This is a genomic window from Agromyces sp. NPDC058064, assembly GCF_042885275.1.
Classification (GTDB): domain Bacteria; phylum Actinomycetota; class Actinomycetes; order Actinomycetales; family Microbacteriaceae; genus Agromyces.
This window is the reverse complement of sequence record NZ_JBHVSE010000006.1, coordinates 1-111775: the sequence shown is the minus strand read 5'-3', so window position 1 is coordinate 111775 and position 111775 is coordinate 1. Positions and strand designations below refer to the sequence as shown.

Sequence of the window (111775 nt, the reverse complement as noted above, 5' to 3'; positions counted from 1 at the left end):
TAGTCCTTGACGAACGAGAGGTCGAAGAGGCCGGCGAACCCGCCGACCCCGCCGAGCACGTTCGGCCCGTGGGTGGCGGCGACCGCCTCCTTCATGAGTTCGACGGCGAGATCCCCCGCCCGGGTGTCGACTCCGGCAGCGGCATATGACGAGTTCGCGCTCACCCGTCAAGGGTACCCGTGCTCGGGCGACGGCGTGTCGCCCGGCTCCACCGGGCCGGTGCGCAGCAGGCGAGCGTAGAATTCGACCATGGCACCGGGGGCCGCACCATCGTGGGTGATCCGTGAGAACGCGAGTCGCCCGGTACTGCTCGCCCTCTACCTGCGCGAGGTGCTCGCGATCGCCTCCCCGGTCGAGCTGCCGCGGCTGCGCGACGTCGGCGCGGTCGGCGACCGGCTCGAGATCGACCGGCACGACCTGCTCGAACGCCAGTGGCGCGCCTGGTGGGCGATGACCGTCGAACCCGAGGCGCATCCCTCGCCCGTGCCGCTCGAGCTCGTGCCCGCCTTCGACACCGAGGTCGCGCTGCCCACTTCGGGCGCCGAGGTGCTCGCGGCCGCGGTCGTGCCGCACGCCGAGGCGGCCCGTTCCTGGGCCGAGTGGGCGCACGACAACTACCGCAGCGTCTCGGCCGCGCGCCTCGGCAACTCGTATCGCGCCTACGCCGGGACGATCGCCGAGCACGAGCGCGAGGTCGGCCGCCGGGCGCACTCCTTCGAGCTCAACGTCGAGGTGCTGCCGCTCGCGGGCGTCGGGGTCTGGTGGATCGGCGCGATGACCGTCGCGGTCACCGACACGCTGCGTTCGGATGCCTCGGCGTTCGACGACGCCATCCACCCGATCATCGCCGAACTGGCCTGAGGCCGGGTGCCGGTGCCAGACTCGGTGGAATGAGCATCTGGCACGGCGACCCCCGGGTCGAGTGGGCGAACTCCCGGAGCGAGGGCACGGCGCTGCGCGCCCTCGGCATCGAGATGACCGAGATCACCGAGACCTCCTTGAAGGGCCGCATGCCGGTCGACGGGCGCACGCGCCAGCCGGGCGGAGTGCTGCACGGCGGGGCATCCGTCGCCCTCGCCGAGACCCTCGCGAGCTGGGGCGCCACGTTCACCGTCGACCCCGCGCAGTTCTACTGCGTCGGCATGGAGATCAACGCGAACCACGTGCGCCCGATCGCCGAGGGCTGGGTCTACGGCGAGGCGACGCCGCTGACGCGCGGGCGCACGACCCAGGTGTGGGAGATCAGGATCACGCAGGAGGACGGCAAGCTCGTCTGCATCTCGCGCTGCACGATGGCGGTGCTGCCGAAGCCCTCGGAGTACTGAGGCGGCTCACGCGAGTCCGGTGCGCGCGGCCTCGACCGAGGCGATCACCGCCGCGACGGCCCGGTCGAAGCGGTGCTCGGGCGGGGCGCCGTAGCCGACGACCATCGTCGGCGGCCGCGAGCCCGCCGTGACGGCGTCGGCGGCGTAGCCGGCCAGTCCGCCGTAGCGCAGGCCGATCGCCGCACCCGCTCGCTCGACGTCGGCCTCGCCGACGCCGTCCGGCAACTCGAGCAGGCAGTGCAGGCCCGCCTCGAGCCCGGCGACCCGGGTGCCGGGCAGGCCGTCGGCGATGAGGCGCTCGAACCGCTCGCGCCGGGCCCGGTAGCGCAGGCGCGCCCCGCGCACCGCGCGGTCGTAGTCGCCCGCGGCGACGAGCGCGGCGAGGGCGAGCTGCGAGAGGGCGTCGGTCGCCGAGCCGCTCAGCCGTCGCTGCGCGAGCACCTCGTCGCGCAGCGTCGACGGCACGACCCCCCAGCCGATGCCGAGCGCGGGCGAGAGCGACTTGCTCGCGGTGCCGCCGTAGACGGTCTGCGAGGGAGCGAGCGCCTGGAACGCCCCGATCGCCCGCCCGTCGAAGCGGAACTCGCCGTCGTAGTCGTCCTCGATCACGACCGCCCCCGAGGCGCGCGCCCACTCGCCGAGCGCCGCCCGGCGCCGGGCCGAGAGCGGCACCCCGGTCGGGAACTGGTGGGCGGGGGTGACGAGGACGGCGTCGACGCCGAGGCCCGCGAGCCGCTCGACCACGAGCCCGTCGGCGTCGAGCGCGACCGGCACGGGGTCGAGCCCGGCCGCGGCGAGCACCTCGCGGTGCGAGGCGTGCCCGTACGCCTCGACGGCGATGCGGCGGCTCCCGCGGGCCGCGAGCGCCCGGGCGACGAGCGAGAGCAGCTCCCCGAAGCCGTGCGTGACGACCACGTCCTCCGCACCCGTGACGACGCCGCGGGTGCGCGCGAGGTACTCGGCGAGGGCCCGGCGGAGCTCGAGGGCGCCTTCGGGCGCCCCGTACGCGAAGGCGGCGGCGGGCGCCTCGGCGAGCGCCCGGGCGACCGCGCGGCCCCAGGCCGAGCGGGCGAACCCCGAGGCGTCGGGGAGCCCGCCGCGCAGGTCGAGGTCGAAGCGCGTCGAACGGTCGACCCGCGCCCCGGCGGCCGGCTCGGGCACGCCGCGCACCCAGGTGCCCGAGCCGACCCGCGCCTCGAGCCGCCCCTCGCCGATGAGCCTCGCGTAGACCTCGGCGACGCTGTTGCGGGCGAGGCCGAGATCGGCCGCGAGGCCGCGGCTCGGCGGCAGCCGCGTGCCGGGTTCGAGCCGGTGCTCGACGATCGCCGCGCGCAGCGCCTGCTCGAGCGAGGCGACCTTGCGCCGCGGATCGAGCTCGAGGTGGAGATCCAATCCTGAATCGGCCCAATCCCGTGCCATGGAATTGGACGTTACCAGCGCGACCGCCCCTCCGTAGCGTGATTCCCATGACCATGACGACCGCACAGACCACCACCTCCACCGATCCCGTCGCACCGGTGCGCCGACTCGACCTCGACGGGGTCGCACCGGCGTTCGTCCGCGCGGTGAGCGCGCTCGACGAGGCCGCGGAGGCCGAGGCGGACCGCGCCGGCATCGAGCAGGGACTGCGCGAGCTCGTGCGCCTGCGCGCCTCGCAGCTGAACGGCTGCTCGTACTGCGTCGACCTGCACTCGCGCGACGCGGCGACCGCCGGCGAGCACGTGCAGCGGCTGTACGCCGTCGCCGTCTGGCCCGAGTCGAACTTCTTCACGGCGCGCGAGCGCGCGGCGTTCGCCCTCGCGGACGCGGTCACCCGGCTGTCGGAGACCCACGTCCCCGACGAGGTGTGGCACGAGGCATCCGCGCAGTTCACCGACGACGAGCTGGCGGCGCTGCTCGCCCTCCTGGTCTCGGTGAACGCGTGGAACGAGCTCGCCGTCTCGACGCGCGGATGGCGACCCAAGCTGCGCATCTGAGCAGGCGGCCGCATGCGGCGGGCTCACCCGCGCAGTATGGGAGAATCGACGAGGCCGGTTCCGGCCGTTCACCACACCCCCACGAGGAGCCATCGCTCGCATGTGCGGCATCGTCGGCATCGTCTCCACCGAGCCCGTCAACCAGCAGATCTACGACAGCCTGCTCCTCCTGCAGCACCGCGGGCAGGACTCGACGGGCATCGCCACCGCCGACGGCCCCGTCTTCCACATGGCGAAGGCGCGGGGACAGGTGCGCGAGGCGTTCCGCACCCGCGACATGCGCTCGCTCATCGGCAACATGGGCCTCGGCCACGTGCGCTACACGACGAAGGGCGCCGCCGAGCGCGAGGAGGAGGCGCAGCCGTTCTACGTGAACGCGCCGTACGGCATCATCCTCGTGCACAACGGCAACCTCACGAACACGCGCGAGCTCTCGAGCGAGCTGTTCTCGATCGACCGCCGCCACGTGAACTCGACGAGCGACACCGAGATGCTGCTGAACGTGCTCGCGACCGAGCTCCAGGGCCAGATCAAGGGCCTCGAGCTCGACCCCGACCAGATCTTCGAAGCCGTCGCGAACGTGCACGAGCGCGTCGAGGGCTCCTACGCGGTCATCTCGATGATCGCCGGCTACGGCCTGCTCGCGTTCCGCGACCCCTTCGGCATCCGCCCGCTCATCCTCGGCAAGCGCGTGACCGAGGCCGGCCGCGACGAGTGGATCGTCGCCTCCGAGTCGCTCGTGCTCGAGAACGGCGACTACGAGATCGTGCGCGACGTCGAGCCCGGCGAGGCGATCTTCATCACCCTCGACGGCGAGATGATCTCGCGCCAGTGCGCGAAGAGCCCCACGCTCGTGCCGTGCTCGTTCGAGTACGTCTACCTCGCCCGCCCCGACTCGGTCATGAACGGCATCTCGGTCTACGAGTCGCGGCTGCGCATGGGCGACCGGCTCGCCGGCACCGTCGCGACGCACATGCCCCTCGGCGACATCGACGTCGTCATGCCGATCCCCGACTCGTCGCGCCCGTCGGCGATGCAGGTCGCGCAGAAGCTCGGCATCGAGTACCGCGAGGGCTTCTACAAGAACCGATACGTCGGCCGCACCTTCATCATGCCGGGCCAGGCCGAGCGCAAGCGCTCGGTGCGCCAGAAGCTCAACGCGATGGGCACCGAGTTCCGCGGCAAGAACATCCTCATCGTCGACGACTCGATCGTGCGCGGCACCACCTCGCAGCAGATCGTGCAGATGGCCCGCGACGCCGGCGCGAACAAGGTGACGTTCGCCTCGGCCGCGCCTCCCGTGCGATTCCCGCACGTCTACGGCATCAACATGCCGAGCCGTCAGGAGCTCATCGCGCACGGCCGCAAGATCCCCGAGATCGCGGCCGAGCTCGGCGCCGACCACATGATCTACCAGGAGGTCGCCGACCTCCAGGCGGCGATCACCGAGGGCACCTCGATCGAGCAGCTCGACCTCTCGTGCTTCACCGGCGAGTACGTCACCGGCACGGTCAGCGAGGAGTACCTCGGCTGGGTGGAGCGCACGCAGCTCAGCTGATCGCGCGTGCGCTTCGCGGTACTCGCGGGGACTGCCGGCGCGGCACTCGCGCGCTTCGCGCCGTCCGCGGGCGCTTCGCGGCGTTCGCGCGCGCTTCGTGGCGCTCACGGGGGCGGCACCGTCGCGGCACTACGTCACTGACCCGCCCCTGGCATCACGACATCGCGCTCGGGCCGGGAGCGGAGCGCCGCGGAGGGGTGCGCCCCGAAGGAAGGCTCGGGCCTAGCCGTCGACGCGGTGCGTCTCGTCGTGCTCGGCGACGGCGCGGGTGGTGCGTCGCGACATCGCCCGGTCGACGATGAGCGCGAGGAGCGCGCCGAGGCCGCCGCCGATCGCGACGCCGCAGATGAGCAGGAAGCCGAACACCTGACCCTGGCTGTAGGTGAAGTCGTCGGCCATGCGCTCGGCGAGCTCGGCCTCGCTGGGCGCGAACGAGATCGAGAGGATGAGCGCGACGATCGCGCCGACGACGGCCCCGGCCAGCATGAACGCGCCGTAGCGCGGGCTGCGCCGCACGACGACCTCGTCGCGGCTCGCCTCGGTGCGGTACTGCGGCTCGGGCGTCGACTCGGTCGACGAGGATGCCTCGGCCGGCACCTGCCCGGCGGGCTCGGGGGTCTCGGGCTGATCGTGGGTGTCGCTCACCCCACCATTGTCCCGCATCGTGCTGTGCGATCGCCCCGCACGCCGAAGGGGCGGTCGACGTCTCCGCCGGCCGCCCCTGCGGGTGCGTCGGGTCAGGCCGCGGGGCGGCGCGCCCGGATGAGGAGCACGATGACGAGCGCGACGAGCGCGGCCACGATGAGCCCGAGGCCGGCCCAGAGCAGCCAGGCCGGGACGCCGGCGGCCGTGGCCGAGGCATCCGTCGCCGCCTCGTCGTCGATCGCGACCTCGGCGGAGGCCTCGTCGTCGACCGCGACGACGACGCCGCAATCGGCCGCGAGCGGGATGCGGAAGTCGACGGGGTCGAGCTCCTCCCCTGCGCCGTAGGTGCCGAACGCGGCCGCGCCGTCCGCGGTGAGGGTCGCGGGCACGGCGACGCCGGCGAGCGAGGACTCCTCGGCCGTGAAGCCCGAGGCGAGGTCGAGCTCGGCGAACCGCACCCGCTTCGCCTCGACGGGCGTGCCGTCCTGGGTCGTGCCGCTGACGTCGAGCGTCAGGTACGCCACCGCGGTGCCGTCGAACTCGAGGCCCGGGTTCGAGACGGTCGTGTCGAGCACGCCCTCGTGTCCGGTGAAGCGGATGCTTCCGCCGAAGGCGACGGTGCCGCGCTCGGCCGACGCGTCGAACGCGCCCGTGCCGGCCGTGAAGCCGAACACGCCGTCGGTCTCGGTCGCGCCCTGCACCTCCCAGTTGCCGTTCGCGATGCCGCTCGAGAGGTACGAGCGGAACGACTCCTTCACGCCCCAGTCGAGCGTGGCGCCGGCGACCGTGCACTGACCGCTCGGGGCGGTGAGCGCGAACCGCACGCCCTTGGCCACCGAGCCCTGGAAGGTGAGCGTGTGCTCGCCCGCCTCGAGCCCCGCGGGCAGCGCGCCGGTCCACGTCACGACGCCCGCGGCGTCGGCCCGCAGATCGCGGGCGAGCACGATCGGCTCGGAGTAGACGACGACGTGGACGTCGGCCTCGTTCGGCTCGAAGCCGCCGACCGAGACGGTGACCTGCTCACCGGCCACGAGGGCGGCGAGCGTCGCCCGGTCGAGGTCGATGCCCGTGGTCGCGGGCGGCGTGCCCGGGATCGCCCTGGCCGGCTTCGCCGCGGCGACGGTCGCGACCACGCCGGTCTCGCCCGCCGGTGCCGCAGCGGGTGCGCCGAGCACCGCCGTCAGGGGCGCGAGCGCTTGCCCCGCTCCGTAGAAGCCGTTGAACGCGGCCACGCCGGTCGAGAGCAGGGTGACGGGGGCGCCGACGAAGCGCACCGCGCCGTTAGAGGTGCTGCGGGCGGCCGCGCCGAGGTCGACGCTCGCGAGGTCGACGCGGGTGCCGTCGACGACGACGCTGAGGATGCCGGAGGTGGGCGACATCACGCGCAGCGTCGGGTCGGCGAAGGTCAGCGCGAGCTGCCCGCCGTGGCCGCTGAAGCCGATGGTGCCGCCGTACTCGGCCGTGCCGCGGCCGGCCGTCGCGGTGAAGCTGCCGCCGGTCTGGCCGAACTGGAACACGTCGCCCGACTTCGTCGCGCCGCCGGTGACCGTGATCGAGCCCTTCGCGGTGTCACCGGTCACGTACTCGGTGAAGTCCTTGTAGACGCCCCAGCTGAGCGACCCGCCGGGGATCGTCGGCTTCGCCGGCTTCGGCGGCGTGACCGGCTTCGTCGGCGGGGTGACCGGCGGCGTGGTGCCCGCCTTCACCGTGATCGGCGCGAAGGCGTCGAGCGAGCGGTCGGTGACCGAGAGGGCGTGCGCGGCCGAGGTCGCGACGACGTAGCGCTTCGACGGGTCGAAGCTCCCCTTCGGAACGGTGATCGTCGTCGTGAACGCGCCGTCGACGATCTGCGCGGGGCGCACCCACGCCTGGGCGAGCCAGCCGTCGGCGATCAGCGGCCCGTCACCCGACCAGATCGCGGCATCGCCGATCAGCACGTACGCGCCGGAGGCCACGCCGTCGCCCGTGTAGCCGGAGCCCGTGATCGTGAAGGTGTTGTCCTTCGCAGCGTCGACGTCGGTCGACGGCGTGACGGTGAGCACCGGGCCCGTCGGCTCGGGCGCGGCGAACGTGACCGTGACCTTCGCGTCCTGCGAACGATCCTGCATCGCCGTGTGATCGGCGATCGTGTACACCGCGGTCGACGCGCCCTTCGACGTCACCGTGAACTGCGTCGTGAACGTGCCGTCCGCCTCGAGCTTCACCATCGACGGCGAACGCGGCGACGGCGTCACGAGCTTCGCGCCCGTCGTGCACCCCGCGGAGATGAACGCGAACGACACCTCCTCGAGCGGAACGTCGGTGCACAGCGTCAGGTACATCGCCTGCGACGGGTCGTAGTTCTTCCCCGTCACCGTCACCGTCTCACCCTCGGCAGCGAGCCCCGCCGACTTCGACAACGACAGCACCGGCTTCGGCGCGGCGAACGTGACCGTGACCTTCGCGTCCTGCGAACGATCCTGCATCGCCGTGTGATCGGCGATCGTGTACACCGCGGTCGACGCGCCCTTCGACGTCACCGTGAACTGCGTCGTGAACGTGCCGTCCGCCTCGAGCTTCACCATCGACGGCGAACGCGGCGACGGCGTCACGAGCTTCGCGCCCGTCGTGCACCCCGCGGAGATGAACGCGAACGACACCTCCTCGAGCGGAACGTCGGTGCACAGCGTCAGGTACATCGCCTGCGACGGGTCGTAGTTCTTCCCCGTCACCGTCACCGTCTCACCCTCGGCAGCGAGCCCCGCCGACTTCGACAACGACAGCACCGGCTTCGGCGCGGGGTCCACCGGGTCCACGGGATCGACCGGGTCCACGGGATCGACCGGATCCACCGGGTCCACCGGGTCCACCGGGTCGACCGGGTCGACCGGATCGACGGGCGCGGCCGCGTAGACGACGCCGGTCTTCGTGTCCTGCGAGAGGTCGCCCATCATGCCGCCGCCGTGGGCGCGCGAGGTGAAGACGGCCAGCTCGGCGTCGCCCACCGCGGGAACCTGGAGCTGCAGCTCGAACGAGCCGTCGGCCGACATGGGCGCGCGCGTCGCGGTCGCCGCCAGTCCGGTCGCCACCCAGATCGTGCCGCTCTCGGCGATGCCGGCCGAGTAGAAGCCGGCCGCCGAGGCGGGCCCGACCCCGACGTAGACGCCGGTGCGGTCGGCGGTGAACCCCGTGCCGGTCACCGTGACGGCCCCGCCGTCGCGGGAGGCCTCGGTCACGGTGACCGTGGGGCCGCCGTCGGCGAGCGCGGGCGCGGCGGCGGTCAGCGAGCCGCCGAGTGCGAGCGCGAGCGCGACGAGGCCCGCGAGCCATCGACGTCTCTGGGAGGTGGGTGCAGCCGACGGTGTCTTCACGACGCGGTCCTTTTCGGGCATGGCGATCAGGCGCGCCGGAGCACGCGTGGATCGCGGGGATGGGGGCGCCCGAGCCCTCGCAGAGCAGTCGCGAGTTAGCTTAGGCTTAGCTAACAAGCTAGATGTCCGGTTCTCCCGGTGTCAAGCCGAAGCATAGGTAAGGCTAACCTTAAGTCGATGGCTCCTCGAACGTCTCCGTCGCCCCAGACGCGATCCCGCCCGCCGCTCACCCGGCGGGCGCTTCGCGCGCGCCTCACGGGGGCCGCCGCCCTGCTGGTCGCGGTCCCGCTCGTCCTCAGCGGGTGCGCCGTTCCCTCGTCCGCCGAGACCGGCGGTCCGCTCGAGCAGGAGTGCATCGCCACCGAGGTGCCGTTCGCCGAGCTCGACCTCGCCGACGCGCCCCGCGCGGTCGAGGGCCCGTCGACGGCCTGCCTCGCCGATGCGACGCTGCCGGTGATCGACGCCGACGAACGTCCGGCGCTGCCCGTCACGCTCACCGACGCGAGCGGCGCCGAGGTCACGGTCGAGCGGGCCGACCGCGTGCTCGCCCTCGACATCGCCGGCACGCTCGCCGCGACCGTGCACGGCCTCGGCCTCGGCGAGCTGCTCGTCGGGCGCGACGGCTCCACCGGCTTCGCCGAGGTCGCCGATCTCCCCGTCGTCACCCACGACGGACACTCGATCAGCGCCGAGGCGATCCTCGCCCTCGACCCCGACCTCGTCATCACCGACACGACGCTCGGCCCGCGGTCGGTGCTCGACCAGCTCCGCGACGCCGGCATCCCCGTGGTGACGACCACCCGCGAGCGCAGCGTCGACAACGTCGACGAGATCATCGCCGAGGTCGCCGCCGCACTCGGCGTGCCCGCCCGGGGCGACGCCCTGGCGAAGCTCGTCGGCGACGAGCTCGACCGGGTGAACGCCGAGATCGCCGCAGCGATCCCGGCCGACGCGGCCGATCGACCGCGCACCCTCTTCCTCTACGTGCGCGGCGACGCGAACGTCTACTACCTCTTCGGCGCCGAGTCGGGCGCCGACTCGCTCGTCGACGCCGTCGGCGGCGTCGACGTCGCCGAGGAGATCGGCTGGGTCGGCATGCGTCCCATCACGGCCGAGGCCCTCGTCGAGGCGAAGCCCGAGCTCGTACTGCTGATGTCGGGCGGCCTCGAGTCGGTCGGCGGCGTCGACGGGCTGCTCGAACGCCTGCCGGCGCTCGCCTCGACGCCCGCGGGCCAGCATCGACGATTCGTCGACATGGCCGACACCGAGATCCTCGGGTTCGGCCCGCGCACTCCGGCCGTCGTCGAGGCACTGGCGCGCGCGATCTACGCGCCCACCGAGTCTGGCCCCGCGAGCGACGGCGAGTGACCGCGATGACCGACGTGACCGACCGGGCCGAGGCCCCGACCGAGCAGGGGCCTGCTCGCGCCGACGGCCTCGCGGTCGCCGCCGCGCCCGCCGCACCCGACCCTCGACCGGGTGCCCCGCGCGCGGCACTACGCCGCGGCATCCTCATCGGCGGCCTCTCGGTCGCCCTGCTCGTCGCGATCGTCTGGTCCGCAGGCAGCGGGCAGTTGCAGATCCCGCCGGGCGAGGTCTGGGCGTCCATCCTCCGGTCGCTCGGGCTGAGCGATGCCCCCGAGGCCGTGCCGAACGCCGACTCGGCGCTCTGGACCATCCGGTTCCCGCGCGTCGCGATGGCGATCCTCATCGGCGCGGCGCTCGCGATCGCGGGCACCGTCATGCAGGCCGTGTTCGCGAACCCGCTCGCCGAGCCCGGTGTCGTCGGCGTCTCCTCGGGCGCCGCCCTCGGAGCGGCCGCCTCGATCGTGCTCGGCTGGACCGCCTTCGGCGAGTGGGCGACCGCGGGCGCGGCGTTCGCCGCCGGCCTCGCGACGACCCTGATCGTCTACTTCGCGAGCCGGTCGGGCGGCCGCACCGAGGTCGTGACGCTGGTGCTCACCGGCATCGCGATCAACGCCTTCGCTCAGGGCGCGCTCGCGCTCTTCACCTTCCTCGGCGACACGCAGAGCCGCGAGGAGATCGTGTTCTGGCAGCTCGGCTCGCTGAACGGCGCCCGCTGGAGCGAGGTCGCCGTGATGCTGCCGCTCGTCGCGGTCGGCATCGCGATCTCGTTCGTGCTCGCCCGGCGGCTCGACCTGTTCAGCCTCGGCGAGCGCGGCGCCCGGCACCTCGGCGTGCACGTCGAACGGGTGCGGATCGTCTCCATCGTCGTGGTGGCGGTGCTCACCTGCGCGGCCGTCGCGTTCGCGGGCATCATCGCGTTCGTCGGGCTCATCGTGCCGCACCTCATGCGCATGGTGATCGGCCCGGCCCACCGGCCGCTGCTCGTCGCCGGGGCGCTCGGCGGGGCGCTGCTGCTCGTGCTCGCCGACCTCTTCGCCCGCACCGCGGTGCCGATGGCCGACCTGCCGATCGGCATGCTCACCTCGCTCGTCGGCGGGCCGTTCTTCTTCTGGCTGCTGCGCCGCACCCGCAAGCGCTCGGGAGGATGGGGATGACCCGGCCCACGCCCGGCACGGCCGGGACGGTCGCCACGGCCGGCCCGACCGGTGCGCCCGCATCGGGCGACCTCGAGACCCGCGCACTGACCGTCCGCATCGACGACGCGACGCTGCTCCACGAGGTCGACTTCCGTGCGACGCCCGGTCGCGTGCACGCGCTCATCGGCCCGAACGGCGCCGGCAAGTCGACGCTCCTCGGCGTGCTCGCGGGCGACCGCCGGCCGAGCGCGGGGTCGGTCGCCCTCGGCGGGCGCGAGCTCGGCGCCTGGCCGCTGCGCGAGCTCGCCCGCGCCCGCGCCGTGCTCACGCAGGAGCACCAGGTCACCTTCCCGTTCCCCGTGCGCGAGGTCGTCGAGATGGGCCGGCACCCCTGGGCGCGCACCGCCGAGGCGGACGACGACGATCCGGCGATCGACCGGGCGATGCGGGCGACGGATGTCGCGCACCTCGGCCTGCGCACCGTGCCGTCGCTCTCGGGCGGCGAGCGGGCCCGCGTCGCCCTCGCCCGCGTCATCGCCCAGCAGGCGCCCATCATGCTGCTCGACGAGCCGACCGCGGCGCTCGACCTGCGGCACCAGGAGGACGTGCTGCGCCTCGCCCGCGCGCACGCGGCGGCGGGCGACACCGTGGTGGTCGTGCTGCACGACCTGAACCTCGCGGCGGCCTACGCCGACGACGTCACCCTGCTCGACCGCGGCCGGGTCGTCACGAACGGTTCGCCCGCCGAGGTGCTCACGGCCGAGCGGATCGAGGCGGTCTACGGGCAGCCCGTCGAGGTCGTGCCGCACCCCCGCACCGGCGTGCCGCTCGTGCTGCCCGTGCGCTGACGGGTCAGCCGACCGAACGCATGAACGCGCTGAGCTCGTCGGCGACGAGCTGCGGCTCCTCGAATGCGAGGAAGTGGCCGCCGCGCCCCGGCGCCGAGTACCGCCTGAGGTCGCTCGCGGCCCGCTCGGCGATCGACCGCGGGAAGAGCTCGAACGGCGGTTCGCTGCTCAGCGTGACGGCGACGGGCACCGTGATCGTGGGGCGCGGCGTGTTCTCGGGGTAGTCGAAGTACTGGCGGAACGAGGTGCCGATGGACTCGGTCACCCAGTACAGCGTGAGCAGCTCGCACAGCGCGTCGCGGTCGAAGCGCGACTCGAGGTCGCCGCCGCAGTCGCTCCAGGCGCGCAGCTTGTCGACGATCCACGCGGCGAGCCCGACCGGCGAGTCGACCAGCGCGGCCGCGATCGTGTCGGGGCGGGTGCCCATGATGTCGCTGTAGCCCGAGTCGGTCTCGTCGCGCTCGTCGTCGGCGTCGAGGAAGGCCTGCTCCTCGGGCGTGATCGGCGACGCCTCGAAGTCGGCGGGGAACGGCCCGTGGATCATGTGCACACCGGCGACCGCATCGGGATGCGTCGCGCCGAGCCAGCTCGCGACGACCCCGCCGATGTCGCCGCCGAACACGAAGTACCGCTCGTAGCCGAGGGTCTCGGTCATCAGCGAGTGGTAGCGCTCGGCCATCGCCGCTCGGGTCAGCGGCCCCTCGGGCAGCTCCGACCAGGCGAACCCCGGCAGCGAGGGGATGACGACGTCGACGTCGAGCAGCTCGGCGAGCGGCAGCATCTCGAGGAAGCTGCTCGGCCAGCCGTGCGCGAGCAGCACGGGCGGGCGGGTCGCGTCGCGCCGCAGGTGCACGAAGTGCTGACCGCGATCGATGAACTGCGGGTAGCCGTTCAGCCGCCGCTCCGACGCGCGCCAGTCGAAGACGTGCGCCCAGTGGTCGACGAGCGTGCGAAGGAACTCCGGATCCGCTCCGGCGTCCCAGCCGGGTGCGCTCGGCACGCTGAAGCGCGAACGCTCGAGACGCGCTCGCAGGTCGTCGAGCACCTCGGGTCGGACGGCGATCGTGAAGGGTTGCATCCTCGGATGCTACGGCGCGCGTACGACTCAGACGACCGGCAGCAGCCCGTCGAGCTCGGCCCGCTGCCCCGAGGCGTGTACGCGACCGCTCGCGCGCGCGTCGGCCCACGACAGGCGCCCGGTCGCGAGTGCGAGCCAGGTCGAGGCATCCGTCTCGATCACGTTCGGCGGCGTGCCGCGCGTGTGCTTCGGCCCCTCGACGCACTGCACCGCCGCGAACGGCGGCACGCGCACCTCGAGGGTGCCGCCGGGGGCGCGTTCGGCCAGCAGCTGCAGCGAGTAGCGCACCGCGAGCGCCAGCGTCGAGCGGTCGACGGATGCCGCGGCGTCGCCGCCGTCGGCCGTCACCGCGCGCACCGTGGCGAGCGCCGCCTGTCCGATGTCGTCGCCGATCCTCGCTCGTGCCATGCCCCCATCCTCTCAGGGGGCGCCGACCAGGGCGCCGACGAGGCCGCCCGGCCGGACGGGGTAGCCTGATGCGGTGAGAATCCTCGTCCTCGGCTCGGGCGCGCGCGAGCACGCCATCATCCTCGCGCTCCTCGATGAGGAGGCCGGCCACGAGATCGTCGCCGCTCCCGGCAACGCGGGCATCGCTGCGTCCCCGACCTCGTCGGCCCGCGGCAGCGTGACGACCGTGGCGCTCGACGCGAGCGACCCGGCCCTCGTCACCGACTACGCGCGCGACAACGGCGTCGAGCTCGTCGTCGTCGGCCCCGAGGCGCCGCTCGTGGCGGGCGTCGCCGACGCGGTCCGCGCCGCCGGCATCCCGGTGTTCGGTCCGGGCAAGCGGGCCGCGGCGCTCGAGGGGTCGAAGACCTTCGCGAAGCGCATCATGGAGGCCGCGAACGTGCCGACCGGCCGGGCGAAGCTCATCGCCGAGCTCGACGAGGTCGCGGCGACGCTCGACGAGTTCGGTGCCCCGTACGTCGTGAAGGCCGACGGCCTCGCGGCCGGCAAGGGCGTGCTCGTCACCGAGGACCGCGACGCCGCGCTCGCCCACGCCGCCCACTACCTGCAGCAGGGCCCGGTGCTCGTCGAGGAGTTCCTCGACGGCCAGGAGGTCTCGCTGTTCCTCCTCTCCGACGGCACGAACGTGCTGCCGCTCTCGCCCGCGCAGGACTTCAAGCGCCTCCGCGACGGCGATGCCGGCCCCAACACCGGCGGCATGGGCGCGTACTCGCCGCTGCCATGGCTCGACGACGCGGTCGACGGCCGTGGCGGCCGCTTCGGCAGCGAGCAGGCCTTCGTCGACGAGGTCATCGAGACCATCGCCCTGCCGACCGTGCGGCAGCTCGCCGACGAGCAGACGCCGTTCGTCGGGCTGCTCTACGCGGGGCTCATCCTCACCTCGCGCGGCATCCGCGTGATCGAGTTCAACGCGCGCTTCGGCGACCCCGAGACGCAGGTCGTGCTGCCCCGCCTCGAGACCCCGCTCTCGGGCCTGCTGCTCGCGGCGGCGACGGGCGGGCTCGGCGAGCTCGACCGCCCGGTGTTCAGCGCCGAGGCCGCAGTGACCGTGGTGCTCGCGAGCGAGGGCTACCCCGAGTCGCCCGAGACGGGCCGGGCCATCGAGGGGCTCGAGGCCGCGGCATCCGTGCCGGGGGTGCACCTCGCCCACGCCGCGACCGCCGTCGGCTCCCTGCCCGACGACGCCCAGGCCGGCGACGAGGCACCGCTGCTCTCGACCGGTGGCCGCGTGCTCAACGTCGTCGCGGTGGGCGACGGCTTCGCCGAGGCCCGTCGCCGGGCGTACGAGGCGCTGGGGCGCATCCGCCTCGACGGCGCCCAGTACCGCACCGACATCGCGGCGCGCGTCGCCGAGTGACCCAGTACGAGGAGCGAGCATGAGCGAGACCGGAGAACCGGCCGGCTGGACCCACGTCTATTCGGGCAAGGTGCGCGACCTCTTCGTGCCGACGAAGCTGATGACCGACGACGACAGCTGGACGGGCGACCCGCTCGCCACCTCGCCCGTCGTGCTCGTCGTCGCGAGCGACCGGGTCAGCGCCTACGACCACCTGCTCGAGCCCGCGATCCCCGGCAAGGGGGCGCTGCTCACCTCGCTGACCCACTGGTGGTTCGACCAGCTGCCCGAGGTGCCCAACCACCTGGCGCACCCGCTCGACGACCGGCTCGAGGCGCTCGAGCTGCCCGAGGTGCCGGCCGAGGTCGCCGACCGGGCGACGCTCTGCCGCACGCTCGACATGTTCCCGATCGAGTGCGTGGTGCGCGGCTACCTCACCGGCGGCGGCTACAAGGAGTACGTCGAGACCGGCGCGATCGGCGGCATCCCGCTGCCCGAGGGCCTCGCGAACGGCGACCGCCTGCCCGAGCCGATCTACACCCCCGCGTGGAAGGCGCCGCTCGGCGAGCACGACGAGAACATCACGTACGAGCGCACGGTCGAGCTCGTCGGCGACGTCGTCGCCGAGCAGCTGCGCGCGCTCTCGCTCGAGATCTTCGCCCGCGCCTCCGAGATCGCCGAGACCCGCGGCGTGATCCTCGCCGACACGAAGTTCGAGTTCGGCGCCGACCGAGCCACGGGCATCGTGACGCTCGCCGACGAGGTGCTCACGAGCGATTCGAGCCGCTACTGGGATGCCGCGGCGTTCGCCTCGGCGGCGACGCCCGAGCTGCGCATGGCGAGCTTCGACAAGCAGATCGTGCGCGACTGGCTGAGCGCCAACTGGGACCAGGAGGTCTCGGAGACCCCGCCGACGCTCCCCCACGAGATCGTCGAGCAGACGGCGGCGCGCTACCGCGAGCTGCTCGAGCGTCTCGAGCATCCCACCGCCGGTTGAGCCTGCTTCCGGTGGTCGGGGAGCGAAGCGCATCGAGACCCCGGCCCGGTTCGCCCGCCCCTGTGCCAGAGTGGTGACGTGAACCTCGACGATCTGGTGCGCCTGCGCCGGGCCCGCGACACGATGGACCGCGACTACGAGCAGCCGCTCGACGTCGAGGCGCTCGCGCGCGTGGCGCTCATGTCGTCGGGGCACTTCTCGCGCAGCTTCCGCGAGGCGTACGGCGAGACGCCGTACGGCTACCTGATGACCCGTCGCATCGAGCGGGCGAAGGCGCTGCTGCGCCGGGGCGACCTCAGCGTGACCGAGGTCTGCTTCGCGGTCGGCTGTACCTCGCTCGGCTCGTTCAGCTCGCGCTTCAGCGAGCTCGTCGGCGAGAGCCCGAGCGCCTATCGCGCCCGCTCGCACGAGGTCGCCGCGCCGATCCCGGCGTGCATCGTGAAGGTGCAGACGCGGCCCGTCAGGAATGGAGAAGCGGGTCAGCCCTCGCCTCGGTAGCGTCGGGGTCATGGACATCTCACTCTCCCAGTGCTTCATCGCCGTCGACGACCACGAGACCGCGATCCCGTTCTACCGCGACGTGCTCGGCCTCGAGGTGCGCAACGACATCGCCTACGAGGGCATGCGATGGGTCACCGTCGGATCGCCGTCGCAGCCCGACGTGAACATCGTGCTCGAGCCGCCGATCGCCGACCCCAACGCCACCCAGGCCGACAAGGATGCCGCGGCGCAGCTGCTGGCCAAGGGCCTGCTGCGCGGCGTGAACTTCATGACCCCCGACGTCGACGCGACGTTCGAGACGATCCGCGCCTCCGGCGCCGACGTGCTGCAGGAGCCGATGGACCAGTTCTACGGGGTCCGCGACTGCGCGTTCCGCGACCCCGCGGGCAACATGCTGCGCTTCAGTCAGCCGCGGGCGTAGCCGCACGCGCGTCGCTCAGCGGCTGGTGCCCTCGAGCGAACGAGGCTCCCCACCAGGGCGGGTGTGGTCATGTGGTCGTGTGGTCGGCATCCGCGGATGCGACACCCCCGCCGGGGCGCGCCGCGCCCTCCCCGAGCGAGAGCCGTTCGACGACCTCGGCGACACGCTCCCGCTGCGCATCGTCGAGCCCGAGGATCGGGCGCGGCAGGCAGCGGGCGGGCGCGAGCCCGAGCTGCTCGGCGATCGCGGCGACCACGCGCAGGCTGCCGCCGAACTCGGCGAACAAGGCCCAGAGCGGCTCGAGCCGGGCCGACTCGGCGATCGCCTCGTCGTAGCGCCCCGCCTGCGCCGCACGCGTGATGCTGAGGGCGGGCTCGGGCAGCGTGCCCGCGATCACCGAGTACCAGGCGTCGCACCCGGCGATGAGCCCGGTCGCCGCGTGCGCGTCGCCCGAGATGCCGATGGTGACGTGCGACGGCACGACCGCCCGGATCGCCGCCACGCGTTCGCGCGTCGCCGCGACGTCGAGCGGCTTGCCCGGGATCTTGATCGACGCGACGGCCGGCAGCTCGGCGAGACGGGCGTAGAGCTCGGTCGTGTAGGCGAAATGCGTGGTGCCCGGGTTATCGTAGACGATGATCGGCAGCGCGGTGCTCGAGGCGACCTCGCCGAAGAGCTCGACCACGTCGTCGTGCGTGAGCGGCTGGTACGTCATCGGCGCGAGCAGGAGGCCCCGCGCACCGGCCTGCTCGGCGGCGCGCGCGTTCGCGAGCACGTCGGAGGTGCGGAGCGCTCCGATGCCCACGAAGACGGGCGTCTCCCCCGCGTGCGCGACCGCGAGTCTCGCGACCCGGGCGCGCTCCCCGCCCGACAGGTACGCGTACGACCCCGTCGACCCGAGCGCGGTGATCGAGTCGACGCCGGCTGCGGCGAGGCGTTCGACGAGGCCCGCGAACGCGCGCTCGTCGACCGCGTCGTCGGCCATCGGCGTGAGCGGGAACGCGCTGAGTCCGGTGAAGATCGAACCGTCCTTCGCCGTCATGGTCATACGCGTTCCTCCAGGGGTGCGAGATCGGGGTCGTCGCTCGGTCGCGCCCGGATGCCTCCGCGCTGCGCGCCGGCGCCCGCGAGCACGACGAGCACGATGCCCGCGAGCTGCGCCCACGACGGGATCTGCGCGAGCACGATGACGCCGATCAGCACGCCGAAGGCGGGCTCAAGCGCCATGAGCGTGCCGAAGGCGGTGTGGGTCATGCGTCGGAGCGCGAGCATCTCGAGCCCGAACGGGATCACCGGGGCGAGCAGCGCGATGCCCGCGGCGATGAGGAGCACCTGCCAGTCCAGCTCGCCGATCACCTGCGGCACGCCCACGAAGGCCGTCACGACCGCCGCGATGGGGATGGTGATCGACAGGCCGCTGACGCCCGGGAACCGATCGCCGACGCGCTGCGTGAGCAGGATGTAGACGCCCCAGCCGGCCCCGGCGAGCGCGGCGAAGCCGACGCCGAGCAGGTCAACCTCGCCGTGCCACGGCTCGGTGAGCAGCACGACGCCGGCGAGCGCGAGCACCGGCCAGACGAGCATGCGACGGCTGTGGCTGCGGATCGCGGCGACGGCGAGCGGGCCGAGGAACTCGATCGCGACGGCCGTGCCGAGGGGGATGCGCTCGATCGCCGCGAGGAACGCGACCATCATGACGCCGGTGGCGACGCCGAGGCCGAGCAGCGGCAGCACGTCGACGCGCCGGATCCGGCGGAGCGGCGGTCGGGCGATGAGGATGAAGAAGACGCCGCCGAACGCCAGGCGCAGCCACGCGGTGCCGCCGGCGCCGAGCTGCTCGACGAGCGGCACCGAGAGCGCGGCGCCCGCCTGGATCAGCAGCATCGAGGCCACCGCCATCGTCCACGGCGGGATCCGGTCGGTCGCGCGGCTCACGAGCGCGCCTCCCGGTGCGACGAGCCGACGCCGAACTCGAACACCGCGAGCGAGAAGCGGGCGGTGCCGGCCGAGCGGTTGGCGTAGGCGTGGTCGACGTCGCCCGAGAAGGTGAGGGCGTCGCCCGCGGCGAGCGCGTGCGCGACGCCGGCGACCTCGATGACGACCTCGCCCGCGATCACGTGCAGCAGTTCCCGCGTGCCCGTCGAGTGCGCCTCGCTCGCGTGGCGTTCACCGGGCTCGAGAGCCCAGTCCCAGAGCTCGACCACGTCGGGCGACTCGATGCCGGCGACGAGCACGCCGCGGCCGCCGTGCTCGCCCACCCAGAGGACGGCGCCATCGCCGCGTCGGGTCACCTCGACGAGGTCGGATGCCTCGGCTCGCGCCTGCACGAGCGCGGGCAGGCGCACGCCGAGCGCGTCGGCGAGCCGCAGCAGCGTGCCGATGCTCGGGTTCACTGCGCCCTGCTCGACGTTGACGATCATGCGGCGGCTCACCCCCGCCTCGGCCGCGAGGCGGTCGAGCGTCCACTCGCGCGCCTGCCGTTGCTCGCGCACGCGGCGCCCGATCCCCAGCGCGAGCGTCTCCGTCTCCTCGTCCATGAGTGCATGATAGTGCACTGTGACTCGACCTCGGGAATAGATCGGCGGCCGCCGCGGTAGTATTAGTTGTGCTTACAACCAATGGGGCGCCCGAAGGCGCCGGACTCCTCGCCGCCGACACCGGGATGGGCGCGGTCACGCTGCGCGTCGCCGACCTCGACGGCATGATCCGCTACTACCGAGAAGGCGTCACGCTCGAACTGCTGAGCCACGACGGCCCCGTCGCCGTGCTCGGCCGCGGCACGACGCCGGTCGTGATCCTGCAGCACGCGCCCGAGCTGAAGCACGCCTCGCCGCGCGACGCGGGGCTCTTCCACACGGCGGTCCTGTTCGACACCCGCGAGGCCCTCGCGACCGCGATCGCCTCGGTGGCGACGCGCTACCCGGGCACCTTCACCGGCAGCGCCGACCACCTCGTGAGCGAGGCGTTCTACTTCACCGACCCCGAGGGCAACGGCGTCGAACTGTACTTCGACCGCGACCGCTCGACCTGGAGCTGGGTGCACGGCACCGTCGAGATGGCGACCATCTACCTCGACCCCAACGGCTACCTGCACGAGCACCTCGGCGAGAACGGCACCGCCGCGGTCTCGAGCGGCGAGAAGCTCGGTGATGCGGTCGTCGGTCACGTGCACCTCTCGGTCGGCGACGTCGCGAGCGCCCGCGAGTTCTACGTCGAGCGGCTCGGCTTCGAGACGACCGCCGAGATGGGCGACCAGGCGCTGTTCGTCTCCGCCGGCGGCTACCACCACCACATGGCGATGAACACCTGGAACAGCCGGGGCGCCGGCCGCCGCGGACTCGCGCTCGGGCTCGGCAAGGTCGAGATCGTCGTTCCCACGGCCGACGACCTCGGCGAGCTCGGCGAGCGCATGGCCCACTTCGAGGTCGGAACGCGCGACGACGGCCGCACCCTCGCGTTCGACGACCCGTGGGCGAACCTCGTCGAGGTGCGCGCAGCGGGGTGAACGGGCCGACCGCGGATAGGCTGACCCGATGACCTTTCCGCTGCGCTCGATCCGTCGGTACCCCGTCAAGGCCATGGGCGGCGAGGCGCTGACCGAGGTGCAGCTCGACGCACGAGGCATCCCCGGCGACCGCGGCTTCGCCGTCGCCGACGAGGACGGCAAGTTCGCGTCGGGCAAGAACACGCGGCGCTTCCGCCGGCGCGATGCCGTGTTCGCGTACTCGGCGTCCACCGCTGCCGACGGCTCGGTGCGCGTGCAGCGCGAGGCATCCATGTGGCTCGTCGGTGAACCCGAGCTCGACGCCGACCTGACGGAGACTATGGGCGCGAACGTGCGCGTCATCCCCGAGGGCGACGTCTCGATGCAGGACGGCGGGCAGATCTCGATCGTCGGCACCGCCTCGCTGGCGTGGTGCGCCGAGCAGTTCGGCATCGACGCCGATCCGCGACGACTGCGCGTGAACCTCGTCGTCGAGACCGACGAGCCGTTCATCGAGGAGACGTGGCTCGGGCAGGAGATCACCGTCGGCGACGCCCGGCTGCGGGTCGTCGAGCGCATCGAGCGCTGCCGCACGGTGGACGTCGCGCAGGACGGCGCCTCGGCCGAGGGTCGACTGCTGAAGCCGCTGACCAAGGCGCGCGAGATGTCGCTCGCGGTCTACGCCGACGTCGTCGAGGCCGCGATCATCAGGGTCGGCGACGGGGTCGCCGCCGGCAGCGACGTCACCGGCTGATCGCCTCGGCGAACCATCCCGTGAGCGAGGCCGGGTGCGTGATCGCCGTGCCGACGACGACCGCGAACGCGCCCGCGTCGATGCAGGCCGACGCCTGCACCGGGGTATGCACCCGGCCCTCCGCGATAACCGGGAGCTCGAGCGTGCTCGAGAGGCGTGCGAGCACCTCGAGGTCGGGCCCCGTCGTCTTCGGTCGCTCCCCCGTGTAGCCGCACAGCGTGGTGCCGACGAGGTCGGCACCCGCGTCCGCGGCGGCAAGGCCGTCGTCGACCGAGCCGACGTCGGCCATCACGAGCACACCGGTCTCGTCGCGCAGGCGCCGGATCGTCTCGGCGAGGCCCAGCCCGTCGGGGCGTGCTCGTCGCGTGCCGTCGAGCGCGACGATCTCGGCGCCGGCACGAGCCACGGCGAGCGCGTGGTCGAGCGTCGGCGTGATGAAGACCTCGTCGTCGCCGTCCTTCCAGAGGCCGATCTGGGGCAGCGCGACGCGCTCGTGGATCAACTGGATGTCAGCGATCCCCTGAGCACGGATCGCGACGGCGCCGCCCCGCACGGCCGACTCTGCGAGCTGTGCCATCGTCTCGGGGTGGCGCATCGGCTCGCCCGGATACGCCTGGCACGAGACGACGAGGCCGCCGCGGAGGGCGTCGAGTCGGGGGTCGATTCCGGTCATGGTTGCTCCTGCACGTCGGGCTGATCGAAGAGGACGAGTGAGGCCGCGCCGATGATGGCCGCGTCGCCGCCGAGTCGCGCGGTCACGAGGGGCGTGTCGGCGAGCACGGCCATGCGCTCGGCCGCATCGGCTCTGCGCATCGCCGACCACCACAGCTCGCCGGCTGCGGCGAGGCCGCCGCCGACGATCACGACGTCGGGGTCGAGCGCGTTCACGAGGCCCCCGACGACGCGGCCGAGCGCGGTGCCGGCGAACACGAGGGATGCCTCGGCGTCGGCGTCGCCCGCCTCGGCGCGCCGCACGACCTCCCGACCGTCGACGACCGTCGCGTCGCCGCTCCGCACCCGGTAGTCGGCGCAGATCGCCGGCCCCGAGGCGACGGCCTCGAGATGGCCCGAGCGGCCGCAGCTGCAGGCGCGATCACCCGCCTCGGGCACGGGGAGATGCCCGAAGTGCCCCGAGACGCCGAGCCGCCCGGTGTGCACGCGGCCGTCGACGACGAGCGCGCCGCCGACGCCGGTGCCCGCCGCGATCATGAGCACCGTCCCGTGCCCTGCGCCCGCTCCGGCGTTCGATTCGCCCAGGGCGTGCGCGTGCACGTCGTTCACGACCCCGACCGGCAGCCCGAGCGCGAGGACGAGTTCGTCGCGCACTCGCGTGCCCGCCCAGCCGGGCAGCGCGTCGGTCGCCGAGACGACGGTTCCGATGCCGGGCGCGATGACCCCGGCCGAGCCGACGCCGACGCCGACCGGACGAACGCCGCCCGGCGCCGATTCGACGAGCCCGCGGGCGAGGTCGGCGACGACGCCCAGCACCGCCGCCGGCCCCTGCTGGGCCGGCGTCGGCGCGGAGGCACGAGCGATCACCCCGCCGTCGTCGCCGACGAGTCCGGCGGCGATCTTCGTACCGCCGAGGTCGACGCCGATCGCCGCCCGCATCAGACGAGCGGCTTCGACCGGTCGACGATCTCGGCGATCCGCGCGACGGTGTCGCCGTCGAGGCTCGGGACCGGCTGCGACATCCGGTTGGAGGCGATGACGCCCAGGTGCGCGAGCGCCGACTTGAACGCACCGAGGCCAGCCGCCTCGCCGCTCACGCCGCTCGCCTGGAAGACGATCTCGAAGAGTTCGGCGATCTCGTCCTGCAGCTCCTTCGCACGCGCCCAGTCGCCTTCGACGGCCGCGTCGTACAGCTCGACGTAGCGCGCAGGGTCGACGTTGCCGAGGCCGGGGACGACCCCGTCGGCGCCGGCGAGGAGGGCACCGTCGACGACGACCTCGTGCCCGGTGAAGACGACGAGTGGGCTGCCGGCGGCGCGGTTGGCCATGACGAGGCGGCGGAAGGCGACGTCGTCGCCGCTCGAGTCCTTCACGCCGGCGATGACGCCGTCGAGGCCGAGCCGAACGAGCATCGCGGGGTCGAGCTTCGAATGCACGCGCACCGGCACGTCGTAGGCGAAGACGGGCAGCTCGGTGGCGGCCGCGATGAGGCGGAAGTGCGCCTCGGTCTCGGCCGCGCTCGGACGGGCGTAGAAGGGCGCAGTGGCGACGATCGCGTCGACGCCGGCGGCCTCGGCGAGCTTCACCTGGTCGATGACCCGCGCGGGGGTCGAGTCGTTGACCCCCGCCATCACCGGCACGCGGCCGGCGGCGATGCGTACGGCCGAGGCGAGCACACGAGCGCGCTCGCCGTCGGAGAGGAACGCGACCTCGCCGGAGGAGCCGAGCACGAACAGGCCATGCACTCCCCGGGCGACGAGCCGCTCGATGAGCCGCTCGAACGCGCGCTCGTCGAAGCCGCCCGACTCGTCGAGCGGGGTGAGGACGGGAGGGATGACTCCCCGGAAGGTGATGGTCACGTGCGGTTCTCCAGTGCGTGGTTCGGTCGTGCTGTGGTGGTGGAAGTCGCGAGCCGGGTCAGTCGGCGAGAAGGCTGGGCGCGGCGCCCAGCAGGGTTCGGGTGTACGCGTCGCGCGGATCCGCGAGCACCGATTCCGCGTCGCCCTGCTCCACGATGCGTCCGGCCAGCATGACGATCAGGCGATCGGAGACGTATCGGACGGTCTGGATGTCGTGCGAGATGAACACCATGCCCAGATCGAGGCGTTCCTTCAGGTCGCTCAGCAGGTTGAGGATCTGCGCGCGCACCGACACGTCGAGCGCGCTCGTGGGCTCGTCCGCGACGATGAGGTCGGGCTCGAGGGCGAGCGCCCGGGCGATCGCGACGCGCTGGCGCTGGCCGCCCGAGATCTGACCGGGCAGCACCTCGGCCGCAGAGGCCGGCAGGCCGACGAGCTGCAACAGCTCGACGACGCGGGCCTCGCGTTGCGCCTTGTTGCCGATCCGGTGCACGTTGAGCGGGTCGAGCAGCACGTCCCGCACGGTCATACGAGCGTTCAGCGCCGTCGAGGGGTCCTGGAAGACCACGGAGACGGCCTTGCCGTACGCGGCTCGCTGTGCGGTGTCGCGGGCGCGGAGCGCAGTTCCGCGGAACGCCACGGTCCCCGCCGTCGGCTCCTGCAAGCCGACCATGACGCGCGCGAGCGTCGACTTGCCGCAGCCCGACTCGCCGACGACGCCGATCGTCTCGCCGCGACGCACGGTGAGAGTCACCCCGTTGACCGCGTGCACGCGGTCGCGACGGAACAGCGTGCCGGTCCGTGCCTTGTGCACGACGTGGATGTCGTCGAGCCGCAGGATCTCTTCACCGCTCATCGGGTCACCTCGTTCTCGGAGCGGGCCTCGTCGGCCCGGGCGGCGTAGGCATGGCCGGACGCGCCGGCCAGTGCGGTGAGCTCCGGTCGGCGCGAGCCGACCGGGCGCCCCTCGACCGAGCGCGGGGCGAAGCGGTCGCCGGTGACGAAGTCGCGCGGCGAGGGCACGGTGCCGGGGATCTGGTGAAGCCGGTCCGCGCCGTCCTCGATGGAGAGCACCGAGCCGAGCAAGCCCCGCGTGTACTCGTGCTGGGGCCGGACGAGCAGGCTCCTGGTGGGCGCCGACTCGACGACCTGCCCGGCGTACATCACGGTGATGCGGTGGGCGAGCTCGGCGACGAGTGCGAGGTCGTGGCTCACGAAGACCATCGCGAAGCCCAGCTTCTCGCGGAGCTCGTTGAGCAGGTCGACGACCTGCGCCTGCACCGTGACGTCGAGCGCCGTGGTCGGCTCGTCGGCGACGATGAGCTTCGGGCTGCGGGTGAGGGCCATCGCGATGAGGACGCGCTGGCGCTGACCGCCCGAGAGCTCGTGCGGGTAGCTCTTGAGCGTGCGCTCGGGGTCGAGGCCGACGAGCGTCAGCAGCTCCTCGGCGGTGCGGGTGCCGCCGCGCTTCGTGAGCTGCGCGAGCTGCGAGCGGATGAGCATCGAGGGGTTCAGCGAGCTCAGCGCATCCTGGTAGACCATCGCCATCTCGTGACCGAGCAGCGCGCGACGCTCCTTCGGGGGCATCGTGAGCAGGTCACGGCCCTGGAACAGGATCTCGCCGGTCACCACGGCCGACTCGGGCAGCAGCCCCATGATCGCGAGGCTCGTGATCGACTTGCCGCAGCCCGACTCGCCGACGAGCGCCATCGTCTCGCCCGGCCGCACCGAGAAGCTGACGCCGTCGACGACGGCCACGTCGCCGTGGCGCTCGGGGAATCGGATGCTGAGGTCGCGCACCTCGAGAAGCGGCTCGGCGTCGCCGGTGTGCATGAGGCGGTCGGTGCGAGCGGACTCGGCCTCGCGGAGCTCGGCGAGGTGCCGCTCGAGCGCACCGCTGCGGATCGCCGCCTCGGCGGCATCCCGCCCGATCGCGCTCGTCGCCGTCGTGGTGACCTCGGCCGCGGAGAACGCCGTCGCGCTGCGGGTCTCGAGCACCGGGTCGTAGCCCGCCTCGCTGTCGACCGTGGCGTCGAGCGCGGCGTCCTCGGCCGCGACCTCGGCGATGGCCTTGGCCGCACGCGGGCGGGCTCCGGGCTTCACGAGCGCGTCGGTGACGCCCTCGGCGAGGACGTTGAGCGAGAGCACGGTCAGCAGGATGAGCATGCCGGGGAAGAACGTCGCCCACCAACCGCCCGAGAGCAGCAGGTTGCGACCCGAGGCGATGACATTGCCCCACGAGGGCGCCGGGTCCTGCACGCCGGCGCCGATGAACGACAGGCTCGCCTCGAACACGATCGCATCGGCGACGAGCACCGTGACGAACACGAGGATCGGCGCCGCGCAGTTGCGGGCGACGTGCCAGAAGAGGATGTACGACAGGCGCGCGCCCATCACCCGTTCGGCAGCGACGTAGTCCTCGCCGAACTGGGCGAGAACGTTGGCCCGCACGATGCGCGCGATCTGCGGCACGTAGAGGAAGGCGATGGTGCCGATGAGCACCGGCAGCTCCTTGCCGAAGACGGCGACGAACACGATCGCGAGCGCGATGCCGGGGAACGACATGATGATGTCGAGGATGCGCATCACGACCTCGCGCAGCCAGTTCGGCCCGGTCGCGGCGATCGACCCGATGATCGCGCCGACGACGAGGGCCGCGAGCGTCGCTCCGATGCCGATCGCGAGCGAGTACCGCGAGCCGAAGACGAGGCGCGAGAAGATGTCGCGGCCGTTGCGGTCGGTGCCGAAGAAGTGCTCCCACGAGGGCGGCTGGGCGGGGATACCCGATTTCAACGGGTCGTACGGGGCCACGAAGGGCGCGAAGACCGCGACGAGCACGATGAGCACGAGGAACGCCAGGGCGATCTTCGATCCGATCGGCATCGCCCCGAAGCGCTGGCCCGGCACGCTGAGGCGTTCGGCGAGTGAACGTCGCATCATTACACCGTCCGGATTCTGGGGTTGATGAGCAGGTAGAGCAGGTCGACCACGATGTTGACGACGACGAAGGTGAGCGCGATCGTGAGCGTGACGCCCTGCACGAGGTTGATGTCGTTGTTCGTGACCCCGTTGAGGATGAGCTTGCCCATGCCCGGCAGGTCGAAGATGACCTCGATCACCACCGCACCGCCGAGCAGGTAGCCGATGCGGAGGCCGAGGACGGTCACGGGGGTGATGAGCGCGTTGCGCAGCACGTTGCGCCCGACCACGACCGAACGCGGGATGCCGCTGCCGATCGCCGTCCGGACGTAGTCGCGGTCGAGCTCCTCGACCATCGAGGTGCGCACGACGCGGGTGAGCGAGGCGGCGACCGGGATGCCGAGGGCGATCGCGGGCAGTGTCATCGAGATGAGCCAGCCGCTGAACGAGTCGGCGGGGTTCACGTAGCCGCCGGTGGGGAACCAGCCGAGTCCGAGCGCGAACGCCTGGATGAGGAGGATGGCGAGCCAGAACGACGGGATCGCGATGCCGGCGATCGAGAGCACGCGGGTCAGCTGGTCGGGCCAGCGGTCGCGGTAGAGCGCACCGGTGACGCCCATCGTGAGCGAGAGCACCGCGGCGATGACGAGGCCCAGCAGGGTGAGCTGGAGGGTGAGCGGGAACGCGGTGGCGATTGCCTCGGAGACCGGCTGGGCGGGCGGCACCGTCGTGCCGAGATCACTGTGCAGCAGGTCGCCGAGGAACCTGAGGTACTGCACGAAGACGGGGTCGTTGAGGCCCATCTGCTCGCGGTAGGCCTCGCGGGCCTCCTGCGAGGAGCTTTCGCCGAGCGCGTTGATGGCGGGGTCGCCGGGGGCGAACTGCATCACGAAGAAGACGAGTGCGGTGATGCCGAGCACCATGATCGGCAGGACCGCGAGGCGGCGGAGCATGAGCCGCAGCAAGGTCGTCACGGGGGGACTCCTTCGGGGTGGGAACCGGGAGCCTGCGGTGTGGAGCGCAGACCCCCGGTCGTCGGGGGAGGCCGGGGGCCGACGTCAGGCGTCGTCGGCCCCCGGCAGCGGTCGCGACCGGGCGTCAGCCCCGACGGGCCACGTCGATGAACGACAGGCCGGTGAATGCCAGCGGCTGGAACGCGGAGAGCTCCGCGTCATCCCATGCGGTGGGCAGCTTGCGATGCACGAGCGGGTAGACCGGACCCTCCTCCGCGATGATGTCGAACGCCTGGCCCCAGAGCTTCGCCTGCTCACCGGAGTCGGAGGTCGCGACGGCCGCGTCGAGCAGCTTCGTGATCTCCGCGAAGCCAGCCGAGTCCGCCCAGCGGTAGCGAGATCCCGGCCACACGGTGTCGGCGCCGTACCACCAGCGGAGCAGCAGGTCCGCGTCGTTGCCGAACACCGAGGGGTCGCCGGGGGCGACCATGACGGTGTAGGCGCCTTCGTCGACGATCTTGTACTGCGCGCCCGACTGGTTCACGTTGAGCGAGGTCTTCACGCCGAGCGCGTCGAGATCCTCCTTGATGAGCGGGAGCACGTCCTTCACCCAACTGGTGTCGGTCGCGAGCAGTTCGATCGAGAGGTCCTTCACGCCGGCCTCGGCGAGCAGCGACTTGGCCTTGTCGAGGTCGTAGCTGTAGACCGTCGACGCCTTCTGATAGGAGGGATGCTCCTTCTGGAGGTAGCTCGTGGCGGGGGCGGCCTGGCCGAGCATCCCGACGGCGACGAGCTTGTCGTAGTCGATCGCGTAGCGGAAGGCCTGGCGGACCCGGACGTCGTCGAACGGCTTCGCCGCGGTGTTGAACATCATGAACAGCTGGCCGAACGACTGCACCGACTGCACGGTGACGTCCTTCGAGAGCGCGTCGACGTCGATGTAGGGCACGTCCTCGATGGCCTGCACGCGGCCCGACTGCACCGCGGTGACGCGCGCGGCCGCGTCGGAGAGCAGGTTCCAGGTCATCGCCGCTGCGAGCGCCGGTCGGGTGCCGCTGTAGGCGTCGTTGCGCTCGAAGGTGAGCTTATCGTCCTTCGTGGCGCTCGTGAGCTTGTAGGGTCCGGTGCCGACCGGCAGCGCGTCGTACGCGGCGGGGTCGGCCTCGACGATCGCCTTCGGCACGACCTTCACGACCGAGAGTCGCTCGTTCGCGAGGGAGAACGGCTGGTTCAGGGTGATCTTCACCGTCTGCTCGTCGACCTTCTCGATGCCCGAGACGAACGGGATGAAGGTGCGGTAGAGCGAGTTGTTCGCGGGGTCGAGCACCCGCTGGAAGGAGAAGACGACGTCGTCGGCGGTCACCGGGCTGCCGTCGTGGAAGACGGCGCCCTTGCGCAGGGCGACCGTGATGGTCGTGCCGTCGGCCTGCGGGAGGTCCGCCGCGAGCGCGGCGTAGGGCTCGCGGGTGACGGGGTCGAGCTCGACGAGCCCCTCGAGGATGTGCCAGTTCGCGGCGACCGTGACGGCGCCGGTCGTCGTCATCGGGTCGAACCCGGTCGAGAGCGCGTACGAGATGCCTGCCTCGATGGTGGCGTTCTCGTCGACGGCACCGCCGGATGCCTCGCCACCGGGCTTGTTCGTGGACGCGGGACCGGAGCACGCGGCGAGCGTGGCGATGATGCCCACCGCACCGGCCGCCTGCAGGAAGACCCGGCGGCTGGTCTCAACGTGGAGCGTTTCCTTCAACATTGGATGAATTCTCCTGGATATCGGACATCAGACGTCGTATCTGAGTAAGGTGAATCTAGCCCCGAACTGAATGAAAGGTCAAGCCGACGATGGCGACACAGGATCAGACCGTCACCCCGGTCTTCTCAGCCCCTCCGCGCAAGCGCGATGCCGTGACCGACCGGATCAAGGACCTGATCCTCGCCGAGGGCCTTCGACCCGGCGACCTCATGCCGACCGAGGCCGACATCTGCGCCCGGCTCGAGGTCAGTCGATCGAGCGTCCGCGAGGCGATGCGGATGCTCGCGGCGCTCGACATCGTCGAGGTGCGGCACGGCCACGGCACCTACGTCGGCCAACTCTCACTCGCGCCGCTCGTCGAGGGCCTCGTCTTCCGCGGCGTCGTCGACCAGGACGATAGCGTCGCCGCGCTCCGCGAGGTCGTCGAGGTGCGCGAGGCGCTCGACCTCGCGATGGCCGAACAGGTGGTCGCATCGCTCGAAGGCACGCACGATCCCGACCTGACGGAACTCGTCGCGACGATGACCGAGAAGGCGCGGCGAGGCGAGGCGTTCGCCGCCGAGGACTTCGCGTTCCACACCCGGCTGCTCGGCTACCTCGACAACACCCTCGTAGGCCAGCTCGTCGCCGCCTTCTGGGAGGTCAACACCGTGGTCTACCCGAGACTCGGGCTCCCGCCGGCCGCCGACATCGCCGACACGGCACGTGCGCACGGCGCGATGCTCGACGCCGCGGTCGCGGGCGACGTGGCCGCCTACCGCGCCGCGGTCGTCGAGCACTACCTGCCACTGCGGCGCGCGCTCGAGAAGGCGTCGCCGAGTCGCTGACCCTGCCCCGACTCGGCGTCACCCTCCGCCGAGCATCGCGGCGAACGACTCGAGCGTGAGCAGGTCGTCGTCGTGCCCGCCGCCCTCGTGCGCGTTGTACGGCCAGACGGTGATCTCCTTGGGCCCCGCATAGCGGTTGTAGGCCGCGAACACGGTCGAGGGCGGGCAGACCGGGTCCATGAGGGCTGCCGTGATGTGCACCGGCGCGACGGCACGCGCGGCGAAGTTCACCCCGTCGAAGTAGGCGAGCGTGTCGAGCACCTGCTCGCGGCGGTCGCGGTACCACGACAGGTAGTCGGCGATCTCGCGATAGGGTCGCGCGTCCGTGATGACCGTCGCTCTCGGGAAGTCGCAGAGGAACGGCACCCGCGCAACCACGGCCGAGAGCGACGGCACCAGCCCGGCGACGGCGAGGGCGAGCCCCCCGCCCTGGCTGATGCCGAAGACCGCAACCCGGGCGGCGTCGACCTGCGGCAGCTCGCGGGCGACCTCGGTGAGCCGCACGGCGTCGACGATGAGCCGCCGGTAATAGTAGCTCTCCCTGCCCTCGATGCCCCGAGTCAAGAACCCGGGCACCTGCGGCCCCGAGCCGACATCATCGGGCGTCGTGCCGCGCGAGCCGCTCCACGCCTGCCCGCGGGTGTCGAGCTCGAGGTGAGCGTAGCCGGCCGAGGCCCAGAGCAGGTTCTCGACCGCATCGCCGCGCCCCCGCCCGTAGCCGTGGAACTGCACGACAGCCGGCAACGGCGCCGACGCTCCTGCCGGGATCCGGAGCCACGCGCGCACCCGCTGGCCGCCGGCGCCGGTGAAGGAGATGTCGAAGACCTCGATCGTGGTGAGCGGCGTCTCGAGTCGCTCGCTTCGCACGTCGAGATCGAACCCGCGTGCCTCCGCGAGGGTCTCGGCCCAGAATCGATCGAAGTCCTCGGGCTCGCGGCCACTTCCGCGGTACTCGCGCAGCTCGGAATCAGGCAGGTCGACGTACATGCAGGGCCTCTCGTTCGGTGATCGAAAGCATCCAACCACACTGGACATCTGATGTCATATGTGATGGAGTGAGGGCGACCTCTCGGGCCACGGGACCGCCAGGCCGCATCGCCCGATCCACGCAGACGACAGGGACGTCACATGCTCCACAACCTGACCGGCTGGCACGCCGTCATCATCCTCTTCGTGATCCTGCTGATCTTCGGAGCCCCGAAGCTGCCGCAGCTCGCGCGGAGCCTCGGCCAGTCGATGCACATCCTCAAGAAGGAGGTACGGTCGCCCGACGCAGACGCCCCCGCGGACGACCCCGCGGACGCCGAGGAAGCAACCGAGCCCGTCGGGGCCACCCCGCACCCGGGCAGCTCTCGCCCCTGAGCGCACGGATCGGGAACCCGAAGACCTCATCCGGACATATTCCTTACAGTGGCCGTGCCCGACGGCCGCTGCGAGGGAGCCCGACATGCACCACGACCGGAGCGAGGTCCGAGCGGTGGTCGCGTCACCGCGACGCCTCATGCGCATCGCGCTCTCGAACCTGCTGCGCGCGCAGGGCATCGGCTCCGTCCGCGAGGCCGTCGGCTACACCGAGGCGATCATCGCCGCAGATGCCGACCGCGCCCAGCTCGTCGTCGTCGACCTCGAGCTCTCGACCGAGCACGGCGCCGGGTTCCTGCATGAGCTCCGCGCGACGGGCGGCAACCCCCGCGTGCTGGCGTTGCACCGGGGCGCAGCCCCCGGCGACTCGGGCCGCGATCGCGGCATCCTGCTGCTCGACCCCGACGCCGCGCCGGCGGAGCTCGCGAACGCCGTGCAGACCCTCTGCGCCGGCCGCGGCGCGCATCGTCTGCCGTGCCTCACCCCGCGGCAGCTCGAGGTGCTCACGCTGGTGGCGCGCGGCTATTCGAACGACGAGATCCGCCGCGAGCTCGTGATCAGCCTGCCGACCGTCAAGCAGCACGTGCGCGACATCTTCGCGCGGCTCGGCGCGAAGACCCGCCTCGAGGCGGTGAACCGGGCCCGCGCGAGCGGCGTCGTGGTCTAGGCCTGCAACCGCGTCGATCCCGCGCTCACCCGGGCGCGGGCTTCGGCCCCTTCGCGTGCGACATGTCGTGGAACGCCGCGAAGTCCTGACCCGGCGTCGGCATCGGCGTCGTGCCCGGCCGCGCCCGCAACCCGTCGAGCACGACGGTGAGCTGGCGCCGCCAGAACGGCAGGTACTCGCCGCCGTACTGGCCGAGCGAGCCGAGCATGTCGACGAGGATGCCGAGGTCGACGGCGGTCACGTCGGCGCGCAGCGCGCCCTCGGCCTGGGCGCGGGCGACGAGCCCGTCGACCAGCGGCTCGAACTCGATGCCGGGGCGATGCGTCGGGTCGAGCTCGGCGACCCGGCGCATGACGGCGGGAAGGTACGGCGAGTCGGCGACCCAGCCGCCGAGCCGCTCGACGTACAGCTCGACCGAGCGCCAGCCCGTCTCCGCACCGAGGATCTCGGGAGCGAGATCGTGCAGCTCGGCGACCGCGGTGTCGTAGATCTCGCGGATGAGCGCGTCGCGGTTCGGGAAGTGCCGGTACACCGTGCCCGCGCCGACCCCCGCGCGCGCGGCGAGCTCGTCGAGCGGCGCGTCGATGCCCCGTTCGGCGAAGAGCCGACGCGCTTCGCGGAGCAGGCTTTCGTGATTACGCCGCGCGTCTCGACGCGACGACACCGACGAGGTCATCGCTTCACTGTACGCGCATTCATCGCGTATGATTCGGAGGGTCGTCTCCGTTTACCCGAGACGGATCGACGTTCCTTCGGGGGAAGAAGGATCGCGACGCGGCGGGCACGAGCCGGCTTGACCGGGTGGGGGCGCCCGTCGCGTCGGTCTCTCCTCGAGAGCGAGGCCGCAGGGCGGAGTCCGGGCCGGCGACGCCGCCTCGAGCACCCGTGGTTAGGCTGGAGCCGTGACCACTGCGCAATCAGGAACTGGCGAGGGCGCCGACGCCGGCGTCGCAGCGAACACCCGCACCATCGAGGCATCCGTCGTCACCGACTTCAGCGATCGCATGAGCTACGGCGGCTATCTCGACCTGCCGACCCTGCTCAGCGCGCAGCGGCCGATCTCGCGGCCCGAGCACCACGACGAGCTGCTGTTCATCATCCAGCACCAGACGACCGAGCTGTGGCTGAAGCTCGTGCTGCACGAGCTCGAGACGGCGCGCGACCTGCTCCGTGCCGACGAACTCGGCCAGGCCCTCAAGTGCATCGCGCGGGTCAAGCACATCCAGAAGACGCTCACCGAGCAGTGGTCGGTGCTCGCGACCCTGACGCCCGCCGAGTACGCGCAGTTCCGCGGAGTGCTCGGCAACGCGAGCGGGTTCCAGTCGTACCAGTACCGCGCCGTCGAGTTCGTGCTCGGCAACAAGAACGCGAAGATGCTGCAGATCTTCGAGTCGGATGCCGCGGCCACGGCCCTGCTGCGTCACGCGCTCGAGTCGCCGAGCCTCTACGACGAGTTCCTGCGGCTGCTCGCGCGGGCCGGGTACCCGATCCCGGCGTCCGTGCTCGAGCGCGACGTGACCCTCGCGTGGACCTTCACTCCCGAGCTCGTGCCCGTGTTCGCGCAGATCTACGGCGACACCGCCGAGCACTGGTCGGCGTACGAGACCTGCGAGGAGCTCGTCGACTTGGAGGACAACTTCCAGCTCTGGCGGTTCCGGCACCTGAAGACGGTCGAGCGCATCATCGGCTCCAAGACCGGCACGGGCGGGTCGAGCGGGGCGCCCTTCCTCAAGCGGGCGCTCGAGCTGACCTTCTTCCCCGAGCTCTATGCCGTGCGCACCGAGATCCCCGGCTGACATGACCTCCGACCCCCGCGACATCGACGTCGACCTCGGCCCGCTCGCCCGACGGGCGCGGCGCTCGCTCAACGGCGACCACGCCGGCGACCTCGGCGTCGTGCTGCCGCCGTTCGTCGACCACCACGTGCACGTCGAGATGACGCTGCCCGAGCAGGCGGTCGCGGGCGGCATCGCGGGCGTCGTCGACCTCGGCGCGAACCCCGCGGTCGTCGCCGCGTGGGCCGCCCGCGACGGCCTGCCCCGCGTCCGGTACGCAGGCGCGTTCCTGACCGCGATCGGCGGGTACCCGTCCGACCGGCCGTGGCTCCGCGAGGGCAGCCTCAGAGAGCTGCCGGCGGTCGAGACCGGCGCCGACGACGTCCCGCGGCAGGAGCGGGCCGCCCTGCCCGGCCCCCTCGACACGGCCGTCGACGAGCAGCAGGCGTTCGGCGCCTCGGTGGTGAAGGTCGTGCTCAACGCCGATGCCGGGCCGGTGTTCGACCGCTCGACGCTCGACGCGATCGTCGCCGCCGCGCACGCGCACGGGCTCGCGGTGGCGGTGCACGCCGAGGGCGAGGGCTGCGCGGCGCTCTCGGTCGAGGTCGGCGCCGACGCCCTCGTGCACACGCCCTGGACCGAGCGGCTCGACGACGCGCTCATCGCGCGCGCCGCCGCCGGGCAGGTGTGGATCTCGACCCTCGCCATCCACGCCCGAGACTTCGGCGACGACTCGCCCGAACTCGCCTGCGCGATCGACAACCTCGTCCGTTTCCGCGCCGCCGGGGGCCGGGTGCTCTACGGCACCGACCTCGGCAACGGCGAGCAGCCCATCGGGGTGAACGCCCGCGAGCTCGCGCTGCTCGCACGGGCCGGGCTCGCGGCATCCGAGCTCGTCGCCGCACTGATCGACCCATGGCCGCTCGCCGCGCGCGACGTCTGGGCCCTCGACGGCGTCGCGACCTTCGTGCCCGGCGACCCGCCGTCCTCCCCCGATTCCCTGCCCGACTGGCTCGCGAACGCGCGCGTCGTGCCCGCCGACGACCTGGAGCTGTTGTGACCCTCGACCCGAATCTCGCCTTCGCCCGCCGCATGGACCGCGCCGACGGGCTCGCCCACTACCGCAAGCGCTTCGTCGGCGCCGAGACCGGGCTCGTCTACTTCGACGGCAACTCGCTCGGACGCCCGCCCGTGTCGGCCGTCGAGCGAGTCGAGCGGTTCCTGCGGGAAGACTGGGGCGGTCGCCTCATCCGCGGCTGGGACGAGTCCTGGCTGCAGCTGCCGACCGAGATCGGCGACCGCATCGGCCGAGCCGTCATCGAGGCGAAGGCCGGCCAGACGATCATCGGCGACTCGACGACCGTGCTGCTCTACAAGCTCGCCCGCGCCGCGGTCGACGCGCAGCTCGCGCGCGACCCCGCTCGACGCGAGATCGTGATCGACACCGACAACTTCCCGACCGACCGCTACATCGTCGACGGCATCGCCCGCGAGAAGGGCATGCGGCTGCGCTGGATCGACGTCGACACGTCGTCGGGCGTCACCCCCGAGCAGCTCGCCGAAGCCGTCGGCCCCGAGACCGCGCTCGTCGTGGTGTCGCACGTCGCCTACCGCTCGGCGTACCTCGCCGACGCTCCCGAGCTCACCCGCATCGCGCACGACGCCGGAGCGCTCATCCTCTGGGACCTCTGCCACTCGGCCGGATCGGTCGAGGTGAAGGCCGACGCGTGGGGCTTCGACCTCGCCGTCGGCTGCACCTACAAGTACCTCAACGGCGGCCCCGGATCCCCCGCGTTCGCCTACGTGCGCGACGACCTGCAGGGCGTGCTCGAGCAGCCGATCCAGGGCTGGTGGGGCACCAAGGACATGTTCACGATGGGCCCCGCCTACGAGCCCGTGCCCGACATCCGCCGCTTCATCAGCGGCACGGCGCCCATCGTCGGCATGCTCGCGATGGAGGAGACCCTCGCGATGATCGAAGAGGCCGGGATGCCGCAGCTGCGCGCCAAGTCGGTCGCGCTGACCTCGTTCGCCATCTCGCTCGCCGAGGAGTGGCTCGGCCCGCTCGGCGTGACGCTCGCCTCGCCCGCCGACGCCGAGGAGCGCGGGGGCCACGTCACCCTGCACCACGACGCGATGCGCGAGGTCACCGCGCGGCTCTGGCAACGCGACGTCATCCCCGACTACCGCGACCCGGGCGGCCTCCGCATCGGCCTCTCGCCCCTGTCGACGAGCTTCGAAGAGGTGCATCGCGGCCTGGATGCCACGCGCGAGGTGCTGCGCGAGGTGCTCACCGAACGGGCGGGGCTGGCGTAGCCGGCGGGTCCGGTCGGCGCTTCCCGTAGCAACCGGCGGCGCCCGGATCAACCCCTCCGGCCGAATCGGCCCGCTCGAAGGCGGCGCGCGTAGCATGGCGCATCATCTCTCGAAGGGAGACGCCATGACCGACACCGAACGCAACATCGACGACGCCGTGCTCAAGGCACGTCAGGCGGCCGAACGGGCCGCGGACCGGGCGAGCGACGCGGCCGAGGACTTCGGCGACGAGGCGGGCGAGCGCGTCGAGGACGTCGCCGACGCCGTCGGCGAGGTGATCCGCGACGTGCGCGACGCCGCGAGCGGCGTGGTGGAGAACGTCGCCGCACAGACGAGCGCCGCGGCATCGGGCGCCCGCGAGTCGCTCGACGAGGGCGTGGCCTACGTGAAGGCGCAGTACCGCGAGCGCCCGGGCGTCGTCATCGCGATCGGCGCGGTCGCGCTGCTCGCCCTCGGTCTCGCGATCAAGGCGCTCACTCGGCGCTGATCACGCGGCGCTCACGCCGCGGCCGCAGGCGCCACCGCCGGCCGGCCGCGGCGGTCGCCGATCGCAATCGCGAGGATCACGGCGAGCGCGAGGCCGAACTCGAACACCGCCGAGAGCCACAGCTCGGGCGCGGTGACCACGAGCGAGACGCCGAGCACGACGTGCATCGCGCTGATCGTCAGGATGATCGCCCGGCCCGCGACCTCCTGGGATCGATGCACGAGGACGAGCGCGACGACGACGGCGAGCCCCATGAGCATGTTGTAGACGCCGACGTTGCGCGTCCACAGCGCGACCGCGTCGTACTCGTCGGCCTCGATGAGGAAGATGGGATACAGCTCGGGGCTGCGGAAGAAGAACGACTCGAGCACGCCGACCATGATGAGCGTCAGCGCCTCGAGGGCTGCGAGTACCTGTGCAACGGGATTCATGTGCGGATTCTCGTCGCCCCCGACGGCGGCCGCATCAAGGCCTGCCCCGCCCCGGTGGGGTGCGGACAGCCCGCATCCGGGAGGCGGTCGGCCGCAGGTTAGAATCGAGGCATCCACACCCTCGACACCGGACGGAGAACCGCGGTGCCCACCATCGTCGTCGACGTGATGCCCAAGGCCGAACTGCTCGACCCCCAGGGGAAGGCCGTCGCCGGCGCCCTCGCCCGCACCGGCCACACCGCGTTCAGCGGCGTGCGCATCGGCAAGCGCTTCGAACTCACCGTCGACGGCCCCGTCGACGACGCGCTCCGCGCGAACGTGCAGCAGATCGCGGAGGAGATCCTCTCGAACCAGGTCATCGAGGACGTCGTGGGCATCCACTACGAGGTGACCAACGCCGAGCTCGCCGAGGAGGCCTCCGAGGCCGCCACGGTCTCGGGCGACGGCTTCGGCGCCCCCGCCGGCGAGACCCACTGAGTCCAGGGAGCGATCGCATGCGCATCGGCGTCATCACCTTCCCCGGCTCGCTCGACGACCGCGACGCGCAGCGCGCGGTGCGGCTCGCGGGCGGCGAGCCCGTCGCCCTCTGGCACGGCTCGCACGACCTCGAGGGCGTCGACGGGCTCATCCTGCCCGGCGGGTTCAGCTACGGCGACTACCTGCGCTGCGGCGCGATCGCCTCGCTCTCGCCGATCATGACCGAGGTCGTCGCGGCCGCGAACTCCGGCATGCCGGTGCTCGGCATCTGCAACGGCTTCCAGATGCTGACCGAGGCGGGCCTGCTCGAGGGCGGCCTCATCCGCAACGACCACGGCTCGTTCATCTGCCGCGACCAGGTGCTCACCGTCGAGAACGCGTCGACCGCGTGGACCTCCGACTTCGAGGCCGGCCAGCAGATCACGATCCCGCTGAAGAACGGCGAGGGCGGGTTCATCGCCTCCGACGAGACCCTCGACCGGCTCGAGGGCGAGGGCCGCGTCGTGTTCCGCTACGTCGACGTGAACCCGAACGGCTCGCTGCGCGACATCGCCGGCATCTCGAACGCGCGCGGCAACGTCGTCGGCCTCATGCCGCACCCCGAGCACGCCGTCGAGCCGGGCTTCGGCCCCGACACCCCCGCCGCGATGCGGTCGGGCGTCGACGGACTCGGCTTCTTCACGAGCGTCGTGAAGCGGGCGCTCGTCGAGGCGTGAGCTGACATGACCGACTCGGTCACGACACGTACGGCGGACACCGCTCCGCCGCGTTCGTCGCGACCGGCGCCGCCCGTCAAGTCGGCGAGCCGCGCGTTCGAACTCATCGACTTCATCGCCGAGCGCGGCTCGGCCTCGTTCGTCGAGATCGTCGACGACCTCGGCCTCCCCCGCTCGAGCGCGCACGGCCTGCTGCAGACCCTCGTCGGCTCGGGATGGCTCGCGCAGCGCCACGACAGCAAGCGCTACACGCTCGGGCTGCATGCGTGGCAGGTCGGGCAGCGCTACGACGGGCACCACCTGCTGACCGAGTGCGCGAAGCCGATCATGGACGCGCTCGCGATCGAGACCGGCGAGACGGTGCAGCTGGCGCGCCTCGACGGGGTCGAGAACGTCTACATCGCGATCAGCCCGTCGCCCCACCCCATGCGACTCGCGTCGACCGTCGGCATGCGGCTGCACGCGCACGCGACCGGCATCGGCAAGGTCCTGCTGGCCTCGATCGATCCGGCCGACGCCGAGCAGCGCCTGCACTCGGTCGCCCTCCCCCGCTTGACCGAGCGCACCGTCACCGAGGTGCCCGAGCTCATGAAGCTCATCGAGCACGCGCGCTACACGGGCTTCGCGGTCGACGACGAGGAGTTCATCGCCGACTGCCGCTGCGTCGCGGTGCCGGTCACCTCCGAGCGCGACACCGGCATCGTGTCGGCGCTCAGCATCACGATGCCGAAGAGCCGTACCGACGAGGGCTGGCCGTACTCGCTCTACGCCCCGCTCGACCGTGCTGCGCGGGCGATCCGCGAGGCGATGGGCCTTGCCGCGGACTGATCCGCCCCATCGACTTGGCAGACGGCCCGGTCTGTGCCACAATGCCCTGCGTTCAGCCCCATGAACGCCAGTTCACATATGTGAACCTGCTTTTCCCGGACTGATCAATGGAGATGCACATGTCCCTCGCCAGTACGGCCGAGACCGCCCCCACCCTCGCCGCGGTCGTTCGCAAGGCCACACTCAGGCTCATCCCGATCCTGCTGCTGATGTACATCCTCGCGTTCCTCGACCGCGCGAACCTCGGCTTCGCCAAGGTGGCCTTCCAGGCCGACACCGGGATCTCGGACGCCGCCTACGCGCTCGGCGCGGGGATCTTCTTCCTCGGCTACGCCGCCTTCGAGATCCCCAGCAACCTCATCATGCGACGGGTCGGAGCGAAGATCTGGCTGGCCCGCATCATGATCAGCTGGGGCATCGTCTCGGCGCTCATGATGTTCGCCACCGAGGAGTGGATCTTCTACCTGCTCCGCGTGCTCCTCGGCATCACGGAGGCCGGCTTCTTCCCCGGCGTCATCCTCTTCCTCACCTACTGGATCCCCCTCGAGTTCCGCGGCCGCGTCAACGGGCTCTTCTACTTCGGCGCCCCGCTCGCCTTCATCTTCGGCGGCCCCCTCTCGGGCATGCTGCTCGACCTCGACGGCCTCGGCGGACTCGCCGGCTGGCAGATCATGTTCCTCGTGACGGGCGCGATCACCGTCGTCGTCGGCATCGTCGCGTTCTTCTACCTCGACAACGGCCCGCGCGACGCGAAGTGGCTCAGCGAGCCCGAGCGCGAGCTCCTCGTCGCCGCCATCGACAGCGAGGACGAGGCGAAGGCCGACCACTCCCCCCGCGGCGCCCTGCGTGCACTCGCCGACCCGAAGATCCTGTACTTCGCGGCGATCTACTTCGCGATCCAGATGAGCGTCTACGGCATCACCTTCTACCTCCCGACCCAGATCGCCGAGCTCGTCGGCAGCGACGTCGGCCTTGGCGTCGGGCTCCTGACCGCCGTGCCCTGGGGCTTCGCGCTGCTCGTCACGTTCGTGCTCTCGCGCCTCGCCGACCGCACCGGCCAGCGCCGTCTCATCGCCGCGTCGGCCCTGTTCGCCGCCGCGATCGGCATCGTGCTCTCGGGCGTCATCGAGAACCCGGTGCTCGGCCTCGCGTCGCTCTCGCTCGGCGCGGCCGGCTTCATCGCCGTGCAGCCCGTCTTCTGGACCCTGCCCACCTCCTTCGTGGTCGGCGCGGCCGCGGCGTCGGGCATCGCCCTCATCAACTCGCTCGGCAGCCTCGGCGGCTTCGTCGCCCCGATCGCGAAGACCTGGGCGGAGGGTGCCTTCGGCCCCGCCGCCGGCCTCACCCTCCTCGCCATCATCGCCGCCGTCGGCGCCCTGCTGATCTTCCTCAGCAAGTGGTTCGTGCCGGCGATCAAGGCGACCGACGGCGAGAAGAAGGTCAGCGAGCGCCTGCTCGCCGAGCACAGCGCCTGAGCGACCGCGGCGCACCGACACCTCAGACGACCCCACACGAGAAAGCACCACTCACATGCGAGCACTGGTCCTCCACGACATCGGCGAACTCCGCGTCGAAGACCGGCCGGCCCCCGCGCCCGGCGAAGGCGAGGTCCTCATCCGGATCGTGGCGACGGGCATCTGCGGCTCCGACGTCCACGGCTACACCGGCGAGAACGGCCGGCGCTTCCCCGGCCAGATCATGGGGCACGAGTCCGTCGGGCGGATCGCCGCGCTGGGCGACGGCTCGGCGTCGTTCGGCCTGGCGGTGGGTCAGCCGGTCACCTTCAACCCGGTCGTCGTGCCGGTCGAGGACGCCGAGGCCTACGCCGGGCGCGAGCAGCACAACCCGCGCAAGTACGTGATCGGGGTCGCTCCCGAGCACGACGCCTCGTTCGCCGAGTACGTGATCGTGCCGGCGCGCAACGTCGTCGAACTGGCCGACGACATGCCGATCGAGTTCGGCGCCCTCATCGAGCCGATCGCCGTCGCCCTCCACGCGGTGCGCCGCGTGCGATCGGAGGGCGACCGGCGGGCGCTCGTCGTCGGCGGCGGCCCGATCGGGCAGTCGGTGGTGCTGGCCCTCAAGCTGGAGGGCATCGAGCAGGTGTACGTCAGCGAGGTCGACCCGGCGCGCCGCGCGCTGTGCGAGCGGCTCGGCGCCGAGGTCGTCGACCCCGCGGCCGAGTCGGTGACCGACCGCGTCATGGCCGACGGCGGGCTCGTCGACGTCGCCCTCGACGCGGTCGGCATCACCCCCACCCTCACCGACGCGCTCAACGCGACGGTGTTCGGCGGCCGGGTCTGCCTCGTCGGCATGGGCTCGCCCGAGGTCGCCTTCCCGGCGTTCCGCGTGAGCACCGAGGAGCGCAGCATCGTCGGCAGCTTCACGTACGCCGCGCAGGACTTCGTCGACGCTGCGGCGTACGTCGCCCGCGGCGGCGCCGAGATCGGCGAGCTCATCAGCCGCGAGGTCGCCCCCGAGGAGGCGGACGCCGCGTTCGCCGCACTCGCCGAGGGCGACGGCACCCCGGGAAAGGTGCTCGTGCGCTTCGACCGCTGATGCGGCAGGCGACGAGCGACGACAGGTTTCGAAAGGCAGAGAGATGACCCGAGAGCGAATCATCAGGCAGGTCCGCGCGTACACCCTCCGGGGCGGCGGCGCCGACTACCACGACCAGGCCCGCGGGCACTGGATCGACGACCACATCGCGACCCCGATGTCGGTCTACCCCGAGTACCGCGAGTCGCGCCAGAGCTTCGGCATCAACGTGCTGGGCACGCTCGTGGTCGAGATCGAGGCCGACGACGGCACGGTCGGCTTCTCGGTGACGACGGCCGGCGAGCTCGGCGCGTACATCGTCGAGAAGCACCTCGCGCGGTTCCTCGAGGGCTCGAAGGTCACCGACATCGAGCGCATCTGGGACCAGATGTACAAGTCGACCATCTTCTACGGCCGCCGCGGCGTCGTGCTCAACGCGATCAGCGGCGTCGACCTCGCGCTGTACGACCTCCTCGGCCGCATCCGCCAGGAGCCGGTGTTCGCGCTGCTCGGCGGCCCCGTGCGCGACGAGCTCGTGTTCTACGCCACGGGCGCCCGCCCCGACCGCGCGAAGGAGCTCGGCTTCATCGGCGGCAAGATGCCACTGCACCACGGCCCCGCCGAGGGCGAGGAGGGCCTCCGCAAGAACCTCGAGATGGTGCGGGACATGCGCGAGAAGGTCGGCGACGACTTCTGGCTCATGCTCGACTGCTGGATGTCGCTCGACCTCGACTACGCCACCAGGCTCGCCCACGGGGCATCCGAATACGGCCTGAAGTGGATCGAGGAGGCGCTGCTGCCCGACGACTACTGGGGCTACGCCGAGCTCCGCAAGCGGGTGCCCGCGAACATGCTCGTCACGACCGGCGAGCACGAGGCGACCCGCTGGGGCTTCCGCCAGCTGCTCGAGATGGGTGCGGCCGACATCATCCAGCCCGACGTGGGCTGGTGCGGCGGCATCACCGAGCTCATCAAGATCTCGGCGCTCGCCGACGCCCACGGGGCGATGATGATCCCCCACGGCTCGTCGGTGTACTCGTACCACTTCGTCGTGACCCGTACGAACAGCCCGTTCTCGGAATTCCTCATGATGCACGAGACCGCCGAGGAGGTCGTGCCGATGTTCTCGCCGATGCTGCTCGGCGAGCCCGTGCCGGTGAACGGCCGCCTGCGGGTGCCCGAGACGCCCGGCTTCGGCGTCGAGCTCAACCCCGAGCTCGAGAAGTTCCGCCCGTACACGCACTGAGCGCGCCGCGCATCGACCCCCCTCACCCCACAGGAGCACACATGGAACTCTTGCGCCTCGGCGAGCCCGGTTCGGAGGCGCCCGTCGTCCGACACGACGGTCGCTTCCACCGGCTCGACCCCCTCACCCGCGACATCGACGGCGCCTTCCTCGCCGCCGACGGCATCGCGCGCACCCGCGCCGCGCTCGCGGCCGGCGAACTGCCCGAGCTCGAGGGCGCCGACGCACTGCGCATCGGCGCCCCGATCGCGCGGCCGACCGCGGTGCTCTGCATCGGGCAGAACTACGCGGCGCACGCCGCCGAGTCCGGCGATGCCCCGCCGACCGTGCCGATCCTCTTCTACAAGCACCCGAACACCGTCGTCGGCCCGTTCGACGACGTCGCGGTCCCGCCCGGTGCCGAGCAGGTCGACTGGGAGATCGAGCTCGGCGTCGTCATCGGCAAGCGGGCCAGGTACCTCGCCTCGCCCGCCGAGGCGCTCGAGCACGTGGCCGGCTACGTCACGAGCAACGACGTCTCGGAGCGCGAGTTCCAGGTGGCGCGCTCGGGCGGCCAGTGGTCGAAGGGCAAGAGCAGCGAGACGTTCAACCCGCTCGGTCCGGCGCTCGTGCCCGCCGACGAGGTCGACCCGCAGAACCTCCGCCTCTGGTCGGCGGTGAACGGCGAGCCGCGTCAGGACTCGAACACCGCCGACATGATCTTCAGCGTGGCCGAGATCATCCACCACCTCTCGCAGTACCTCGTGCTCGAGCCGGGCGACCTCATCAACACGGGCACGCCGCAGGGGGTGGCCCTGTCGGGCCGGTTCCCCTACCTCTCGGCCGGCGACGTCATGGAGGTCGGCATCGACGGGATCGGCGCCCAGCGGCAGCGCCTGGTGCCCGCCCGGGTCTGACGTCCGGAGTCTCGCTGCGGCAGACTGAACGGATGCCGCACCAGACGCCGCCCGCCCTCGCCGCGCGCCTCCGCGAGATCTTCGCGGCCCGCGACCGTGCCGAAATGCAACTGACGATCGAGGCCTTCCTCGGGGTGCTCGCCGAGCACCCCGAGGAGCCCGAGGTGCTCTACGAGGTCGGCGGGGCGTACGACACCGCCGGTGAGGAGGAGACCGCGGCCGGGTACTACGAGCGGGCGATGGCGTCAGGCCTCTCGGGAGACGCGCTGCGGCGATGCCTGCTGCAGTACGGCAGCACGCTGCGCAACCTCGGCCGGCTCGACGAGTCGGTCGAGGTGCTCGAACGCGCTCGCCGCGAGTTCCCCGGCTCCGACTCGCTGAAGGTCTGGCACGCGACGAGCCTGCACGAGGCCGGGCGGCACGACGCCGCCGTCGCGATCCTCCTCGAGCTCATCTCCGACCGGCTGCCCTCCGAGGAGCTGGTGCGCTACGAGCCGGCGCTGCGCGGCAACGCCGCCTTCCTCGCGGGCCGCGACGCGCGGCGCTGAGCGACGCGGCCGGCACGCGGCGACGGCCGGCCCCGGATCCGGGACCGGCCGCCGCCGCGAGTGCGTCGGAGGACGCGCGGGTCAGAACGACGCGGGGATGACGCCCGTGTCGGTCTGGTACGCGGTCACCGGCGCGTGCGGGATCTCGTCCCAACGGGCCGGGTCCTCCTGCTGCACCTCACCGGTCGCCATGCCGACGAGCAGCTCCTGCAGCGCGAGCACGTTCTGCTGGATCGACTTGCCGCGCGCCTTCTGGCCGAGGCTGCCGTCGCTCGTGTTGCCGCTCGTCTCGAAGAAGATCGCCGGGTTGCTGTGGCCCTCGGGGTTGAGACCGTCGTGGTCGAGCCCGAGCATCATGGCCGAGACCACGCCGCCCTTGATGTCGATCTCGATGCCGCGGCCGACGTCGTACCGGTCGATGTTGATGAACCCGTACTTCGAGAGCTCGTCGTAGACGTGCACCTGCATCTGGCGGGTGAGCACGTCGTACGCGCCGCCCTCGATGCCGGGCAGCGTGGGCCCGCCGGGTGCGAGCGAGACGCCGAGCGAGAGGGTGACCTCGTCGCCGTCGCCGCGCTCGGTCTTGAGGCCCTGGTGGTGGATGTCGACGGCGAACGCCGGGTCGACCATCGTCCAGTACTCGTAGAAGGCCTCCGACTCGGCCGCCTCGAACTTGCCGACGCCCCAGTCGCGGTTGAGGTCGATGCGCTTGTTCGTGCCGTCCTGCAGCACCGTGTGACGGATGTTGAGCTCGGAGCCGTCGGGGTTGTACATCGGGATGACGTGGAAGGTGTAGCTCTCGCGCAGCAGCTTCCACTCGGGCGACCCGTTGGTGCCGAGCTCCTTCAGCACCGCGAGGAGCGACTCGGTGCCATAGGGCTCGTTGCCGTGGATGCGGCCCTGCAGCCAGACGTTCTCGGGGCCGTCGCCGACGGTCGCGACATAGAGGTCGCGACCCGTCTCGGAGGTGTTGACCGCCGTTCCGGCCTCGGCGAGCGTGAAGACGTCGAGCCCGAAGCGCGAGGTCTTCTCGAGCTTCGTGAGCTCGGCGACGACGTCGTCGTAGTCGACGATGCTGGCGGTGTTGGTGGTGCCGTTAGGCGAAGGGAAGTTCGCGTCGGCGAGGGCGGGGGATCCCGCGATGAGGGGGGTGGCGAGGGCGAGAGCGGCCGCCGAGGCGACCCCGATCGTGCGGTGACGCCGATTGCGGGACTTCGAGCCGTTGGTCATGTACTTCTCCTCTTCGAGATGGCATGGCGCGTATGCGACACGAATCCGAGGGAGACGTGGGAACCCGTTCCCCCGAGACGTACGGGCAGCCTATGGAGCGGCGCCCTCCCGGCTCAAGAGACGGACGTCCGGATTGTTGAACGATATTCCACGCGTTCGTCCCGGTTTCCCGCGCACCCCGGCGACGCCCTCGGGCGTGCCGCGCCGGGCCGGTACGCTAGGCACCGCTCAGCGGTACTCGGGGTTCGCCTCGAAGCCGTAGTGCTCGCCGTGGTCCCACTCCGAGCGCACGTTCCCGCCCACCGGAAACCCGCCGGCGTCCTTCAGCAGTCGCGCGAGGTGCAGCAGGTTGTACGTCATGAACGTCGTGTTGCGGTTGGTGAAGTCGTTCTCGGGCCCGCCCGATCCGGGGTCGAGGTAGCTCGGTCCCGGGCCCGCCTCGCCGATCCACCCGGCGTCGGCACCGGGCGGGATCGAGTACCCGATGTGCTGCAGGCTGTACAGGATGTTCTGCGCGCAGTGCTTGATGCCGTCCTCGTTGCCCGTGATGATGGCCCCGCCGACCTTGCCGTAGTAGACGTACTGCCCCCGATCGTTCACGAGCGCGCTCATCGCATAGAGGCGCTCGATGAACTTCTTCGTGATCGAGGAGTTGTCGCCGAGCCAGATCGGCCCGCCCACCACGAGGATGTCGGCGGCCTCGACGCGCGGCCACACCTCCTCGGGCCAGTCGTCGGCGGGCCATCCGTGCTCGCGCATGTCGGGGTAGACGCCGGTCGCGACGTCCAGGTCGACGAACCGCAGGTCGTCGACCTGGACGCGATGCTCGCGCATCAGCGCGACGCTCGCGTCGATCAGCCCCTGCGTGTGGCTCTTCTCGGGACTTCGTTTGAGCGTGCAGTTCACGTAGAGGGCGCGCAGGTCTGAGAAATCCGGCAGCTCGGCCATGCGCGCGATGCTACTCGCGACCGGTCGGCGCCGACAGGGCTTGCGGATGTCTCGCCGCCCGCCGTTGCACCGAGCGACCGGGTCGCGCCGGGGCCGGCCGAGTCAGCCTCGTCGGTCGCGCTCCGCGGCCCGCGCCAGCAGCTCCTCCTGCGCGGGCCGGCCGTCGGCCCCGCTGCGGCGCGGCCAGTGCGACAGCGCCCGCTCGGCCATGGCCGTGATCGTGAGCGACGGATTCACCCCGGGGTTCGCGGGCACCGCGGCCCCGTCGACGACGTGCAGCCCCGGGTGGCCCCAGACGCGGTGGTACGGGTCGACGACCCCGCGCTCGGGCGAGCCCGAGACGACCGCACCGCCGAGGAAGTGCGCCGTGAGCGGGATGCCGAAGACCTCGGGCCACGACCCTCGGGCCTCGGCGTGCACCCCTCCCGCCGCCTGCATGCGCGCCGCGATCGCCGCGGCCGCGAGGTGCGCGCCGGGCAGGTGGCTGGGGTTCGGCTCCCCCTCGCCCTGCGCGCTCGTGAGCACCGTGCGCCCGAGGCGCCGACGCAGCGAGAGCGTGAGCGAGTTGTCGGCGGTCTGCATGACCAGCGCGATGATGCCGCGCTCGCTCCAGCGCCTGAGCGAGCTCAGCCGCAGGGTCGTGATGGGATGCCGCAGCGCCCCGCCGACCAGCGCGCCGAGCCGCACGGGCAACGGGCGCCCGCCCGGCACGAGCCCCGACGCGAGCGCGCCCATGAGGTTCGACCCCGGACCGTACCGGACGTTCTCGACGTGCGTGCGCTCGTCGACGTGGAACGAGGTCGTGATCGCGACGCCGCGGGCGAGGCCGAGCTCCTCGGGCACCGACACGGCGACCGCGCCGTCGAGCGCCTCGGAGTTCGTGCGCGTGAGCCGGCCGAGCGAGTCGGAGAGGCCGGGCAGCGCGCCCGAGTCCTTCATGCGGTGCAGCAGCTGCTGGGTGCCCCAGGTGCCGGCGGCGAAGACCACCTGCTCGGCGGTCACCGTGCGCCGAGCGCGCCGCAGCTTCGCCCCGCTGCGCTCGGTCGTCACCGCGTACCCGCCGCCCGGGAGCGCCCGCACCTCGGTCACCGTGCGCAGCGGCTCGATCGTCGCGCCGAGGCGCTCGGCGAGCGGCAGGTAGTTCTTCGCGAGCGTGTTCTTGGCGCCGACGCGGCAGCCCACCATGCAGTTGCCGCAGAGCGTGCAGCCCGTGCGATCGGGGCCGTCGCCGCCGAAGAACGGGTCGGGCACCGTCTCGCCGGGAGTGCCGAAGAACACCCCGACGGGCGCCCGGCGGAACGTGTCGCCGACGCCGAGGTCGTCGGCCGCACCGGCCATGATGCGCTCGACCGGCCCGTCGTGCGGGTACTCGGGAACGACGCCGAGCATGCGCTTCGCCGTCGCGTAGTGCGGCGCGAGCTCGCCCCGCCAGTCGGCGAGCGCGCCCCACTGCGGGTCGGCGAAGAAGGCCGGCCCCGGCTCGTAGAGCGTGTTCGCGTAGTTCAGCGAGCCGCCGCCGACGCCCGCCCCCGCGAGGATCATCACGTGCGGCAGCTTGTGGATGCGCTGCACCCCGTAGCATCCGAGCGCTGGCGCCCAGAGGTACCGCCTGAGGTTCCACGAGCTCTTGGCGAAGTCGTCGTCGGCGAAGCGGCGCCCCGCCTCGTAGACGTGCACCCCGTAGCCCTTCGACGCGAGCCGCAGGGCGGCGACCGAGCCGCCGAAGCCCGAGCCGACGATGACGACGTCGTGGTCGAAGGCGGTCATGCGGATGCCTCGCGGCCGGCCTCGGCGGCGCGCGCCGTGCCCGACGCGGGCACGAGCACGGTGAGCGCACCGGGCACCACCCTGATGCGCGCCCGCCCCGAGCCGACCCGCTCGCCGTCGGCGTAGACGACGAGCCCCGGGGCATCCACCTCGACGAGCTTCGCCCTAGCGGTCGCGACCTCGGGCCGGTCGACGTGGGTGCCGCGCAGCAGCAGCGGAAAGAGGCGGGCGAGCTTGGCGCGCCCGAGCGGGCCGACGTGCGTGACGTCGAGCAGTCCGTCGTCGGGCACCGCGCCGGGGCACACCGGCATGCCGCCGCCGTAGCTGCGGGTGCTGCCGACGGCGATGAGCGTGCCGGGCGCCGTGCGCGGCGCCGCCCCGTCGAGGCCGTACTCGAAGGGCATCGGGCGGAGGCGCGCCAGCTCGATCACGAGGGCGAGGTAGTAGCGCGCGCGTCCGCGGGGCCAGCGCAGGCGGTTCGTGCGCTCGCTCACGTGCGCGTCGAAGCCGAGCGCCGCGACGGTGAGGAACCGCCTCGTGCCCGTAGCGGACTCGACCTCGCCGACGTCGATCGCCCGCGGCGTGCCGTGCACGGCGAGCGCCGCCGCCTCGGCCGCGGCGTCGGAGGCCTCGAACGGCAGCCCGAGCGCGCGGGCGAGGTCGTTGCCCGTGCCCGCGGGCACCAGCGCGATCGGCACCCCCGAGCCGACGACCGCGTCGAGCACCGACGAGAGGGTGCCGTCGCCGCCGACGACGACGAGCGCCCTCGGCGCGGAGGCGACGGCCTCGCGGGCGAGCCGGCGGGTGTCGTCGACCGAGTCGCCGGCGTACACGTGCACGTCGGCGCCGAGCTGCTCGAGCCGGGCGACGGCCCGCTGCGCGGCCTCGGCGCCGCGACCGCGGCCCGAGCTGGGGTTCACGAGCACGACGGTGTGCCCGGTCATCTCAGCGGCTCCCGGGTTCTGCGCGTTCGCCCGCGGAGACGAGCGCGCCGGGGTTCATCACGCCGGCCGGGTCGAGCTCGGCCTTCACGGCGCGGAGCAGGCGCACGCCGACCTCGCCGATCTCGCGCTCGAGCCAGGGGGCGTGGTCGCGACCGACCCCGTGGTGGTGGCTGATCGTGCCGTCGCCGGCCATGATCGCGTCGTTGACGGCCGACTTCACCGGCGCCCACGCGGCGAGCTGCTCGCCCTTCACTCCCGCGAGGATCGTGAAGTAGAGCGCGGCGCCCGTCGGGTAGACGTGCGAGACGTGGCAGAGCACGAGCGACTTCGCGCCCTGCGCGGCGAAGCCGTCGGAGATCGCGGCGGTGACCTCGCGCTTCAGCCGCTCGAGGTTCGACCACGTCGTCGCCGTCTCGAGGGTCTCGCAGAAGACGCCGTGGTCGAGCAGCGCGTCGCGCAGGTACGGGGCGTTGAAGCGGCCGTGCACCCACTCCTCGGCGGCGGCGGGGCCCGTCGAGGTGCCGCCCGCCTCGCGCAGCACCTTCGCCGTGCGGGCATGCCGCTCGGCGGCGAGCTCGGCGTCGCCCTCGAACACGGTGATCGCGCTCGCGCCCTTCGCGAGCGCTTTGCCGATGCGGCCGACCTGGGCGAGCGAGACGCCGGTCTCGGCCTCGTCGGAGAGCCGGATGACGGTGGGGCCGGTGCCGAGCTGCGCGACGCGACGCAGGGCCGCGGCACCGGTCGCGAAGTCGGGGAAGGTCCACGCCTCCGCGAGCCGTACGGCGGGCACGGGATGCACGCGCAGCCGCACCTCGGTGATGACGCCGAAGGCGCCCTCCGAGCCGAGGAAGAGACGCAGCAGGTCGGGGCCGGCGGCCGAGCCGGGAGCCCGCCCGAGCACGAGCTCGCCGGTGGGCGTCGCCACGCGGAGGCCCGTGACCATCGCGTCGAAGCGCCCGTTGCCCGCGGAGTTCTGGCCCGAGGATCGGGCGGCGGCGAAGCCGCCGAGAGTGGCGTACCGGAAGCTCTGGGGGAAGTGCCCGAGCTCGAAGCCGCGCTCGCCGACCAGGCGTTCGGCCTCGGGGCCGGTCGTGCCGGCGAGCAGCACGGCCTCGCCGCTGGTCTCGTCGAGCGAGACGAGGCCCGTGAGCCGGCCGAGGTCGAGCGCGATCACCGCGTGGTGCCCGCCGCGCTCGGGGTCGAGCCCGCCGACGACGCTCGTGCCGCCGCCGAAGGGCACGACGGCGATGCCTCGCTCGCCGCAGCGGCGCAGGAGTTCGGCGACCTCGGCGTGGTCGGCCGGGCTCACGACGGCGTCGGGGGCGTCCTGCCGGTGCGCGCGACGGCGCAGCAGGTCGGGCGTCGAGCGCCCGCCCGCGTGGCGGATGCGCGCCTCGTCGTCGACGGCGAGCTGCGCGGCGCCGACGACCTCGGCGAGCGCGGCCCGGTCGTCGTCGCCGAGCCGCGAGGCCTCGAGCTCGACCTCGTCGAGCGTCGCGGCCGGGGCCGGCTTCGGCGTGCGGCCGAGCAGCATCGGCAGGAGGGTGCGCACGGCGAGCGGCAGCTCCTTCGCCTTCGCCGGGTCTCCCCAGCCGTTCCAGCGCATCTCGGGATGCATCGGGGCGGATGTCTCGTCGCTCGCCGTCGTGGCGGTGGGGGCGCTGCCGTCTTCGTCGACCATGCGTTACAGTGTGACACATCATGGAAGATCGTCAAGCACTCGAGCTCGACCGCCCCGCCTGGAGCGAGGCGGAGACGCGCATGCTCGACGCGGCCGCCGACCTCATCGCCGCGCGAGGCGTCGGCGGCGTCACCGTCGCCGAGGTCGCCCGCGACGCCGGGGTGAGCCGCCCGACCGTGTACCGGCGCTGGTCGAGCGCCGACGAGATCGTGCGCGCCGCCCTGCACCGGGCGACCGTCTCGCTCATCGAGCGGTTCCCCGAGCCGGCGCGATCGCGCGACGAGCTCGTGCGCGACGTGATGCGCTTCTCCGAGCTGTTCCGCACCGACCCGCTCTACGGGCGCCTGCTCGAACGCGAACCCGAGGTGTTCACCCGGTACACCCTGCAGCGCATCGGCTCGAGCCAGCGGGTGATCCTGCAGTGGCTCGCCTCGGCGATCGCCCTCGCGCAGCAGGGCGGCACCGTGCGCGCCGGGGCCCCGAGCGACCTCGCGGTCATGCTGCTGCTCATCGCGCAGTCGGCGATCCTCTCGCACAACACCGTCTCCACCCTCATCGACGAGCCGCATTGGAGCAGCGAACTTTGGCACGCACTCGACGGGCACCTGCGCCCCTGACCTCCCGCGCGACGGCCCCGGAGGGTTCGTCGGCACTGAACGCGACCCGTCGCAACCTCAGCTTCGACACCCTCGCCGAACGCCGCGAGCCCGTCGACGTGCTCGTGATCGGCGGCGGGGTGACCGGTGCGGGCGTCGCGCTCGACGCGGCGAGCCGCGGGCTCTCGGTCGTGCTCGCCGAGGCGCACGACCTCGCGTTCGGCACGAGCCGGTGGAGCTCGAAGCTCGTGCACGGCGGCCTGCGCTACCTCGCCACGGGCGACGTCGCCGTCGCCCGTGAGAGCGCCCTCGAACGACACCTGCTGATGACCCGCATCGCCCCGCACCTCGTACGGAGCCTCCCCCAGCTGCTGCCCTTCGTGCCCTCGGTCTCGCGGAAGCAGCGCGTGGTCGGCGGCGTGGGCCTGGGCCTCGGCGACGGACTGCGCATGCTCGCCCGCACGCCCGGCGCCGTGCTCGCGCACCCGCGGCGCGTCGGCCGCGAGGAGGCGCTCCGCCTCGCGCCGGCCCTCCGCCGCACGGGGCTTCGCGGCGGCGTGGTCTCGTACGACGGGCAGCTGGTCGACGACGCGCGGCTCGTCGTCGCCCTCGCCCGCACGGCCGCGGCGTACGGCGCCACCGTGCTGACGCGCGTGACGGTCTCCGAGGCCGACGGCGGCGGCGCGACCCTCACCGACGGCCTCGGCGGCGGCTCGATGCGGGTGCCCGCCCGCGTCGTCGTCAACGCGACGGGCGTCTGGGCGGGCGAGGTCGACCCGGGCATCCGCATGCGCCCGAGCCGCGGCACCCACCTCGTGCTCGACGCGGCCGCGGTCGGCCACCCGAGCGCCGCGCTCACGGTGCCCCACCCCGGCTCGATCAGCCGGTTCGTCTTCGCCCTGCCCCAGCAACTCGGCCGCGTCGTCGTCGGGCTCACCGACGAGGATGCCCCGGGCCCGGTGCCCGACGTGCCGCAGCCCCACGACGACGAGATCGACTTCCTGCTGCGCACCGTCTCGTCCGCGCTCGAACGCCCCCTCGATCGCGGCGACGTGCTCGGCGCCTTCGCGGGGCTCCGCCCGCTCATCGACACCGGCGGCGACGGCGCGACCGCCGACATCTCACGGCGGCACCACGTCGCCGTCTCGGGCTCGGGGCTCGTCAACGTGCTCGGCGGCAAGCTGACGACCTACCGGGCGATGGCCAGGGACGCGGTCGACCTGGCCTGCCGGCACGCCGGCCTCGACGACCCCGGGTGCCGCACCGCGGAGCTCGCGCTCGTCGGCGCGCCCGGCTCGTCCGTCGCCTTCGCGGACCCGGGTGCGGGCGCGGGCGCAGCGGCCGGTGGGGCGCAGCGGCCGACTCCCGGGCGCGCCCTGCCGGCGTCGCTCACGGCCCGCTTCGGCGCCGAGGCATCCACCGTGCTCGCGCTCGCCCGCTGCGACCGCCCGGGCGACCGCATCGCGCCCGACCTCGACGTCACGCGCGCCGAGATCGAGTTCGCGGTGCGCGCCGAGGGCGCCCTCGACGTCGACGACGTGCTCGACCGGCGCACCCGCATCGGCCTGGTCGCCGCCGATCGCGAGCGCGCCCACGACGTGGTCGCCGAGATCGTCGCCGAGTCGCTGGCCCGGCTCGCCTGACCCTGGAGGGCCCGCACCCCACTCGCTCTCGCACTCGCACTCGCACTCGCACTCGCTCGAGATGACAGATTTCGTCGCTTGCGGGCGGCTCCGACCGACAACTCGTGTCACCTCGACGTCCACGCCTGAGGCGAGCAGCATGTGCACTCCGCCACGAACGCGAGCGGCGGATGCCCCGGGGGCGGGCCCCGAGACATCCGCCGTCGTGTTCGCGGTGCGCCCGGCTACGCCGCCGCGCCGTCCTCGGCCGCGATCGCGTGGGCCGCACGCAGCACGGCGCCGAGCTCGGCGTCGACGTTCGTCCAGTACTGGAAGAACCGCTCGCGGATCTCGTCGATCGTGATGGCCTGCGCCTGGCCGAGCAGGGTCGCCTGCAGGCGCTGCTTCGCCTCCGCCGAGTACACGTCGCGGTACAGCGTGCCGGCCTGGCCGAAGTCGCTGTCGTCGGCGCGCAGCGTGTACGCCGTGCGCACGAGCTCGCCGTCGCCCTCCCACGAACCCTCGCCCGCGGCCGCCGCGTCGGCGGTCGGACCGCCGAACGAGTTCGGCGCGTAGACCGGCACGCTCGGCGCGTTGTAGTGGTGGCGCTGCGCGCCGTCCTGCGAGTAGTTCGCGACGGGAGCGGCGTGCGGGGCGTTCACCGGCAGCTGGTTGTAGTTCGTGCCGACCCGGTAGCGCTGCGCGTCGGGGTAGCTGAACACGCGCGCCATCAGCATCTTGTCGGGGCTGATGCCGATGCCGGGCACGGTGTTCGCGGGCGAGAACGCCGCCTGCTCGATCTCCGCGAAGAAGTTCTGCGGGTTGCGGTCGAGCGTGAGCACGCCGACCTCGATGAGCGGGTAGTCGGCGTGCGGCCAGACCTTGGTGAGATCGAAGGGGTTGAAGCGGTAGCTCTTCGCCTCCTCGTAGGGCATGACCTGCACGAAGACGTCCCACTGGGGGAAGTCGCCGCGCTCGATCGCGTCGAACAGGTCGCGACGGTAGTAGTCGGCGTCGGCGCCGGCGATCGCCTCGGCCTCGGCGGCGTCGAGGTGCAGGTCGCCCTGGCGCGAGCGGAAGTGGTACTTCACCCAGAACCGCTCGCCCTCGGCATTGATCCACTGGTAGGTGTGCGAGCCGTAACCCTGCATCTCGCGCCACGACGTCGGCAGGCCGCGGTCGCCCATGAGGTAGGTCACCTGGTGCGCCGACTCGGGCGAGAGCGTCCAGAAGTCCCACTGCATGTCGGCGTCGCGCAGGCCCGACCCGGGCAGGCGCTTCTGCGAGTGGATGAAGTCGGGGAACTTGATGCCGTCGCGGATGAAGAACACCGGGGTGTTGTTGCCGACGAGGTCGTAGTTACCCTCGGGCGTGTAGAACTTCAGCGAGAAGCCACGCACGTCGCGCCAGGTGTCGGGCGAGCCCTGCTCGCCGGCGACCGACGAGAAGCGCAGCAGCGTCTCGACGCTCGCGCCCGGCTGGAAGAGCGCCGCACGGGTGTAGCGCGAGACATCCGCCGTCACCTCGAAGCGGCCGAACGCGCCGCCGCCCTTCGCGTGCACGATGCGCTCGGGGATGCGCTCGCGGTTGAACTGCGCGAGCTTCTCGACGAGATAGCGGTCGTGCAGCACCGTCGCGCCGTCGGCGCCGACGGTCAGCGAGTGCGCGTCGCTCGCGACGGGCGTGCCGGTCTGGGTGGTGGTTGGATTCGTCATGCGTTCGTCCTTCGTTTCTCTGGCGGGCGGGTGACGATGCCGTGCGCGGGGCACGACGACGAGCGCCCCCGGCGGGCGCGCTCGTCCTCCGCCGGGTAGGGCCGGCGGAAGCGGTGGTGGGATGCCGCGGCTAGGCCGCGGGCTCCGCTGATCGGCAGTCGGCGCAGAGGCCCCAGAAGGTGACCTCCGCGGTGTGGATCGCGAAGCCGCCCGGGTCGCTCGGCTCGAGGCAGGGCGGCTGGCCGACGACGCAGTCGACGTCGGCGACCGTGTGGCACTTCGTGCACACGAGGTGGTGGTGGTTGTCGCCGGTCCGGCTCTCGTAGAGCGCCGGCGACCCCGCGGGCTCGATGCGACGCAGGAGCCCCGCGCCGGACAACGCCGCGAGCACGCCGTAGACGGCCTGCAGCGAGGTGGTCGGCAACTCGACGCGCACCCGCTCGAAGACGGTCTCGGCGTCGAGGTGACCGTGACCCGAGAGCGCCTCGAGCACGGCGAGCCGCTGCGCGGTCACCTTGAGCCCGGCTGCGCGGATGCGCGCGGCGGGGTCGTGCTCGGTCGCGGTGTCCATGCCTCAACCGTAGCGAGTTGTTTTGAATGACTCAAATCAACAGCGGGATGTCCCATGCCGACGCCGAGGTCCGGCGGCCCGATGAGCGGGTCTGGCATGCTGAGGGCATCGCGACGTCGCGCGAGACGGGAGGGGCCGTGGCGAGGGAGACCGTCGAGGAGCAGGCCGCCGACGTCGGCGCGATCGTCGCCGAGTCGCTCGGGCTCGCCGTGCAGCTCGGCCTCGTCGCGCTCGGCGTCTGGTTCTTCCTCGACGAGGGCGACGACCTCGACGCCCTCGTCCTCTGGTGCCTCGTCGGCACGGTCTACCTCGTCGCGACCGTCTTCGCGCTGAACCTCGCCGTCCACCGGCCGTCGCTCGCGGGGCGGCACCACACCCGCCGCTTCCTCGCGCACCCCGCGATCCGGGCGACCGCGAGCGTGCTGACCTTCTCGGCGAGCCTCGTCGGCGTGGTCGCCGCGACCATGCTCGTGCTGCTGCGCAACGACCCCGAGCTCGGCCCGTTCGTCGAGGTCTTCGCCGTGTGGGCGATGCTCGTCTCGTGGTGCCTGTTCCACTGGGGATGGGCGCGCATCTACTACGCGAGGTACCACGCCGCGGGGGCGAAGCCGCCGCTCGAGTTCCCGCGCACGCCCGAGCCCGGCCTCATCGACTTCGTCTACTTCGCGTTCACGAACGCCACGAACTTCTCGGTCTCGGACGTGGTCGTGACGGCGACCCGAATGCGCTGGACCGTGGTCTGGCACACGAGCTTCAGCTTCTTCTTCAACGCGCTGATCATCGTGCTCGCGATCAACACGATCACCGGCATCGACATCGACCCCGCCCTGATCGAGTGGGGCTGACCCGGGTCACCCCGGCTAACGTGATCGGGTGACCGCCGAACCGACCGCGCCTCCAGCCACCTCCGCACCGGAGCGCATCCCGTTCGGGCGCACCCCGCTTCCCGCGACCGGCGACGAGTTCGCTGCTCGGGTGCAGCGCTGGCTGCGCGACGAGCTCGACGCCGATGCGCTGACCGACGCGCAGTGGCGCGCCCGCGAGCCCGAGATCTCGGCCCGGCTCGCGGGCGCCGACGTGCGTGAGCTCTCCGTCGACCTCACGCGGATCGCCATCCCGTTCGCGCTGCCGACCGGCCTGGTCGAGCCCGAGGCGTTCGACCCCGCGACCGGTCACCCGCTGCCGGCGGCGCCCGCGCCCGAGCCCGAGCCCGTCGTGCGGCGCACACCCGCGACGCTCGAGGAGCTCCGCCTCGTGGGGCGCCCGGTCGTGATCGCCGGGCTCCCGGTCGTGGTCGACGGGCTCGCCCGCGGCATCCGGTTCGACTGGGTCGAGACCGGTGACGGCGAGCTCTCGATCGAGGAGGTTCCCCTCGCGGACGCCGCACCGCTGCACGGCTACCTCTCGGCGTCGGCGCAGACGGGCGAGCTCGTGGCCGCCCTCGACGCGCTGCTGCGCGCGGCGCTCGCCGAGATGGGCCTGCGCCTGAAGGCCCTCGAGGTGACGATCGAGGGGTCCACCCGTGACGCCCTGCGTCTCGGGGCGTTCGCCCGCATCGGCAAGGGCCCGTTCTCGGCGAGCGCGCGGCTCTCGACGGCCGTCAGCGTCGACCGCTCGTTCACGCTGCGCATCCGTCGACTGCGCCTCACGAGCGCCAATCCCATCGTCGCGATCGCGCTCCTGTTCGCCCGGCGCGGGCTGCGCGCCGCCCGGCGCACCCGGGTGCCGCTCGCCGAGCAGCTTCCTCCGGGCACGCGCTTCGCCGAGTTCTCGGTCGACGCGGGGCGGGGCGACCGCGTCGAGCTCGTGGCGCGGCTCAGGTAGCCGCGGCCGCGCGCACCCCCATCCCGAGGCTCGCCGGGCGCGACCGCGTCAGTACTGCAGCAGACTGTAGGTCTCGAACGAGTCGGGCAGCGCGGCCCGCCCGCCGAGCCCGTCGAGCTCGATCGCGACCGAGACGCCCGCGACCTGCCAGCCGGCCCGCTCGACGAGGCGGGCCGCGGCGCCGACCGTGCCGCCGGTGGCGAGCACGTCGTCGACGATGAGCACCCGGGTGCCGGGCGGCAGTTCGCCCTCGTGCACCTCGAGCGCGGCGGTGCCGTACTCGAGCGCGTACTCCTCGGTGAGCACGGCGCGCGGCAGCTTGCCCGCCTTGCGGATCGGCAGCACGCCGACGCCGGCCGCGACCGAGGCCGCCGCCGCGAGCAGGAACCCGCGCGCCTCGACCCCGGCGAGCACGTCGAACCGGCCGGCGAACGGGGCGGTCAGCGCCTCCGCGAGCGCGTGGAACGCCTCGCCGTCGGCGAAGACGGGCGTCAGGTCGCGGAAGAGCACCCCGGGCTCTGGGAAGTCGGGGATGACGGCGAGCCGGGACTCGACGAGGGCACGGGTGTCTTGCGCGTTCACCGTGGCAGCCTACTCCGACCGGCTCCGCCCGCCCTGAGTTCAAACCTTCGACGGATGCCGCGCACATCTGCGTTTGCGACGATGGAAGCATCCCGACCACTGGAGCCACGACCGCATGACCACCTCCCCCGCCACGAGCGCGACCGCCGCCGTCACCGCCCCCGCGAGCCGGCTGACGCCGAAGCGCCTCTACCGCGCACTCGCCCTCGCCGAGGCCGTCACGTGGACGATCCTCATCGTCGCCATGATCCTGAAGTACGCGGGCGGCATCGAATGGGCGGTGCTCGTGGGCGGGTCGATCCACGGTTTCGTGTTCCTCGCGTACGCCTTCCAGTCGGTGCTCGTCGGCGTGAACCAGCGCTGGAACGTCGGCCGCATCGCGTTCGCCGTGCTCACCGCGATCGTGCCCTACGCCACGGTGCCGTTCGAGCTGTGGCTCGTGCGCAAGGGCCACCTCGAGGGCGACTGGCGCTTCGAGGCGACCGACCACCCCGCCGACGGCAACTGGGTGAACCGCCTGCTGCGCTGGTTCCTCGCCCGGCCGCTGCTGCTGACGGTGCTCGCCGTCGTCGGCATCGCGGCGCTCTTCGCGGTGCTGCTCATGATCGGCCCGCCGAAGATCGGCTGATCCTGCCCGCCGGGCGACGAAGCGTATCGGGACCCCCGCTGCGCAGAGCATGATTGATGCATGCCCATCCTCAACAAGGACATGCAGCTCTGCATCTCGCTCGCCGGCCGCCCGTCGAACCTCGGCACGAGGTTCCACAACTACCTCTACGACGAGCTCGGGCTGAACTTCGCCTACAAGGCCTTCACGACCGACGACATCGAGGGCGCCGTGCGCGGCATCCGGGCGCTCGGCCTCCGCGGATGCTCCGTGTCGATGCCGTTCAAGGAGGCGGTCATCCCCCTCATCGACGTCGTCGAGCCCTCGGCGGCGGCGATCGAGTCGGTCAACACGATCGTGAACGACGGCGGCGTGCTGACGGGTTCCAACACCGACTTCGAGGCGATCGCCCAGCTCATCGCCGACAACGAGCTCGACCCCTCGCTGCGTGTGCTCGTGCGCGGATCGGGCGGCATGGCGAAGGCCGTCGTCGCGGCGTTCCGCGACGCGGGCTTCGAGCACCTCACGGTGCTCGCCCGCAATGCGGAGCTCGGCTCGGCGCTCGCCGAGCAGTACGGCTACGCCTGGGTCGCCGACGACCCCGCCCCCGGTTCGGCCGAGCTGATCGTCAACGTCACCCCCCTCGGCATGCAGGGGGCGGATGCCTCGGCGCTCTCCTTCTCCGACGAGCACATCGCCGCGGCATCCGTGGTGTTCGACGTGGTCGCCTTCCCCGCCGAGACGCCCCTGATCCTCGCCGCGCGCGCGGCGGGCAAGACCGTGATCACGGGCGCCGAGGTGCACGCCCTGCAGGCCGCCCGGCAGTTCGAGCGCTACACCGGCGTCTCGATCACGCCCGAGCAGATCGCCCGCGCGGCCGCCTTCTCACGCGCCGAGTAGCTCCCGCGAGCTCAGCGGCTGACGCGGTTGACGAGCGCGGTCCACACCAGGGCCGCGGTCGCGCAGCTGAGCAGTCCCACGAACACCCACGGCAGCGCGGGGAGCCCGAGGACGCCGTAGAGCGCGGCGCCGAGGAGCGCGCCGCCGCCGATGCCCGTGTTGAAGGCCGTCGTGTAGAACGACGCCGCCGCGTCGCGGATCTTCGCCGACGCCGAGTGCAGCAGTCGCGTGTTGAGCATCGTCGGCAGGGCGCCGAACGCCGTGCCGAACAGCAGGAAGCTCGCGATCGACACCACCGGCACCTCGGGGAACGCGGCGAGCCCCGCGGCGCCGAGCCCGGTCGCGACCATCGCGACGACGAGGCCGACCGTGGGCCGGCGCCCGAGCACCGCGCCGGCGAGCACGAGCCCGACCGCACCGGCGATGCCGTAGACGAGCAGCATGGGGCTGATCGCGCTCGACGGCAGCCCCATGACGTCGGTCATGTAGGGCGCGATGTAGGTGTAGAAGGTGTACATGCCGATCATCGTCACGGCTGTGATGAGGCACACCACGATCACCGGCACGAACGTCGGGTCCTTGCGCACGCGGACCGGCGCGGCATCCGCCTCGCCCGCGTGATGCCGCACCGGAGGCAGGAACCGCCAGACCAGCACGGCGCCGATCAGCGTCAGCACGCCCATCGCGGCGAACGCGAACCGCCAGCCGAGCGCCTGCCCGAGGGCCGTGCTGAGCGGCACGCCCAGCACGAAGGCCGCCGACCCGCCGGCGACCGAGATCGAGACGGCGCGGGCGAGCTGCTCCTTCGGCACGAGGTGACCGGCGTAGGCGCCGACGACCGCCCAGAAGAGGCCGTGCGCCGCACCGCCGAGGACGCGCGTGGCGACCACAGTCGGATAGTTCGGCGCGAGCGCGCTGAGCACGCAGCTCACGGCGAGGAGCATGAGGGTGATGACGATGAGTCGTCGGCGAGCGACCCGGCGGGTGAGGGCCGCGAGCGGCACGGTCAGCACGACCACGGTCGCCGCGAACACGGTGACGAGGAGGCCGATGAGCGGCTCGCCGACGCCGAGCTCGCGGCTCATGTCGGGCAGGAGGCCGGTCGGCAGCATCTCGATCGTGACCGAGAGGAAGACGGCGGAGGCGAGGACGGTGAGCCCGAGCCAGGGGAACGGCGGCGCAGGATGCACCGTGGGAACAGACGAGGTCATGAAGGATCCAGCAGCGGATGGCGTACCCCGCGGAGCGGCGGCGTGCGAGGCTTCGCGAGTGCCGGCGGCGGGTCGACTGCGCGCTGATGTGCGCGCCCAGGGTCATCGAGAATGCGACGACCGCCAGCCATTCTAGCGGAGGGTGCGCGGCGGCGTCCGGAGCGGCCATCGAGAATGCGACGACCGCCAGCCATTCTCGCGGAGGGTGCGCGGCGGCGTCCGGAGCGGCCATCGAGAATGCGACGACCGCCAGCCATTCTCGCGGAGGGTGCGCGGCGGCGTCCGGAGCGACCTCCAGCCGCTCGACGGGGCGATCAGCGCACGAGCGAGCTCAGCCAGATGATGAGCAGCCCGAGGGTCGCGGTGACCACCGCGCTGAGCACGCGCAGGTACCAGGGGCTGCCGCGGCGGGCGGAGGCCGCGAACCCGAGCACCGCGAGCACGACGACGCCGACCCAGAGCGCCGCGTAGTAGGCCACGTACTCGTCGAGCACCCCCACGACGGCGAGCAGCAGGAAGACGACCGGCAGCACCATCGAGGCGATGAGCCCGGTCGTGTGGCTCATCGACCGGCGGGCCGCGACGAGGACGGCGCGGAGTCGCGGCTCCCGGTCGCCCTCGCGCGCGAGGATGCCCGAGTAGACGTGCGCGAGCCAGAAGACGCCGACCGAGCCGAGCACGAAGAGCAGCACCTCGAGGTCGGTGTCGTCGTTCCAGCCGACGGCGATGACGGCGCTCACGAGCACCGTGCCATGGATGGCGTGCTCGGTGCGGAAGGTCGACAGGACCCGTTGGACCGGCGTGCGGGTGGTGCTCATCGCGGCTCCCCTCGGCCAGACGAACGGGGTCGGTGCTCGGAGCCTACTCGCGACTGGTCGTGCCCGCGCGGCAGTCGTTCAGCGGCGCACCGTGCCGGTGGTGCCGTCGACGAGCACGATCTCGCCGTCGCGCAGCCTCGAGGTGCCGTCTCCGGTGCCGACGATCGCCGGGATGCCGAACTCGCGCGCGATGATCGCCGGATGCGACAGCACCCCGCCGTGGTCGGCGACGACGGCCGCGACCTGTCCGAGGATCGGGCTCCAGGAGGGTGCCGTCGTCGGGCACACGAGCACGTCGCCCTGACGGATGAGCGGGAAGTCATCGGGCCCGCGCACGATCCGGACGGGGCCGCGCGCTCGCCCCGCGGAGGCCGGTGTGCCGCCGGCGAGCGCATCGGCAGGCACCGTGCTCGGCGACTGGCCCGTGATCGAGCCGAGGTACCAGACGAGCGCTTCGTTGGCGAAGCGGGCCTCGGCCGGCAGCGCACTGAGGTTCGGCGGCGGCGCGAGCGCCCCGACCTCCGGCCGGTCGCCGAGGAGCGCCGCCTCGTCGAACGAACGTCGGCGTTCGGAGGTCACGCGACGCAGGCGCTCCCCGCCGCCGTCCGCCTCGCGGAGTTCGTCCGGCGTGAGCATGAAGCAGTCGTCGGCACGCTCCAGCGCGCCCTGCGCGGCGAGCCGCGCGCCGATCTCCACGGTGATGCGGCGGATCGATCCGAGCGGTTCGTTGAATCCGAGCAGCTCGCTCTCGTCGCGGGCCCCGTAGTACCGCGCGGCGCGCGCGACCGCGCGCCGCCAGCGCAGCCGTTCGTGCTCGGACGCCGCCTCGAGCGCGACGTCCTCGAGCCGCGAGGCGTCCCCGGTCGGACGCTGCGACGGTCGGACGGCGTCAGCGCCGAGACGCGCCCGGACCCGTCCGACGGCCGCCTCGAACGCGGGCTGGAGCGAGTCCGGCGCCTCCGCGAGCGTCGGATCCATCGGGTCGAGGCCGAGCATCCTGCCCCCGTAGCGCCGGAGGTAGCGCTCGACGGCCTCGGCGAACCCGGCGTCGGCGCTGGCGAGCGTCGCGAGGTCGCCGACCGGTCGATCCGCCGCGGCCGCGGACGTGCCGATGGCGCGTTCCGCGAGTTCGTCGAGCGCGACCGCCGCATCCGTGGAGGCCGACGAACGCGCCCGGAGCTCGAACAGGGCACGGGCCGGCTCCCAGCCCAGCAGGTCTCGCGCGAGGAAGACGTACTCGCCCATCACCTGCGACAGCGCGAACACCACCGCGAAGTGCTCCGCGAGCGTCTCGTCGAAGAACTCCCGGGTCTCGTCGAGCAGCTCGAACAGCTCGCGGAGGTCGAGCACGGCGAGGTCGGCCCCGCGTCGCAGCTGCAGCTCCGAGGTGAGACGAGGGGCGTCCTGCTCGACCCATCGTTCGAGCACCTCGCCCGCCGTGTCGGCCCGGACCGCGTCGACCGAGCGCGCGACGCGCGAACGGAGCGCGGGGACGACCCGGATGAGCAGGGGAAGCAGCCACCCGGGCGGCGGCGGCAGCTTGGACGGGCCGCCGAAGGGGATCACCTCCGCGTAGACGCGGTGATCGACGACGTGCACCTCGGCGGTCGAGATGAGGAGCCCGAAGAGATCGGCCGCCCGGCCGAGTCCGGCGCGCATGGTGCCCGCCCAGATCCCGACGCCGAAGGGCGAGAGGCGATCCGGCCAGTGCAGCGAGTCGCGCAGCCACGTCGCGGGGACGGGCTCGCGGGCGGCGGCGGGCACGGGCAGGGGCAGGGTGGTGATCGGTCGACTCTGCACGACGTTGAGCTCGCCCCCCGCGAGCGCCCACTCGACGTCCTGGGGCGCGTCGAACTCCTCGCCGAGCTGCCGGACCAGCTCGGCGATCCGCCGTGCCTCGGCCTCGTCGAGCAGGGCGGGCCCGTCGGCACCGGCCCGCCGAACGGCCGCGTCGTGCTCGACCGTCCAGCGCTCAGGCGAGGTCGCACCGTCGAGCAGTCGGTCGGCGAGGCCCGCCACCGCCTCGATCACGACGCGGTCGTCGCCGCTGACCGGGTCGCGCCCGAACGCCACGCCCGCCGAGGCGGGGTCGAGCTGCCGCTGGACGAGCAGGGCGAGCGAGCCGTCGCCCGTCCGGCGGGCGTCCCGGTAGGCGGCGAGGTGCTCGCTCGTCGCGGCCCGCCAGCAGCGTTCGACCGCGGCGATCGCCTCGTCGGCGCTCGCCACGTGCAGCACGGACTCGAACTGCCCGGCGAAGGAGGAGCCGGCGAGGTCCTCCGCGACCGCCGACGATCTCACGACGATCGGATACCCGAGGCGGTCGCAGGCCGCGATGAACGACTCTCGGAGCTCGCCGGGGAGCACCGGCGCACCCGCCGAACGGGTCGCCCGATCGTGGACCGCGGTCGAGAGGACGAACCCGTCGGGCACGGGTCGTCCGTCCGCGCGCAGCTTCGCGAGCCGGAGCGCCTTGCCGCCGATGACGCCGACCGGCAGGCCGGCGGCCTCGTCGAGCGGGATGAGCGCCGACACGGTGGTGTGCATGGCATGACTCCTTCGTCTGCGTCAATCCGGGTTCGGTCGCCCTCCGCGGGCGAGTTCGGCGAGGAGCGTCCGGACGATCCATCCGGCGGTCGTCGAGGCATCCTCGTCGGTGAGCTGATCGGTGAGCAGCAGCCAGGCGCGCCCGGATGCCACCAGTCGGAACGCGGCGGCCACGCGCGCCCGCTCCTCGGGGGCGATCGCCGGGGCGACGCGGTCGACGGCGACGTCGACCAGCTCGGCGACGCGACCGTGGAGCGAGCCGCGGACGACCGAGCGCGGCGAGGCGGCCGCCCAGGCGAGCACGAGCTCGCGGCGTGCGCCCAGCTGGAGCGCGAGGTCCTCCAGCACGCGCGCGAGGTCGTCGCCCCCGGTCGAGAGCGCGCGGTCGAAGCACGCCCGGAGGAAGGCATCGGCCTCCGCATCGAGCCCGGCGAGCAGGTCCTCCCGGCTTCCGAAATGCCGGTAGAGCGTGCGGAGGGAGCATCCCGCCTCATCGGCGACCGCCTGCATCGAGAGCTCGGCGACGCCGTCGCGAACGACCACCGTCGCGAGCGCGTCGGTGATGACCCGACGGGTGAGATCCCGCTGCCGATCGCGCAGCGTGTGATCGGCGATCTGATGAGACACGGTCCTGGCCATTTCGCGCACCTTCATGCTCTCTTGGCACGAAGTCTGCCATATCTGAGCATTTCTCACAAGGCCTGCTCGCCTGAGCACGGCCGGTAGACTGCTGGGGTCAGGCATTCGCCCCGCGGCATCCGCCTCGCCGCCGTCTTCTGGAGCTCGCCACTCGTGACCATCAACACTCCCGCCAACATCGCTGCACCGACGACCGCGGTGCTCGACACCGTCGAGGTCGCGGCCGCCACGCCCGAGAAGGAGCAGCCGTACGCGGCCCTCGGCCTGAAGCCCGACGAGTACGAGCGCATCCGCAACATCTTGGGCCGCCGGCCCACGAGCGCCGAGCTCGCCATGTACTCGGTCATGTGGAGCGAGCACTGCTCGTACAAGTCGTCGAAGATCTACCTGCGCCAGTTCGGCAAGAAGGTCACGCCCGACATGAAGAAGCACCTCATGGTCGGCATGGGCGAGAACGCCGGCGTGCTCGACATCGGCGAGGGCTGGGCCGTCACCTTCAAGATCGAGTCGCACAACCACCCCTCGTACATCGAGCCGTTCCAGGGCGCCGCGACCGGCGTCGGCGGCATCGTGCGCGACATCATCTCGATGGGCGCCCGTCCCGTCGCCGTCATGGACGCGCTTCGCTTCGGCGACATCGACCACCCCGACACCGCACGCGTCGTGCACGGCGTCGTCTCGGGCATCAGCTTCTACGGCAACTGCCTCGGCCTCCCGAACATCGGCGGCGAGACCTGGTTCGACGGGGTCTACCAGGCGAACCCGCTCGTCAACGCGCTCGCGGTCGGCGTGCTCCGCCACGAAGACCTGCACCTCGCGAACGCCAAGGGTGCGGGCAACAAGGTCGTGCTCTTCGGCGCCCGCACCGGCGGCGACGGCATCGGCGGCGCGTCGATCCTCGCGTCAGACACCTTCGCCGAGGGCGGCCCGACCAAGCGCCCCGCGGTGCAGGTCGGCGACCCCTTCGCCGAGAAGGTGCTCATCGAGTGCTGCCTCGAGCTGTTCCAGAACGACCTCGTCGAGGGCATCCAGGACCTGGGCGCAGCCGGCATCTCGTGCGCGACCAGCGAGCTCGCCTCCAACGGCGACGGCGGCATGTCGATCGTGCTCGACGACGTGCTCCTCCGCGACCCCACGCTCACTCCCGAGGAGATCCTCATGAGCGAGAGCCAGGAGCGCATGATGGCGATCGTGAAGCCCGAGAAGCTCGAGGGCTTCCTCAAGGTCGTCGAGAAGTGGGACGTCGAGACGAGCGTGCTCGGCGAGGTCACCGACACCGGCCGCCTCTCGATCATGTGGCACGGCCAGGAGATCGTGAACGTCGACCCGCGCACCGTCGCCGTCGACGGCCCCGTCTACGAGCGCCCGGTCGCCTACCCGACGTGGATCGACGCCCTGCAGGCCGACACGGCCGCGAAGCTCGACCGCCCGGCGACGCCTGACGAGATCCGCGAGCAGTTCCTGAAGCTCGTCGGCTCGGCCAACCAGGCCGATGCCGCGTGGGTCACGAACCAGTACGACTCCTACGTGCTCGGCAACACCGCGCTCGGCGCCCCCGACGACGCCGGCATGGTCCGCGTCGACGAGGAGTCCGGCCTCGGCGTCTCGGTCGCGACCGACGCCAACGGCCGCTACTCCTACCTCGACCCCCGCCAGGGTGCGAAGCTCGCGCTGGCCGAGGCGTACCGCAACGTCGCCGTGACGGGCGCGAAGCCCATGGGCGTCAGCGACTGCCTGAACTTCGGCTCCCCCGAGAACCCCGAGGTCATGTGGCAGTTCTCCGAGACCGTCGAGGGCCTCAGCGACGGATGCCTCGAGCTCGGCATTCCCGTCACCGGCGGCAACGTCAGCTTCTACAACCAGACCGGTGACGTGCCGATCCACCCGACGCCCGTCATCGCCGTGCTCGGCGTGATCGACGACGTCGCCCGCCGCATCCCGAGCGGATGGCAGGACGAGGGCCACAACATCTACCTCCTCGGCGACACGAGGGCGGAGCTCGACGGCTCGGCCTGGGCCGGGGTCGTGCACGGCCACCTCGGCGGTCGCCCGCCGGCCGTCGACCTCGCCGCCGAGAAGACGCTCGCCGAGCTGCTCTCGGCCGCGACGATCGAGGGCCTCATCGACTCGGCGCACGACCTCTCCGACGGCGGTCTCGCGATCGCCCTCGCCGAGGCGGTCTCGCGCTTCGGCGTCGGGGCCCGCGTGTTCCTCGGCGAGGTGCTCGCCGACGGCGACGTCGACCTCGCGACCGCGCTGTTCAGCGAGTCGACGGGCCGCGTCATCGTCACGGTCCCGCGGGAGGACGACGTGAAGTTCCGCGGCCTCTGCGAGGGCCGGGGCTACCCGGTCCGCCGCATCGGCGTGACCGACGCGGCCTCCGGCACGCTCGAGGTGCAGGACGCCTTCACCGTCTCGATCGACGAGCTGCGCACCGTCAACCGCGCGCCGCTCGCCGACGCGTTCGGGCCGGTCGTCGGCTACTGATGCGGTGACCGACCACTACACCGACGCATACGCGTCGACCCACGGGCGCTTCACGGTGGTGCCCGCGGCCTACGTGCTGCTGCGCCGCGGGCACGAGGTGCTGCTGCAGCTGCGCCGCGGCACCGGCTACTACGACGAGCACTGGGCGTTCGGCGCGGCGGGTCACGTCGAGGCCGGCGAGTCGCTGCTCGCCGGCGCGGCGCGCGAGGCGGAGGAGGAACTCGGCGTCTCGGTCGAGCCCGGTGCGCTCGAGCTGCTGACCCTCATGCACCGCACCGATGGCAGCGGCCGTCCCATCGAGCAGCGTTTCGACGTCTTCTTCGCGGTCGACGAGTGGGCGGGCGAGCCGCGCCTGCTCGAGACGCAGAAGGCGGCGGCGCTCGAGTGGTTCTCGCTCGACGCCCTGCCCGAGCCCGTCGTACCGCACGAGCTGCGGGTGCTCGAGGCGCTCCGCGACGATCGGCTCGAGCCCGTCACGCTGTTCGGGTTCTGAGCGGGCGACGACATGGCCGACGCACTCGGAGTCCCGGGCCTGATCATGGGCGGCGCGATCGCGCTGTTCGTGGTCGCCCTCGTGGTCGGCATGGTCGTGCGCGGGGTGCGGGCGCCCCGCGGGCAGCGCCTGCGCGAGGCCTTCGGCCCGCTCGCCGGCGCGGGCGAGACCTACCAGGAGCTGCACACGGGCCAGCGCGGCCTGCAGGACTCGATCATCGAGTCCGTCCAGGAGCAGGAGCACGGCGGGCAGACGACGAGCGACAGGAAGAGCACGACATGAACGACTTCGCCTTCTACGGCATCCTCCTCGGCGGTGCGATCGCACTGTTCGCCGTCATCATCCTCATCGGCGTCGTGATCCGCGCGATCAAGGCCCCGCCCGGCGAGAAGATGCGCGAGGCGTTCCGCCTCCGCCCGCCGGTCGACGACGACGACGACGATCGGCGCGACTGGCGCCGCTGAGGCGCTGAGGCGCTGGCGCCGCGGAGCCGCTGAGCCAGCGGCCGCGCGTGCGGCGCATCGATCAGCGCCGCCGCACCTCCCCCCACAGCGCACCCCAGTCCTCGGCGGTGAGCCGGCCGGGCAGCACGTCGCGCGCGAGGCCGCGCCGGGCGAGCCACGACTTCGCCTGCGCGGGGCTCATCGGTCTCGGCGTTCGGGTGAGGATCTGCGCCAGACCGCGCCCGCGCCCCCGGAACACCGCCGCGACGAAGCCGCAGTAGCCGCGTCGCTCGGCGGGCGCAACGAGCGGGTCGGCCCGGCGCCGAACGCTGAACAGCCCGGCGTCGACCGCGGGCACTGGGCGGAAGGCTCGCGCAGGCACCCGCCCGTCGAGCGCGAACTCGAACCACGGGGCCGACTGCGCGGTGAGCAGGCTCGAGCCGCCGACCCCGCAGCGGCGACGTGCCGCCTCCCACTGCGTGAGCAGCACGGCGTCGGTCCACCCGGGGCGTTCGAGGAGCGAGCGCAGGATGGCCGTCGTGAGGTGGAAGGGCACGTTGCCGACGACGACGTGCGGTGCGGCGGGATACCTCCAGCGCAGCACATCGGCCTGCTCGACCGCGACTCGCGGGCCGAACCGGCGCCGCAGGGCCTCGGCACGGCCGGGGTCGAGCTCGAGCGCCGTGAGCGGTCGGCCGAGACGGGCGAGCGGGGCGGTGAGGGCGCCCCCGCCCGCGCCCAACTCGACGATCGGTCCGCTGGTCGCCGCCGCGAGCGCGACGAAGCGGTCGATCGCGGCGCGATCGACGAGGAAGTTCTGCCCCAGCTCCTGCCGGCCGCCGTGGCCGGCCCGGGTCTGGCGAGGGGTGGATGATGCGTGTTCGCGTGTGCGCAAGAGTCTGCTCCGCTGCCGAAGATGGTCGGCCGGGTACGCGAGATCGCACCGCGGCCATGGTCATGGCCGGGCGGAGAGACGTGGATGGTCGGGTCGCTCCGCCTCAGGCGGTGCGGGGCCGCGCGATCATCATCGCGGCGAATCGGTTGCACACGAGGATCGACGCTATCAGGTGCTGCCGCCGGGCGGGTCGACGAGCAGCCCCACACGGTCCTCGAGGTAGCGGCCGAGCTCGGCGAGCGCGCTCGGCTGGCCGGGATTCCAGCGCACGAGCACGGTCGCGCCGTCGAGCACGATCGGGCCGGATGCCCCGGCGCTCGCGAGCTCGCCGAGGTCGATCGCCGGCGCGTCGAAGTTGACGGTCTCGCCCTCGGCGATGCCGCCCTTCACCGCGGCCGCCTGCCACGCCCGGTGCTCGGCGACGCTCTCCGCGAGCACGCTGCGCCGGGCGGGCCGCTCGGCGCGGACGACGTGCCCGGTCGCGTGCAGCGTGCCGTCGGCGGAGAGCAGCAGCACCCCGAGCCGCCAGACCCGCCCCCGGTCGGCCATGCGCGGGGCGCGGGCGACGCCGAGCACCGGCTTCGGCTGCACGAGCTCGGCGAGCACCTCGTCGCGTGCGCGCGCGGCGGCGAGGCGAGCGGCCGCCGCGGCGAGCGCCGCGCGCAGCGGTTCGAGCGCGTCGTGCGGCGCGGGGCCCGTGGCATCCGTCACCGTGCACCGCCTCGCGGTGCCGGCGCGATCGCGGGAGTCCGGGCCGTCATTCCCCCATGTTCCCGCGATCGGCGCCGGAGCGGAAATCTCCGTACTCGGGCATGTGAGGCGCTGCCATCATGGACGGCATGCAGAGACTCCCGCGGATCGCGCTCGCCTCCCTGTTCTTCCTGGTCGCGCTCGCCGCGACCGCGATCGTCGCGACCGCCATCCCGCTCGACTACGTCGTGCCCGACGGCGACGGGGGCGCGGTCGGGCGCGTCGCGGTGTTCGAGCCCGCCGTCGCCGGCACCGTCATCGCCGGCGTGCTGACCCTGCTCGAGATCGGGTTCCTGGTGTGGTGCGCCGTCCAGACCCCGCCGCGCTTCGCCTGGGTCGTCGCCGCGCTGCTCGCCGTCGCCGCGATCGTGGTCGTCGTCGTGGTGATGAACGAGCCCCGGCCGGTCTTCTGAGCCGGGCGGCCCCGCCGGGTCAGGGGTGCGGCCGGCGTCCCGGCGCGACCCCGACGCGCACGTGCTCCCCCGTCGCCGCCTCGGCGAGCGCGCGGTCGATCTCGTCGAGCGGGTGCGTCGTGCCGACGAGCTCGTCGAGCGGCATCGACCGCCAGGACCGCTCGAGGAAGGCGACCGCCCTGGCGAGCTGCCCTGGGGTGTAGTTGTGCACGCCGGTCACGGTCATGAGGCGCCGCACGACCGTCTCGGGGTCGAGCCGCACCTCGCTGCCCGGCGAGACGCTGCCCACGAGCACCGCGACACCGCCGACGCCGGGCGCCGCGATCGCGGTCCGCACCGCCGGGGCGGCGCCCGACGCCTCGATCGCGATGAGCAGTTCAGGCGTCCCCCGCGCGGCGAACTCGGCGAGCACGGTGTCGAGGTGCTCGCCGCTCCCCGGTGTCGCGCCCGGGTCGACCGCCAGCGCGCCGAAGCGGCGGACGAGCACGCGCCGCGAGGCATCCGGATCGGAGACGACGACCTCGGCACCCGCCTCGCGCGCGATCGCGGCGACGCTGAGCCCGATCATGCCGCCGCCGGTGACGAGCAGCGGCGCCCCGGCGAGCGGCACGTGCGCCGCCGCCGCGTCGAGCGCGGCCACCGCCGTCGCGGTCGCACACGACGCGGGTGCGGCGACGAACGCCGGCAGTTCCTCGCTCACGCGGACCACCGCCGTGCCGGCCTTGAGCTGCACGTGGGTCGCGAATCCTCCCGAGAGCTCCCAGCCGCGGTGCACGCGCTCGTGCCCGTACTTCGCGAGCGAGCGGCACTTCTGGGCGAGGCCGCGGCGGCACCGGTCGCAGTCGCCGCAGCTCACCGCGACCGACCAGACGACGCGGTCGCCGAGCTCGAGCGGGGCGCCGTCCGCGCGCACCGCCCCGTCGCCGACGGCGACCACGCGGCCGACCTGCTCGTGGCCGAGCACGAGCGGCGCCGGTGCGGGGCGATCGCCGCGCGCGGTGTGCACGTCCGAGCCGCAGACGGTCGCGAGCTCGACCTCGACGAGGGCCTCCCCCGCCGAGAGGTGCACGCCCGGCGCCGCGAGCGCCTCGTGCGGGCGCCCGGGTTCGTACCAGACCATCGCGACGGGCGAGGGCCTGAGGATCAGGTCGGGTCCGGCGACTCGCACCACGGTGTGCATCGCGCGCCTACTCGCCGTGCAGGCCGAGCAGCACGGGCAGCTCGACGATGCTCTCGATGACGGCGTCGGCGCCGGCGGCCTCGAGCGCGTCGCGATCGTGGGCGCCGGTCAGCACGCCGACGACGAGGCCGGCCCCAGCGGCGACGCCCGACTCGATGTCGCTCACCGTGTCGCCCACGACGACCATCGCCTCGACCGCGCTCGTCTCGGTGCGCAGCAGCGCCGTGAGCGGCAGGTCGGGGTGCGGGCGGCCGCGGCCGGCGTCGGCGGGCGAGAGCGCGAGGTCGGCGAGGCCGTGCCACTCGAGCGCGTCGAGGATGGCGTCGCGCGTGACGGGCGAGAAGCCGGTCGTGAGCACGACGGCGGCACCGGCCTCCCGCAGGCGCTCGATGACCCGCGCGGCTCCGGGGATCTCGACGACGCCCTCGCTCGCGACGAGCTCGGCGTACGCGCCCTCGAACTCGGCGTTCGCGTGCTGCGCGGCGTCCTCGTCGCCGTCCGCGAGCACGCGGAAGACCTCGATCTTCGACTGGCCCATGGTGTCGCGCACGTACTCGAGGGCCTCGGCGAAGTCGTCGCCAGTCGCGATGCCGCTGCGCTCGGCGGCGAGGGCGAAGGCGCGCTCGACCACGCCGTCGTCCGCGACCGTGGTGCCCGCCATGTCGAGCACGATGAGCTCGATCTCACCCTCCTCGTCGACGTCGTCGGGGTCGGCGAGCTCGGCGAACTCGTCGAGCTCGGCCAGTTCGTCCGCGGAGATGCCGGTGATGCCGGTGATGTCGGTGACCGCGGTGTCGGTGGTGTCGGTGGTGTCGGTGGTGTCGGTGGTGTCGGTGGTGTCGGTGGTGTCGGTGGTGTCGGTGGTCATGATCGCCCTTTCTGGGAGGTGGTCGAAGATGCGGAGAGCGCGAGGCCGACGACGTGCTCGGCGAGTCCGAGCCCGCACGTCATGCCGATGCCGGTCGTCGCGATCGCGAGGTGCACGCCCGGCTCGGGCTGCTCGATGAGGAACTCGTCCGGTCCGCTCGCGTAGACGCCCTGCCAGCGCTCGATGACCCGGGGCCGCGGCACGCCGAAGAACGAGCCGGTCACCTCGAGCAGCGCCTCGAAGGCGGCCTCGCCCTGGAACGGCGCGACGGTGGCACCCCGGTAGTGGGTGTCGCCCACGATGAGCGACCCGTCGGGCAGCTGGGTGTACATCTGGTTGAGGTCGAGGGCGGCGAGATCGGGGCGCTCGGCGTGCAGCCGCTCGCGCAGGCGGCGCGCCGACTCGGTGGCCGCGAAGGCGCCGTAGCGCACGAGCGACCAGCCGGTGAGCACCGGTGCGGGCAGCGGCGCCGCCAGGCCGGCGTCGACGCGCAGCATGTCGAGCCCGCAGCGCACGATGCCGCGCTGCTCGGCGAGCTCGGGGAACAGCAGGTCGAGGTCGTGGTTCACCGCGACGACGATCTCGTCGGCGTCGATCGGTCCGCGACTCGTCTCGACGCGACCGGTTCCGACGCGGCCCACCGCGGTGCGGCGACGGAACTCGACGCCCTCGCGTTCGAGGTGCGCGGCGATCGCGACGAGCGCCTGGCGGGGGTTCGCCTGCAGGTCGCGCGGCAGGAGCGCCCCGCCGACCGCGGTGCCCGGCGCGAGCGGGATGCGCGCCTCGGCGTCGCGCGCGTCGAGCAGGGCGACCTCGCCGTCGCCGCGCAGCGCGGCGAGCTCGGCGAGCACGGCGAGCTCGTCGTCGTGGCGGGCGGCGACGAGCGTGCCCGACTCGCGCAGCCAGACTCCGGCATCGCGGGCGAGCTCGAGCCAGCGCTCGCGCGAGGCGAGCGCGAACTCGCGGGCGATGCCGTGCTGCGGGGTGAAGCAGAGGTGGCCGAAGTTGCGGATCGAGGCACCGCTCGGCTCGCTGCCGCGCTCGATCACGACGACCCGCAGGCCCCGCCGATGCGCAGCGAGCGCGGCGCCGAGGCCGACGACCCCCGAACCGACGACGGCGACGTCGAAGCCGGCCGCGCCGCTCACCGGAACACCCGCCGCATCCACATCGCGATGCCCTCGACGACGAGCACCGTCACCAGGATCATGAGCACGATCGCCGTGACCACCTGGTAGTTCGAGCCCTGACCGGCGTTCAGCAGGTAGTAGCCGATGCCGCCGCCGCCCACGATGCCGAGGATGGTCGCCGCCCGGATGTTCGTGTCGAGCAGGTAGAAGCTGTGGCCGAGCAGCGCCCGCACGCCCTGCGGCAGGGTCGCCGAGGCGTACACCTGCGACCGGCTCGCACCGGTCGCGCGGAGCGCGCGCTCGGGGCCCGGCTTCACCTCCTCGAAGGAGTCGGCGATGAGCTTGCCGGCGAGGCCGATGCCGCCGAACGCGAGCGCGAGCGTGCCGGCCTGCGCCCCGAGCCCGGTGATGACGATGAGCACGATCGCGAGGATCACCTCGGGGATGCCGCGGATGACGACGAGGAGCAGCCGCATCGAGGTGCGGGTGGCGCCGTTCGGGGCGACGTTGCGCGCGGCGAGCGAGCCGACGAGCACCGACACGACGATCGCGAGCAGGGTCGCGGCGAGCGCGATGCCGATCGTCTGACCCATCGCGCCGAACATCGTCGCGGCGTCGTAGTTGCCGAAGTCCGGCGGCCAGAACTGCACCGCGATGGCCGGTACCTTCGCCCAGAAGGTGATGAGGTCGCCCCACTGGATGTTGCAGATGAGCACGCTGCCGACGACGACCGCGAGCGCGACCCAGCCCCAGACGGTGTTGCGGATCCGCACGGCGTCCCACGGGCGGCGGAGGGCGGCCTCGAGCGACCCTGCCGCAGGCCCTCCCGCGGGTCGAGTGCGCGACGAAGGAGGCGTATCGAGAGTCGCTCCGGCACCGCGCCGCACCCGCCGCACGAGCCGGTCGCCGAGCCCGCGCCCCGTCGGCGCCACCCCGAGCATGGCCGCGCGCACGACGCTCGAGACCACCTCCATGACGATGCAGAGCGCGAACATGACGAGGGCGATGCCGAGGCCGAGCGAGTAGTTCAGCGACTTGAACGCGAACGACATCTCCATGCCGAGGCCGACGACGCCGACGTAGCCGAGCACGACCGAGCCGCGCAGGTTGATGTCGTTGCGGTGCAGCACGGTGGCGACCCACGACGGCAGCACCTGCGGCAGGATCCCGCTCGTGAACTCCTGCCACTTCGAGCCGCCCGCGGCGCGGATCGCGAGGCGAGGACCCTCGTCGATCTGCTCGATCGCGTCGGCGAAGAGCTTCGAGATCATGCCGATCGAGTGGATGCCGATGGCGAGGATGCCGGGCAGCGAGCCGAGCGAGAACATCAGCACGAAGACCATGGCGAGCACGACGTCGGGGATCGCGCGGGTCAGCACGGTGACGAAGCGCCCGAACGCCTGCCAGCCCGCTCCCGGGGTCGTGTTCGAGGCGGCCAGGTAGGCGACGGGCACCGAGATCGCGGCGGCGAGCAGGGTGCCGCAGAGCACGAGCCCGACGGTGAGTCCGGTGAGGTAGAGCAGCTGCGCCGGCTCGGGGAAGCTGATCGGGCCGACGCGGGCGAAGAAGCGCTCCGCGTTGCCCCAGCTCTCGACCATGCCCGGGATCGAGATGCCCGACTCGGCGATCGCCACGATCGCGGCGACCACGATCGCGACGAGCGTGAGCGAGGCGGCGATCCGCTCGGGCGACACGCGGCGCTTCGGCGCGCGCTCGGCGATCGAACGGGCATCGGATGCCTCGGCGGGCCGCCGCGACGGTGCGACGAGGGTCGACATCAGCGCGCCCGGTTCTCGCCGGCGGCCACGAGCGGCTCGGCGTCGGCGGCGTCCTCGCGCGCCGGGGCATCCGCGCCGATCTCGTCGACGAGCTCTCGCTCGATGGCCTCGAGCTCGGCGGTGGCCGTCGCGACGCGACCGTAGATCTCCATGACCTCGGTCTTCGAGAGTCCCTCGGCCGGGGTGTCCAGCACGACCTCGCCGTGGCGGAGGCCGACGATGCGGTCGCCCCACGAGAGGGCGAGGTCGACCTGGTGGAGGCTGCAGACGACGGTGAGCCCGGCGTCCATGGCGATCTCGCGGATGAGGGCCATCACCTGCTCGCTCGACTCGGGGTCGAGCGAGGCGACGGGCTCGTCGGCGAGGAGGATCTCGGGGTCCTGCATGAGCGCGCGCGCGATCGCGACGCGCTGCTGCTGCCCGCCCGAGAGCGTGTCGGCGCGCTGGTACGCCCGGTCGAGGAGGCCGACGCGGTCGAGGTGGCTGAGCGCGGCGAGCTTCAGTCGCCGCGGGTAGCTCCAGAGGCCGAGCCGCGGCCCGCGGAGCTCGGCGAGCGCCCCCGTGAGCACGTTCTCGAGCACCGTGAGCGAGGGCACCAGCTCGAACTGCTGGAAGACGAAGCCGATGCGGCTGCGCAGGGCCCGGAGGCGCCGGCCCGTCAGGCGCGGCACCTCCTGGCCGAGGACGCGCACGGTCCCGGACGTCGGGGTCTCGAGGCCGTCGACATGCCGGAGCAGGGTCGACTTGCCCGAGCCCGAGAGCCCGAGGAGCACGACGATCTCCCCCCGCTCGACGCGCAGCGCGGCGTCCCGCAGCGCGACGGTCGAGCCGAACTCCTTCGTGAGCCCCTCGACGTCGATGACGACGTCGGGGCCGGCGGGGGTGTTCTCGTTCATCTCGGGCCTCGTGTCCGTTCCGTGTCCGTGCGCGTTCAGTGCCCGGGGCTCAGCCCTGGCACTGCTCCGCTTCGGTCTTCTCGCAGATGTCGCGGATGGTGTCGTAGTACGCGTCGTCGACCGGCAGGGTCGCGAAGAACACGCTGCGGAAGGCGTCGCTGTCGGCCGACTCGATGCCCGACTCGATGATCTGGTCGATCGTGACCTCGCCGAGGATCTCGGTCAGCTGGGTCTTGAGCTCCTCGGGGAGCGTGTCGGAGACGACGATCGGCGCGCCGGGCACCATGGTCTCGGCGATGACCTCGACCTTGTCGCTCTTCGCGACCTCGCTGTCCTCGGCGAAGCCGGCCTCGCACTCGACGCCCTCGCCGGTCTTGGTGACCGAGACGTCGTGCTTGCCGGCGAAGACCGCGGTGACGTCGGTCTTCGGGTCGACGCCCGCGTCGAGCAGGTTGTAGCTCGGGAACAGGTAGCCCGAGGTCGACGACGGGTCGACGAAACAGACCTTCTTGCCCTCGAAGCCCGCGAGGTCGGTGATGTCGCTGCCCTTGGGCACGATCGCCTGCGAGTAGTAGCCGGGCTCCTGGCCCTCCTCGGTGATGATCGACGAGATCGGGGTGATCGCGGCGCCGTTGTTCGTCGCGGTCACGTAGGTGAAGCCCGAGAAGCTCGCGACGTCGATCTTGCCCGCGACGGCGGCCTCGATGAGGGCGGCGTAGTCGGTCGACTCGTGGTACTCGACCGTCTTGCCGGTCTCGGCCGCGATGTAGTCCATGAGCGGCTGGTAGTTCGTCTCGGTGTCGACCGAGTCGGGCACGACGCCGAAGACGAGGGTGTTCTCGTCGACCGCGAACTTCGTGCCCGAGTCGCCCGCCGCGGCGTCGTCGGCCGCCGAGGGCGACGCGCAGGCGGCGAGGCCGACGGCGAGGAGGGCGGCCGCGGCGAGCGCGGGCCAGGCCTTGGTGCTGAGCTTCATCGGAAACCTTTCGTGACCGCTGCGCCCGGTGCAGGCGCATGCTGTGTTCCGTTCGGTCACGGTAGGCAGCCCCACTCAACGCCGAGGGGACCGACGGTTACCGGAAGGTGAACCGCGAACGACCCTTCGTCGGAGTTGTCCGGAGAGCTCCGCCGAGTGCGCGGGAGCCCCGCCGACTTCACCCGCGGTTCACCCGCCTGGGCGACACTCGCGGCGTGGCTGAGACGAAGTACCTGGTCATCGCCGAGACCCTCGCGGCGGAGATCGCCGAGCTTCCCCCCGGCACGAAGCTCGCCGGCGAGCACGAGATCGCGGCACGGTTCGGGGTCGGGCGGGCGGCCGCCCGCGCCGCGATGCAGGAGCTCGCGCGGCGACTGCTCGTGCGCCGGGTGCGCGGCGGCGGCACCTACTCGGCCAGGCGCATCGACTACGTCATCTCGTCGGCACGCCCGCCCTCGTGGAGCCGCACGGTGCGCGAGGCCGGCTCGGTGCCCCACGGCGTGGTGCGGTCGTGCGACCCGGTCGAACTGCCCGCGGCGGTGGCCCGCAGTCTCGGCCTCGACGCGGGCGCCCCCGGCTACCGCCTGCGCCGGCGCTCGTTCACCGACGGCCTGCCCGCATCGTGGGGCGACGAGTGGGTGCCCTTCGACGTGCTGCCCGACCTGCCGACGGCGATCCGCCACGAGAGCTCCCTCAACGAGATCCTCCGGCAGATGGCCGGGGCGGATCCCGAGCGCGCCTCGTCGCGGGCGAGCATCGAGATCGCCGACGACGAGGTCGCCGCCGAGCTCGAGTGCTCGGGGGGCGATCCCGTCTGGCTCGTCGAGAGCGTGAATCGCGACGCGGCTAGCCGCCGGCTGCTCTGCTTCACCCAGCGCTGGATCCGCGCCGACGCGATCCGCGTCGTGTTCGAGTTGGGCGACCCCGCGTGAGCGGCACCTGGCCCGCGGCCGGCGCCCCCGCCGACTACGTGCTCGGCCACGTGCGGGCCGTGCTGCCGGATCGGGTGCTCGACGACGCCCGCATCGTCGTGCGCGACGGCCTGATCGCCGAGGCCGGCCCGCACCCGAGCGGCGCCGGCTGCGATCTCGACGGCCGCGGGGCGATGTGCCTGCCCGGCCTCGTCGACGTGCACAGCGACGCGCTCGCCCGCGAGCTGCACCCTCGCCCCGGTGCCGCGGTGCCCGTCGGCTTCGCGCTCCGCTCGGCGGAGGCCCGGCTGCGCGCCGCCGGCATCACGACCGCCTACCACGGGGTCGCGTTCCAGTCGCAGAGCCCCGTCGGGCTCCCGATCGGCTCGCCCGGGGCGGGCGAGGTCACCGCGACGATCGACGAGCTGGCCGGTTCGGGCGACGCGGCCGGCGGCACGGCGATCCTCCACCGGGTCGACGTGCGCTGCGCGGACGGGATCGCCGCGCTCGAGGAGCGCATCGCGGCGCATCCGGGCCGGGTGCTCGTCGTCTCGCACGAGGACCACACGCCCGGCCAGGGCCAGTACGCCGACCCCGCGTCGATGCGCCGGTGGCTCGTCACCGGCGAGGGCATGGGCGAGCCGGATGCCGCGGCCCACGTCGAGGCCTGGCGCACCGCCCGCGACGAGAAGCTGGACCTCCGCGACCGCGCGCTCGAGCGGCTCGGCGTGCTCGCACGCGCCGGCCGGATCCGGCTCTTCGGGCACGACCCCGCGAGCACGGCCGACATCGACGAGCTCGCCGCCCGCGGCGGCGCCGTCGCCGAGTTCCCGACGACGATCGAGGCGGCGCGCCGCGCCCGACGGCGTGGGCTCGTGGTCGTGGCCGGCGCGCCGAACGCCCTGCGCGGCAGGTCGCACGCGGGCAACGTCTCGGCGTCCGAGCTCGTCGCGGCCGGCCTCGTCGACGCCCTCGCCTCCGACTACCTGCCGGGCGCGCAGCTCGCCGCCGCCCTCCGGCTGGCCCGGCTCGGACTCTGCACGCTGCCCGAGGCGATCGGGCTCATCGGCTCGGGGCCGTGCCGTGCCGTCGGCCTCGAGGACCGCGGCGCGATCACCGCGGGTCGTCGCGCCGACCTCGTCGTCGCCGACCTCGACGGCGAGTGGCCGCTCGTGCACGAGGTGCTGCGTTCGACGCTCAGCGACGAAGCCGCCACGGGCCGTACGCCGCCCCGAGGCCCGTGACCACGATGCCCGCGAAGAGCCAGCCGTAGCGCGCCGAGATCACGCCGATCAGGGCGAGCACGATGCCGACCACGACCAGGACGCGCGAGAGGCCCCGCCGGAAGCCGGGGCGGGCGAAGAGCCTCGGGCGCCGGGCGGGCTCGCTCATGCCGAGACCGGGAACGGCGTGCCGGTCGCCGCTTCGGCGAAGTCCCAGAAGCGGGCCCCGATCGCGGGGTCGGTCGAGGTGCGCGTGGGCTTCTGGAGGGTCGGGTCGCCCTTCGTCGACCACCGCGGACCCCAGAACTGGCCGCCCTCGGCCTCGGGCGAGGTCAGCGCGTGCAGCGTGACCTCCGCCCCGCGGTGCTTGCCCTGCGCCCAGGCCGCCTGCAGCGCGTCGGCGAAGCGGCCGCCCGCGCTCGGCTCGTTGACGCCGGGCACGCGGGGCGTGCGCCCGCTGATCGAGTAGCCGGGGTGCGCGACGAGGCTCGCCACGCTGCTGCCCGCCGCCCGCAGCCGCCGATCGAGCTCGAAGGCGAAGACCTGCGTCGCGATCTTCGACTGCGCGTAGGCGCGCCAGAAGTCGTAGCCGCGCTCGAGCTGCAGGTCGTCGACGCGGAACGTCGACAGCCGGGTCGACAGCGAGCCGAGCGCGACGACGCGGGCGCCGGGCGCGAGGTGCGGCAGCAGCGCCGCCAGCAGTGCGAAGTGGCCGAGCACGTTCGTCGCGAGCACGAGCTCGTTGCCGTCGGGCGACTCGAGGCGTTCCCCCGGCGTGTGCACCATGCCCGCATTGGTCACGATGCCGTCGAAGGCGGGCCGGTGGCGCAGCCGGGCGGCCCCCGCGCGCACCGAGTCGAGCGAGGCCTGGTCGATCACGATCGGCTCGATGGATGCCTCGGGGCGCGCGCCGCGGATCGCGGACATCGCCGCCTCGAGCCGCTCGGGGCTGCGGCCGCCGAGCACCACATGGGCGCCGGCGCCCGCGAGCCTGGCCGCCGTGAAGAAGCCGAGCCCGGCGTTCGCGCCGGTGACGAGGTACCGTCGGCCGGCGAGCGACGGCAGCTCGAGCGGGTACCAGCCCCGGCGCGACGCGCGGCTCACAGCTCGCCGATGGTGCCGCCGCCGTTCGCGAGCTCCTCGTGGTGCTGGATCACCTCGGCGACGACGAAGTTGAACCACTTCTCGGCGAAGGCGGGGTCGAGGTGCGCGTCGATCGCGAGCGCCCGCAGCCGGGCGATCTGGCGCTGCTCGCGGCCCGGATCGCTCGGCGGGAGCCCGTGCGTCGCCTTCAGCCGGCCGACCTGCTGCGTGAACTTGAACCGTTCGGCGAGCAGGTGGATGAGCGCCGCGTCGATGTTGTCGATGCTCGAGCGGATGCCGAGCAGTTCGCTCATCGCGGCATCCCGGTCGTCGAAGTCGGGCGCGTTGGTCATGCTTCGAGCGTACCCGCGCGCCCGCCCCGCTGCTTCTGCAGGAAATCGGTCGCCATGGTCGGCTGACAGCGCGTCTCGCGTCAATTCTCCTGCAGAAGCAGCGAGGGTCAGGATGACGCGGAGGCGGCCCGGTCGAGCATCGGCTTCGTCGCGAGGAGGCCGAGCCAGACGACCCCGATCCCTCCGGCGAGCACGGCGGCGATGACCGCGAGCGAGAGCGGCGCGACGATGATCGTGATCCCGGTGAGCGGCAGCATGACGACGGCCGCCGTCACGGCCGAGCCGATCGCGGTGATGCGCAGCGGCGACATGACCGCACGGCGCCGCGCGGCCTCCATCGTCGGCGTCGGCATGCCGAGCATGTCGAGGGAGCGGTAGAGCTCGCCCCGGTCGAGGATTGCCGCGGCCTGGTTCACCCCGACCGAGCAGGCGACCATGAGGAACGAGCCCACCACGGTGATCAGGATGCCGGTGCGGATGTCGGCGAACAGCAGCATCGACTCGGTGTCGGCGGCCTCGCCGAACGAGCCGAGCAGTGCGATGCCCGTGCCCGCGAACACGGCCATGAAGCTCGTCATGGCGACGCCCGAGACCTGGCGCCAGGCCGCCTTCGGCGACTCGAGCACGGCCCGGGCCGCGAGCAGCCGCTGGGGCGTCTTCGCACGCCGCGCCTGCGACTGCGCGACGAGGCGGATCACCCACGGGCCGATGAGGTTCAGCACGGCGATCGTGCCTCCGAAGGCCGCCGCGAGCATCGCGAGGATCACCATGATGGAGCCGGCCACCTGCAGCACGCTCATCATCAGGAACGCGAGCGCGATGACCGAGAGCCCGGCGACGATGCGCACCCAGTGCAGCTTCGGGGCATCCTGCCTCGTGCGCACGCCGAGCGGCGAGATGACGACCTGGCGGAGGCCGAGCACGGCGCTCGCGGCGGCGAGCAGCGCGACGCCCCCGACCACGCCGGCGAGCGCGGGCAGGCCGAGCAGCACGCCGTCGACGCCGAGCGGCTCGCCGCGGAACGGGATGAGCGCGATGAGCGGCACGAGGAGGAAGTAGAGCACGACGCCGGCGAGCGCGCCGACGACCGCGAGCACGACCGACTCGAGCACCGCGAGCGCCGACACGGCCCCCGGGGTGGCGCCGAGCAGCCGCAGGGTCGCGAGCCGGTCGTCTCGGCGGCGGGCCGAGAGCCGGGCGGCGGCACCGCCGAGCGAGGCGAGCGGCACGACGAGCAGCACGAGCGCGATCACCGCGAGCGCCTGGTAGGTGACGCCCATCTCGTCGGTCCAGCTCCAGAACGACTGGGCGCCGCCGAGCACGGTGAGCAGCAGCGCGGTGACGATCGCGAACGCGGTGGCGGGCAGCGCGAGCGGGGCGAGTCCGCCCGTTCCCGGGCGCGCGAGCAACCAGGCGACACGGCCGATCATGCGCCGGTCTCCGCACTCGCGCCCGCACCCGCGGGCACCCGCTCGCCGACGATCCGGCCGTCGCGCATGTCGACGATGCGCGAGCAGCGGCCCGCGACGTCGGCGTCGTGCGTGACCACGACGAGCGTGCGGCCCTGCCCCGTCGTCGAGTCGAGCAGCGCCCGCATGACCTCGGCCGAGGTGCTCGAGTCGAGCGCGCCGGTCGGCTCGTCGGCGAACACGACGGCGGCCCCGGTGACCTGCGCCCGCGCGATGGCGACGCGTTGCGCCTGCCCGCCGGAGAGCTGGCCGATGCGGCGGTCCTCCATGCCGGCGAGGCCGAGGGCGGCGAGCCAGCCGCGTCCGTACTCCTCGGCGCGGGCGCGGGGCATCCCGTTCAGCATGAGCGCGAGGGCGACGTTCTCGACCGCGGTGAGCTCGGGGATCAGCAGGCCTTGCTGGAACACGAAGCCGAAGGCCTCTCGGCGCAGGCGCGAGCGTTCGCGCTCGCCGAGCGCGGTCACGTCGACCCGCCCGGCGCCGCCCGACAGGAACGAGACGGCCCCCGAGTCGGGGGCGACGATGCCGGCGAGGCAGTGCAGCAGGGTCGTCTTGCCCGAGCCCGAGGCTCCCATGATGGCGAGCGACTCGCCCGTGCGCACGCGGAGGTCGACGCCGGCGAGCGCGTGCGTCTGACCGAAGGACTTGACGAGGCCGGATGCCTCGAGCACGAAGGAACTCATGCTTCGAGCCTGCCCGGCCGCAACGCGAGAAGCGTCGGGCGGGAGAGGTATCTCCCGCCCGACGGGGTCATCCCCCCGGATGACCCGTGATCATCACCGGGGCGTCGCCCGCCTGATGACCAGGAATCCCGCCACGGCCGAGACGAGCGCGGCGACGAGCGTCAGGGTGAACACCCCGAGCAGGCCGATGGCGGCGAACCAGCTCATCACCGCCGGCCAGCTGTTCGTGAAGGTGAAGGCGGCGATGAGCGCGAGCACGAGGGCGACGAAGCTGAAGAAGAGGATCATCATGCCGCGCACCCGCCACCGCATGTACACGGTCGTCGCGCCGGCGCCGACGAAGAGCACGAAGAGCTGCAGCGCGAACGTGGTGAAGAAGTCGAACGCCCAGCCGGACTGCCCGTACCAGAGCGTGTCGAACATGCCGGCGCCGATGCCCCAGCCGTTCGTCGCCTTCTCGATCTGCACGAGGGTCGCGATGGCGACGGCCATCTCGGCGGCGACGAACACGAACATCGCGCTCAGGCCGAGCCAGTAGTCGCGACGCGTCGAGCCGAAGCCGAGCGCGAACGAGAAGGTGAAGGCGACGGCCTGCACGCCGACCGCGACGAGGTACCACTGCGGCGACAGGACGGCCCAGCTGTAGCGGAAGCCCTCCTGCATGTCGGCGGTCGAGGCGCCCGCGCCCTGGATGATGAGCGCGATGATCATCGTGACGGCCCAGGCGGCGCCGAGGATGAGCCACGGGATGCCGAAGAAGATCGAGGGGTTCACGGTGAGCAGCCGCACGATGCGCCAGATCTCTCCGGTCCGGACCCTGCTCGACATCGGCGTCTCCCGTTCGGCGGTGGCGGCGGTGGTGGTGACGGTGGTCATGCTGCGGCCTCCTGTTCGATCGAACCGGCGAGGTCGGTGCCGGTGAGGTGGACGATGAGCTGCTGGAGCGACACGGGGGCCAGCTCGAGCCCGAGCTCGGCGGCGCGCACGCGCTCGGCCTGGTCGAGCCGCCCGTCGATGGTGACGCTGGCGAGCCCGCCGAGGCCCTCGCGGCCGATCACCGGCCGGTCGGCGACGAACTGCTCGACGGCCGAGCGGGCCCCCGCGATCGTCGTCGCCGAGCCGCGCACCTCCTCGGCGTCGCGGTCGAGGAGGATGCGCCCCTGGTCGATCAGGATGATGTGCTCGAGCAGGTTGGCGACCTCGTCGATCAGGTGCGTCGAGAGCACGATCGTGCGGGGGTGCGCGAGGTAGTCCTCGAGCAGCCGGTCGTAGAAGATGTGGCGTGCGACCGCGTCGAGCCCGAGGTACGGCTCGTCGAAGAAGGTGAGCGGTGCGCGCGAGGCCAGGCCGACGATCACGCCGACGGCCGAGAGCTGACCGCGGCTGAGCTTCTTGATGGGGCGCTTCAGCGGCAGGCGGAAGTCGTCGACCAGCCGGTCGGCGAGCTCCTGGTCCCAGTTCTCGAAGAACCACGGCGCCGCCTTGAAGACGTGCCTCGGCCCGAAGTCCTCGGGGTAGCGCTGCGACTCGGCGATGAAGCAGAGCCGCCGCAGCACGTCGGCGTGCTCGGCCGGGCTGCGCCCGAAGACCTCGAGCTCGCCGCCGTTCGGGAAGAGCTGGCCCGTGAGCAGTTGCATGATCGTCGTCTTGCCGGCGCCGTTGCGGCCGAGGAGGCCGTAGATGCGGTTCTCCTCGAGCGTGAAGTCGACGGCGTCGACGGCGGTGAAGTCGCCGTAGCGCTTCGTGAGTCCGGATACCCGGGCCACGGTGGTGGTCATGATGCGGTCCTCTCGGATCGGAGTGCGGCGAGCATGCCCGCCAGGTCGTCGACGTCGATGCCGAGCTTGTCGGCCTCGACGAGGAGGGGGCTGAGGTACTGGGCGCTGAACTCCGCCCGTCGTCGCGCGATGAGGCGATCGCGGGCGCCGACCGTCACGAACATGCCGATTCCCCGTCGCTTCTCCACGAATCCGTCGTCGACAAGACGACCCACCCCCTTCAGTGCTGTGGCCGGGTTCACCCTGAGGAACGTCGCGAACTCGTTGATCGACGGGATCTGCGACCCCTCGGGCAGCGTGCCGTCGATGATGTCGTTCTCGAGCTGTTCCGCGATCTGGATGAAGATCGGTCGCGAGTCGTCCATGCCCGCCTATCTGGTGCGCCGATGCGAGTGCCCTCGCATGTTGGTTAGTTACTTCACTGACTAACCAACCATCCTCGGGCGCGGATGTCAACCCCTCCGCGAGAACCGCAGCCGCCCCTGCGTGAGCAGGATGCCGACGAGCACGAGCGCCGCGCCGATCGGCTCGTGCCACGAGAAGCGCTCGCCGAGCAGCACCACGCCGAGCGCGACCCCCACGACGGGCGTGACGTACGTGACCGTCGAGGTGCCGGTCGGGCCCCACGCCCGCAGCACGTTGATGTTCCAGATGTAGGCGAGGCCGGTGCCGAGCACGCCGAGCGCGACGAGCGACAGCGCGACGGGCCAGTCGAGCTCGACCGGGCCGATCGCCACGACGGGCGTGAGCGCGAGCATGACGACGGCCGACACGCCGATCGAGAGGAAGGCGAACGTCGCGGGCGCGATCGGCCGGCCGCTCAGGAACCGGCGCTGGTAGCCGAAGGTGAAGCCGTAGCAGGCCGTCGCGACGAGGCACGCGAGCTGGCCCGCCACGCTGCCCGTGAGCGCCGTGATCTGCCACGGGCCGATGACGACGAGCACCCCGAGGATGCCGACGCCGACGCCCGCCCAGCGCCCGAGTCCCAGGCGTTCGACGCGGAAGACGAGCGTCGCCATCAGCGCCGTCATGATCGGCGTCGTCGCGTTGTAGATCGAGGCGAGGCTCGACGACACGTACTGCTCGGCCCACGCGAAGCAGAGGTACGGGATGACGCAGGTCGTGAGCGACACGACGAGGAAGTGCCCCCAGACCGCCCGTTCGCGCGGCAGCACCGGCCCGGGAACGCCGTCGGGCCCGGTGACGCGCGGGCGCGTCACGAGCACGATGAGCCCGAGCGCGAGCGCGCCGAACAGGGTGCGCGACCAGGCGACCTGGCCGAACGACACCCCGTCGAGCGCGACCTTCATGAACAGGAAGCTCGCACCCCACACGAGGCCCATCGCGAGGAACTGCACCCACGTCGACAGCCGCCTCGGCCTCGGCGCCGCCCGCGCCTCGACGGGCGGCTCGGCGGCGGCTTCGACGGAGGCTTCGATCGGTTCGGTGCTGCTCACCCACGAAGGCTACGGCGACCCGCCGCCCGCCGGAACCGGGTGGGAACTCCCTGTCCGGAATCCGCCGAAGAACGGCAGCAGGCGGCATCCGACCCCTCGAATCGCACGGGCATGCAGGCATAGGCTGGCGCCCATGAGCGAATACGACGTCGTCCTCCTCGGTGCCGGCCCCGGCGGCTACGTGGCCGCGATCCGCGCAGCGCAACTCGGCCTGAAGGTCGCCGTCATCGAGGAGCGCTACTGGGGCGGCGTGTGCCTCAACGTGGGCTGCATCCCCTCGAAGGCGCTGCTGCGCAATGCCGAGCTCGCGCACATCTTCCACGACCAGGCCGCGACCTTCGGCATCTCGGGCGACGTCCACTTCGACTTCGGCGCCGCCTTCGACCGCAGCCGCCAGGTCTCCGAGAAGCACGTCAAGGGCGTGCACTTCCTGATGAAGAAGAACGGCATCACCGAGATCGACGGCCGTGGCGTCTTCACCGGGCCGAACGCGATCGACGTGACGAAGGCCGACGGCTCGGTCGAGCAGGTCTCGTTCCGCAACGCGATCATCGCGACCGGCTCGCAGGTGCGGCTGCTGCCGGGCGTGCAGCTCTCGCAGAACGTCGTCACCTACGAGACGCAGATCCTCACGCGCGAGCTCCCCCGCTCGATCGCGATCGTCGGCGCCGGCGCCATCGGCATGGAGTTCGCGTACGTGCTGCGCAACTACGGCGTGCAGGTCACGGTCATCGAGTTCCTCGACCGGGCGCTGCCCAATGAAGACGTCGAGGTCTCGAAGGAGATCACGCGCCAGTACCGCAACCTCGGCATCCCGATCCTCTCGTCGACGAAGGTGGAGACCGTCGTCGACGACGGAACGTCGGTCACGGTGACGTACACGGGCGCCGACGGGCAGCCCGGCTCGCTCGTCGCCGACAAGGCCCTCATCTCGGTCGGCTTCGCCCCGAACGTCGACGGCATCGGGCTCGAGGCGGCCGGCGTGCAGCTCACCGAGCGGGGCGCGATCGCCATCGACGAGCGCATGCGCACGAACGTGCCCCACATCTACGCCATCGGCGACGTCACCGCCAAGCTCATGCTCGCCCACGTCGCCGAGGCGCAGGGCGTCGTCGCGGCCGAGACGATCGGCGACGCCGAGACCATGGAGCTCGGCGACTACCGGATGATGCCGCGCGCGACCTTCTGCTCGCCGCAGGTCGCGAGCTTCGGCCTCACCGAGCAGCAGGCCCGCGACGAGGGCTACGACGTCGTCGTCGCGAAGTTCCCGTTCACCGCGAACGGCAAGGCGAACGGCCTCGGCGACCCCGTCGGGTTCGTGAAGCTCGTCGCCGACAAGCAGCACCTCGAGCTCCTCGGCGGCCACCTCATCGGCCCCGACGTGTCCGAGCTGCTGCCCGAGCTCACCCTCGCCCAGAAGTGGGACCTCGGGGCGCTCGAGCTCGCCCGCAACGTGCACACCCACCCGACCCTGTCCGAGGCGCTGCAGGAGGCGTTCCACGGCCTGGCCGGTCACATGATCAACATGTAGGACCCACCGGCGGTCGAGGGGCGCCGCGGAGCGCGACGCGCATCGAGACCCGGAGCTCGGAGAGGAAGGCGGAAACCATGAACTGGCTGCTCATCATCGTCGGGGCGCTGCTCGTCGTCATCGGCGGCGTCTGGCTGTTCCAGGGGGTCGGCCTGCTGGCCGGCTCCCCCATGACCGGGGGGACGATGTGGATCCTCATCGGCGCCCTCGTCGCGGCCGTGGGCCTGGGCCTCATCGGCTGGGCCGCCACGCGGTTGCGGCGCACCCGCTCCTGACCGGCCGGCAGTGAAGCGGGCGGATGCCTCGGGGTCGACCCCGGGGCATCCGCCCGATCAGTTCGACACGGTTGGGACAGGCATTGCCGCCGTGCCGAGTGCTGCCCGGCGGCGGGCCCCCACCCGCCGCCGGAACCCTAGTGCTGCGCCGCCTTCTCGGCGCCGACGCCGGTGAGCGAGCGCACCTCCATCTCGGACTGCTTCAGCGGGTCCTCCGTGCCCTTGTCGAGCACCGTGCCGAGCCAGCCCAGGAGGAAGGCCAGCGGGATCGAGACGATGCCCGGGTTCGAGAGCGGGAAGAACGCGAAGTCGATCGCCTCGGTCTTCAGCATCGAGGTCTCGGAGCCCGAGACGACCGGCGAGAAGATGATGAGGAGGATCGCCGAGGCGAGGCCGCCGTACATGCTCCAGAGCGCGCCCTTGGTGGTGAAGCGCTTCCAGAAGAGCGAGTACACGATCGTCGGCAGGTTCGCCGACGCGGCGACCGCGAACGCGAGCGCCACGAGGAACGCGACGTTCTGGCCGTTGGCCCCGATGCCGCCGATGATCGCGACGACGCCGATGATGACGACCGTGCGACGCGCAACCTTGACCTCGGCGCCCGCCTCGGGCTTGCCCTTCTTCACGACCGACGCGTAGATGTCGTGCGCGAAGGAGGCGGCGGCCGTGATCGTGAGGCCGGCGACGACCGCGAGGATCGTCGCGAAGGCGATCGCCGAGATGAGGCCGAGCAGCAGCGGTCCGCCGAGCTCGAACGCGAGCAGCGGGGCCGCCGAGTTCGGGCCGCCGGGGGCCGCGGCGATGACGTCGGCACCCACGAGGGCCGCGGCGCCGTAGCCGAGCACGAGCGTGAACACGTAGAAGATGCCGATGAGCCAGATCGCCCAGACGACCGACTTGCGGGCCTCCTTCGCGGTGGGCACCGTGTAGAAGCGCATGAGCACGTGCGGCAGCGCGGCCGTGCCGAGCACGAGGGCGAGGCCGAGCGAGAGGAAGTCGACCTTCGCGATCTCGGAGACGCCGTACTTGAGGCCCGGGTTCAGGATCTCGGGGTTGCCGGCGGTCGCGACCGCGTTCTCGAGGAGGGTCGAGAAGCTGAAGCCGTTGAGCGCGAGCACCCACACCGTCATCACGCCGGCGCCCGCGATGAGCAGGACCGCCTTGATGATCTGCACCCAGGTGGTGCCCTTCATGCCGCCGATGAGCACGTAGAGGATCATGAGCGCGCCGACCACGGTGATGACGACCGCCTGGCCGACCTGGTCGCCGATGCCGAGCAGCAGCGAGACGAGCCCGCCGGCGCCGGCCATCTGGGCGAGCAGGTAGAAGAAGCAGACGACGAGCGTCGTCGTCGCGGCGGCGATGCGCACGGGCTTCTGCTTCAGCCGGAACGAGAGCACGTCGGCCATCGTGAACTTGCCCGTGTTGCGCAGCAGCTCGGCGACGAGCAGCAGCGCGACGAGCCACGCCACGAGGAAGCCGATCGAGTAGAGGAACCCGTCGTAGCCCGTGATCGCGATCGCCCCGACGATGCCGAGGAACGACGCCGCGGAGAGGTAGTCGCCCGCGATCGCCGAGCCGTTCTGCCCGCCCGTGAACGAGCGGCCCGCCGCGTAGTAGTCGGCGGCGGTCTTGTTGTTGCGGCTCGCGCGGAACACGATGATCATCGTGATCGCGACGAAGGCGCCGAAGATCGCGATGTTGAGCCAGGGCTCGCCGGGCGCCGCGGGGGCGGCCTCCGCGGCGCGGAGGACGGTGTGAGCGCTCATCGTGCGGCCTCCTCGGGGGCGAACTGGGCGGTCTCGATCTCGCCGCGGATCTCCTCGGCGAGCGGGTCGAGGCGGCGGTTGGCGTAGCTGACGTACCAGGTCGTGACGGCGAAGGTCGTGACGACCTGCGCCAGGCCGAGCAGCATCGCGACGTTCACGTTGCCCCAGACGGGCGTGGACATGAAGTCGTGCGCGTAGCTCGCGAGCAGCACGTACGCGAGGTACCAGGCGAGGCACGCGGCGAGCACCGGGAAGACGAACCTCCGGTGCCTCGAACGCAACTGCTGGAACTCGGGGGATTGTTGCACCGCGCGGTAGTCGACGTTCAGGGCCGTCTCGTTCTCCGCGCTCAGGGCTTCGTTGCCCATGGCGTCTCCTTCATCGGGATCGTGTTCTTCAGGAGCGGGGGCGGGGGCGCCACCGCTGCGCTGCGGTGCGCCCACTCTGGCGCGCGCCGCGTGCGGCGTGGGGCGCCCGCCGTTCGTCGTCGCCGAACGGCGCCGACGGTGCGACGAACGGCGGAGCGGAGACGACGAGCGACGGTCGGCGGAGCGGCCGAGCGATTACGCTGGCGTGCATGCCCGAGTCGACGCTGCTCGCCGCCGCCCTCGGCGCGCTCGGCGGGGCGCTCGCGGTCGGGCTCGTGCTGTTCCTGCGCCGCCTCGTGGTCGCCTCGAAGGAGCTCGGCACCGACGCCGAGCAGGCCACCTACCAGACGCTGCACCTCGCCTCGCGGGCGGCGAAGCACCTGCGCGGCGGCATCGACGGCCCCGACGCGCAGCGCGCCGGCAAGCACCTGCGCGCGCTCCTCGGCGCCGACAGCCTCGCGATCGCCGACCGGTCGGGCACCATCGCGATCGACGGCGACGACGCGGTGCGCCAGCTCGCCGAGCGGCTCGTCGGCGAGGTGCTCGCGGGCGGCCGCGCGCAGGTGCAGCGCCGCATCCCGGTCGGCGCGTGGGAGACCGACGCGGTCGCCGCGCCCATCGTGGGCGGCACCGGGCCCGTCGGTGCGATCGTCGCCTTCGCCTCGCCCGTGCGGGCGGGGCTCGTGCGCGCCACCGGCGAGGTCGCCGACTGGGTGGCCGCACAGGTCGAGCTGGGCGAGCTGGATGCCTCGCGCGCCGCCCTCGCCGAGGCCGAGGTCCGTGCGCTCCGCGCCCAGATCAGCCCGCACTTCATCTACAACTCCCTCAATGCGATCGCCTCGTTCATCAACACCGACCCGCAGAAGGCCCGCGAGCTGGTGCTCGAGTTCGCCGACTTCACGCGCTACTCCTTCCGCCGCCACGGCGACTTCACGACCGTCGCCGAGGAGCTGCGTTCGATCGACAGCTACCTGAAGCTCGAGCGCGCGCGCTTCGGCGACCGGCTCAAGGTGACGCTGCAGATCGCCCCCGAGGTGCTCTCGACGGTCGTGCCGTTCCTCTCGATCCAGCCGCTCGTCGAGAACGCGGTGCGGCACGGGCTCGAATCGAAGGAGGGCGGCGGGCGCATCACGATCGAGGCCGCCGACTCGGGGGCCTTCGCCGAGATCACCGTCGAGGACGACGGCGTCGGCATCGACCCCGAGACGCTCGCACGGGCCCTCGCGGGCGGCACCGCGAGCGGCGAGCACGTCGGCCTCCGCAACGTGGACGCCCGCCTCAGGCAGGTCTACGGCGAGGAGCACGGGCTCGTGGTCGAGACGAACCTCGGCGCCGGCACCCTCGTGCGCATGCGGGTGCCCAAGGCGGGCCCCCGCCGAGATGGGAGGATCACCCCATGATCTCCGTGCTCATCGCCGACGACGAGCAGCCCGCGATCGACGAGCTGGCGTTCCTGCTCGGGCAGGATCCCCGCATCGGCGTCATCCACCAGGCGTCCTCGGGCGCCGAGGCGATCCGCCTGCTCACCCGCGAGCCGGTCGACGCGGCGTTCCTCGACATCCACATGCCCGGCCTCACGGGCTTCGACCTCGCACGCGCCCTCGCCCGGTTCGAGCACCGCCCGGTGCTCGTGTTCGTGACCGCCGACGAGGAGGGGGCGCTCGAGGCGTTCGACCTCGCCGCCGTCGACTACCTCCTGAAGCCCGTGCGCACCGAGCGGCTGCACCGCTCGATCGGGCGGGTGGTCGAGGCCATCGCCGCGGCGGGCGCGAGCGCCGCGGGCCGGGGTGCGCCCGAGGCATCCGCCTCGCCCGAGATGATCGCGGTGACGCTCGGCGGCACGACCCGCATGATCCGCCGCGACGACGTGCGCTACGTGCAGGCGCAGGGCGATTACGCGCGGCTGCACACCGAGGAGGCGAGCTACCTCGTGCGCGTGCCGATGGCCGATCTCGAACGGCAGTGGGCCGAGGCGGGCTTCGTCAGGGTGCACCGCTCGTACCTCGTGTCGCTCGCGCACGTCTCCCGGGTGCGGCTCGGCGCCGACCATCCGAGCGTCGTCGTCGGCCAGGCCGAGCTGCCCGTGAGCCGGCGCCTGCTGCCGGGCCTGCGCGAGCGGCTCGAGCAGGCGACGCTGCGGGCGCGGCCGTGAGCGGAGGCCGACCGTGAGCGAGGAGCGACCGCAGCGGGTGCGGGTGACCGCGCCGCGCAGGGAGGCGGGCGGGGCGTCCGCCCGGCCGCCCGCGCGCCCCGGCCGCCGCGAGCCGAGCGACGTCCAGGGCGTCTACGTGCGCTCGCTCATCCGATCGCAGCTGCGGCTCGCGCTCACCGTCGCCGCGGGCTTCGTCGTCGCGACCGTGCTGTTCGTCGTCGCGATCGCGCTCGTGCCCGACCTCGATCGCACCTTCGTGCTCGGCGTGCCCGCCTCGTGGCTGCTGCTCGGCTTCGGCGTCTACCCGCTCGCGATCACCGTCGGCGGCCTCTACGTGCGCGCCGCATCGCGCAACGAGGCGCGCTACCGGGCCCTCGCCGAGGACGCGGACTCGTGAACCCCGCCATCGGCTACACCGCGATCGCCGCCGTCGCGCTCGTCTCGGCGGTCATCGGCTTCTACGGACTGCGGGTCTCGCGCACGACGAGCGACTTCTACGTCGCGAGCCGCACGGTGCGGCCCTGGTGGAACGCCTCGGCGATCGGCGGCGAGTACCTGTCGGCGGCCTCGTTCCTCGGCATCGCCGGGCTCATCCTGCTCACGGGCGCGTCGGCGCTGTGGTTCCCGATCGGCTACACGGCGGGGTACCTCATGCTGCTGCTCTTCGTCGCGGCGCCCCTGCGCCGCAGCGGCGCGTACACGATCCCCGACTTCACCGAGGCGCGCCTCGAGTCGCTCGCGGCGCGGCGGGTGACGAGCCTCCTCGTGATCGTGGTCGGCTGGTTCTACATCGTGCCGCAGCTGCAGGGCGCGGCGCTCACGGTGCGCATCACCACCGGGCTGCCCGCGTGGGCGGGCTCGCTCGCGGTCGCCGTGCTCGTCGCGGTCGTGGTCGCGGCGGGCGGTATGCGCTCGATCACCTTCGTGCAGGCCTTCCAGTTCTGGCTGAAGCTCACGGCGCTCGCGGTGCCGGTGATCGCCCTGCTCCTCGTCGTCGGCGGCGGGGAGGTCACGGCCGAGCTGCCGCCGGTCGCCGCGTTCCCGCCCGAGGCCGGCCCCGGCGACCTCGACGTGTACCGCACCGTCTCACTCATGGTCGCCCTCCTGTTCGGCACGCTCGGCCTCCCCCACGTGCTGGTGCGCTTCTACACGAACCCCGACGGCGTCGCCGCCCGCCGCACGACCGTCATCGTGCTCGTGCTGCTCAGCGTCTTCTACCTCTTCCCGACCGCCTTCGGCTTCCTCGGCCGGGCGTTCGCCCCCGACCTCGCGGCGCCGGGCGACGCCGACGCGCTCATCCTGCTGCTGCCCGACCGCCTCGTGCCCGGGCTCGCGGGCGAGCTGCTGACGGCACTCGTCATCGCGGGCGCGTTCGCCGCGTTCCTCTCGACCTCGTCGGGGCTCGTCGTCTCGCTCGCGGGCGTCATCAGCCAGGACCTGCTGGGCGGCAGCGTGCGCGGCTTCCGGATCGCCGCGGTCGTCTCGACCGTCGTGCCGCTCGCCGTCGCGCTCGCGACCGAGTCGGCGGGACTCGCGGGCAGCGTCGGCCTCGTGTTCGCCTTCACCGCGTCGACCCTCTGCCCCATGCTCGTGCTCGGCATCTGGTGGCGCGGACTCACCGCCCGCGGCGCGATCTCGGGCATGCTCACCGGCGCCGCGCTCTCGGGTGCGGCGATCCTCGGCGGCGGCGTGCTCGGTGCGGCGGCGCCGACCCTGCGCCCCTTCCTCGAGCAGCCCGCCGCGTGGACGGTGCCGATCGCCGTCGTCGTCACGATCATGGTGTCGCGGCTCGACCGCCGCGGGGCGCCGTCGGGCACCGACGCCTACCTCAGCCGGCTGCACGTGCCGGAGCGCCCCTGAGCCGCACGGCCCGACGCCGCCGCTGAACTAGGCTGTCCCGGTGCTCCTCGCCATCGCCGTCTCCGTGCTCGTGGGTGCGGCGGCCCAGCGGGTCACCGGCATGGGCTTCGCGCTCATCGCCTCGCCCGCGCTCGTGATCCTCCTCGGGCCGTTCGACGGCGTCATCGTCGTGAACCTCTGCGCCGTGCTCTCGTCGCTGCTCATCCTGCCGAGGGTGTGGCGCGACGTCGAGTGGCGGCGCTTCACCTGGCTCGTGATCCCCGCGTTCGTCGGCACCGCCGCCGGCGCCCTCGTGGCGACGCTCGTGCCCGGCCCCGTGCTGCAGCTCGGCGTCGGCCTGCTCGTCATCGTCGCACTCACCGTGACGCTCGTGGTCACCCGCACCGAGCACACGGCGAGCGGCCCCGCCCCCGCGATCATCGCCGGCACCGCGTCGGGCTTCATGAACGCCTCGGCGGGCGTCGGCGGCCCGGCGCTGAGCGTCTACGCCGTCGCGACCCGCTGGCCGCAGACCGCGTTCGCGGCGACCGCGCAGGCGTACTTCGTGGCGATCGGCGCCGCCGCCCTCACGGGCAAGCTCGTCGCGACGGGCTGGGCCTGGCCCGCGCTCGACCCCGGCGCCTGGCCGTTCATCGTCGGCGCGCTGCTCGTCGGGCTCGTCGCCGGCGAGTGGCTCGCGCCGAGGGTCGGGCATCGCGCCGCTCGCGCGGCGGTCATCGTCATCGCGTACCTCGGCGGCGCGGCCGCCCTCGTCGACGGCGCGCTCGACCTGCTCGGCTGAGGCCGGCCGAGCGGAGCCCGGCTCAGCGGAGTCCGGCCGGTCGGACCCGGCCGCGGCCGCCGTGCGTCAGAGCCGTACGGGCTCGTCGCCGCGAGCGGCGAGCCGCGCCTCCAGCGCCGCCCGGACCTCGGGCCACTCGTCGACGATGACGGAGTAGACGGCGCTGTCGCGCCAGCTGCCGTCGGCCCGCCGCTTGTCGCGGCGCATGACCCCGTCGAGCTTCGCGCCGAGCTTCTCGATCGCCGCGCGCGAACGCCCGTTGATCGCGTCGGCCTGGATCTTCACCCGCCCGAAGCCGTGGTCGAAGGCGAGGCCGAGCAGCAGGAGCTTCGTCTCGGGGTTCACCGCGGTGCCCCAGACCGACGGGTGGTAGCCGGTCCATCCGATGTGGGTCGACTCGTTCGCGACGTCGAAGTCGGCGAGCTTCGTCGCTCCGACGACGCGGTCGTCGTCGGCGCCGCCGACGATCCGCACCGCGAACGGCAGCGCACTGTCACCGCCCCGACCGAAGTAGTAGGCCCGCGCCCAGTCGTCGAACGCCGCCCGCCCCTCGGGGAGTCCGGCGGGGCCGCCGCCGAACCCACCGGCGAAGACCTCGGGTCGGCCGAGCGCCTCGTGGAGCTCGGGCAGGTCGCCCTCGGCGAGCGGGGTGAGGCGCACGAAGCGCCCCCGGAGTTCGGTCGCTGCGGGGATGGTCGCTGGCACGTGTCGAGTCTGCCATGCCCGGGCGACCGGGGAACGACGAGCGGACGACGGCCGGCAGCGCCCGTCCGACGCCCTTCCCCGCGCGACATCCGCCCCATACGATGACGAGAGCAGGACCGATCTCGGAACGGAAGGTGGGGGGCGATGGGCGCTCTGGACGACATCACGAAGAAGGCACAGGACTTCATCGAGGAGAACAAGGACAAGATCGACGAGGCGCTGAAGAGCGAGCAGGCCGAGGACATCAGCGACAAGATCCTCGACGGCGTGAGCGACGCGGCGAAGAAGGTCGTCGGCGAAGAGCACCACGACAAGATCGACGACGTTCGCGGCCACGTCGACGGCGCCATCGGCACCGAGAAGTAGCCGCAGACGACGAAGGGCGGATGCCGCGGCATCCGCCCTTCGTCGTGCTCTGGCGGCTCGGGCTACGGCAGCACGATCTCGAACGCGGAGTCGCCGGGGCTCAGGACCGCGAGCAGCTGCTGCAGCACGCCGAGGTCGCCCTCGACGGCGAGGCCGGCCGAGTCGAGGTCGCCGGCGACGAGTGCGAGCATTCGCGGCTTCGTCAGCGTGAGGTGCAGCGGGGCCGACCCGTCGGGTTCGCGTTCGACGTGCACGAGCACGCCGTTGCGCAGCGTGAGGTGGAAGCTCCGGCCGAGGTCGCTCACCGTGAGATCGAGCGCGAGGTCGAGATCCCACGCCTTCGGGCCGTCGACCGTGATGGCGACCGCGTCGAAGAGCTGCTCGGGCGTCAGCTGGGCGAGGATCTGCACGGGGTTCGTGACGCTCGGCGTGCCGAAGTTGCCCTCGCGCAGCTCGGTCGCGCCCGAGAGGAAGAAGTTGCGCCACGGACCGCTCTCAGCGCCGTAGCCCAGCTGCTCGAGCGTGTCGGCGTACTGGGCCTTCGCCTGCGCGTCGCCCGGCTCGGCGAACACGGCGTGGTCGAGCAGGGTCGCAGCCCACCGGAAGTCACCCGCGTCGAACGCCTCCTGTGCGAGCTCGAGCACCCGCTCGATTCCGCCCATCGCCTCGACGTACCGCTCGGCCTGGGCCTTCGGCGGGTGCGGCCAGAGGCGGGCCGGGTTGCCGTCGAACCATCCCATGTAGCGCTGGTAGATCGCCTTGACGTTGTGGCTCACCGTGCCGTAGTAGCCGCGGGCGTGCCAGGCGTTCTCGAGCGCGGGCGGCAGCTGGATCGCCTCGGCGATCTCGGCGCCCTGCAGGCCCTGATTGAGCATCCGCAGCGTCTGGTCGTGCAGGTAGCCGTACAGGTCGCGCTGCAGCCCGAGGAATTCGACGATCTCGGCGTTGCCCCAGGTCGGCCAGTGGTGCGAGGCGAACAGGACCTCGGCCTCGCCCCCGAAGCGCTCGATCGCCTCGGTCAAGTACTGCGACCAGACGTGCGGGTCGCGCACGAGCGCGCCGCGCAGCGTGAGCAGGTTGTGCAGCGTGTGGGTGGCGTTCTCGGCCATGCACAGCGCCCGGTACTTCGGGAAGTAGAAGTGCATCTCGCTCGGCGCCTCGGTGCCCGGCGCCATCTGGAACTCGATCTCGAGCCCGTCGACGGTGTGCGTCTGCCCGGTCGTCTCGATCTCGACGGTCGGCACGATGAGCGTCGACTCGCCCGTCGAGGTCGTCTGGCCGAGTCCCGCGCCGACGGATCCGCGCGGGCCGCGCTCGAGCGCCGCACCGTACATGTAGCCCGCTCGACGGCCCATGGCGATGCCGGCATAGACGTTCTCGGCGACCGCGTGACCGACGAGCCCCTCGGGGGCGATGATCTCGACCTCGCCGGCCTCGACCTGCGCCTGGTCGACGATGCCCTGAACCCCGCCGAAGTGGTCGATGTGGGAGTGCGTGAAGATCACGGCACTGATCGGCCGGTCGCCGCGGTGCTCGCGGTAGAGGGCCATGGCTGCCGCGGCGGTCTCGGTCGAGATGAGCGGGTCGACGACGATCACGCCGGTGTCGCCCTCGATGAACGACATCACCGAGAGATCGAGTCCGCGCACCTGGTAGAGCCCCGGCACGACCTCGAACAGGCCGTGCCGCGCGACGAGCTTGGACTGCCGCCAGAGGCTGGGGTTCACCGTGTCGGGCGCGTCGCCGCTCAGGAAGTCGTACGTCGAGGCATCCCATACGACCTCACCCGAAGCGTTGCGGATCTTCGGGTCGTCCAGCGTGCCGATGAAGCCGCGCTCGACCGCCGCGAAGTCGGCGTCGTCCTCGAACGGGAGGCTTCCCAGCAGTGCGTGATTCTGGGCGATGATGGCGTCGCTCGCGTCGTGTCGTGTCATGTCGGATCCCCTCTTGCGGGGGATGTCCCCGCTTCTGCAGTCTGTCCGACGGCGGGTACCTGGGCAAAACGCAGGCCGCGGTCGGTCCTGGCGCCGACGGACGAATGGCCCGGCCTCACCGCCCGGCCGCCGTCGCGGGCGGATGCTGGTGCTGAGCGGCACCACCGCGCACGGGAATCGAGGCACCATGGGCTCGATCGGCAGGGCTGGGTCGACCATCGCGGTCGTTGCGGGCGTCGCGCTCCTCTCGGGCTGCATCGCGACCGCCGAGGCACCGGAGTCGTCTGCTCCGCCCGGCGGGGATGCCGCGGCACTGCCCGTCGGCGATGAGCCGGTGACCCTCGACCCCGGCGAGTTCACGACCGAGATCGACAATCCGTACTGGCCGATGGAGCCCGGCACCCAGTGGGTCTACCGCGAGACCGACCCCGACGGGGACCTCACCGTGCGGGTCACCGTCACCTCGGCCACGAAGCAGGTCGCGAACGGTATCGAGGCGCGCGTCGTGCGCGACACCGTCACCCGGGGCGACGAGCTCGTCGAGGACACCTTCGACTGGTACGCCCAGGACGCGAACGGCGCGATCTGGTACCTCGGCGAGCAGACCGCGGAGTTCGAGGGCGGCGAGATGGTGTCGACCGAAGGCAGCTTCGAGGCGGGCGTCGACGGAGCGCTGCCGGGCGTCGCGCTGCCGGCCGACCCGCAGCCCGGTATGGCGTACCGGCAGGAGTATCTCGAGGGCGAGGCGGAGGACGCCGGTGCGGTGCTCGGCGTGGAGGAGCTCGTCGAGGTGCCGTACGGCGCGTCCGAGGGCGCGCTGCTCACGCGCGACACGACGCCGCTCGAACCCGACGTCGAGGAGCTGAAGTTCTACGCGACGGGCGTCGGACCGGTGCTCACGCTGGCCGTCTCGGGCGGTGCGGGACGGGAGGAACTGCTCGAGGTGCGCACGGTGCCCGAGGGCACCGGCACCGGGCCGCTCGGCTCACCCGAGTGACGACGAGGGGCGGATGCCTCGCAGCAGCCGCCCCTCTCGCTCGCATCAGCCGGCCCGATCAGGCCGTCCTGCGGCGACGCCGGAGCACGACGAGCGCGATCGCCGCGAGCCCGCCGCCGACGAGCAGCAGGGCGACCGTGAGCCGCGCCTCGAGCCCGTCGACGCCGGTCGACGGGATCGGGGCGTCGAACCGGTTGTCGACCGTGATGGTCACGACCTCGTCGGAGCCGACGACGACCGGGTTCGCCTCGGTCGCGCTCACCGTCACCTCGACGGCGCCGCCGGCGTCGGTCTCCTCGGCCCAGCACTCGGCGCCGACCGGCAATTCATCGAACCTCGCCGTCTCACCGGCCGTGATCGAGACGGTCTCGTCGAGCGCGACGAACGGGTCGTTGCCGCCCCGGTCGAGCACGCACGTCACGGCGATCTCGAAGGTCCTGCCCTCGGCCTCGGCCGTTGCGCCCGACACCGTCTTCTCGAGCTCGAGGCTGCCGTATTCGAAGGTGTTCGTCGCCGTCAGGGTCAGGCGCTGGGCCGCTCCCGACTCCTCGACGATCGCCGCGTTCTCGTAGGAGTCGAAGTCGATCGCGTCGTCGGTCGCCCCGCCGTCATCCGTCTCGACGCCGAAGCAGTGCGTGCCGAGCGGCAGCTGCACCGGCACGCCCTGTGCGTCGACGATCTCGACGGTCTCGCCGCCGATGATCTCGACGGGCGCGTCGTACAACGTCACGAGCGAGCCGTCGATCTCGACCTGGCAGGTCACCTGCACGGTGAACACCGCGTCGGTCGCCCACTCGGCGTCGGCGGCGTCGCCATCGACCTCCTTCGTGAGCTCGACGGTGCCGAGCGAGAACTCGTTCACGAAGCCGGCCGTGACGACGGTCTCGACGCCCTCCTCGGCCTGGTCGGGAATGGTCACCGTGACCGGCGCCGCCGGCTCGTCGGCATGCCCGGCATCGGTCTCGGTGACGACGCACACGGCATCGACGGGGATGCCGGTGATCGTGTCGCTGCGGAACGGTCCCTCGCCGCCGTCGCTCACGACGACGAGCTCCTGGTCGACCACGGTCTGGTCCTCGTACGTGCAGACGACCTGGAAGACGTACTCGCCCTCCGAGAACACCGGCGCCCCAGGGCCCGCGACGTGCTTGAGCACGTCGAGTGCGCCGGTGCGGAACTCGTTCTCGATGTCGACCCTGACGGGCTCGGCGCCCTCGGCCGAGTCGTCGCCGACGACGAAGGTCTCGGGCGTCACCGTCGACTCGGTCGCCCCGCCCTCGTCGATCTCGCTCACCCAGCACTCGGCCCCGGTCGGCAGGTTCTCGACGAGCCAGACGTCGCCCGGGGCATCCTTCGTGAGGGTGTGGATGCCGTCGTAGACGGTGTCGGGGTCGGCCGACGGCAGGGTGCAGACGAGCCGCACCTCGAAGTCGCCGAAGGTCCCGCCCCAGGCATCCGCGCCGGTGCCGGTGACCGCCTTCACGACGGAGACCGAGCCGACCGTGTAGTGGTTCGTGACCGCGACGACGTTGACGAGCTCGTCGTCGACGTCGGGCTGCAGGATGAACTCGGCACCCGTCACCGACCCGAGGTCGTCGTCGATGCCGTTCTGCGTCACGACGATCGTCGTGCCGGCGGCGCCGCCCTGCTCGGTCTCCTCGACCGCGCATGTCGCGCCGGCGGGAAGCCCGGTGTAGCTCTGCTCCTCGCCGTCCCGCAGCACGAACTGCTCGTCGAGCACGGTGTCGCCCTCGAACACGCAGCTCGCGGTGAAGGCGTAGCTCGTGTCGTACTCGATCGGGTCGCCGCTCGCGTTCTCGGCGCCGCCGTTGTCGACCGACTTCGTCACGGTGAACCCCGCGTCGGGGAAGACGTTCGTCACGGTGATCGTGATGGGCGTCTCGCCGCCGTCGACGACGACGGGGTCGTCGGCCGTCGCGCTGATCTCGATGCTCCACGCACCCTGGCCGTCGGGCTCCTCGGCGTAGCAGTCCGACCCGATCGGGATGTCGGTGAGCGTCGTCTGCTCGCCGCCCTGGAGCTCGACCGGCTCCCGGTCGTAGCTCACGACCGGGTCGTTGCCCGGGCCTCGGTCGAGCGTGCACGTCACGAGGATCTCGAAGGTCTTGCCCTCGGCGTACGACGCCGCGTCCCCGTCGAGCTCCTTCTCGATCACGAGGTCGGCGAGGTCGAAGGTGTTCGTCGCGGTGATCGCGAGCTCCTGCGCCTCGTCGCCCTCGTCGGCCACCACGATGACGGCGTCGTCGAACGAATCGTGATCGACGCTCGACGAGGTCGCCCCGGCGTCGTCGGTCTCCTCGCCCCAGCAGTGCGTGCCGAGCGGCAACAGGATCGGGTCGCCCGTCGCCGGGTCGGTGATCGTGACCGTCTGGCCGCCCGTCACCTCGACGTCGCCGTCGAAGAGCGGGTCGCCTCCGTCGGTGAGCGAGCACGTGACGTGCACCGTGTAGGTGGCGTCCACGAAGTCGGGGTTCTCGGATGCCTCGCCCTCGAGCTCCTTCGTGACCGAGACGGTGCCCGCCGAGAAGTGGTTGTCGAGCTCGGCCGTCGCGAGCTGCGGGATGCCGTCGGCCTCGTCGGGGATCGTCACCTCGACCGGGTCGGGCAGCGCGTCGGCCCCGCCGGCGTCGGTCTCGGTCACCGTGCACGCTGCGCCGACGGGCAGCCCGGTGACGGTCTCGCTCGTGAGCGGGCCGGCGGTGCCGTCGCCCGTGATCGTGAGCGTGCCCTCGCCGACCGTCGCGCCGTCGTAGGTGCAGAGGTAGTCGAACTCGAAGTCGACGCCCTCGGTGAAGCCGGCGCCCGGCCCGGACACCGTCTTCGCGATGTCGAAGCCGCCGAGGCGGTAGTCGTTCGTGACGGTGACGACGACGGGGTCGCCTTCGTCACCGGCGACGCCGATCGTGATCGGCTGGTCGGGCGTGATGATCACCTGCGTCGCACCGCCCGTGTCGGGCTCGGTGACGGTGCACTCGGAGCCCGTCGGCAGGTCGTCGACCGGCCAGGTCTCGCCGTCGGCGATCGTGTGCGTGTCGTCGTAGACCGGGTTCGTCGTCGCCTGGTCCCACGTGCAGACGAGCCGCACCTCGAACGAGTCGGCCGCCCCGGCGGCGCCCGATCCGGTGACCTCCTTGGTGACCGCGATCGAGCCGACCGTGTAGGTGTTCGTCACGGCGACGAGCGTCGCGTGCATGCCGTCGCCGTCGGGAAGGATCGTGAAGTCGACGCTCGTGCCGTCGACGTCCTGCGTCTCCTGGGCCCGCTCGGTGACGACGATCGTCGTTCCGGTTGCGCCGCCGGCATCGGTCTCTGTCACGGTGCAGTCGGAACCGACGGGCACCCCGGCGACGGTCTTCGTGTCTCCGTCGTGGAGCGTGAAGCTGCGGTCGCCGCTCGCGAGCACCTCCTCGCCGAGGAAGGTGCAGGATGCGGTGAACTCGTATGCCGAGTCGAACTCGATCGGAATCCCGTCCTGGTCGACGGCGCCCGGATCGTTCACGACCGCCTTCGAGACCGAGAAGCCGCCGAGCTCGTAGGTGTTGGTGACCGTCACCTGCTCGAGCTCGCCGTCGTCCGGGGCGGGGTGATGGATGCTCGGGTTGCCCGTGAGGTCCCGCCGCGCGGTGACCTCGCCCGAGGTCGCACCGTCGGGGCCGGCGGGGTCGTAGGTCACCGTCGACCCCTGCGACGGCACCTCGCTCACCGTGCAGTCGGCGTACATCGGCAGGTTGGTACCGGCGCCGACCGGCACGACCGTGCCGTCGGCCGGGACCGTGACGGGCGAGGCCGCGCCGCCGTCGGTGTCGACGAGGGTGACGCCCTCGCCGCCCGAGGTGCAGACGAGGTTGAAGTCGTATGAGGGCGGCAGCGGAGCCGTCCATCCGTCGGGGACGACGACCTCCTTCTGCAGCGCGATCTCGCCCGTCGGCACCGCAACGCCGGAGCGCACGGGCTCGACCGGTCCCTGGTAGATCTCGCTGCCGTTGAAGTCGGCGCGCGAACCGGCGGCGACGGCGTTCCAGGCGATCGGCAGCCCGCCGTCGTACGCGTTCGGCACGTCGAACGGCGTGCGCGTGTCGAAGGTGAGCCCGCCGGTCGCACCGGGCTCGAGGCTCTCGGGACCGGGCCACGTCACGACCGCCTTGATCGCCTTGGCGGTCGCGAGCTCGTCGGCCGGCGTGGCGTTCGTGAACTCGATCCAGTCGCGCGAGCTGACGTCGGCGTAGCACGCGTCGGTCGTCGGCATGCTACCGGCGCGGGCGCTCCACTCGATGTCCTTCGCGTTGCACGCGCGGTCCGGCACCGTCGTCATGTAGTAGAGCGTCGTGACGGCGCCTCCGGTGGGCTCCGAGACGTTGCCGAGGAAGATCGGCGACCACTCCGAGCCCCGCGCAGTGCCGACCGTGACGCCCGTGTCGCCGATGGCGGGCAGCACGTCGATTCCGGCCACCGCCTCGGCGCCGACGTTGCCCAGGTTGGTGAAGCCGAGCACCCATCGCTCGACGCCACCGGGCCGCGTGATCGGCACGCAGTTGTTGCGGTAGTACCCCGCGATGCCCGAATTCGGTTCGGCGCAGCCGGCGGCGTCGCCGGTGTGGTTGAGCACGCCGAGGTCGTCGTAGTTCGGGTCACCGGGCTCGGCACCGGGCACTCCGGCCCCGACGCCCTTGACGCCCTTGACGAGGGAGATGGGCGCGGCGGCGGTCGGGTTCACCGTCGTGTTCGAGGTGCAGTTCTCGACGTCGGTCGTCTGCGGGTTCGTGATCGTGCCGAGGCTGCTCGAGTCGCACGTGTCGAAGAGGCGGTCGCTCGCCGCGGTGACGGTGTTGCCGACGGGGGTGCCCGGGGCGAGCCCGGGCCGGAATCGCAGTGCCGCCGAGATCACGAGCTTGTCGCCCGGGTTGAACACGAAGCCGTCGGGCACCGTGATCGTCACGAGCCCGGTCGCCGTGTCGAGCTCGCCGGAGAAGCCGGAGGCATCAAGCACGGTGCCGTCGGCGGCCGTCAGCGTGAACCCGAACGTGGGCGTCACGTTGGGGGCGGGGACGAGCAGCGAACCGTTCGGGTCGGTCGCGACCTGGTCGGTCAGTTCGAGCCCGGTGATCGGCCACTGCCCGGTGTTCGTGATCGTCATCTTGTACGGGATCGTTCCCGACGGCGGGAACTGCTGCGAGGCCGCGCCGTCCTTGCCGTTGCCCGGGGTCTTCACGACCTCGATGCCGTTCGGCAGGTGCTTCAGCACGGTGGCGTCGGTCGCGTCGGCATCGGCCGACCACTGCGTGCCGCCCTGGTCCGTCCACGACCCCTCGCCGTGCACGTCGACCGTGTCGGTCGTCGTGCCCGCGGCGGTCTCGCCGGGGGCCACCGGCACCTCGATGCCAGGCTGGGTCGACGGCACCGGGGTGTCGGTCTCGCCGTTCGGGCCGTAGCGCAGGTCCACGAGCTGGTTCGCCGTGAACTTGATCGGCACGACCGGGTTGATCGGGTTCTCCCAGTTCGAGGCCGCGTCGTCGACGCGGAACTCGAATCGCAGTCCGAGCACGTCGCCCTCGACCACGCCGTCGGGCAGCTCCGGGACGACGTTGCCGCCGGAGTCGGCCTGCTGCCAGTCGCCCACCGTCCAGCAGTCGGTGAGGTCGCTCGAGCCCGCACAGGTCTGGCTCAGCACGTTCGTGCCGCTGTCGAAGGAGTACTCGACCCCGGTCAGCGCCGAGACCCGGACCTGCCGGACCGGCGTCGGCAGGGTCGCCTGCGGGAAGGCCGCGAACTCGAACTGGTTCCAGAACGTCGGATCCTCGTCGGTGATCGTGAGGACCGTCGTGCGCACGTTGCCGGTCGGCTGGCCGGTGAGCGTGATCGTGTAGCCCTCGCGCGGTTCGTCCTCGACGCGGTCGTTCGCGTCCGCCGAGGTGTCCGGCGTCACGATGTCCTTCGTCGCGGCCACGCCGTAGCTCGCTGCGACGAACGGCAGCGTGTCGGTGTCGGTGCCCGTCGCGGTGTCGATCGCGGGGTTGCCGCCGGGCCGGATCACCTGGGCTCCGGCGACGTTCGTCGCGAGGTCGGCCGTGGTCACGGGGTTCACCGGGTTGCTGCGCTCGGTCTTGCGGAGCTGGAAGGTGAGCACGACCGAGGCCGTCGCCTTCGACTCGATCACCACCTCGTCGGCGTCGGTGTGCACGACCGAGAAGCCGATCACATCGGCGAGCTCGGCCGGGCTGAGCGCCTGCGCGTCAGCGATGGTGTAGTCGGTCGTACCGCCGCCCTCGCGGGTCAGCGTGACCGTCGACGACGTCGCCGCGTCGGGCACCGTGATCGTGCCGATCGCGTAGAGGTTCAGGAGCTCGTAGGTGTTCGTCTCACTGCCCGGTGCAGGATCGGCGATCGAGAGGGTCTGCACCTCGGCCTCGGTCTCGTTCCGCGCGGTGATCGTCGCGTTCACGAGCGGGTAGGTGTCGGCCGGGGTCGTCTCGGGCGGGATCGGCAGCTCGTCCTGGTCGAAGGTCTTCGAGACGGACACGTTCACGGTCGAGTCGAGGATCGTGATGAGGTCGGAGTCGCTCTGCTCGATCGGCTGCGGACCCGCGCCCTGGATCTCGGCCGTGTTGTTCACGACGCCGGGCTGGCCCGAGTTGTAGTCCTCCGTGTGCAGTATGCCGGTCACCGGGCCGCCGGTGCTGCGCGTGAAGTCGCGCAGCTCGAACACGAGATCGAGGTCGCGGTCGTGCCCGTACGAGGGCGCGACGCCCGAACCGGCGGTCGGCTGCCCCGCGCCGCCGCGAGCGGAGCCCTCGGCGTAGGTGAGTCGCACGGCCCGGGTCGACTCGACCTCGTCGGCGTCGAGCACGTATCCGGGGAACGCCCCGTCGCAGTCGGCCGCCGTGGCGCAGGCCTTGCTCGTGATGTCGACCCAGGCGCCCGTGCCGGTGCCTTCGTCGAACGCGAAGAGCTCGACCTTCGACACCCGGTCGTACTGCATCGACGCGTCGAGGCTCGCGTCGATCGGGGCGATCTCGACGAGGTTCCACGCGTCGAAGGCGGAGTTCGCGATCGCCGTGTCGTCGTAGGCGGGGCCGGCCGTCGGGTCGTCGGTGATCGTCACGGTGTCGAAGGGCACGCCCTCGGTCGACCACGAGATGCGGGCGGTCCGCCGGTCCTCGGTGAACGCGAAGAGCGGATCTGCGGCGTCGATCAGCCAGTGCTTCTCGAAGAGGTCGGGGCCGTCGCCGCCGTCGATCGGGTTGAGGTCGATCTGGTCGCCGTCGGTCGCCGTGTTGTCGTCGGGCGTGACGTCGTTGTCGTTGTGCACCTCGGAGCCGGCGAGATTCGGCACGGTCAGCGGATCGGCCTCGGCCGCGGCATCCGCCACCGAACCCGAGCCGTCGCGGAACTGGTCGCGCGTCTCGACAGTGATCGACGGGGCCACCTGGAACCCGGGCGGCAGGAGCTCGCCCTCTTTCGGCGTGTAGACGAACTGGATGCCCTGGATCTCATCCTGCGTCACGGGCGCGGTGCCGCCCGGCACCGAGAGCACGAGCGTGCCTTCGCCGTCGAGCTGGCCGCCCGGCAGCGCCACCCATTCGCTGCCGTCCCAGTAGTTCACCTGCAGGTCGGCGTTGGCGGGTACGCCGGCGACGATCTGGGTGAGGTCGAAGGTGTTCCAGAACGGATCGACGGCCCCCGGCTGCGGATCCGCCGGGTCGCTGATGACGAGCACGTCCGAGCCGACCGTCGAGGCGTTCGCGCCCTCGTCGTTCACATGGGCGTTGAAGCTCACGTCGGTCGTCGAGCCGGGCACCGCCCACTGCGAGTCGCGTGCGATGTTCTTGTCGATCGTCGTCGAGACGCGGCCCGGCTGACGGGTCGAGTCGTCGCTGGCCGTGTCGGCGCCGCTCTTGCCCGTCTGGTCGGTGACGGTCGAGGTCGTCTCGTTCGTCGACGTGACGTCCTCGCCGTCGACGGGCTGCGCGACGACGTCGAAGGGCACGGTCGCCGTGCCGTTCTGGATGATCGGCCCGGTGAAGGTCACGGTGAATCCGACGACCTCACCGAGGTCTTCGAGCTCGGGGTCGGGCAGCGTGTTCGGGGTGTCGGCCGTGAGCGTCTCGGTCTCGCCGTCGGCGTACTCGTAGGTGATCGTCGCGCCGGTCGCGTTCGGGGGCCAGGTGACCCCGCTCGTGAAGCCGTCGAAGGTGAGGCCCTGGTCGGCGAGGTTCGGCTGGCCCGGTGTCGGCTCCTGGATGACCATCTCGGTCACGGGCCTGAAGCCGTTGGTCGCCTCGATCGTCGCGGTGGTCTGCTGCCCCGCGAGCAGGTTCGGGTTGGCGAAGTTCTTCGTGACCTCGACGAACGGACCGGTGTTCGAGATCACCACGTCGCCGGGCGCCGTCTTCGGCGTGCTCGGGGTGTCGTGCACCACGACGTTCGACGACGCCGTGTTCGGCACCTGGACCGACTGGTCGAGCGGGATTCCGAGCACCGTGTCGTTCGTCTCGGCGCCGATGCCGATCTCGGCCCCCTCGTCGCCCGACGGCGGCAGCTGGTCTCCGGTCGACGAGCTGAACGTGAAGCGGAGCCCCTTCACGTCCTCCTGCGGAACGCCGGCGGGGATCCCCGAGGGGTCGGCGGGGATCGGCCCGGGGCCGTACGCCGAGGTCCAGTTGCCGTCGGCGTCGAGCCATTCGATCTCGACCTGGTCGGCTCCGGCCGGCGGCGTGATCGAGGTGATGCCCGTGAAGTCGAAGTAGCCGTCGAAGGGACTCGCGACGCCGTCGGCCGGGTCCTGCACGACGATCTCGTCGACCGAGCGGTTCGAGGCGTTGCCGCCGCCGATCGTGTAGTCGACGGGCTGGTCGGGCAGGGCGGGCACGCCGGGGGTGCCGTCGGGCTGGTGGTCGTCGACCGACTTCGTGACGGTCGAGTCGAGCACCTCAGGCACCTCGATCGTGATGGCCGCGCTGTCCTCGACGGTGAGCGCGTTGTCGGCGGTCACCCTGGCCGTGTTCACGATCTCGGCATCGTTGTAGTCGGCGCTGATGTCGCTCGGGATCTGCACGAAGACCGTGATCGTGGTCTTCTGCCCCGACGGCTGCCCCGTGCCGGCCGACCCGTCGGTCTCGAAGTCGACCGTGAGGTCCGAGCCGTCGACGGTGACCGTCGAGGCGCCGCCGCCGTTCACCTCGACCGGCGGCTCGACGCTCGGATCGAAGACGAGGGGTGCCGGCAGCGTGTCGGTGAGCTGCGCGTTCACGCAGGTGTCGACGAGGGTGCTGTTGCAGGTCAGCTCGATGGTGTAGCTGAACTTCTCACCGGGGGCGTACGGCGAGGTGTCGGGGTCCACCGACTTGGTGAGGATGAACTCGGCGTCGTCGGGTGCCGCGAACGCGGGTGCCGCTGCCGGAGCGGCGAGACCCACCGCCATGAGCAGGGCCGCGATTCCGGCCAGGGTACGACGAACGATCGGCATCTACTCCCCCTTGCTCGCGGCAGTGTCGCCGCAACGGGTGCGCGGTAGAGCACGCACCCTGCTCCGACACTATCGAAGGGGGTAGAGCAGGTACAGCATCGGGAGGCTCGGAGGGAGCGCGCGGCCCGGCTCAGTCGAGCAGGTCGTGCAGCGTCACGATCTCGTCGCGACCCGGCCCGACGCCGATCGCCGAGATGCGCGATCCGCTCATCGCCTCGAGCTCGCGGACGTACGCCTGCGCGTTCGCGGGCAGGTCGGAGAACTCGCGCGCACCCGAGATGTCCTCCGTCCAGCCGGGGAACTCCTCGTAGATCGGCTTCGCGTGGTGGAAGTCGGACTGCGACACCGGGATCTCGTCGAAGCGCTGGCCGTCGACGTCGTATGCGACGGCGACCGGGATCTTCTCGATGCCGGTGAGCACGTCGAGCTTGGTCAGCACGAAGTCGGTGACGCCGTTGATGCGCGCGGCGTAGCGGGCGATCGGGGCGTCGTACCAGCCGGTGCGGCGCTTGCGGCCGGTGGTGGTGCCGAACTCGTGGCCCTGCTCGGTGAGGAAGTCGCCCCACTCGTCGAACAGCTCGGTCGGGAACGGGCCCGCCCCGACGCGGGTCGTGTACGCCTTGATGACGGCGATCACGCGATCGATCTTGTTCGGGGCGATGCCCGAGCCGGTGATGGCGCCGCCCGACGTCGCGTTCGACGAGGTCACGAACGGGTAGGTGCCGTGGTCGACGTCGAGCATGGTGGCCTGGCCGCCCTCGAAGAGCACGGTCTCGCCGCGCTCGATCGCCTCGTGCAGCAGCAGCGAGGTGTCGGTCACCATCGGGCGCAGCCGGTCGACGTAGCCGAGCAGCTCGTCGACGACCTCGTCGACGCCGATGGCGCGGCGGTTGTAGATCTTGACCAGCAGGTGGTTCTTCTGGTCGAGGGCGCCCTCGACCTTCTGCCGCAGGATGTTCTCGTCGAAGAGGTCCTGCATGCGGATGCCGACGCGGTTGATCTTGTCGGCGTACGACGGGCCGATGCCGCGACCGGTCGTGCCGATCTGGCGCTTGCCGAGGAAGCGCTCGGTCACCTTGTCGAGGGTGCGGTGGTACTGCGTGATGAGGTGCGCGTTCGCCGAGACCTTGAGCTTCGAGACATCCACCCCGCGGGCCTCGAGGCCCTCGAGCTCCTCGAAGAGCACCTCGATGTCGACGACGACGCCGTTCGCGATGACCGGCGTGACGCCGGGCGTCAGGATGCCGGACGGCAGGAGGTGCAGCGCGTACTTCTCGTCGCCGACGACCACGGTGTGACCCGCGTTGTTGCCGCCGTTGAACTTGACGACGTAGTCGAGGCGCGAGCCGAGCAGGTCGGTCGCCTTGCCCTTGCCCTCGTCGCCCCACTGTGCACCGATGAGTACGGCCGCGGGCATGTCAGTCCTCTCCTGCCGTGGCGGGCACGGCGGGTTCTTCGATCAGGTCTCGGGGGGCGGCGTCGGCCTCTGCCGGCGCGAACAGGGCGGCGGGCACGACGGGCATCAGCTGGGTGGGCGTGAACTCGCTCGCGATGCGTGCGGGCGCCTCGGCGTCGGCGCTCGCGAGCTCGTCGGCGAGACGGCCGGCGCGCTCGTCGAGCCCCAGGCCGGCGGCGGCGCGGCGCTGCGTGTCGAGGGCGCGGAGGTAGGCGCGGTTGGGCTCGTCGGCCCACGGCACGGCGCTGCCGGGCTGCCAGCCCGACGCGCTCAGCTGCTCGCGTGCGAGCTCGACGGCGACGGCCGCGTAGGCGAAGGCCTCGATCGCGCGCCCCTCGGAGTCGGCGAGGTCGGCGAGCTCGGTCCAGGCGAGCGGCGATGACGGATGCTCCGCGACGACCGCCGCGACGGAGGCGCGATCGGCCTCGGCCAGCGCCCGACGGACCTCTGGCTCGTCGGCGAGCGACGCCTCGGGCCCCGGGGCAGTTTCTTCTGGAGTCACACTCCACCTTATCGCGGGGCGTGTTTCGGGCCGGTGAAGCGGGCTTCTCGCGGGCCCCCCACTCCGGGCGACGCGGCCCGACGCACCCACCGGCGCGGCCGGTAGGCTTGAACGCATGTCGAAAGTCCTCTCCAGCCTGCCCGTCGGCGAACGCGTCGGCATCGCCTTCTCCGGCGGCCTCGACACCTCGGTCGCGGTCGCGTGGATGCGCGAGAAGGGCGCAGTGCCCTGCACCTACACGGCCGACCTCGGCCAGCCCGACGAGCCCGACGTCGAGGCGGTGCCCGGGCGCGCGATCGAGTACGGCGCGGAGATCTCGCGACTCGTCGACTGCCGTGCGGCGCTCGTCGAAGAGGGCCTCGTCGCCCTGCAGTGCGGTGCCTTCCACATCCGCTCGGGCGGCAAGGCGTACTTCAACACGACGCCGCTCGGTCGTGCCGTCACGGGAACCCTGCTCGTCCGCGCGATGCTCGAAGACGGCGTCGACATCTGGGGCGACGGCTCGACGTACAAGGGCAACGACATCGAGCGGTTCTACCGCTACGGCCTCATGGCCAACCCGCGACTGCGCATCTACAAGCCGTGGCTCGACGCGGACTTCGTCACCGAGCTGGGCGGTCGCGCCGAGATGAGCGAGTGGCTGCAGCAGCGCGAGCTGCCGTACCGCGCCTCGGCCGAGAAGGCGTACTCGACCGACGCGAACATCTGGGGCGCGACGCACGAGGCGAAGGTGCTCGAGGAGCTCAGCGAGGGCATCACCACGGTCGAGCCCATCATGGGCGTAAAGTTCTGGGACGACTCGGTCGAGATCGCCACCGAAGACGTGACGGTCTCGTTCGAGCAGGGCCGCCCGGTCGCACTCAACGGCGTTCGCTACGACGACGCCGTGGAGCTCGTGCTCGAGGCGAACGCCATCGGCGGGCGCCACGGTCTCGGCATGAGCGACCAGATCGAGAACCGCATCATCGAGGCGAAGTCGCGCGGCATCTACGAGGCCCCGGGCATGGCCCTGCTGCACATCGCCTACGAGCGCCTGCTCAACGCGATCCACAACGAAGACACCATCGCGAACTACCACAACGAGGGCCGCCGACTCGGCCGCCTCATGTACGAGGGCCGCTGGCTCGACCCGCAGTCGCTCATGCTGCGCGAGTCCATCGTGCGCTGGGTCGCCTCGGCCGTCACGGGCGAGGTCACGCTGCGCCTGCGTCGCGGCGACGACTACACGATCATGAACACGACGGGCCCCGCGCTCAGCTACCAGCCCGAGAAGCTCTCGATGGAACGCGTCGGCGACCAGGCGTTCGGTCCCGAAGACCGCATCGGCCAGCTCACCATGCGCAACCTCGACATCGCCGACTCGCGTGCGCGCCTCGAGCAGTACGCCCACCTCAACCTGGTCGGCGGCGCGACGGCGGCGCTGGTCGGCGACCTGGCGGCGAGCGGCACCGCGGCCGAGATCACGGCCGGCGGCGCCGAGAGCGACCTCGAGGCCGCGACCGACGCGGCGAACGAGGCCGCGGCGTTCGACCTCGGCACCGACTGAGCGGCGGCACGCACCGCAGCGACGACGAAGGCCGGCCGGGGGGGGCCCCCCCGGCCGGGGCGGGGCGGGGGC

General features: G+C 72.3%; 105 protein-coding genes and 1 pseudogene (1 of these 106 cut by a window edge). 51 read left to right on the top strand and 55 right to left on the bottom strand.

Annotated features, from left to right (window positions below; translation table 11 throughout):
* Window positions 1-164, bottom strand: partial view of a phosphoribosylformylglycinamidine cyclo-ligase gene (gene purM, locus ACFVSL_RS17505; protein ID WP_386942263.1) — the 5' end (the start) only. 949 nt of this gene lie to the left of the window's left edge; 164 of the gene's 1113 nt are visible here — the first part of the coding sequence; the start codon lies at window positions 162-164; the stop codon falls past the left edge of the window.
* 85 nt (window positions 165-249) lie between these two features.
* Between purM and ACFVSL_RS17500 the strand changes: the two genes are divergently transcribed.
* Window positions 250-861 carry a zinc-binding alcohol dehydrogenase gene (locus ACFVSL_RS17500; RefSeq protein WP_386942262.1) on the top strand — a complete coding sequence of 204 codons (612 nt, stop codon included), beginning with the start codon at window positions 250-252 and terminating at the stop codon, window positions 859-861.
* Between the two features lie 29 nt (window positions 862-890).
* Window positions 891-1325: a PaaI family thioesterase gene (locus ACFVSL_RS17495; RefSeq protein ID WP_386942261.1), complete on the top strand. Its 435-nt coding sequence runs from the start codon at window positions 891-893 to the stop codon at window positions 1323-1325.
* A gap of 6 nt (window positions 1326-1331) precedes the next feature.
* On the opposite strand, the gene ACFVSL_RS17490 is transcribed toward ACFVSL_RS17495, so the two are convergent.
* The gene (locus ACFVSL_RS17490) at window positions 1332-2717 is read right to left on the bottom strand and encodes a PLP-dependent aminotransferase family protein (RefSeq protein WP_386942260.1); all 1386 of its coding nucleotides are present in this window, start codon (window positions 2715-2717) and stop codon (window positions 1332-1334) included.
* A gap of 74 nt (window positions 2718-2791) precedes the next feature.
* Between ACFVSL_RS17490 and ACFVSL_RS17485 the strand changes: the two genes are divergently transcribed.
* Window positions 2792-3301 (top strand): carboxymuconolactone decarboxylase family protein, encoded by a 510-nt coding sequence (locus ACFVSL_RS17485; RefSeq protein WP_386942259.1) that lies wholly within the window; start codon window positions 2792-2794, stop codon window positions 3299-3301.
* Window positions 3302-3401: 100 nt separating this feature from the next.
* Entirely contained in the window at window positions 3402-4859 is a 1458-nt protein-coding gene (gene purF / locus ACFVSL_RS17480; RefSeq protein WP_386942258.1) for an amidophosphoribosyltransferase, read from the top strand.
* Between the two features lie 222 nt (window positions 4860-5081).
* Here the strand turns inward: purF and ACFVSL_RS17475 are convergent, their stop codons facing one another.
* Window positions 5082-5504, bottom strand: coding sequence for a hypothetical protein (locus ACFVSL_RS17475; protein WP_386942257.1), 423 nt, complete (start codon window positions 5502-5504; stop codon window positions 5082-5084).
* A 92-nt stretch (window positions 5505-5596) separates the two neighbouring features.
* Window positions 5597-8854 carry an HtaA domain-containing protein gene (locus tag ACFVSL_RS17470; RefSeq protein WP_386942256.1) on the bottom strand — a complete coding sequence of 1086 codons (3258 nt, stop codon included), beginning with the start codon at window positions 8852-8854 and terminating at the stop codon, window positions 5597-5599.
* A gap of 177 nt (window positions 8855-9031) precedes the next feature.
* On the opposite strand from ACFVSL_RS17470, the gene ACFVSL_RS17465 reads away from it, so the two are divergent.
* Genes ACFVSL_RS17465 through ACFVSL_RS17455 form a run of 3 tightly spaced genes read left to right on the top strand, consistent with a single transcriptional unit; the run spans window position 9032 to window position 12206 of the window.
* Window positions 9032-10222 carry a hemin ABC transporter substrate-binding protein gene (locus ACFVSL_RS17465; protein WP_386942255.1) on the top strand — a complete coding sequence of 397 codons (1191 nt, stop codon included), beginning with the start codon at window positions 9032-9034 and terminating at the stop codon, window positions 10220-10222.
* A gap of 5 nt (window positions 10223-10227) precedes the next feature.
* Window positions 10228-11376 (top strand): FecCD family ABC transporter permease, encoded by a 1149-nt coding sequence (locus ACFVSL_RS17460; protein WP_386942254.1) that lies wholly within the window; start codon window positions 10228-10230, stop codon window positions 11374-11376.
* Window positions 11373-12206: a heme ABC transporter ATP-binding protein gene (locus ACFVSL_RS17455; protein WP_386942253.1), complete on the top strand. Its 834-nt coding sequence runs from the start codon at window positions 11373-11375 to the stop codon at window positions 12204-12206. Before ACFVSL_RS17460 ends, ACFVSL_RS17455 begins: the two co-directional genes overlap by 4 nt.
* Before the next feature lie 4 nt (window positions 12207-12210).
* On the opposite strand, the gene ACFVSL_RS17450 is transcribed toward ACFVSL_RS17455, so the two are convergent.
* Both ACFVSL_RS17450 and ACFVSL_RS17445 read right to left on the bottom strand, forming a co-directional pair.
* A complete protein-coding gene (locus ACFVSL_RS17450; RefSeq protein ID WP_386942252.1) occupies window positions 12211-13284 on the bottom strand; it encodes an epoxide hydrolase family protein in 1074 nt (357 codons plus the stop codon).
* Window positions 13285-13311: 27 nt separating this feature from the next.
* Window positions 13312-13692, bottom strand: coding sequence for a sterol carrier family protein (locus tag ACFVSL_RS17445; RefSeq protein ID WP_386942251.1), 381 nt, complete (start codon window positions 13690-13692; stop codon window positions 13312-13314).
* A gap of 73 nt (window positions 13693-13765) precedes the next feature.
* Here ACFVSL_RS17445 and purD point away from each other — a divergent pair, with 73 nt between their 5' ends.
* From purD to ACFVSL_RS17425, 4 genes are all read left to right on the top strand, one after another.
* Window positions 13766-15109 carry a phosphoribosylamine--glycine ligase gene (gene purD, locus ACFVSL_RS17440; protein WP_386942250.1) on the top strand — a complete coding sequence of 448 codons (1344 nt, stop codon included), beginning with the start codon at window positions 13766-13768 and terminating at the stop codon, window positions 15107-15109.
* Window positions 15110-15128: 19 nt separating this feature from the next.
* Window positions 15129-16085 (top strand): phosphoribosylaminoimidazolesuccinocarboxamide synthase, encoded by a 957-nt coding sequence (locus ACFVSL_RS17435; protein ID WP_386942249.1) that lies wholly within the window; start codon window positions 15129-15131, stop codon window positions 16083-16085.
* Between the two features lie 123 nt (window positions 16086-16208).
* Window positions 16209-16583: a helix-turn-helix transcriptional regulator gene (locus ACFVSL_RS17430; protein WP_386942462.1), complete on the top strand. Its 375-nt coding sequence runs from the start codon at window positions 16209-16211 to the stop codon at window positions 16581-16583.
* 10 nt (window positions 16584-16593) lie between these two features.
* A complete protein-coding gene (locus ACFVSL_RS17425) occupies window positions 16594-17007 on the top strand; it encodes a VOC family protein (protein ID WP_386942248.1) in 414 nt (137 codons plus the stop codon).
* Between the two features lie 67 nt (window positions 17008-17074).
* On the opposite strand, the gene ACFVSL_RS17420 is transcribed toward ACFVSL_RS17425, so the two are convergent.
* The 3 genes from ACFVSL_RS17420 to ACFVSL_RS17410 are packed head-to-tail and all read right to left on the bottom strand — an operon-like array spanning window position 17075 to window position 19544.
* The gene (locus tag ACFVSL_RS17420; protein ID WP_386942247.1) at window positions 17075-18055 is read right to left on the bottom strand and encodes a dihydrodipicolinate synthase family protein; all 981 of its coding nucleotides are present in this window, start codon (window positions 18053-18055) and stop codon (window positions 17075-17077) included.
* Entirely contained in the window at window positions 18052-18942 is an 891-nt protein-coding gene (locus ACFVSL_RS17415) for a DMT family transporter (RefSeq protein ID WP_386942246.1), read from the bottom strand. The genes ACFVSL_RS17420 and ACFVSL_RS17415 overlap by 4 nt, the downstream gene beginning before the upstream one ends.
* The gene (locus ACFVSL_RS17410; protein WP_386942245.1) at window positions 18939-19544 is read right to left on the bottom strand and encodes a helix-turn-helix domain-containing protein; all 606 of its coding nucleotides are present in this window, start codon (window positions 19542-19544) and stop codon (window positions 18939-18941) included. Before ACFVSL_RS17410 ends, ACFVSL_RS17415 begins: the two co-directional genes overlap by 4 nt.
* A gap of 125 nt (window positions 19545-19669) precedes the next feature.
* Here ACFVSL_RS17410 and ACFVSL_RS17405 point away from each other — a divergent pair, with 125 nt between their 5' ends.
* Together ACFVSL_RS17405 and ACFVSL_RS17400 are read left to right on the top strand one after the other, a co-directional pair.
* The gene (locus ACFVSL_RS17405) at window positions 19670-20512 is read left to right on the top strand and encodes a VOC family protein (protein WP_386942460.1); all 843 of its coding nucleotides are present in this window, start codon (window positions 19670-19672) and stop codon (window positions 20510-20512) included.
* 28 nt (window positions 20513-20540) lie between these two features.
* Window positions 20541-21245, top strand: coding sequence for an MOSC domain-containing protein (locus ACFVSL_RS17400; protein ID WP_386942244.1), 705 nt, complete (start codon window positions 20541-20543; stop codon window positions 21243-21245).
* On the opposite strand, the gene ACFVSL_RS17395 is transcribed toward ACFVSL_RS17400, so the two are convergent.
* The 7 genes from ACFVSL_RS17395 to ACFVSL_RS17365 form a co-directional block, all read right to left on the bottom strand.
* On the bottom strand, window positions 21235-21918 hold the full coding sequence (locus ACFVSL_RS17395; RefSeq protein WP_386942243.1) for an N-acetylmannosamine-6-phosphate 2-epimerase: 684 nt from the start codon (window positions 21916-21918) through the stop codon (window positions 21235-21237). The genes ACFVSL_RS17400 and ACFVSL_RS17395 overlap by 11 nt on opposite strands.
* On the bottom strand, window positions 21915-22856 hold the full coding sequence (locus ACFVSL_RS17390) for an ROK family protein (protein ID WP_386942242.1): 942 nt from the start codon (window positions 22854-22856) through the stop codon (window positions 21915-21917). The genes ACFVSL_RS17395 and ACFVSL_RS17390 overlap by 4 nt, the downstream gene beginning before the upstream one ends.
* Complete coding sequence (locus tag ACFVSL_RS17385) at window positions 22856-23776, bottom strand: dihydrodipicolinate synthase family protein (RefSeq protein ID WP_386942241.1); 921 nt, start codon at window positions 23774-23776, stop codon at window positions 22856-22858. The genes ACFVSL_RS17390 and ACFVSL_RS17385 overlap by 1 nt, the downstream gene beginning before the upstream one ends.
* Window positions 23777-23834: 58 nt before the next feature.
* Window positions 23835-24632, bottom strand: a complete 798-nt coding sequence (locus ACFVSL_RS17380) for an ATP-binding cassette domain-containing protein (RefSeq protein WP_386942240.1) — start codon at window positions 24630-24632, stop codon at window positions 23835-23837.
* Window positions 24629-26713, bottom strand: a complete 2085-nt coding sequence (locus tag ACFVSL_RS17375; RefSeq protein WP_386942239.1) for a dipeptide/oligopeptide/nickel ABC transporter permease/ATP-binding protein — start codon at window positions 26711-26713, stop codon at window positions 24629-24631. Before ACFVSL_RS17375 ends, ACFVSL_RS17380 begins: the two co-directional genes overlap by 4 nt.
* Window positions 26714-26715: 2 nt before the next feature.
* A complete protein-coding gene (locus tag ACFVSL_RS17370) occupies window positions 26716-27669 on the bottom strand; it encodes an ABC transporter permease (protein ID WP_386942238.1) in 954 nt (317 codons plus the stop codon).
* Window positions 27670-27793: 124 nt separating this feature from the next.
* Window positions 27794-29398: an ABC transporter substrate-binding protein gene (locus tag ACFVSL_RS17365; protein ID WP_386942237.1), complete on the bottom strand. Its 1605-nt coding sequence runs from the start codon at window positions 29396-29398 to the stop codon at window positions 27794-27796.
* Window positions 29399-29487: 89 nt separating this feature from the next.
* Here ACFVSL_RS17365 and ACFVSL_RS17360 point away from each other — a divergent pair, with 89 nt between their 5' ends.
* Window positions 29488-30225, top strand: coding sequence for a FadR/GntR family transcriptional regulator (locus ACFVSL_RS17360; protein WP_386942236.1), 738 nt, complete (start codon window positions 29488-29490; stop codon window positions 30223-30225).
* Window positions 30226-30243: 18 nt separating this feature from the next.
* Here the strand turns inward: ACFVSL_RS17360 and ACFVSL_RS17355 are convergent, their stop codons facing one another.
* On the bottom strand, window positions 30244-31212 hold the full coding sequence (locus ACFVSL_RS17355; protein WP_386942235.1) for an acetylxylan esterase: 969 nt from the start codon (window positions 31210-31212) through the stop codon (window positions 30244-30246).
* A gap of 141 nt (window positions 31213-31353) precedes the next feature.
* Between ACFVSL_RS17355 and tatA the strand changes: the two genes are divergently transcribed.
* Both tatA and ACFVSL_RS17345 read left to right on the top strand, forming a co-directional pair.
* Window positions 31354-31587 carry a twin-arginine translocase TatA/TatE family subunit gene (gene tatA / locus ACFVSL_RS17350; protein ID WP_386942234.1) on the top strand — a complete coding sequence of 78 codons (234 nt, stop codon included), beginning with the start codon at window positions 31354-31356 and terminating at the stop codon, window positions 31585-31587.
* An 85-nt stretch (window positions 31588-31672) separates the two neighbouring features.
* Window positions 31673-32254 carry a LuxR C-terminal-related transcriptional regulator gene (locus ACFVSL_RS17345; protein WP_386942233.1) on the top strand — a complete coding sequence of 194 codons (582 nt, stop codon included), beginning with the start codon at window positions 31673-31675 and terminating at the stop codon, window positions 32252-32254.
* Between the two features lie 25 nt (window positions 32255-32279).
* Here ACFVSL_RS17345 and ACFVSL_RS17340 read toward each other — a convergent pair whose 3' ends face one another.
* Window positions 32280-32930 (bottom strand): TetR/AcrR family transcriptional regulator, encoded by a 651-nt coding sequence (locus ACFVSL_RS17340; RefSeq protein ID WP_386942232.1) that lies wholly within the window; start codon window positions 32928-32930, stop codon window positions 32280-32282.
* A 226-nt stretch (window positions 32931-33156) separates the two neighbouring features.
* Between ACFVSL_RS17340 and kynA the strand changes: the two genes are divergently transcribed.
* From kynA to ACFVSL_RS17320, 4 genes are all read left to right on the top strand, one after another.
* Window positions 33157-34050: a tryptophan 2,3-dioxygenase gene (gene kynA / locus ACFVSL_RS17335; protein WP_386942231.1), complete on the top strand. Its 894-nt coding sequence runs from the start codon at window positions 33157-33159 to the stop codon at window positions 34048-34050.
* A 1-nt stretch (window position 34051) separates the two neighbouring features.
* Window positions 34052-35089 carry a hypothetical protein gene (locus ACFVSL_RS17330; RefSeq protein WP_386942230.1) on the top strand — a complete coding sequence of 346 codons (1038 nt, stop codon included), beginning with the start codon at window positions 34052-34054 and terminating at the stop codon, window positions 35087-35089.
* Between the two features lie 32 nt (window positions 35090-35121).
* On the top strand, window positions 35122-36345 hold the full coding sequence (locus tag ACFVSL_RS17325; RefSeq protein ID WP_386942458.1) for a kynureninase: 1224 nt from the start codon (window positions 35122-35124) through the stop codon (window positions 36343-36345).
* 124 nt (window positions 36346-36469) lie between these two features.
* Complete coding sequence (locus ACFVSL_RS17320; RefSeq protein ID WP_386942229.1) at window positions 36470-36832, top strand: hypothetical protein; 363 nt, start codon at window positions 36470-36472, stop codon at window positions 36830-36832.
* An 11-nt stretch (window positions 36833-36843) separates the two neighbouring features.
* On the opposite strand, the gene ACFVSL_RS17315 is transcribed toward ACFVSL_RS17320, so the two are convergent.
* Entirely contained in the window at window positions 36844-37263 is a 420-nt protein-coding gene (locus ACFVSL_RS17315) for a DUF1304 family protein (RefSeq protein WP_386942228.1), read from the bottom strand.
* Window positions 37264-37407: 144 nt separating this feature from the next.
* Here ACFVSL_RS17315 and purS point away from each other — a divergent pair.
* The 8 genes and pseudogenes from purS to ACFVSL_RS17275 form a co-directional block, all read left to right on the top strand.
* A pseudogene (purS, locus tag ACFVSL_RS17310) lies at window positions 37408-37641 on the top strand (phosphoribosylformylglycinamidine synthase subunit PurS); the annotation flags it as partial.
* 116 nt (window positions 37642-37757) lie between these two features.
* The gene (gene purQ, locus ACFVSL_RS17305) at window positions 37758-38456 is read left to right on the top strand and encodes a phosphoribosylformylglycinamidine synthase subunit PurQ (protein WP_386942227.1); all 699 of its coding nucleotides are present in this window, start codon (window positions 37758-37760) and stop codon (window positions 38454-38456) included.
* 6 nt (window positions 38457-38462) lie between these two features.
* Window positions 38463-39284, top strand: a complete 822-nt coding sequence (locus tag ACFVSL_RS17300) for an IclR family transcriptional regulator (RefSeq protein WP_386942226.1) — start codon at window positions 38463-38465, stop codon at window positions 39282-39284.
* Window positions 39285-39403: 119 nt separating this feature from the next.
* A complete protein-coding gene (locus ACFVSL_RS17295) occupies window positions 39404-40759 on the top strand; it encodes an MFS transporter (RefSeq protein ID WP_386942225.1) in 1356 nt (451 codons plus the stop codon).
* Between the two features lie 55 nt (window positions 40760-40814).
* Entirely contained in the window at window positions 40815-41843 is a 1029-nt protein-coding gene (locus tag ACFVSL_RS17290) for a zinc-binding dehydrogenase (RefSeq protein WP_386942224.1), read from the top strand.
* A 43-nt stretch (window positions 41844-41886) separates the two neighbouring features.
* Window positions 41887-43068, top strand: a complete 1182-nt coding sequence (gene rhmD, locus ACFVSL_RS17285; RefSeq protein WP_386942223.1) for an L-rhamnonate dehydratase — start codon at window positions 41887-41889, stop codon at window positions 43066-43068.
* A gap of 41 nt (window positions 43069-43109) precedes the next feature.
* Window positions 43110-43964: a fumarylacetoacetate hydrolase family protein gene (locus ACFVSL_RS17280; RefSeq protein ID WP_386942222.1), complete on the top strand. Its 855-nt coding sequence runs from the start codon at window positions 43110-43112 to the stop codon at window positions 43962-43964.
* 32 nt (window positions 43965-43996) lie between these two features.
* Window positions 43997-44512 carry a tetratricopeptide repeat protein gene (locus ACFVSL_RS17275; protein ID WP_386942221.1) on the top strand — a complete coding sequence of 172 codons (516 nt, stop codon included), beginning with the start codon at window positions 43997-43999 and terminating at the stop codon, window positions 44510-44512.
* Window positions 44513-44593: 81 nt separating this feature from the next.
* Here ACFVSL_RS17275 and ACFVSL_RS17270 read toward each other — a convergent pair whose 3' ends face one another.
* From ACFVSL_RS17270 to ACFVSL_RS17250, 5 genes are all read right to left on the bottom strand, one after another.
* Entirely contained in the window at window positions 44594-45742 is a 1149-nt protein-coding gene (locus ACFVSL_RS17270) for a M14 family zinc carboxypeptidase (protein WP_386942220.1), read from the bottom strand.
* 228 nt (window positions 45743-45970) lie between these two features.
* Complete coding sequence (locus ACFVSL_RS17265) at window positions 45971-46690, bottom strand: flavodoxin family protein (RefSeq protein WP_386942219.1); 720 nt, start codon at window positions 46688-46690, stop codon at window positions 45971-45973.
* 102 nt (window positions 46691-46792) lie between these two features.
* On the bottom strand, window positions 46793-48457 hold the full coding sequence (locus ACFVSL_RS17260) for a GMC oxidoreductase (protein ID WP_386942218.1): 1665 nt from the start codon (window positions 48455-48457) through the stop codon (window positions 46793-46795).
* Complete coding sequence (locus tag ACFVSL_RS17255) at window positions 48454-49401, bottom strand: diacylglycerol kinase (RefSeq protein WP_386942217.1); 948 nt, start codon at window positions 49399-49401, stop codon at window positions 48454-48456. Before ACFVSL_RS17255 ends, ACFVSL_RS17260 begins: the two co-directional genes overlap by 4 nt.
* Window position 49402: 1 nt before the next feature.
* Entirely contained in the window at window positions 49403-51082 is a 1680-nt protein-coding gene (locus ACFVSL_RS17250) for an FAD-binding oxidoreductase (protein WP_386942216.1), read from the bottom strand.
* Between the two features lie 20 nt (window positions 51083-51102).
* Here ACFVSL_RS17250 and ACFVSL_RS17245 point away from each other — a divergent pair, with 20 nt between their 5' ends.
* Together ACFVSL_RS17245 and ACFVSL_RS17240 are read left to right on the top strand one after the other, a co-directional pair.
* Entirely contained in the window at window positions 51103-51699 is a 597-nt protein-coding gene (locus ACFVSL_RS17245) for a TetR/AcrR family transcriptional regulator (protein ID WP_386942215.1), read from the top strand.
* A complete protein-coding gene (locus ACFVSL_RS17240) occupies window positions 51666-53321 on the top strand; it encodes a glycerol-3-phosphate dehydrogenase/oxidase (protein ID WP_386942214.1) in 1656 nt (551 codons plus the stop codon). The genes ACFVSL_RS17245 and ACFVSL_RS17240 overlap by 34 nt, the downstream gene beginning before the upstream one ends.
* Window positions 53322-53545: 224 nt before the next feature.
* Here ACFVSL_RS17240 and ACFVSL_RS17235 read toward each other — a convergent pair whose 3' ends face one another.
* Both ACFVSL_RS17235 and ACFVSL_RS17230 read right to left on the bottom strand, forming a co-directional pair.
* Complete coding sequence (locus ACFVSL_RS17235; protein ID WP_386942213.1) at window positions 53546-55015, bottom strand: catalase; 1470 nt, start codon at window positions 55013-55015, stop codon at window positions 53546-53548.
* 130 nt (window positions 55016-55145) lie between these two features.
* Window positions 55146-55586 carry a Fur family transcriptional regulator gene (locus tag ACFVSL_RS17230; RefSeq protein WP_386942212.1) on the bottom strand — a complete coding sequence of 147 codons (441 nt, stop codon included), beginning with the start codon at window positions 55584-55586 and terminating at the stop codon, window positions 55146-55148.
* Window positions 55587-55723: 137 nt separating this feature from the next.
* Between ACFVSL_RS17230 and ACFVSL_RS17225 the strand changes: the two genes are divergently transcribed.
* Window positions 55724-56431 carry a DUF1345 domain-containing protein gene (locus ACFVSL_RS17225; protein WP_386942211.1) on the top strand — a complete coding sequence of 236 codons (708 nt, stop codon included), beginning with the start codon at window positions 55724-55726 and terminating at the stop codon, window positions 56429-56431.
* Window positions 56432-56459: 28 nt separating this feature from the next.
* Entirely contained in the window at window positions 56460-57410 is a 951-nt protein-coding gene (locus ACFVSL_RS17220) for a hypothetical protein (protein WP_386942210.1), read from the top strand.
* A 48-nt stretch (window positions 57411-57458) separates the two neighbouring features.
* Here the strand turns inward: ACFVSL_RS17220 and ACFVSL_RS17215 are convergent, their stop codons facing one another.
* Window positions 57459-57992 (bottom strand): adenine phosphoribosyltransferase, encoded by a 534-nt coding sequence (locus tag ACFVSL_RS17215; protein ID WP_386942209.1) that lies wholly within the window; start codon window positions 57990-57992, stop codon window positions 57459-57461.
* Window positions 57993-58107: 115 nt separating this feature from the next.
* On the opposite strand from ACFVSL_RS17215, the gene ACFVSL_RS17210 reads away from it, so the two are divergent.
* A complete protein-coding gene (locus ACFVSL_RS17210; protein ID WP_386942208.1) occupies window positions 58108-58620 on the top strand; it encodes a DUF3817 domain-containing protein in 513 nt (170 codons plus the stop codon).
* A 60-nt stretch (window positions 58621-58680) separates the two neighbouring features.
* Window positions 58681-59499 carry a shikimate 5-dehydrogenase gene (locus ACFVSL_RS17205; protein ID WP_386942207.1) on the top strand — a complete coding sequence of 273 codons (819 nt, stop codon included), beginning with the start codon at window positions 58681-58683 and terminating at the stop codon, window positions 59497-59499.
* A gap of 11 nt (window positions 59500-59510) precedes the next feature.
* Here ACFVSL_RS17205 and ACFVSL_RS17200 read toward each other — a convergent pair whose 3' ends face one another.
* The 4 genes from ACFVSL_RS17200 to ACFVSL_RS17185 form a co-directional block, all read right to left on the bottom strand.
* Window positions 59511-60710: an MFS transporter gene (locus ACFVSL_RS17200; RefSeq protein ID WP_386942206.1), complete on the bottom strand. Its 1200-nt coding sequence runs from the start codon at window positions 60708-60710 to the stop codon at window positions 59511-59513.
* Between the two features lie 314 nt (window positions 60711-61024).
* Window positions 61025-61528 (bottom strand): hypothetical protein, encoded by a 504-nt coding sequence (locus ACFVSL_RS17195; protein WP_386942205.1) that lies wholly within the window; start codon window positions 61526-61528, stop codon window positions 61025-61027.
* 78 nt (window positions 61529-61606) lie between these two features.
* Window positions 61607-64072, bottom strand: a complete 2466-nt coding sequence (locus ACFVSL_RS17190) for a PEP/pyruvate-binding domain-containing protein (protein ID WP_386942204.1) — start codon at window positions 64070-64072, stop codon at window positions 61607-61609.
* 21 nt (window positions 64073-64093) lie between these two features.
* Window positions 64094-64711, bottom strand: coding sequence for a TetR/AcrR family transcriptional regulator (locus ACFVSL_RS17185; protein WP_386942203.1), 618 nt, complete (start codon window positions 64709-64711; stop codon window positions 64094-64096).
* A gap of 153 nt (window positions 64712-64864) precedes the next feature.
* Here ACFVSL_RS17185 and purL point away from each other — a divergent pair, with 153 nt between their 5' ends.
* Genes purL through ACFVSL_RS17165 form a run of 4 tightly spaced genes read left to right on the top strand, consistent with a single transcriptional unit; the run spans window position 64865 to window position 68155 of the window.
* The gene (gene purL / locus ACFVSL_RS17180; protein WP_386942202.1) at window positions 64865-67198 is read left to right on the top strand and encodes a phosphoribosylformylglycinamidine synthase subunit PurL; all 2334 of its coding nucleotides are present in this window, start codon (window positions 64865-64867) and stop codon (window positions 67196-67198) included.
* Between the two features lie 4 nt (window positions 67199-67202).
* Entirely contained in the window at window positions 67203-67691 is a 489-nt protein-coding gene (locus tag ACFVSL_RS17175) for an NUDIX domain-containing protein (RefSeq protein ID WP_386942201.1), read from the top strand.
* 12 nt (window positions 67692-67703) lie between these two features.
* Entirely contained in the window at window positions 67704-67973 is a 270-nt protein-coding gene (locus tag ACFVSL_RS17170; RefSeq protein WP_386942200.1) for a hypothetical protein, read from the top strand.
* Window positions 67970-68155: a hypothetical protein gene (locus ACFVSL_RS17165; RefSeq protein ID WP_386942199.1), complete on the top strand. Its 186-nt coding sequence runs from the start codon at window positions 67970-67972 to the stop codon at window positions 68153-68155. Before ACFVSL_RS17170 ends, ACFVSL_RS17165 begins: the two co-directional genes overlap by 4 nt.
* Window positions 68156-68216: 61 nt before the next feature.
* Here the strand turns inward: ACFVSL_RS17165 and erm are convergent, their stop codons facing one another.
* Both erm and ACFVSL_RS17155 read right to left on the bottom strand, forming a co-directional pair.
* A complete protein-coding gene (erm, locus tag ACFVSL_RS17160; protein ID WP_386942198.1) occupies window positions 68217-69029 on the bottom strand; it encodes a 23S ribosomal RNA methyltransferase Erm in 813 nt (270 codons plus the stop codon).
* A 168-nt stretch (window positions 69030-69197) separates the two neighbouring features.
* Complete coding sequence (locus tag ACFVSL_RS17155) at window positions 69198-69740, bottom strand: hypothetical protein (RefSeq protein WP_386942197.1); 543 nt, start codon at window positions 69738-69740, stop codon at window positions 69198-69200.
* Between the two features lie 128 nt (window positions 69741-69868).
* On the opposite strand from ACFVSL_RS17155, the gene ACFVSL_RS17150 reads away from it, so the two are divergent.
* Window positions 69869-70192, top strand: coding sequence for a hypothetical protein (locus ACFVSL_RS17150; protein ID WP_386942196.1), 324 nt, complete (start codon window positions 69869-69871; stop codon window positions 70190-70192).
* A gap of 19 nt (window positions 70193-70211) precedes the next feature.
* Here ACFVSL_RS17150 and ACFVSL_RS17145 read toward each other — a convergent pair whose 3' ends face one another.
* The 6 genes from ACFVSL_RS17145 to ACFVSL_RS17120 are packed head-to-tail and all read right to left on the bottom strand — an operon-like array spanning window position 70212 to window position 77020.
* On the bottom strand, window positions 70212-71372 hold the full coding sequence (locus ACFVSL_RS17145) for an alcohol dehydrogenase catalytic domain-containing protein (RefSeq protein ID WP_386942195.1): 1161 nt from the start codon (window positions 71370-71372) through the stop codon (window positions 70212-70214).
* 7 nt (window positions 71373-71379) lie between these two features.
* On the bottom strand, window positions 71380-72240 hold the full coding sequence (locus ACFVSL_RS17140) for a phosphonatase-like hydrolase (RefSeq protein WP_386942194.1): 861 nt from the start codon (window positions 72238-72240) through the stop codon (window positions 71380-71382).
* Window positions 72237-73388 carry a TIGR03364 family FAD-dependent oxidoreductase gene (locus ACFVSL_RS17135; protein WP_386942193.1) on the bottom strand — a complete coding sequence of 384 codons (1152 nt, stop codon included), beginning with the start codon at window positions 73386-73388 and terminating at the stop codon, window positions 72237-72239. The genes ACFVSL_RS17140 and ACFVSL_RS17135 overlap by 4 nt, the downstream gene beginning before the upstream one ends.
* Entirely contained in the window at window positions 73385-75148 is a 1764-nt protein-coding gene (gene phnE, locus ACFVSL_RS17130) for a phosphonate ABC transporter, permease protein PhnE (protein WP_386942192.1), read from the bottom strand. The genes ACFVSL_RS17135 and phnE overlap by 4 nt, the downstream gene beginning before the upstream one ends.
* On the bottom strand, window positions 75148-76044 hold the full coding sequence (phnC, locus tag ACFVSL_RS17125) for a phosphonate ABC transporter ATP-binding protein (RefSeq protein WP_386942191.1): 897 nt from the start codon (window positions 76042-76044) through the stop codon (window positions 75148-75150). The genes phnE and phnC overlap by 1 nt, the downstream gene beginning before the upstream one ends.
* Window positions 76045-76093: 49 nt before the next feature.
* Window positions 76094-77020: a phosphate/phosphite/phosphonate ABC transporter substrate-binding protein gene (locus tag ACFVSL_RS17120; protein WP_386942190.1), complete on the bottom strand. Its 927-nt coding sequence runs from the start codon at window positions 77018-77020 to the stop codon at window positions 76094-76096.
* Between the two features lie 215 nt (window positions 77021-77235).
* On the opposite strand from ACFVSL_RS17120, the gene ACFVSL_RS17115 reads away from it, so the two are divergent.
* Both ACFVSL_RS17115 and ACFVSL_RS17110 read left to right on the top strand, forming a co-directional pair.
* Window positions 77236-77952 carry a GntR family transcriptional regulator gene (locus ACFVSL_RS17115; protein ID WP_386942189.1) on the top strand — a complete coding sequence of 239 codons (717 nt, stop codon included), beginning with the start codon at window positions 77236-77238 and terminating at the stop codon, window positions 77950-77952.
* Window positions 77949-79175, top strand: coding sequence for an alpha-D-ribose 1-methylphosphonate 5-triphosphate diphosphatase (locus ACFVSL_RS17110; protein ID WP_386942188.1), 1227 nt, complete (start codon window positions 77949-77951; stop codon window positions 79173-79175). Before ACFVSL_RS17115 ends, ACFVSL_RS17110 begins: the two co-directional genes overlap by 4 nt.
* Here ACFVSL_RS17110 and ACFVSL_RS17105 read toward each other — a convergent pair.
* The 9 genes from ACFVSL_RS17105 to ACFVSL_RS17065 all read right to left on the bottom strand — a co-directional run bounded on the left by ACFVSL_RS17105 (window position 79129) and on the right by ACFVSL_RS17065 (window position 85977).
* Window positions 79129-79323: a hypothetical protein gene (locus ACFVSL_RS17105; protein WP_386942187.1), complete on the bottom strand. Its 195-nt coding sequence runs from the start codon at window positions 79321-79323 to the stop codon at window positions 79129-79131. The genes ACFVSL_RS17110 and ACFVSL_RS17105 overlap by 47 nt on opposite strands.
* Window positions 79320-80258 (bottom strand): SDR family NAD(P)-dependent oxidoreductase, encoded by a 939-nt coding sequence (locus tag ACFVSL_RS17100; RefSeq protein ID WP_386942186.1) that lies wholly within the window; start codon window positions 80256-80258, stop codon window positions 79320-79322. Before ACFVSL_RS17100 ends, ACFVSL_RS17105 begins: the two co-directional genes overlap by 4 nt.
* The gene (locus ACFVSL_RS17095) at window positions 80255-80590 is read right to left on the bottom strand and encodes a chorismate mutase (RefSeq protein WP_386942185.1); all 336 of its coding nucleotides are present in this window, start codon (window positions 80588-80590) and stop codon (window positions 80255-80257) included. The genes ACFVSL_RS17100 and ACFVSL_RS17095 overlap by 4 nt, the downstream gene beginning before the upstream one ends.
* A gap of 107 nt (window positions 80591-80697) precedes the next feature.
* Entirely contained in the window at window positions 80698-82020 is a 1323-nt protein-coding gene (locus tag ACFVSL_RS17090) for an FtsX-like permease family protein (RefSeq protein WP_386942184.1), read from the bottom strand.
* Window positions 82017-82742 (bottom strand): ABC transporter ATP-binding protein, encoded by a 726-nt coding sequence (locus tag ACFVSL_RS17085; protein ID WP_386942183.1) that lies wholly within the window; start codon window positions 82740-82742, stop codon window positions 82017-82019. The genes ACFVSL_RS17090 and ACFVSL_RS17085 overlap by 4 nt, the downstream gene beginning before the upstream one ends.
* Window positions 82743-82835: 93 nt before the next feature.
* Complete coding sequence (locus tag ACFVSL_RS17080; RefSeq protein WP_386942182.1) at window positions 82836-83618, bottom strand: hypothetical protein; 783 nt, start codon at window positions 83616-83618, stop codon at window positions 82836-82838.
* Window positions 83615-84520 (bottom strand): ABC transporter ATP-binding protein, encoded by a 906-nt coding sequence (locus ACFVSL_RS17075; RefSeq protein ID WP_386942181.1) that lies wholly within the window; start codon window positions 84518-84520, stop codon window positions 83615-83617. The genes ACFVSL_RS17080 and ACFVSL_RS17075 overlap by 4 nt, the downstream gene beginning before the upstream one ends.
* Window positions 84517-84885, bottom strand: a complete 369-nt coding sequence (locus ACFVSL_RS17070) for a GntR family transcriptional regulator (RefSeq protein WP_386942180.1) — start codon at window positions 84883-84885, stop codon at window positions 84517-84519. Before ACFVSL_RS17070 ends, ACFVSL_RS17075 begins: the two co-directional genes overlap by 4 nt.
* A gap of 87 nt (window positions 84886-84972) precedes the next feature.
* A complete protein-coding gene (locus tag ACFVSL_RS17065; RefSeq protein WP_386942179.1) occupies window positions 84973-85977 on the bottom strand; it encodes a DMT family transporter in 1005 nt (334 codons plus the stop codon).
* A 133-nt stretch (window positions 85978-86110) separates the two neighbouring features.
* On the opposite strand from ACFVSL_RS17065, the gene lpdA reads away from it, so the two are divergent.
* Both lpdA and ACFVSL_RS17055 read left to right on the top strand, forming a co-directional pair.
* Window positions 86111-87508: a dihydrolipoyl dehydrogenase gene (lpdA, locus tag ACFVSL_RS17060; RefSeq protein ID WP_386942178.1), complete on the top strand. Its 1398-nt coding sequence runs from the start codon at window positions 86111-86113 to the stop codon at window positions 87506-87508.
* A gap of 77 nt (window positions 87509-87585) precedes the next feature.
* Window positions 87586-87783, top strand: coding sequence for a hypothetical protein (locus ACFVSL_RS17055; RefSeq protein ID WP_386942177.1), 198 nt, complete (start codon window positions 87586-87588; stop codon window positions 87781-87783).
* A 137-nt stretch (window positions 87784-87920) separates the two neighbouring features.
* Here ACFVSL_RS17055 and ACFVSL_RS17050 read toward each other — a convergent pair whose 3' ends face one another.
* Window positions 87921-89552, bottom strand: coding sequence for a cation acetate symporter (locus ACFVSL_RS17050; protein ID WP_386942176.1), 1632 nt, complete (start codon window positions 89550-89552; stop codon window positions 87921-87923).
* The gene (locus tag ACFVSL_RS17045; protein ID WP_386942175.1) at window positions 89549-89920 is read right to left on the bottom strand and encodes a DUF485 domain-containing protein; all 372 of its coding nucleotides are present in this window, start codon (window positions 89918-89920) and stop codon (window positions 89549-89551) included. Before ACFVSL_RS17045 ends, ACFVSL_RS17050 begins: the two co-directional genes overlap by 4 nt.
* A gap of 209 nt (window positions 89921-90129) precedes the next feature.
* On the opposite strand from ACFVSL_RS17045, the gene ACFVSL_RS17040 reads away from it, so the two are divergent.
* Genes ACFVSL_RS17040 through ACFVSL_RS17020 form a run of 5 tightly spaced genes read left to right on the top strand, consistent with a single transcriptional unit; the run spans window position 90130 to window position 94713 of the window.
* Window positions 90130-91320 (top strand): sensor histidine kinase, encoded by a 1191-nt coding sequence (locus ACFVSL_RS17040; RefSeq protein ID WP_386942174.1) that lies wholly within the window; start codon window positions 90130-90132, stop codon window positions 91318-91320.
* Complete coding sequence (locus tag ACFVSL_RS17035; protein ID WP_386942173.1) at window positions 91317-92072, top strand: LytR/AlgR family response regulator transcription factor; 756 nt, start codon at window positions 91317-91319, stop codon at window positions 92070-92072. Before ACFVSL_RS17040 ends, ACFVSL_RS17035 begins: the two co-directional genes overlap by 4 nt.
* 13 nt (window positions 92073-92085) lie before the next feature.
* Window positions 92086-92469 (top strand): DUF485 domain-containing protein, encoded by a 384-nt coding sequence (locus ACFVSL_RS17030; protein ID WP_386942172.1) that lies wholly within the window; start codon window positions 92086-92088, stop codon window positions 92467-92469.
* Window positions 92466-93932: a cation acetate symporter gene (locus ACFVSL_RS17025; protein ID WP_386942171.1), complete on the top strand. Its 1467-nt coding sequence runs from the start codon at window positions 92466-92468 to the stop codon at window positions 93930-93932. Before ACFVSL_RS17030 ends, ACFVSL_RS17025 begins: the two co-directional genes overlap by 4 nt.
* 40 nt (window positions 93933-93972) lie before the next feature.
* Window positions 93973-94713 carry a TSUP family transporter gene (locus ACFVSL_RS17020; protein WP_386942170.1) on the top strand — a complete coding sequence of 247 codons (741 nt, stop codon included), beginning with the start codon at window positions 93973-93975 and terminating at the stop codon, window positions 94711-94713.
* 66 nt (window positions 94714-94779) lie between these two features.
* Here the strand turns inward: ACFVSL_RS17020 and ACFVSL_RS17015 are convergent, their stop codons facing one another.
* On the bottom strand, window positions 94780-95418 hold the full coding sequence (locus tag ACFVSL_RS17015) for a GNAT family N-acetyltransferase (protein ID WP_386942169.1): 639 nt from the start codon (window positions 95416-95418) through the stop codon (window positions 94780-94782).
* Between the two features lie 144 nt (window positions 95419-95562).
* Here ACFVSL_RS17015 and ACFVSL_RS17010 point away from each other — a divergent pair, with 144 nt between their 5' ends.
* The gene (locus ACFVSL_RS17010; RefSeq protein WP_386942168.1) at window positions 95563-95784 is read left to right on the top strand and encodes a hypothetical protein; all 222 of its coding nucleotides are present in this window, start codon (window positions 95563-95565) and stop codon (window positions 95782-95784) included.
* A gap of 62 nt (window positions 95785-95846) precedes the next feature.
* Here the strand turns inward: ACFVSL_RS17010 and ACFVSL_RS17005 are convergent, their stop codons facing one another.
* Entirely contained in the window at window positions 95847-97718 is a 1872-nt protein-coding gene (locus ACFVSL_RS17005) for an alkyl/aryl-sulfatase (protein WP_386942167.1), read from the bottom strand.
* A gap of 148 nt (window positions 97719-97866) precedes the next feature.
* On the opposite strand from ACFVSL_RS17005, the gene ACFVSL_RS17000 reads away from it, so the two are divergent.
* Window positions 97867-98715: a hypothetical protein gene (locus tag ACFVSL_RS17000; RefSeq protein WP_386942166.1), complete on the top strand. Its 849-nt coding sequence runs from the start codon at window positions 97867-97869 to the stop codon at window positions 98713-98715.
* A gap of 58 nt (window positions 98716-98773) precedes the next feature.
* On the opposite strand, the gene ACFVSL_RS16995 is transcribed toward ACFVSL_RS17000, so the two are convergent.
* The 3 genes from ACFVSL_RS16995 to ACFVSL_RS16985 form a co-directional block, all read right to left on the bottom strand.
* On the bottom strand, window positions 98774-108199 hold the full coding sequence (locus ACFVSL_RS16995; RefSeq protein ID WP_386942165.1) for a DUF5979 domain-containing protein: 9426 nt from the start codon (window positions 108197-108199) through the stop codon (window positions 98774-98776).
* Between the two features lie 130 nt (window positions 108200-108329).
* A complete protein-coding gene (locus tag ACFVSL_RS16990) occupies window positions 108330-109616 on the bottom strand; it encodes an adenylosuccinate synthase (RefSeq protein ID WP_386942164.1) in 1287 nt (428 codons plus the stop codon).
* A 1-nt stretch (window position 109617) separates the two neighbouring features.
* The gene (locus ACFVSL_RS16985) at window positions 109618-110157 is read right to left on the bottom strand and encodes a DUF3151 family protein (RefSeq protein WP_386942163.1); all 540 of its coding nucleotides are present in this window, start codon (window positions 110155-110157) and stop codon (window positions 109618-109620) included.
* A gap of 115 nt (window positions 110158-110272) precedes the next feature.
* Between ACFVSL_RS16985 and argG the strand changes: the two genes are divergently transcribed.
* The gene (gene argG, locus ACFVSL_RS16980) at window positions 110273-111703 is read left to right on the top strand and encodes an argininosuccinate synthase (protein WP_386942162.1); all 1431 of its coding nucleotides are present in this window, start codon (window positions 110273-110275) and stop codon (window positions 111701-111703) included.
* The last annotated feature ends 72 nt before the right edge of the window (window positions 111704-111775 follow it).

Excerpts from the sequence above, each read along its gene's own strand:
- ACFVSL_RS17170 (WP_386942200.1), top strand. The coding sequence starts at position 67,704 with ATGGCCGACGCACTCGGAGTCCCGGGCCTGATCATGGGCGGCGCGATC.
- ACFVSL_RS17075 (WP_386942181.1), bottom strand. The coding sequence starts at position 84,520 with ATGACCACCACCGTGGCCCGGGTATCCGGACTCACGAAGCGCTACGGC.
- ACFVSL_RS17035 (WP_386942173.1), top strand. The coding sequence starts at position 91,317 with ATGATCTCCGTGCTCATCGCCGACGACGAGCAGCCCGCGATCGACGAG.
- ACFVSL_RS17045 (WP_386942175.1), bottom strand. The coding sequence starts at position 89,920 with ATGGGCAACGAAGCCCTGAGCGCGGAGAACGAGACGGCCCTGAACGTC.
- ACFVSL_RS17165 (WP_386942199.1), top strand. The coding sequence starts at position 67,970 with ATGAACGACTTCGCCTTCTACGGCATCCTCCTCGGCGGTGCGATCGCA.
- ACFVSL_RS17145 (WP_386942195.1), bottom strand. The coding sequence starts at position 71,372 with ATGCACACCGTGGTGCGAGTCGCCGGACCCGACCTGATCCTCAGGCCC.
- ACFVSL_RS17190 (WP_386942204.1), bottom strand. The coding sequence starts at position 64,072 with ATGCACACCACCGTGTCGGCGCTCATCCCGCTCGACGAGGCCGCCGGC.
- ACFVSL_RS17450 (WP_386942252.1), bottom strand. The coding sequence starts at position 13,284 with ATGCAACCCTTCACGATCGCCGTCCGACCCGAGGTGCTCGACGACCTG.
- ACFVSL_RS17055 (WP_386942177.1), top strand. The coding sequence starts at position 87,586 with ATGAACTGGCTGCTCATCATCGTCGGGGCGCTGCTCGTCGTCATCGGC.
- ACFVSL_RS17280 (WP_386942222.1), top strand. The coding sequence starts at position 43,110 with ATGGAACTCTTGCGCCTCGGCGAGCCCGGTTCGGAGGCGCCCGTCGTC.
- ACFVSL_RS16990 (WP_386942164.1), bottom strand. The coding sequence starts at position 109,616 with ATGCCCGCGGCCGTACTCATCGGTGCACAGTGGGGCGACGAGGGCAAG.
- ACFVSL_RS17325 (WP_386942458.1), top strand. The coding sequence starts at position 35,122 with ATGGACCGCGCCGACGGGCTCGCCCACTACCGCAAGCGCTTCGTCGGC.
- ACFVSL_RS17360 (WP_386942236.1), top strand. The coding sequence starts at position 29,488 with ATGGCGACACAGGATCAGACCGTCACCCCGGTCTTCTCAGCCCCTCCG.
- lpdA (WP_386942178.1), top strand. The coding sequence starts at position 86,111 with ATGAGCGAATACGACGTCGTCCTCCTCGGTGCCGGCCCCGGCGGCTAC.
- ACFVSL_RS17365 (WP_386942237.1), bottom strand. The coding sequence starts at position 29,398 with ATGTTGAAGGAAACGCTCCACGTTGAGACCAGCCGCCGGGTCTTCCTG.
- purQ (WP_386942227.1), top strand. The coding sequence starts at position 37,758 with ATGCGCATCGGCGTCATCACCTTCCCCGGCTCGCTCGACGACCGCGAC.
- ACFVSL_RS17320 (WP_386942229.1), top strand. The coding sequence starts at position 36,470 with ATGACCGACACCGAACGCAACATCGACGACGCCGTGCTCAAGGCACGT.
- ACFVSL_RS17050 (WP_386942176.1), bottom strand. The coding sequence starts at position 89,552 with ATGAGCGCTCACACCGTCCTCCGCGCCGCGGAGGCCGCCCCCGCGGCG.
- purF (WP_386942258.1), top strand. The coding sequence starts at position 3,402 with ATGTGCGGCATCGTCGGCATCGTCTCCACCGAGCCCGTCAACCAGCAG.
- ACFVSL_RS17340 (WP_386942232.1), bottom strand. The coding sequence starts at position 32,930 with ATGACCTCGTCGGTGTCGTCGCGTCGAGACGCGCGGCGTAATCACGAA.
- ACFVSL_RS17390 (WP_386942242.1), bottom strand. The coding sequence starts at position 22,856 with ATGCGGGCGGCGATCGGCGTCGACCTCGGCGGTACGAAGATCGCCGCC.
- ACFVSL_RS17455 (WP_386942253.1), top strand. The coding sequence starts at position 11,373 with ATGACCCGGCCCACGCCCGGCACGGCCGGGACGGTCGCCACGGCCGGC.
- ACFVSL_RS17295 (WP_386942225.1), top strand. The coding sequence starts at position 39,404 with ATGTCCCTCGCCAGTACGGCCGAGACCGCCCCCACCCTCGCCGCGGTC.
- ACFVSL_RS16995 (WP_386942165.1), bottom strand. The coding sequence starts at position 108,199 with ATGCCGATCGTTCGTCGTACCCTGGCCGGAATCGCGGCCCTGCTCATG.
- ACFVSL_RS17460 (WP_386942254.1), top strand. The coding sequence starts at position 10,228 with ATGACCGACGTGACCGACCGGGCCGAGGCCCCGACCGAGCAGGGGCCT.
- ACFVSL_RS17195 (WP_386942205.1), bottom strand. The coding sequence starts at position 61,528 with ATGAGCACCACCCGCACGCCGGTCCAACGGGTCCTGTCGACCTTCCGC.
- ACFVSL_RS17315 (WP_386942228.1), bottom strand. The coding sequence starts at position 37,263 with ATGAATCCCGTTGCACAGGTACTCGCAGCCCTCGAGGCGCTGACGCTC.
- ACFVSL_RS17485 (WP_386942259.1), top strand. The coding sequence starts at position 2,792 with ATGACCATGACGACCGCACAGACCACCACCTCCACCGATCCCGTCGCA.
- ACFVSL_RS17275 (WP_386942221.1), top strand. The coding sequence starts at position 43,997 with ATGCCGCACCAGACGCCGCCCGCCCTCGCCGCGCGCCTCCGCGAGATC.
- ACFVSL_RS17235 (WP_386942213.1), bottom strand. The coding sequence starts at position 55,015 with ATGACGAATCCAACCACCACCCAGACCGGCACGCCCGTCGCGAGCGAC.
- ACFVSL_RS17085 (WP_386942183.1), bottom strand. The coding sequence starts at position 82,742 with ATGAGTTCCTTCGTGCTCGAGGCATCCGGCCTCGTCAAGTCCTTCGGT.
- ACFVSL_RS17200 (WP_386942206.1), bottom strand. The coding sequence starts at position 60,710 with ATGACCTCGTCTGTTCCCACGGTGCATCCTGCGCCGCCGTTCCCCTGG.
- ACFVSL_RS17120 (WP_386942190.1), bottom strand. The coding sequence starts at position 77,020 with ATGAAGCTCAGCACCAAGGCCTGGCCCGCGCTCGCCGCGGCCGCCCTC.
- ACFVSL_RS17380 (WP_386942240.1), bottom strand. The coding sequence starts at position 24,632 with ATGAGCGGTGAAGAGATCCTGCGGCTCGACGACATCCACGTCGTGCAC.
- argG (WP_386942162.1), top strand. The coding sequence starts at position 110,273 with ATGTCGAAAGTCCTCTCCAGCCTGCCCGTCGGCGAACGCGTCGGCATC.
- ACFVSL_RS17375 (WP_386942239.1), bottom strand. The coding sequence starts at position 26,713 with ATGCGACGTTCACTCGCCGAACGCCTCAGCGTGCCGGGCCAGCGCTTC.
- ACFVSL_RS17300 (WP_386942226.1), top strand. The coding sequence starts at position 38,463 with ATGACCGACTCGGTCACGACACGTACGGCGGACACCGCTCCGCCGCGT.
- ACFVSL_RS17330 (WP_386942230.1), top strand. The coding sequence starts at position 34,052 with ATGACCTCCGACCCCCGCGACATCGACGTCGACCTCGGCCCGCTCGCC.
- phnE (WP_386942192.1), bottom strand. The coding sequence starts at position 75,148 with ATGTCGACCCTCGTCGCACCGTCGCGGCGGCCCGCCGAGGCATCCGAT.
- ACFVSL_RS17265 (WP_386942219.1), bottom strand. The coding sequence starts at position 46,690 with ATGGCCGAGCTGCCGGATTTCTCAGACCTGCGCGCCCTCTACGTGAAC.
- ACFVSL_RS17395 (WP_386942243.1), bottom strand. The coding sequence starts at position 21,918 with ATGACCGGAATCGACCCCCGACTCGACGCCCTCCGCGGCGGCCTCGTC.
- tatA (WP_386942234.1), top strand. The coding sequence starts at position 31,354 with ATGCTCCACAACCTGACCGGCTGGCACGCCGTCATCATCCTCTTCGTG.
- ACFVSL_RS17185 (WP_386942203.1), bottom strand. The coding sequence starts at position 64,711 with ATGGCCAGGACCGTGTCTCATCAGATCGCCGATCACACGCTGCGCGAT.
- ACFVSL_RS17425 (WP_386942248.1), top strand. The coding sequence starts at position 16,594 with ATGGACATCTCACTCTCCCAGTGCTTCATCGCCGTCGACGACCACGAG.
- ACFVSL_RS17500 (WP_386942262.1), top strand. The coding sequence starts at position 250 with ATGGCACCGGGGGCCGCACCATCGTGGGTGATCCGTGAGAACGCGAGT.
- ACFVSL_RS17005 (WP_386942167.1), bottom strand. The coding sequence starts at position 97,718 with ATGACACGACACGACGCGAGCGACGCCATCATCGCCCAGAATCACGCA.
- ACFVSL_RS17040 (WP_386942174.1), top strand. The coding sequence starts at position 90,130 with ATGCCCGAGTCGACGCTGCTCGCCGCCGCCCTCGGCGCGCTCGGCGGG.
- ACFVSL_RS17140 (WP_386942194.1), bottom strand. The coding sequence starts at position 72,240 with ATGACCACCGACACCACCGACACCACCGACACCACCGACACCACCGAC.
- phnC (WP_386942191.1), bottom strand. The coding sequence starts at position 76,044 with ATGAACGAGAACACCCCCGCCGGCCCCGACGTCGTCATCGACGTCGAG.
- ACFVSL_RS17270 (WP_386942220.1), bottom strand. The coding sequence starts at position 45,742 with ATGACCAACGGCTCGAAGTCCCGCAATCGGCGTCACCGCACGATCGGG.
- ACFVSL_RS17430 (WP_386942462.1), top strand. The coding sequence starts at position 16,209 with ATGGACCGCGACTACGAGCAGCCGCTCGACGTCGAGGCGCTCGCGCGC.
- ACFVSL_RS17255 (WP_386942217.1), bottom strand. The coding sequence starts at position 49,401 with ATGACCGGGCACACCGTCGTGCTCGTGAACCCCAGCTCGGGCCGCGGT.
- rhmD (WP_386942223.1), top strand. The coding sequence starts at position 41,887 with ATGACCCGAGAGCGAATCATCAGGCAGGTCCGCGCGTACACCCTCCGG.
- ACFVSL_RS17070 (WP_386942180.1), bottom strand. The coding sequence starts at position 84,885 with ATGGACGACTCGCGACCGATCTTCATCCAGATCGCGGAACAGCTCGAG.
- ACFVSL_RS17410 (WP_386942245.1), bottom strand. The coding sequence starts at position 19,544 with ATGGACGAGGAGACGGAGACGCTCGCGCTGGGGATCGGGCGCCGCGTG.
- ACFVSL_RS17495 (WP_386942261.1), top strand. The coding sequence starts at position 891 with ATGAGCATCTGGCACGGCGACCCCCGGGTCGAGTGGGCGAACTCCCGG.
- ACFVSL_RS17245 (WP_386942215.1), top strand. The coding sequence starts at position 51,103 with ATGGAAGATCGTCAAGCACTCGAGCTCGACCGCCCCGCCTGGAGCGAG.
- ACFVSL_RS17250 (WP_386942216.1), bottom strand. The coding sequence starts at position 51,082 with ATGGTCGACGAAGACGGCAGCGCCCCCACCGCCACGACGGCGAGCGAC.
- ACFVSL_RS17210 (WP_386942208.1), top strand. The coding sequence starts at position 58,108 with ATGACCACCTCCCCCGCCACGAGCGCGACCGCCGCCGTCACCGCCCCC.
- ACFVSL_RS17465 (WP_386942255.1), top strand. The coding sequence starts at position 9,032 with ATGGCTCCTCGAACGTCTCCGTCGCCCCAGACGCGATCCCGCCCGCCG.
- ACFVSL_RS17290 (WP_386942224.1), top strand. The coding sequence starts at position 40,815 with ATGCGAGCACTGGTCCTCCACGACATCGGCGAACTCCGCGTCGAAGAC.
- ACFVSL_RS17010 (WP_386942168.1), top strand. The coding sequence starts at position 95,563 with ATGGGCGCTCTGGACGACATCACGAAGAAGGCACAGGACTTCATCGAG.
- ACFVSL_RS17420 (WP_386942247.1), bottom strand. The coding sequence starts at position 18,055 with ATGACCATGACGGCGAAGGACGGTTCGATCTTCACCGGACTCAGCGCG.
- ACFVSL_RS17205 (WP_386942207.1), top strand. The coding sequence starts at position 58,681 with ATGCCCATCCTCAACAAGGACATGCAGCTCTGCATCTCGCTCGCCGGC.
- ACFVSL_RS17435 (WP_386942249.1), top strand. The coding sequence starts at position 15,129 with ATGAGCGAGACCGGAGAACCGGCCGGCTGGACCCACGTCTATTCGGGC.
- ACFVSL_RS17230 (WP_386942212.1), bottom strand. The coding sequence starts at position 55,586 with ATGGACACCGCGACCGAGCACGACCCCGCCGCGCGCATCCGCGCAGCC.
- ACFVSL_RS17445 (WP_386942251.1), bottom strand. The coding sequence starts at position 13,692 with ATGGCACGAGCGAGGATCGGCGACGACATCGGACAGGCGGCGCTCGCC.
- ACFVSL_RS17355 (WP_386942235.1), bottom strand. The coding sequence starts at position 31,212 with ATGTACGTCGACCTGCCTGATTCCGAGCTGCGCGAGTACCGCGGAAGT.
- ACFVSL_RS17345 (WP_386942233.1), top strand. The coding sequence starts at position 31,673 with ATGCACCACGACCGGAGCGAGGTCCGAGCGGTGGTCGCGTCACCGCGA.
- ACFVSL_RS17150 (WP_386942196.1), top strand. The coding sequence starts at position 69,869 with ATGCAGAGACTCCCGCGGATCGCGCTCGCCTCCCTGTTCTTCCTGGTC.
- ACFVSL_RS17090 (WP_386942184.1), bottom strand. The coding sequence starts at position 82,020 with ATGATCGGCCGTGTCGCCTGGTTGCTCGCGCGCCCGGGAACGGGCGGA.
- ACFVSL_RS17400 (WP_386942244.1), top strand. The coding sequence starts at position 20,541 with ATGACCTTTCCGCTGCGCTCGATCCGTCGGTACCCCGTCAAGGCCATG.
- ACFVSL_RS17080 (WP_386942182.1), bottom strand. The coding sequence starts at position 83,618 with ATGACCACCGTCACCACCACCGCCGCCACCGCCGAACGGGAGACGCCG.
- ACFVSL_RS17105 (WP_386942187.1), bottom strand. The coding sequence starts at position 79,323 with ATGAGCGAGCCCGCCCGGCGCCCGAGGCTCTTCGCCCGCCCCGGCTTC.
- ACFVSL_RS17095 (WP_386942185.1), bottom strand. The coding sequence starts at position 80,590 with ATGACCAACGCGCCCGACTTCGACGACCGGGATGCCGCGATGAGCGAA.
- ACFVSL_RS17260 (WP_386942218.1), bottom strand. The coding sequence starts at position 48,457 with ATGACCGCCTTCGACCACGACGTCGTCATCGTCGGCTCGGGCTTCGGC.
- ACFVSL_RS17405 (WP_386942460.1), top strand. The coding sequence starts at position 19,670 with ATGGGCGCGGTCACGCTGCGCGTCGCCGACCTCGACGGCATGATCCGC.